The organism is Rhizobium sp. CRRU65 (assembly GCF_048551595.1).
GTDB lineage: Bacteria > Pseudomonadota > Alphaproteobacteria > Rhizobiales > Rhizobiaceae > Rhizobium > Rhizobium leguminosarum_J.
Genome location: NZ_JBLYZH010000013.1, coordinates 112702 through 226443 on the forward strand (window position 1 = coordinate 112702; position 113742 = coordinate 226443).

Below are 113742 nucleotides of genomic sequence, written 5' to 3' on the forward strand. Positions count from 1 at the left end.
CGCGGGGGTCCGGCAATGAAGTGATCCTTGGCCTGCGCGGCGAAGCCGTCGAACTCGCGCCGCTGCCGCAGGGTCTCGAAATGCGGGTGCGCGTTGCCGAACCGATGGGCTCGCACCTGCTTCTGACCGGCTCGATCCACGACCAGCCGGTGCGCGTCATCCTGCCGGCCTCGGAGACCGTAAAGAGCGGCGACACGATCGGTCTGAAGCTCGACCAGAAGCGCATCACCTGGCTTTCACCCGAAAGCGGCAAGTCCTTTCCGGCCCTCTTGGCCTAAGAATACCGGAGCATCCGACATGAACATGCATACCGACCAGGCGAAGCGCATCCTCGCCGCCAACGATCGCGGCGGCTATACCGTGCCGACCGACCGGCTCTACCCGTTCCAGTGGAACTGGGATTCGGCCTTCGTTGCCATGGGCTTTGCGCTCTACGATACCGACCGCGCCTATCGCGAGCTGGAGCGGCTGGTCGAGGGCCAGTGGGCTGATGGAATGATCCCGCATATCGTCTTCCATGCGCCAAGCGATACTTACTTCCCGGGACCGAACGTCTGGCGCACGAGACACGCTATCCCGACCTCCGGCATAACCCAGCCGCCGGTCTTTGCGATTGCGCTGCGCAAGCTGCATGAAGCCGCCGGCAAGGATGGCGAAGCGCGCACCCTGCCCCTCTACGTGGCGGCGCTGAAATGGCATCGCTGGTGGTATTCGGCGCGCGACCCTGAAGGCACGGGGCTCATAGCACTCCTGCATCCCTGGGAAAGCGGCAGCGACAATTCTCCCGCCTGGGACATCGCGCTCGCCCGAGTGCCGACCAATACCGATACGCCTGTGGTGCGCAAGGATACCGGTCATGTCGATGCCGATATGCGCCCGCGCGACGAGGATTACCGCCGCTTCATCCATCTCGTCGATACCTATGCCGCCTGCGGCTGGGATCCGGCGCGGCAATGGGAAAAGGCGGCGTTCAAGGTCGCCGAGATCCAGACGACCGCAATCCTGCTCAAGGCGGGCGAAGATCTGGAACACCTTGCCCGCCTGTTTGGGCGGACCGATGACGCGATCGAGATCGCTGCCTTCAACGACCGCAGCCGCAAGGCGATAATGGCCCAGTGGCGGCCGGAGCTTGTCCGCTTCGTCTCGCGCGACCTGATCTCCGGCGAAGATGTCGAAGCCGCCACGCAAGCCGGCTTCATCCCCCTCCTCTCGCTGGACCTCGACAAGCAGGTTGCGGACGCCCTGGTCTCCGAAATGAAGGCCTGGTCCAAGGATCTCAAGGTTGCCTTCCCCACGACCAAACCCGGCATCGCCAGTTGGGAGCCGAAGCGCTACTGGCGCGGCCCCGCCTGGGCGATCATCAATTGGCTGCTGATCGACGGCCTTAAGCGCAATCGCTACGCGGATGTCGCCGAAGAGCTGCGGCAATCCACCATCGCAGCGATCGAAACGGAAGGTTTCGCCGAATATTTCGACCCGGTCACCGGCCAGGGCTGCGGTGGCCTCGGCTTTTCCTGGACGGCTGCCGCCTATCTATGGCTTGAGCGAGGCGTCGTCCTCGCCTGAGTGTAGAGCCGCGCCCAACTAAGCCGTTTCTACGATTGGCTTAACCCCTCCAGGTCGCCTAAATGTAAAGTGTATGATTTAATCATACACTTTGTTATAAGGAGATAACCGAGGACACACACTATGCGTACAACCCAACCCCTCACCATCACCCTTCCATTGGAAATGGCGCAGATGGTGAAGGCCAAAGTCAGCTCCGGCGAATATGCGACCGAGAGCGAAGTCATCCGCGACGGCCTGCGCACCTTGGCCGCCCGCGACGCCGCCGTTGAGAAATGGCTGCGAGACGAGGTCGTGCCTACCTATGACGAGACGAAAGCCCACCCCGAGCGCGGCCTTTCTGCCGAGGACGTCGGCCGGCGGCTCGATGCCCGTATGGCCGCTCACGCCAAGAAATAGCGCAGGGCATGAACTACAACGTCATTTGCGCCCAAGGCGAGCGACGACCTCGAAAGCTTGCACCCGAACCTTCATCCAACTGCGATTGAAGTTTCAGCGGCTCAGGACCTCTCCCTAATCCGGCTGCCACGGCTGCATGGTGAGCACATTGCCGCCCAGCTTGGCGAAGGCGCGCTGGCGGCAGGAGAAGACGAGGATCTGCTGGTCGCGCGATTGGCGGTGCAGCGCATCGAACATCCGCTCGATTCGGTCGTCGTCGGAATAAACAAGCGCATCGTCGAGGATGACAGGCGCCGGCCGGCCATCGCGGGCAAGCAGCCGGGCGAATGCGAGGCGGGTCAGCACCGAGAGCTGCTCCCGCATGCCGCCGCTCAGCCGGTCGACATCTTCGTCCAGACCGTTGCGGCGCACGATCTGCGGCAGCAAGGTGTCGCCGTCGAAGGTGATCGAGATGTCGTCGAACAGCAGGCCGAGCAGCGGGGCTAGTTCGCTCATGACCGGCTTGAGATAGAGGTCACGCGCCGCCGCGCGCGTCGCCGTCAGCGCCTTGCGCAAGCGATCGAGCACGCCGACCTCCGTCTCGAAACGCTTCACCTGTTCGCGCGCCGCTGCCAGAAAATCGCGCGTTTCCGACCAGTTTTCTTCCAGCGCACTGTCCGAACGGGTACGGATCTGACCGCCGAGATCAGCAAGCTCTTCGCGGAGCCTGGCAATTTCGCGGCCTGCGGCGTCGGCGACCGAGCGCGCCCTGGCAAGGGCAGCCTCTGCGCCTGCGAGGTCCCGCCCTGTCCTGCGCAAAGGCGCGGCCCGAAGTTCGACAGCATCGACCTGCTCTCTGGCGCTGGAAAGTTTTATGGCGAGGTCCTGCTGCAATTCAGTTCGGCCGGACTCGGGGCCGATGACCGCTTCGATGGCCTCGAGTTCCTGGCCAAGCCTGGCGTGCTCGGTCTGCGCGCGCAATATGGCCTCGCCGGCTTCCGTGCGCATCATTGACGCCTCCCGCGCCCGGTTGCGCGCCAGTTCGATGCGCCGTGTCGCATCCGCGAGACCGGCACGCACCTCTTCCGGGTTGGCGTCGAGTTCGACCGCACCCTGGCTGAGTTCGGCAAAGCGTGCGGCGTCGAGGTGAAGTGCGTCAATGCCATTCGGGGCGAGATCGGCGAGCCGCTGGCGCGCCCGCACCAGTTCCTCCTGCTTGTTCCGCGCGGCAATTTCGCGCTGCCGCGCCGCCCGCAGACTGTCGATACCGAGCTTGGCAAGCAATGTTTGGCGCATGGCTTCCGCGGTCTCCAGCGCCCCATTGTGATCGGCCTGCCGGTTGGAATGGATGGTCAGGGTGCCGACGCCTGCTATGTCGAGCCTCGCCATCCCGGCAAAGCTCTTATCCTCGCCGCCAATCAAAAGCTGGCGGTCCATGCTCACCAATCCGGAGACGTCCTTCAGGTAATCGATCCGGAGCGTGGGAAGGCCGACTTCGGCGGCTGCGCGCAAGCCGACGATCTTGATGTCCAGCGCTTCAAGCCGTTCGATGGCATCGGCTGGAATGGCGAGCAATGCATGCGCCGCATCCCCATCCTCGATCTGCTGGCGCGCGGCTTCCGCCTGTTCGAGACGCAGGCGGACCTCGGCCAAGCGCTCTGCGGCGTGGCGTGAACGTAGCGCTGCCTCGATCCGCGCGAGAAGTTCGCGGTTTACCCGCTCCTCCTCTTCGGCCGCCTGAACCTCCGCCGTTGCAGCCTCGCTTTCAACAAGCGATGCCGTGCGTCGCTCGGCTGCATTTGAAAGGTCCTTTTCCGCCAAGGCGAAACGCCGCGCGAGTTCGCCGCTGCGGTTCAATGCTGCGTGGAAGCGGTCGAATGCCTGCTGCGCGTCGTCGCGGCGGCTGGCGGCCAAGGCAGCCTCGGCATCGAGCGCTTTGAGTTCCCTGTCATGCAGTTTAGCAGCTCCGAGCGCCGACTCGGCATTGGCAATCGCGGTCTTCCGGCCGGCCTCCTCATCAGGGTTTTCCAGTTCGCTGAGTCTCGCCTGCACTGAGCGGCGGCGATCGAGCGCGCCGTGCAGCATCTCCACCTCCTTGGCCAGCCGCGCCTCCTCCGCCTGCAGCCGGTCACCCTCCTCGAGCGCGGCGGCAAAGCGGCCTCCGGTCTTTGGCCGGAGCGTCGCGGTGACCAGGCGATTGAGTTCATCCTCGCAGGCTTCGAGCACCGCCGACATGCGCCGTCCGCCCGTCAGCGCCTCCACCTCTCCCTGCACCGAAGTCAGCAGGCTTTCTCGCACCCGCTTGTCGTTCTCTTCCTCGCTCTTGCTGCGATTTTCGATGCCGGTGATGCCCTGGCGCACCCAGAGCAGGCCTGCCGGGCCGGCAGTTCCGCCGGAAATGAGATCGCCGATGAAAGCCTCGGCCTCGTCTGCCTGGGCGACGATCCGGCCGCTGCCGAGATCGGTGACGCTGGCGCGCCGTCCGCTATGGAACTGCTTGGTCAGGCGGTAGCGGCCGGCTTCGATCGTGATGTCGGCCTCGACGATCGGATTGCCGCCGCTATAGGGGCGCAGCATCTGCACGCTCTTTGGATTACCGCTGTGCGGCTGGAAGAACAGAGCATGCAGCGCCTCAAAACAGGTCGATTTGCCATGTTCGTTGGCGGCGCTCAGCACATTGACGCCGTCGGCGATTCCTTCGACGGATATGCCGCGGCCGGCGAAGCGTTTGACATTGTGAAGGCGAAGAGCGTTAAGTTTCATCGATCAATCGCCTCGCAATAGGAAAACAGGCGGATCAATGCCTCGCGCGCCACGCCCCTGTCATCGCCGGAGCGGGATTGGTCGAGGCTTTCGGAAAGCAGCAATTCCGCAGCATCGCGCAACGCGCCGGCTCGGTCGATGGTCTCGAGATCATCGCTCTCACAGTCGGTCCCCAGAAGGTCGGTATCGATCTCCAGATGTGCAAATTCCGGCGCGACCTGCTCCAACAGGCTGATCATTGCCGTCCGCCCGTTCAACCGGGCACGGCCGGACAGCGCGACGCGCAACAGGGTTTGTCGCCGCGCGAACGGTTCCGGCAGCGCGGCCTTCAGCGCTTCAACACCGTCTTCCGATGCCAGCAGCGGAAGCTGTAATGTCTGCCAGGAAAAGCTGGCGGTCGTCACCGCTGTCGTCGTCGGCATCGCTCCCTGCCCGGCAATGGAAACGACCATCGCCTGCCCCGGCCGGTCATGCTTGAAACGGTCGGGCTCGGGAGCGCCGCTGTAATATGTTCTGGCGTCCACCGCTACCGATCCGTGCCAATCGCCGAGAGCCATATAATCGAGGCCGGCCAGCGCCGCGCGGTTCGGCGCAATCACGTTGGTGGCCGTGGCATCCTCCGAGAATTCCTGGATGGGGCCATGGGCGAGGCCGATGCGGATAGAGCCATCAGGTGTGGCAGCACCCGTCATCCATTCGGTCAGGTCGCGGCCCGGCCTCCTGGTCGTGCAAGGCGCCGGCAGCAGGATGACACCAGGTTCAAGCGGAAGGGGCGCCGCCTCCGTCGCCAGGATGACATTGTCGGGCACCACGCCGCGCGCCGCACTCCAGAGTTGGTCCGCCAGCAGCGAATCGTGATTGCCCGGAAGCAGCACCCAGCGCAGCGAAGCATTCCGGGCCATCTCACCAAGCGCTTGCCGAAGCACGGCCGGCGTCGGCGTCTCGGTATCGAAGGTGTCGCCGGCGAGCAGGATGACATCCGTCCCATGCTCTCGTGCCGCGCTGGCAAGCCTGGCGATGACACCATGCCGCGCCTCGCGCAGGCGCCCTCTCAAATCCTCCGGAAGATTGCCAAATCGCTTGCCAATATGAAGGTCCGAACTGTGCAGGAAGGAAAACATTAATCAGCCATGTTTGCGATGCGCCGCGAGCTTTCGAGCATGGCCAAGGACCTCTCGTCCACAGTTTCATGATTCCGTTGTTCCGAGGCAGACCATGCCTCCCGGCTATGGGCGAGGCAAGTCCATCCTGGCCGAGCAAGCAGTTATCCAATGTTTGTCTAATTTTGAGCGGTGCACGACACCCATCCCGTAGCCCTGCAAGAATTAGGCAGACGCGGTGACCCGCCACGCGGCGAAGGCATCGTCTATTATCCAAGGGTTTTACCTGCCGATGGAAATCGAACGGTTGATCCCATGATCGCCGCCCCTAAGTCACCTGGTTGAATACCACCATCTTGTCGTCGGCCATTTCTTCCATCGTCCAGGGAATGCCGCCGACGCCGTATCCTGACTGTCTGCGTCCGGCGAAAGGCATCCAATCGGTGCGGAAAGCGGTGTGGTCGTTGACGAGAACGGCCGATGCATCCAAATGTTTTGCCGCCCTGAGAGCAACCGCTATGTCGGCGGAAAAGACGCTCGCCTGGAAGGCATAGGGCAGCGAGTTGGCAATGCGGATCGCTTCGTCGAGGTCGCGGTAGCCGTAGACGCAGGTCAGCGGTCCAAAGACCTCGAGCATGGATACTTTCGCTTCAGTAGGCGGGTCCAGCAAAACCGAAGGCAGAAGTGTCGTCTCGGACATCCGACCGCCGCCGATCTGCCTGGTTCCGGCGTCCGTCGCCTCCTTGATCCAGGCGGCGACGCGGTCTGCCTCGCGTGGCAGGATGAGCGGCCCTACCTCGGTTTGCATAAGCGTGGGATCGCCGACATGCAGAGCTGCCACCCTGGCAGCGAGAGCCTCGGTGAAGGAAGCCAGAATATCTTCATGCACGAAGAGACGCTGGGCCGACACGCAGACTTGCCCGGCGTGATAATAGCCACCTTTGACAATGGTGCCGACGATCGCATCGACATTGGCGCTGCGGTCGACGATGACGGGTGCCGCTCCACCGTGCTCAAGCGCGCATCGGGTCCCCGGCGGCAGCTTGCCCTTGAGGTACCAGCCGACCTTGGCGGAACCGATGAAGCTCAAAAACGCGACGCGGCGATCGGTTGCAAAGGCTTCGGCAAGCGCGTTGTCCTCGGTGATGAGGGTCTGGCACCAGCGCTCATCGAGACCTGCCTCCCAGAACAGCTTGACGATCTCGATGCAGGAAATCGGCGTCGTTGCCGCCGGCTTCACGATAACCGGGCAGCCGACCGCGATCGCCGGCGCGATCTGGTGGATGATGAGATTGAGCGGATGGTTGAAGGCCGAGATCGCCGCCACGACGCCGATCGGCTCCTTGGTGGTGAAAGCCCATCTGTTGGCGCTGGCCGCAGTCAGCCCCATGGGGATTTCCTTGCCGCCGAAATTGCGCAGCTCGTCCGCCGCATTGAGGAGGCCGTCGATCCCGCGCGTCACCTCGATGATCGCATCCGTCAGCGGCTTGCCGCCTTCACGGGCGATCATCATCGCAAAACGATCGCGGTTCTCCTGCAAAAGCGCCGACGCCTTTCTGAGGATGGCCATCCGCTGATGCGCGGGCAGCCAGCCGTCGCGATCGGCGAAGGCGTTGGCGGCGATCTGAAGCTTGCGTTCGAGTGCGGCCGCGTCATCGGCCGGCAGCTCTGCAATCGGTTCGCGGTCGAACGCCTGGTAGACCTTCATGGCAAGCGGCATCTCAGGCCTCCAATATCTGGGGGAGCCGTTCACGAAGCTCCTTCACCAGCACGCGTTCGTTCTCCGAATAGTCGACAGGAACGTTCACCAGATGGACGCCGCCTCCGGCGAACGCCTCTTCGAGAACCTGTTTGAACTGGCCGATATCGTCGACCCTGGTTCCCTTGGCGCCGTAGGATTCGGCATATTTCACGAAGTCGGGATTGCCGAAAGTCATCCCGAAATCCGGGAACTCGTCCACCGCCTGCTTCCAGCGGATCATGCCATAGGCATTGTCCTCGATCACGAGGACAACGAGATTGAGTTTCAGCCGGACGGCGGTTTCGAGTTCCTGGGAATTCATCATGAAGCCGCCGTCACCGCAGATCGCCATGACGCGCCGCTCCGGGTAGAGCATCGAGGCAACCATCGCAGACGGCAGCCCGGCTCCCATCGTCGCAAGAGCGTTGTCGAGCAGCAGCGTGTTCGCCATCCGCGTCCGGTAGTTTCGCGCGAACCAAATCTTGTACATGCCGTTGTCGAGCGCCAGGATGCCGTCATGCGGCATCACCTCTCTTATATCGTGAACCAGCCGCTGTGGCGTGAAGCGATCCTCCGTCGCCCGCGTGGCGATACGCTCGAGAATGCGCTCGCGCAGATGAAGAAGCGCTTGCGCGTTTGGTAGCTTGCCCTCGAGGCGATCGGCCAGCGCCTTCAGAGAGGGGCCGATGTCGCCGATGACTTCGGATTGCGGGAAATAGACCTGCTCGACGGTCGCCGGCTGATATCCGATATGGACGACCTTCGGGCCGCTCTTGCCCATGATGAACGGCGGCTTCTCGATGGTATCATGGCCGATCGTGATGATCAGGTCGGCCTGTTCGATGGCCTCATGGACATAATCCCGCTCCGACAGCGCGGCGGTGCCCATATAAAGCTCGGTTCCGCCGGGAACCGTTCCCTTCCCCATCTGGGTGGTAAAGAACGGAATGCGCGTACGGATCACAAACTGCGCAATATCCGATGTCGAGCGTGGACGAGAGGCGGCGGCCCCGAACATCAGAAGCGGACGTTTGGCTGCGGCAATGAGTGCAGCGGCGCGGTCGAGAGCCGCGTCGCTTGCCGTCGGCAATTCGAGCTGATGCGGCGCAATCAGCGCCACCTCCTGGCATTCTTCAGCCGCAATATCTTCCGGAAGCTCGAGATGGACCGGACCCGGCCTTTCCTCCTGGGCTATGCGGAACGCCTCCCTGACCGTCGTCGGGATCATCTGCGGCGACACGATCTGCCTTGCGAGCTTGGTCAGCGGCTTCATCGACGCGACGACGTCGACCACCTGGAAACGTGCCTGGCGGGACGAGAGGATCCCCTTCTGACCGGTGATCATCACCATCGGCATCGCACCGAGCAAGGCATATGCGGCACCCGTCGAGAGGTTGAGGGCACCCGGCCCGAGCGTCGTCAGGCAGACGCCGGGCTTTCCAGTCAGGCGGCCATAGGTCGCGGCCATGAATGCCGCCGCCTGTTCATGCCGGGTGAGCACGAGCTCAATCGACGACTTGCGGATGGATTCGACGACGTCGAGGTTCTCTTCGCCGGGAATGCCGAAAATGCGGTCGACACCTTCGTTTTCAAGCGCTGCCACTAGAAGATCGGAGCCTTTGGTCATGGATGTGTGCCCGTGCTGTTTGGTTTGAGACTTCCAGAAAGGAAGGTCCTTCGAAGATATGTTCTTTTCCGGGGCTGTCCATGCGTTCGGCGGCTTCAGCCGCAGTTCCAGCTTGACCTCTGACCGTGACGGGTGCTTGAGCCGTCATCGAGCGCTGGCTGATATGGACGTTCCCGAGCGCTCCCTGACGAGGAAGCTCGCCGGAGCACTGCGGGCATTTGGAGCCAGCGCTCAGTCGAAAAATACGACTTGGTCTTCACCTGCGAATTTGAAGTCGCCTTAAGACCAAGAACAAAATTGAAGATATTTGCGCCGCCGGCCTCGCGCGTGAAGCTGAGATAGGAGCCGAATCGTTCGGATTCAACGTTTTGAAGGTTTCGGATCGAGGCAAGAGTATCCTCGAAATCACGCCAGCACGCCTGCTTCACGATGATCTCGAAAATGTGAAGGATGGCCGGGGAGAGACGTCCCTGGGCGTCGGTCGTCGGCCCGATGATCTTGGCGCGGATCTCAAGAATATCGCCCATTTCATCTCCACGAACCTTAACGAAGGTCGAGCTGAGTGGACGCACCTCGTCGCGTTCGTAGATCCGCTGAAAATAACACTCAAAGCTGCGATTGCGCATCGATGCGGCTTTCCATTCGCTCATATCGACGCCGGCTTCTCGAAGAGCAGCGCAAAAGTTCGACCCCGAGACGCGCCACATCCGCAGAAACTGACTTGCCAACTCCAGCTTCGGGACCTCGATCAGCTGCAGCGGTATCGGCGTCGACGGGAGGGGAGAAGGAGCCGCTGGATCAGGGCGGGCGGCGATGCGAGATGATCGGGCAGCCTTATTGACAGTTCGATTTTCGAAGGGGCCGACCGGATCTTCGAGGTGATGGATTTCACGGTAAAAAACGACGGTGCCTGCAAGAAGCAAAATTAATATCAAAAGCCCTGGCCAAAGCAGGGACCAGCGGTTCCTCGGCATTGGGAAATTCCGGTGCCAAGGCGGGCTGTCTCGAGGAGGATCGACTGCTGATGGCACTTTATCCACGGCGCGACCTCACAAGCAAACAGGAGCGGCTGTGAGTTCGAGCTCAATCACTCTTGATCCTATTTGCGACCAACCGGTGTCGGTCGGCGCGTTGACCAATCAGCTCTGCTGACGACTCCCCCTGAGATGAGCAACGGATGCGAAAAACGGTACAGTCTGTCCGACTCACCTTCGACGCTGCAAGTGTGAAGTCGCGTGAGTGGAGCGTCAAGCATCAACCCCAGTGGATGGCGCTCGTCCCCTAATATTCACGTGGCGGCTTTGCAATGTCGGCAGCAACGTCGAGCGTTTCACAAGAAGCAACGCAGGGGTTAGTCTGCGAGCAGACGCAGCCTTAGACAATGCTTTGAAGCAATGGTGTCATGCGGTCATATGACGCGCTTGGCGCCAGGCCTGATAACGCTCCAGGGTCTCCTTGTTGGGCGGGTATACGCCCAAGGTCGATTTGCCTGATTCGATTTCCAGCTTGAGAAACTCTTCCTGCTCCTCCATCGCGACGGCTTCTTCGGCAATGTCGTCGACATATTCCCGCGGAATAACGATCACCGCTTCGCTGTCGCCGAAGATGATGTCATCGGGGTAAACGGCAACGCCGCCGCAGGCGATTGGCTGGTTCATGTCCGAGGCGTGGTGGGCAACCAGGTTCGCCGGCGCTGCCGGTCCCATGCAGTAGGTCGGGAGGCCCAACTGCGCGATATCGGCCGTATCGCGGACGCCGCCGTCGAGCACAAGACCGACGGCGCCACGATAGACGAGACGACGGGCGAGCATGGCGCCAATGCCGGCGACTTCCGCCAAGGAGCGGCAATCCAAGACGAGAACATGGCCGTCGGGGATCGTATCGATGGCCTTGCGCTGTTGATTGGATGGATCCGAACTGTAAGTCGAACCGTCGATATCTTCGCGCGCGGGGATGTAGCGTACGGTGACGGCTGGGCCGATCATCGGCCTGCCGGCGCTCGCCAGCGGCCGCACGCCGCGAACCGCGGTGTTCTTCAAGCCACGCTTCAGCAACAGGGTGCTGAGACTTGCAGAATTCGTCCGCAAAAGCTTTGCGTAAACTGATGGGTCCAAAACCGTCATGAGATCCTCCATTGTCCGGTGGAAGCTCTAGCACAAGGAATAGAGAGTTCAATAGAGAATTTTATGTTTCTTATTTGGGTAAAGGCTGTTTGCCATTAATCGCCTTTGTCAAGATGGCGGCACCCTCCACAACCTCGCGCTTGATTGCGCGCGCCCTGTCTGGGGTGGCTTCACCGATAAACGGGACGCTGATCGTTGCCACAAGTCGACCCTCGGAATCGAAGACAGGCGCGGCAAAGGCCCGGAGGCCAAGGTTGGATTCCTGGTTGTCCTCAGCGCATCCATTGCGCCGAATTTCAACGAGTGCTTCCTTTAGCGCCTCCGGATCGGTAATCGTATATGGCGTCTTTCCCTCCAGTCCGACGCTGCAATAGGCCTCGATGTCACCGTAGTCTGAATAGGCAAGCGCGAGCTTGCCGGCGGCGCCGACATGTTTAGGCGAGCGACTGCCGACCTTGATGAAGAGCGAATAATCGCCGGGACTGGAGGCTGCAAATATCGTCATCATCTCGTTGCCTTCGGGGGCGGCCAGCCTGAAGGATTCGAAAATGCGGTCAGCCGCAGCCGTCAGGATCGGCCTTGCCGCCTCGATCACCGTTGCCCTGTCGGCGCCAGGCGAGATGCGGCGCGCAAGCTCGACGAATTTTGGCCCCAGCTCGTAGGACGCTCCACCATTCACCCGCGCCACAAGCCCATGCGCGGCCAATGAATTGAGGATCCGGTAGACGGTCGAACGCGGAACTCCAAGCTGATCAACCAGCGCGGCCAGGGAAATTCCCGTCCTCGCATCGGCGACTGCCTCGAGCAGGTGGGCGGTCTTTTCGACGATGGGTGAGCCATGCTTTGGTTCAATCATGAACTTAGAATTCCATATGAGAATTATAATATTGACTTCTCCGGACCGAGCGAGCATGCTTGGCGGCGTAAGTGTCACATTTGACACTACGCGCTTGGCGGAGGAAGTAAAGCCATTTGGATAACCGCTGCGGCGGTGCTCAACCGGGTGGTTTTCACAAGACGGCACTGCGATGGACAGGATGCCGCTCGTTTGGTCTGGAGGAGGGATTTCATGAAGAAGATGAAGGCAATTGGTGCGCTGAGCATCGGACTGGCATTTCTGCTGGGTCCGGGCAGCGCAATTCGCGCCGACGCTGCCTCGGATAAGCTGACGGTCGTGGTGACCGACGAACCGAAGTCGCTCGATCCCTGTGACACCGACCTTTCGGGCAATTCTCGCATTCTGCACAACAACATCACCGAAGCGCTGGTCAATCTGAGCCCGGCCGACGGATCGGTCGTCCCGAGCCTTGCCGCCAGCTGGCGGCAAGTGGACGAGCTGACCTGGGAATTCAAGCTCCGCGACGACGTCACCTTCCACGACGGCAAGGCGTTTGATGCCAGTGCAGTCGTTGCCGCTCTCAAGCGGGCGCAGGATCCGGCACTGGCCTGCGAAGTCGGACTTGCGACGCTGAAGGGCGTCAAGTTCAATGCAGAAGCGGTGAACCCCACCACCCTCCTCATCAAAACGGATATCGTCGAGCCGATCCTGCCGAACAAGATGTCCGCCGTGGACATCGGTTCGCCGGCGACCCCGAACGACGGCAAGTCGCGCTCCCCGGCCGGAACCGGACCTTACAAGCTTGCAGCGTGGACGCCCGGGCAATCGGTCGACCTCGTGGCCTATGACGGCTATTGGGGCGACAAGCCGGCGATCAAGAACGCGACCATCATCTGGCGCGCCGAATCCGCTGTTCGCGCGGCAATGGTCGCCACCGGTGAAGCGCAGATCGCCTATGAAATAGCACCCCAGGACGGCACGACGGAACAGGATCATGCCTTCCCGAACGCCGAAACCTCGCTGCTGAGGATCGACGCAGAAATTGCGCCACTCAACGACAAACGCGTGCGCGAAGCCCTTAATCTTGCGATCGACCGGGACGGACTTGTCGGCACCATCTTCCACCAGGATGCCCAAAAGGCGATGCAGGCGGTGCCGCCGTCCGTCTTCGGCTTCAATCCCGACATCCCCGTCTGGACGTATGATCTCGAAAAAGCGAAGTCCCTGCTCGCCGCGGCGAAAGCCGATGGCGTGCCGGTTGACAAGGAAATCGTCATCTACGGCCGCATCGGCATCTATCCCAATTCGTCCGAAAGCCTGGAAGCCATTCAGGCGATGCTCGCGGATGCAGGTTTCAATGCCCGGCTCGAAATGCTTGAAACAAGCCCGTGGCTGAAGAAGCTTCTTAAGCCCTGGGACAAGGAACGTCAGCCGTCGATCCTGCAGACGCAGATCGACAACACCGAAGGCGACGCCGTATTCACGCTGCCGAACCGTTTTACCACCGACGGCAACCAGTCGACCATCGCCGATGCCAAACTCGACACATTGATTGCCGACGCGTCGAAGGCAACCGGCGACGAACGCAAGAAACTGTTCGAGGAGGCCTTCAGCTACATCGCCGTCGATGCGGTCAATATCGTGCCGCTGTTCCACATGGTCACGATTGCCCGCGTCGCCGAGAACGTCACCTACACGCCCGATGTGCAGGCCGGCAACGAGATCAAGCTTAAATCGATCAGCTACCGCTGACGGCGCAGACTGGTTGCCGAACGTCCCTTGAGGAGAGCGGATGTCCTTCACCTACTTCCTGAAACGTGCGGCCTTTGCGGCACTCGCCCTTGCAGCATTGATGACGTCCGCCTTCTTCCTCGTGCGGTTGACGGGCGATCCCGTCAATCTCTACCTGCCCGTCGATGCCTCGGATGCCGCCCGCGAAGCCATGCGCGTCCGTCTCGGCCTCGATCGTTCCCTCCCGTGGCAATTCCTCGATTGGGCCGGGGATATGCTGAGCCTCGATTTCGGCACGTCGCTTTGGCACAACCGCCCGGCCATGGACGTTGTCCTGGAGGCGCTGCCGAACACGCTGGCGCTCGGTGCCATTGCCTTGACCCTGGCCTTCATCGCCGCCGTCATCATCGGATCAATTGCCGCTGTCAATGCCGGCGGTTGGATCGACCGGGCCATCAACGTGCTGTCGCAGGCAGCGGCCAGCGTGCCGGATTTCTGGCTCGGGCTGATGGGCGTTCTGCTATTTGCCGTCACCTTGCGCATTCTGCCGACATCGGGTTTCGGCGGTCCGATCTATTGGATCCTGCCGGTTGCCTGTCTTTTTGCCAGACCGTTCGGGACGCTGGTGCAGATCGTCCGCGGCTCGATGATCGAAGCACTGAACGCGACATTTGTCCGGACTGCGCGGGCCAAGGGCGCGCGCGGCGGCCGGGTTACCTTCGTGCATGCGCTGCGCAATGCCCTCCTGCCCGCGGTGACCGTGACCGGTGACCTCGCCGCCCAGTTCGCCGGCGGCGGTGGCGTCGTCGAGGTTGTTTTCGGGTTTCCCGGCATCGGCAAGCTGCTGATCGACGGCATCCTGAAGCGCGATTTCGCGATCGTCCAGGCATCGATCTTCGCGGTCGCCGTCGTTATCTTCGTCATCAATATCCTGGTCGATATGCTCTATGCATCGATCGATCCGCGTGTGAGGGTCGAATGACCAGCACCTCCGCCGACGTCCTCCCTGCCCGCGAGCGCCGAAGCCGCCGCATCTTGTGGTTCATGCGTGCGCTCGCGGGTGACCCTATGGCGGTCGCAGCGACAATTTGGCTGCTGATCGTCGTCCTTGCCATTCTTGCGGATGCATCGTCGCTGCTGGGCGAAAACCGCATTTCGCTAAAGGCGCGCAACCTGCCGCCCTTCGACTTCGGCCAGTCCTGGACCTTGTGGCTGGGCGCCGACGCTCTCGGGCGTCCGCTCCTCGTTCGCCTCATTCAGGCGGCAGCGACGACGATCGGCATAGCGCTGGTGACCGTTCTGACGAGCCTGATCGGCGGAACGCTGCTCGGCGTGATCGCCGGTTACTTCGGTGGCATCATCGGCAACCTTGTCATGCGGATCTGCGACATCATTCTAGGTTTCCCGACACTGCTGGTGGCGCTCTTCGGGCTCTACCTGTTCGGCCCGAGCGTCGGTAACCTCATCATCGTGCTCGCCGTTACCCGTATGCCGGCCTATATCCGCGTCGCACGAGCCGAAACTCTCGAAGTCCGGGAGAGGCTTTTCGTTGATGCGGCGCGCGTCTTTGGCGGCGGGCCTGTCTGGATATTGCGCAATCACATTCTCCCAAGCGTCGCTCCCACGATGCTGACGCTCGCCTCGGTCAATCTCGCCATGGTCATGCTGTTCGAATCCGGGCTGAGCTATCTCGGCCTCGGCATCCAGCCGCCGGCCGTGAGCTGGGGCCTGATGGTGGCGCAGGGCCAGGGATATCTGTCATCCGCCTGGTGGCTGGGTTTTTTCCCCGGCCTGGCTGTGATGCTCACGACCATGTCCTTCAATCTCCTCGCCAACTGGTTCCGGATCATCAATGACCCGTCGCAGCACTGGCGTCTTGTCAGCCGGAGGCGCTGATGGCTCTTCTCGAAGTCAAGGACTTGCAGGTCAGTTTCGATACGGCAGCCGGCCGCATCCTGGCGCTCAACGGCGTTTCCTTCTCGCTCGAGCGCGGAGAGGTCCTGGCGCTGCTCGGCGAAAGCGGCTCCGGCAAGTCGGTGACCGCATCGGCCATCATGGATCTCGTTCCCAACCCGCCGGGCGAAATCAGTCAAGGATCGATCCGTTTCGACGGTGTCGAGCTGTTGCAGCTCTCGCGAAACGAGCGGCGCGATCTCTGCGGCGACCGGATCGCCCTGATCTTTCAGGATGCGCTCGCAGCGCTCAACCCGGTCTATTCCGTGGGTTGGCAGATCGCCGAAATGTTCCACATCCACGGCCGCACTTCGGAAGGCGGTGTCGAAAAAGCCGTGATCGACCTTTTGACGGCCATCGGCATTCCCGACCCTGAAAGCCGCGCCAGACAATATCCGCATGAGTTTTCGGGCGGCATGCGCCAACGCATCATGATCGCCATGGCCGTGGCACTGGAACCGGATGTCATCATCGCAGACGAGCCGACGACGGCGCTCGACGTGACGATCCAGGCGCAGGTGGTTGATCTTCTGGAGACTATCCGCAAACGCAGCGATGCCGGCATGATCTTCATTACCCATGATCTCGGCGTCGTCGCCGAACTCGCCGATCGCGTTGCCGTCATGTATGCCGGCCGCGTCGTCGAAACCGCAAGCGTCTTCGAACTGTTCGAAGATGCCCGCCATCCCTACAGCGTCGGATTGCTTGCCTCGCAGCCGCGCATGGACACGGATGAAGACGAATTGGTGCCGATCCCCGGCTCCGCGCCCAATCCTGTCGCCCTGCCTTCCGGCTGCGCATTCAGAACGCGCTGTCCACGCGCCGAAGGGCTCTGTGCGGAGGTCGTCCCCTCTCTTGAAACCGTAGGGCCGGGCCGCCAGGCCGCCTGCCACTTCCCGGTATCACCAGCATGATCGAACCTCTGCTCAAGGTCCAAAACCTTTCCCGGCACTTCGGCAGTGCCTCGGCGCCGGTGCGTGCCGTCGACGATGTCAGCTTCGAGATTGCCAGTGGAGAGACGCTCGGCCTCGTCGGCGAAAGCGGTTGCGGCAAAACCTCGCTGGTTCGGACGCTCTTGAAGCTTGGACCGGCAACAAGCGGCAGCGCTTTGCTTGACGGTGTGGACATTACGACAGCCAGTGGCCGGCGGCTGCATGAATTGCGCCGCAAGATGCAGGTCGTTTTCCAGGATCCTTACCAGTCGCTCAATCCCCGCATGCGGGTCGATCGGCTGATTTCTGAACCCTGGGCGTTGCACCCGGGGGTCGTGCCCAAGAGCAACTGGCGTGAAGAGACGGTCAAGCTGCTCGAATCCGTCGGGCTGCGCGCCGAGCATGCGGAGCGTTATCCCGCGGAATTCTCAGGCGGCCAGCGGCAGCGCCTTGGCATTGCCCGCGCTCTCGCCCTCAATCCGACACTTCTTGTCTGCGACGAGCCTATCTCGGCCCTCGACGTCTCGGTGCAGGCGCAAGTGATCAACCTGCTGGCCGGATTGAGGCGCGAGCGCAATCTGGCGATGCTGTTTGTCGCGCATGATCTCGCCGTTGTGCGGCATGTCTCGGACCGTGTGATGGTCATGTATCTCGGCAAGATCATCGAAACGGGGCCAAAGCAATCGATCTTCAGCGCTGCGGCCCATCCCTACACGCAGGCACTGATGTCGGCGGTCCCGACACCGGATCCGAGGCGTCGTGCGCAGCGCAAGCGTATCGTTCTGCAGGGAGATCTGCCGAGCCCCGCAAATCCGCCCAGCGGATGCCGTTTTCGAACGCGTTGCTGGAAAGCGACGTCGATCTGTGCAGAACAGGAGCCTGCCCTGACCACGCGAACGGCGGCCCCAGGTCTTCTGACCGCCTGTCATCACGCCGATCCGGAAATCGCCAACACAGCGCCTGAATTGGACACTGCATGGGTCCCTCGCCTTGAAGGGACCTGAAGCCAGGCCCATTATGCCAAGGTGATCGCAAAGCTGCGCAACCGTTGCGCCGGTCAACGACGATTATTTTCCGTTCGTGTTTCCCGTTTGTTTTGTGGCTGCCTTTAGCGCGCCTTGCTGCAAATCCGCCTCGTCGGCAAGAATGGCGGCGGCTTCATCGAGCAGGACGTCCTTTGCGTTCTTGCGAGCATTCTCGATGGCAATATCAGCGCTCAGGCTGCGCTCGCCTGCCTCCAGACCATCATCTCCACCCGGATCCTCGCCATCGCTCACTTGCGCTCGATCCTTGAACCGTTTCTCTCGAGCCGTCGCTTCTTTGCGACGTTCCGCTTCATTGAGGGAGATAACCCCTTTCTCGCGCTGTGCCTTGAGGTCGGCAAGGTCTTTTAACAAGCGTTGGAAATCCGGATCGCTTCCAGCCCGCGCATCATGGCGGCTTTGCAATGTCGGCAGCAACGTCGAGACAGTGTCGGAGGGCGTGTAATTCGCGGGCTTGATCTGCGCCCACGGCAGCGCATTGTCATAACTGGTCTCGCCGAAGCTCGTGGGATCGGAAAGTCCCGGTAAGCTGATATCAGGCGTCACGCCGCGCAGCTGCGTCGTACCGCCGTTGACCCGGAAAAACTGGGCAATCGTCACTTTCAGCTCCCCGAACTCAGGCTTGCTGTTGCGGACGATCTGGTCAAGGTCGACGACGGTCTGAACGGTGCCCTTCCCGAAACTGGGTTCGCCGACGATCACGCCTCGACCATAATCCTGGATGGCCGCGGCAAAAATCTCTGAAGCCGACGCCGAGCCGCGATTGATCAGGACACCCATCGGGCCTGCCCAGACAGGCGCTGCAAGCTCAGCGCTTTTGACCTCGATCTTGCCGTCGCTGCCGCGTTGCTGAACGACCGGTCCATTGCCGATGAAGAGACCGGTCAAATCAATCGCCTCGTCCAATGAACCGCCGCCATTGTTGCGCAGGTCAATGAGAACGCTGTCGACCTTTTCTTCCTTCAGTTCGTCGAGAAGCTTGGCGACATCGCGGCTTGCGCTTTTGTAATCCTGGTCACCTTTGCGCTTGGCTTCAAAATCCTCATAGAATACCGGCAGCGTGATGATCCCGATTTTTCGCGTGGCGTCGCCCGCCTTCACGGACAGCACAGTCTTCCTGGCAGCCTGCTTGTCGAGACTGATTTTATCGCGCACCAGGCTGATGACGCGATGCGTGCCATCTGCTCCGGCATCTGCCGGCAGGATATCCAGCCGCACGACGGAGTCTTTTTTTCCGCGTATCATCTGCACGACTTCATCAAGGCGCGTGCCCACCACTTCTTTGATCGCCCCATCCTTGCCTTGACCAACGCCCGTAATGCGGTCTCCGACCGCGAGCTTGCCGGAAAGCTGCGCCGGCCCGCCAGGCACGAGCTCACGGATCGTCGTGTAGTCGTCGCGTTCCTGCAGCACGGCACCGATACCAAACAGCGAAAGCTTCATCGAGACATTGAAGTCGGCTGAAGCGGCCGCGCCGAAATAGTCCGTGTGCGGATCGATCGACGTTGAATAGGCATCCATGAACGACTGGAAAACGTCGTCGCTTTTAAACTTGTAAGCGCGCTCGAGTATGTTCTCATAACGTTTGTCGAGCGTTTCGCGGATGGCCGCGTCGTTTTTGCCGCCGAGTTTCAACCGCAACCAGTCGCTCTTGACGCGCTTGCGCCAAAGCTCATTGCTCTCGGCTTTCGACTGCGACCACGGCGCTTTATCGCGCAGCACCGAATAATTTTCCTGCGTACTGAAATCGAAGTCCTGCTTCAGCAGGCTGCGCGCATAGTTCATGCGGTCGACAACGCGCTGTTCATAGGCGTTGAAAATCGCAAACGGGATCTTCAAGTCCTTCCGTTCTATCGCATCGTCGATCTCGCTGCGATCGGACATGAACTTGTCGATGTCCGCTTGCAGGAAGAGCATGCGGTCCGGATCAAGTGACTTGATGAACTGATCCATGATCCTGGCCGACAAGGCGTCGTCGAGTGGAACGGGCTTGTAGCTATACCGCGAAAGAAATTGTGCGCTCAACTCAGCGGCCTGCGCTTGTCGCTTTAGCGGCGCCAAAACAGGCGGTGATGCGACTTCAGCATATGCGGACTGTGCAATTGCAAGAAATGCACCAAGGAAAACGTAGGCTATGCGCATTCAGCGTTGATCCAATTCTTGATGCCGAGTGTCGATGTGCGATCTATGTGACGCAATCATGGTTTTTTGGCAACCAAATGGCAAACGACATGGTTTGCAAAGTGGCGGAAACATATCCGCGCGTGGTCGGCGTCTCCGTAGCCGACGCTCAATCCGCCTGCACGTCTTTCCAGGAATCGAATGTCGCAGCTTGACCGCGACGGCATCCGATGCGGTCGACGAGATCCCAGACGATGGCGTTCTCGATATAGAAACGCCGCCCTGACTTGGCAATGCGAAGTCCGCGGTAGTCGGCGATAAAGCCGTTGGCCGCCACGGTATTCAACAGCCTGTCACGTTCCGCGCGATCGGGTGCCTCCGCCGAAAGGCGCGATGGCAAAGTGATGAACTCGTCCCATGAATATTCAAAACAGGCCTGGGCGGCGCGGTTTGCGTAGATAAAGCGCGGATCGGCGTCGGTATTGTGAGCAAGGACCACCGCCGGCGAGTGGTCATACAGCCATTCGGCACCCTGGCCTTCCGGCGTCAGGCGGCGTCCCACGCTTCGTTCGAAGCTTTCCGCCATCAATGCGTAAAATTCGAGATCGTAAGACAGGTCGAGTCCGGCGTCGTTGTAGTTGGCAATCATGCTGCGCATCCTGGATTGCGGCGAGAGATGTTGAACTGATGTTCTCGCTACAAAATCCTTTTGCGCTACAGAAAGCGCAAGCTCCAAATGCGACGCGGTCAAGCTGGCGACCGGGACTTCAGGCGTCATCCTGGAGGTAGCGTTCCGCGAGCCTTGCCCACATGGCTGCGCCAACCGTGAGGCTGGCATCGGCGAAATCATATTTGGGACTATGCAGGATGGCGGAATTCATGCCGTTGCCGAGACGCAGGAAGCTGCCCGGCTTGTGCTCGAGAAAGTGCGAGAAATCCTCGCTGCCGGGAATGAGCGGGCAGGTCGCGACCTTGTCTTCGCCGACCAGTTCCGCCGCGACGATCCGGGCAAAATCTGTCTCATCGGGCGAATTGACGACGACAGGATTGCCGCGATCGTAGTTGATCTCGATCGAAGCACCATGACCGTCCGATACCGAACGGGCGAGCTTGGTGATGCGTTCCTGCAGGAGGTCGCGAATGCCAGGCTCGAAGGAGCGCACGCTCAATGCGAGCTTGGCATACTCAGGAATGACGTTGACGGCATCGCCGGCATGGATCGTGCCGACAGTGATGACCGCCGTCTGGGTCGGGTCGAGGTTGCGCGAGATGATCGTCTGCAGCGAGACGACGAGGTTGCACGCCACGACCACGGGATCGATGGTCAGGTGCGGCCGCGAGGCATGGCCGCCTTTGCCCTTGATGGTAATCTCGACGGTGTCCGACGCCGCCATCATTGGGCCGGATCGCAGCAGGATGGTGCCTTCCGGAGCGCCGGGATGGTTGTGGAGGCCGAAGATGGCGTCGAACGGGAACCGTTCGAACAGGCCGTCGGCGATCATTGCCTGAGCGCCGCTATTCTTGCTCGCCTCTTCAGCAGGCTGGAAGATCAACGTCACCGTGCCGCTGAAGCGGCGGGTACGGGCCAGATATTCGGCGGCGCCGAGCAGCACGGTCGTGTGGCCGTCATGGCCGCAGGCGTGCATCTTGCCGGGGGTGCCGCTGGCATAGGCAAGTCCGGTTGCCTCGACGATCGGCAGCGCATCCATATCGGCGCGGATGGCGATGCCCTTGCTGCCCTTGCCGGCGCTGAGGCGGGCGACAACGCCGTGACCGCCGACATTGCGGGTCACGTCATAACCCCAGCCTTCCAGCTTTTCCGCGACAAAACGCGCTGTTTCCGCTTCCTCGAAGGAGAGTTCCGGATGGGCATGCAGGTGCTGGCGGGTCGCCTTCAGCTCCGCCTCCATGGCTTCGAAATCGGAAAGGCGGGCATAGGCATTGTCGAGCGTGGGCATGAAAACATCCAGTATTGGTCGAAAAGGACGATTGCTCCGGCCCGAGGGTCGAAGCAGCGAGCTGACACCGGTCAGAGAAAACGGGCGAGAAAAGCCTGGGTCCGGGGATGTTGTGGATTGCCGATGACATCCTCGGGCTTGCCCATTTCGACGACATTGCCGCCGTCCATGAACACCACCCGATCGGCCGCCTCACGGGCGAAACCGATCTCGTGGGTCACGACGATCATCGTCAGGCCCTGTTTGGCGAGATCGCGCATGGTGGCCAGCACTTCGCCGACGAGTTCTGGGTCGAGCGCCGAAGTAGGCTCATCGAACAGCATCAGCTTCGGCTTGATCGCCAGGGCGCGGGCGATGGCGACGCGCTGCTGCTGGCCGCCGGAGAGCTGGCGGGGATAGCTACCCGCCTTTTCCGATAGGCCGACCCGCTCCAAAAGCCGCATGGCGTTCTCGGTCGCGGCCTTACGACTTTCTCCGTGCACGCCGATCGGGGCCTCGACGATGTTCTGCAGCACCGTCATATGCGGATAGAGATTGAATTGCTGGAACACCATGCCAATCTTGCGCCGCTGGCTGGCGATCCCGTTGCTCGACAGCTTTTCCAGCCGGTCCTTGCGGAGACGGTAGCCGATCTGCTCGCCATCGACTTCGATAAACCCCTTATTGATCGCTTCGAGATGGTTGATGCAGCGCAGGAAGGTCGATTTTCCCGACCCGGACGGGCCGAGCACGACGACGACTTCACCCGGCATGACGTCGAGGTCGATCCCCTTCAGCACTTCGAGCTGGTCGAAGGACTTGTGGACGTTGCGGGCTCTGACGAGGGGCTTTGCAATTTCGGCACCGGTCAATGGCTTGCCTCCTCGGTAAGGGTCTCGGATTTGGCGGCAGCGGTGTTGTTGCGCCGTTCGCTGCGGCCGTAATAGGCCTCGATATAGCTCTGGCCGAGATTGAGGATGGAGGTGATAAGCAAGTACCAGAGGACCGCGACCAGCAGCATCGGGACGATCTCGAAGGTGCGATTATAGATCGACTGGACGGAATAGAGCAGATCGGCCATGGCGATGACGCTGACGAGCGAGGTTGCCTTGATCATGCTGATCAGCTGGTTGCCCGTCGGCGGCACGATCGAGCGCATCGCCTGAGGAATGATAATCCGCCACAGCGCCCTCGCCTTGGTCATGCCGAAGGCTTCCGCCGTCTCGAACTGGCCACGATCGACCGAGAGCAGGCCGCCACGAATGATCTCCGCCATGTAGGCCGCTTCGTTCAAGGCCAGGCCGACGATCGCCGCCGTCATCGGCGTAATCACCGAATTGGTCTCCCAGCTGGCGAGCGTCGGGCCGAACGGAATGGTGATCGAAAGTTCGGGAAAGAGGGTCGAGAGGTTGTACCAGAAGATCAGTTGCACCAGGAGCGGCGTGCCGCGAAAGAACCAGATGAACAGCGATGCCAGCGACCGAGCGAGCCGGTCATTCGACAGCCGGGCGATCGCCAGTCCGAGGCCGAGCACGATGCCGATGGCCATCGCGACCACCGTCAGGCCCAGGCTGACGTAAAGGCCGTTGATAACAGTCGGATCGAAGAAATAAGCCGCGACGACAGGCCAGCCGAAATTCTCGTTGTGGGCGACGATCCACAGGAAGTTTGCGGCAATCAGGAGCACTGCCACCCACAAGAGGAGCCGGCCCGTTGGAAAGGGCTTGTGGGCATGGGCAACATCCCGGAAGTCCGCACCGCCAGACGGCGATGCGGCAGTCGTGCGGTCATTGCTCATTTCGGCAGGGCTCCACCAAGATTGAGACCGGGCTGCTTGATCATGTTGTTCTCAAGACCCCACTTTTTCATGATGGCGGCATAGGCGCCGTTATCCATCAACGCCTTGATCGAGTCGAGCAGAACGGGGCCGAGCGGCGAGCCCTTCGGCACCACGGCGCCCTGATAGAGGTCGTCGAAGCCATTCTTCTGGCCGACGCCGCTCAATTCCAACTGGCCGTTTGCCTGAGACACGAAATAGGTCAAGGGTGCCTGCGAGGAGAAGAAGGCGTCGGCGCGTTTGGAGCGGACCGCCAGGATAGAGCTCGGCTGGTCGGTATAGGACTGCACTTCGACCGCAGGCTTGCCGTCCGTCTTGCACTTTTCGACCTGGGCCTGGATCACCTTTTCGGCGGAGCCGCCGGCCATGACAGCAATGCGATTGCCGCAGGCGCTGTCGAGCGAACCGATGGCCTTCGGATTGCCCTTCTGGACGGAGAAGACCACGTATTCCTGAACCCAGTCGACGAAATCATTGGCCTCTTCACGGGTTTTGAAGTCACCGATCGGGCCGAAGGCGAACTGGTATCGGCCGGAATTGATGCCGGCGAGCAATGCGGTCAGTCCACTGACGGTTTCGTGCTCGATCTCGACGCCGAGCATCTGGCCGATCGCATCGGTCAGGTCGGCGCTGGCGCCGGTCAATTTCGTGCCGGTGACGATTTCATAGGGCGGAAAGGAACCGTTGTTGACGGAGATCATCTTGCCGTCCGTGCGGATCTTCTCCGGCAGGCGGGCGCGAAGCGCGTCGTTGACGGTCTGTTTTGGTATGGCCGTTTCCTCAGCGAAGACCGAAGTCGTCATCATCAGACCCAGCAGGGCGGCGGAAGCGATCAGTTTCGAGTGCATGTCATTCCCCTTTTTTTGGTTTGCGAAAATCGTGATTCAACGATGAGGCCTGCGAAGAGTTTCCCCAGGCCTTGTTCATCGCGCCTTGGCGTGCCACGGAAACAACTCGGCGGGCGTCAAAAGGCGCGGCATGACTTTCTGTTCGTAAAGTTCTTCGGCAAAATCGGCGATCATTGCCTCGTTCTCGGCAAGCCCGCTGATGTTCCAGTTCGGCGGCAGGTCGGCCGCGCAGCGGCGCAGTTCGTCGATCATCCAGGGCGTGGTGTCGGCGTATTTCTCACGCTTTTCCAGCCACAGACGCTGGGACTCGTCGATCAGCTCGCTGAGTTCATCCATGATCCAGGGATTCTCCCTGACGATATCAGCCTTGAAGCCGATCAGATGCATGCCCGGGATATAGCCAACCTCGTGGAAGTAGGTGACCTCAGCGGCGCGGAAATCATCCAGCACCTGGCGGAGCGGCGATTCCTGATCGAAGAAACCCTTCGGCATGAAAGGCGTGAACACGGCATCGAGCCCGCCATCCAGCAGCAGATCGACCATCGGACGCTCGCCGGGAGCAGCCTCGATACGGCCGGGCCGTCCAAAACCATCGAGCCGGTCGGCGATCGGATGAGCTTCCGTCAGGCGCCCGGCATACCACATGGCATCCTCGACGCCGACGCCTTCCCGGCGCAACGCAGCACGGGTCCAGATGTTTCCGGAATCGCGCCAGCCGGTCACGCCGATCTTCTTGCCGGCCAGATCGGAGAGCTTGCGGATCGGACTATCCTTGGTGGTGATGATGCAGCGATGGCGGAAGCCGCGCATGATGAAGTTCGGCATGCCCAGAACCCGATCATCGCCATCATGACGCATCTGCGAATAGCGGCTGAAGGACATTTCCGCGGCGTCATGCGCCGCATCATCGGCGAGGCTGGAGACCAGCGTGCCGACGCGATCCACTTTGATATCGAGGCGGGAAGAACTGACATCTCCGAGGACGAGCGGTGTCATGTAATCCCAGTCCCGGAGGGCGATGCGAAGCGTCACAGGCATGCAAAAACTCACTAAAATGGCTCGACGAGCGGCAAATTAAATGTTCAAAATGCATAGTACAAATGTTATTACGTTATTGAACATTTAAAGTGAGAGAAAAATGGGCGATACGGTCGAAGCCTCCTGGTTTGCCGAAAAAATAGCCGACCGCAGTATCAGGGGGATCGCTCTCGAAACGAGCGCGCTGATCCGTGCCGGTGTCCTGCCCATTGGGACGCGCCTGCCGGCGATCCGCGATATCGCTTACGAATTGCATGTCAGCCCGGCGACGATCTCCGAAGCCTGGAGCGAATTGCGGCGGCAGAAGATCATCAGCGGCCGGGGGCGCAACGGCACCTGGGTCAGCGGTGACCGCTTTGTCGCCAAGCCGGAACGCCTCGCCAGCTCGGGAAATTATGCGGCAGGTGTGCTCGACCTCACCTTAGCCGGGCCGGATGCAGCACTTCTTCCGCGGCTCGCCGAAGCGATGGCCTATGGCGCGTCCGTCGATGACCTCAACAGCTATGAGCGCAGCCGGATCGTCCCTGAGTTGAAGGACGCCGTTTCAGAGCGATGGCCCTATGAGGCGGAAGCCTTTCTGGCGACCAATGGCGGTTACAACGCCGTCTATACGATATTGCATGCACTGGTTTCCTCGGGTTCGTCGGTCGCGATCGAACATCCGACCGGGATGCGGCTGCTCGATATTCTGGAAGATCTCGGCGTAAAAATCATCCCTGTCGCCTGCGACGGCGAAGGCCCGCTGCCGGATTCGCTGCGCGAAGCATTGCAGCAACGTCCGGCGGCTTTCCTGTTCCAGCCGCGGTTGCATTCGGTGACCGGCGTTACGGTCAGTTCATCCCGCCTCGATCAGCTCGGCGATGTGCTGGAAGACAGCGATACGCTTATCATCGAGGATGACGGCGTCGGCGACGTGTCGGCGGCACCTCCGCAGTCGCTCGGCGACCGATTTGCGGAGCGGACGATCCATATCCTCTCACTCTCGAAAAGCCTCGGCCCGGATCTGCGTCTCGCAGTTCTGTCGAGTTCCGCGCCGATCGTCGACCAGATCCAGTCTTACCGTTCCTTCAGCGCCGGCTGGACCAGCCGTATCGTGCAAGGTGCCGCCGCCTGGCTATTGCGCGATCCGGCAACCTTGCAGCTTATCGCCGAGGCGCGCGAGATCTATCGGCAGAGGCGCGACGCTCTTGCCGATGCGCTCAGCGAACGGGGAATACCGATACCACCAAGCCAGGGCCTGTGCCTCTGGGTGCCCGTCGTCTCCGAACCATTCGCGATGGTGACGCTTGCCGCACGCAATATCGCCGTCAACCCGGGCAGCAAATTCTCCGTCCTGCCAAGCAGTCATATTCGCGTGGCGACCAGCACGCTCAGCGATCGCTGCGAGGAAGCCGCCGATGCGATCGCGCTGGCTCATGCGCCGTGAACGGCTGGGCCGCACCAGGTCTCTGATCCCCGTTCATTCCGCGCAAGTCCGGAACTACTTTCCCTCAAGCCATTCCTGCAGTTCTGCCTCAGCCCGCTCCAGAGCGCTGTAGTTCAGGAGTTTGCGCAGGAAAGCGACGGTGACGGCGCGGGCGCGCAAATTGAAGCGGCCGTCCTCGTGGTCGTCGCCGGCGCTCTGGTAGACGTCGAGCTTGTCGTAGAGCTGCTGCAGGCGGTTCTGCACGCTGCGCAGGGAAAGGCCCCGACGTTTGGCGATGGCCCGGTCGGTGAGGCCGAGCGCGATATCGACAAGGATCTCGTATTCGGAATCGGTAAAGCCGTTCGTCTGGCCGAGGCTCTTTTGCTGCAGGCCCCGCACCTCGCGGTCGATGACGCACTGGCTCTCGATGAAGATCGAGCGCAGCGCAAGCTTCAGCCGCTCGTCGGAGGCGGATTTCAGCACATAGCCATAGGCGGCGCCATCCGGCACGATGCGCGAGACGCCCCGTACGTAGGCCTCGTCCGAGTAATTCGACCAGAACAGGATGCGGGTCTCCGGCCGCTCCTTCCAGATGGTGCGCGCCGCCTCGATGCCGTTGCGGTTTGCCATCTGCAGGTCCATGACGATATGCGCCGACTTGTGGTCGCGGGCGAGCTTCTCGCCGACGGTTCCATTCTCCGCCTCGATCACCGTATCGCATTCCGGCAGAGCCGCGTTGACCGCCTCGTGCAGATAGGACCGGTGCAGCGGGTCGTCCTCGACGATCAGAACCTTCATTGCGCCCTTCTCCTCAGTTTGGCCCGATTGCCGGGTGGTTCGGTACGAGCGGTAGCACGACGCGCACCACAGTGCCGCGATTGTTGTGGCCGGGGCCGGTCGTGAACCGCGCCGAAATCAGCCGCGCACGGGTCTTCATATTGTCGATGCCGCCGCCGATCCGTCCCCGCGCCTTGGTGAGCCCGGTCCCGTCGTCGGAGATTTCGATCGACAGCCGCTCCTCGTCGGCCTCAAGCCGCACCATAACGGCCAGGGGCGCGGCATGGCGCACCGCATTGTTGATCGCTTCCTGGGCAATCCGAAACAGCGCGACGCTGACGGTCGGTTCCAGTCGCTCCAGTGCGCCGTGCGTCTCGTCGACAAGGCCCCATTCGATCCCCGATCCGCTGTCGCGGGTCGATCGGTCCAGATGATGTTCGATCGCTTGGGCGAGGCCGAAGAGCTGGAGCACGGAGGGTTTTGCCTGCTCGATGATCTGCCGCAGATCCTGCATGCAATGCTGCAGGGAACGGGAGATCGGCTCCAGCGTCTCGGGCGCCACCTCGCCGTGGCGCGACAGTCGATCGATCCGGCGGGCGAGCCGCGTCAGGTCGGCGAGCGTCTGGTCGTGCAGGTCCATGCCGATGCGCTGGCGTTCCTGCTCCAGGGCTTCGGTCAATTTCAGTGCACCTTGCCGCAAGCCCTCCTCGCGGGCGCGGGCCTCTGCCTCGACAATGGCCGAGCGTTGCGCCTGCTCGGCCGCCTGCAGCGCGAAGAAATAGGGCGTCAGCAGGTCGGCGATGATGCGGGCGCGTTCGATATCCTCCATCGTATAGACGCCCGCCCGGTGCGACGAGCAGGAAAGCGCCGCGATGATCGTGCCCTGCACCTTCATCGGCACATGCAAGCGGCTTCTCAGCGACTGTTCGACGATCGGCCGCTTGAACGCGCCCTCGAAGTGGAAACGAGGGTCGGTCATGGCGTCGTCCGCCAGCAGAAAATCCACCTCGCCCCAGAGCAGCGCGCGGATGGGGCTGTTGACAACAGGCGCACCGGCAAGCCCGCCCCAGGCGGTCTCGATGCCCGTCTCGTAGGCCGTGTGGTAGTTACCGCCCTCAAGCAGCACGCAGACATCGAGGTGGTCGTGCGGGATGATATGGGCGACCTCGGCCGCGACGGAACGGATAGCCGAGCGGAAGTCGAGCTGGCCCGCGAGCAGCCGGGAAATGCCGAGATAATGGTCGAACATGGCTGCGGGTACGAGATGCAGCATCGTCAGTTCCTCCCCGAGGCGGCAGCAGGCTCCTCAACCCGCCGCGACCCTTCGCAGTAAGCGCCCGCGGAAGCGCCGCCGTCTTGCGTAAACCCGCAGCTTGTTGCGCAAATCCCGCAAACGGATTGCCGCCTTGCCCCTGTACAGGCCGGTCGATCTCCCGCATCCTGCCCTTACTGAGAGGAGGAAGCTCAGTGCAAGAACAATTTTCACTCGGACCCAATTGGGCCGGCAGGAGTGAAGCGATCCGCCGACCAGCGCGATCATCAGGGAGGAAGACATGACAATCCGTAAGATGCTTCTGGCATCGGCCGCTATTGCTTGCGCCGCGATGCCCGTTTCCGCCTTTGCCGAGACATCGGCCAAGAAAATCGCCCTTTCCAACAACTATGCCGGCAATTCGTGGCGCCAGGCCATGCTGACGAGTTGGGGCAAGGTGACGGGCGAAGCCGTGAAGGCCGGCACCGTTGCCGCAGCCGACCCTTTCACCACCGCCGAGAACCAGGCGACGGAACAGGCCGCGCAGATCCAGAACATGATCCTGCAGGGTTATGACGCCATCGTGCTGAACGCCGCCTCGCCGACGGCGCTGAACGGTGCGGTCAAGGAAGCCTGCGACGCCGGGATCACCGTCGTGTCCTTCGATGGTATCGTCACCGAACCCTGCGCCTGGCGTATCGCCGTCAACTTCAAGGAAATGGGCCGCAGTGAAGTCGAGTACTTATCGAAGAAACTTCCGGACGGCGGCAACCTGCTCGAGATCCGCGGCCTTGCCGGTGTCTTCGTCGACGACGAAATCTCGGCGGGCATCCACGACGGTGTCAAGCAGTTCCCGCAGTTCAAGATTGTTGGCTCCGTTCACGGCGACTGGGCACAAGACGTGGCGCAGAAGGCTGTTGCCGGCATCCTGCCGAGCCTGCCCGACATCGCCGGCGTCGTAACGCAGGGCGGTGACGGCTATGGCGCCGCACAGGCGATTGCCGCAACCGACCGGAAGATGCCGATCATTATCATGGGCAACCGCGAGGACGAACTGAAGTGGTGGAAGGAGCAGAAGGACGCGAAGAGCTACGAGACCATGTCCGTATCCATCGCGCCAGGCGTCTCCACACTCGCTTTCTGGGTGGCCCAGCAGATCCTCGACGGTAAGGAAGTCAAGAAGGACCTCGTCGTGCCCTTCCTGCGCATCGACCAGGACAATCTCGAAACCAACCTCGCCAATACCCAGGCCGGCGGCGTCGCCAACGTGGAATACACGCAGGCAGACGCAATCAAGGTCATCGAGTCCGCAAAGTAATTCTCCCGGCGACTGCCGCGCATCCGCAGAAGGTCGCGCGGCATTTTTTTTCAAGCAGGCATGGCGGGCAGCATGGATGACGTTTTGAAGGCGGTGATCGCCGTCGATGGCGCCAAGGTGAGTTTCGGCGCAGTCAGGGCACTCGATGGCGTGACCCTTCGCGTCATGCCGGGCGAATGCGTCGGGCTTGTCGGACACAATGGCGCCGGCAAGTCCACCATCGTCAGCGTCATCAACGGCGGTCTCACACCGCACGAAGGAGGTGTGGCAAGCGACGGCGAACGGCTGGAGCGTTATGGCATCAACGCTGCGCGTGCCCGCGGTGTGCGCTGCGTCTTCCAGGAGCTTTCGCTCTGCCCCAACCTTTCGATCGTCGAGAACACGCGCATCATGCATCGCCATCTCGGAGGCTTCGGCTGGCGAAGGCGCGCCGCACAAATCATCGAAACGAGCCTCGACGCCGTCTTTCCCGGCCATGGCATCGACAGCAGCCGGGCCGTGGGGGATCTTTCGATCGCCGAGCGGCAGATGGTCGAGATATCAATGGCCTTTTCCGACGCCGGCATTGCGCCGCGTCTGGTGATCCTCGACGAACCGACCTCGTCGCTCGATGCAAGCCTTGCCCGGCAGATGCTCGACCATGTCCGCCGCTTCATCGCCACGGGCGGGTCCGTCATCTTCATCTCTCATATCCTGCACGAGATCCTCGAAACCTCCGACCGCATCGTCGTCATGAAGGACGGCCGCGTCGTCGCCGAGCGCCCGGCGCAGGGCTTCGACCATCACGGCCTCGTCGAAGCAATGGGCACTGTTGCGAAGGAGGAAACCAAGCGCTCGGCCCGCGAACAATCCATCGCTCCGCTCGTTCTGTCCCATCAGGCGAAGGGTCTTCCCTTTGCGGCCCGCAAGGGCGAGATCATCGGACTGGCGGGTCTGGCCGGCCATGGGCAGACCGAGCTCCTGCTTGCCCTGCATGCCGCCCAGTCGAGCAACTGGCTGCCCCAGCGCGATCCGCTCGTCACCTTCGTTGCCGGCGACCGCCGCCTAAACGGCGTCTTCGAACTCTGGAGCATCCTGCGCAACTTCTCCATCGCCTCGCTCGGTGACCTCTCCCGGCGCGGCCTCATCCTCGCGGGCGAAGAAGAGGCGAAGGGCGCCGACTGGAAGCGGCGGATCGAGATCCGCACGCCCCATATGGACAACCGCATCCTGTCGCTTTCGGGCGGCAACCAGCAGAAGGTGCTCTTTGCCCGCGCGCTTGCAACGCGCGCACCTGTCGTCCTGATGGACGATCCGATGCGCGGTGTCGACGTCGGCACCAAGCAGGAGGTCTACGCGATCATCCGCGAGGAAGCGGCGCGCGGCCGCACCTTCATCTGGTACTCGACCGAGATGGACGAGGTTCGCCTCTGCGACCGCGTCTACGTCTTCCGCGAAGGCCGCATCACGGCCGAACTCGCCGGCGACGCGGTCAACGAGAAGAACATCATCGCCGCCTCCTTCGAAGGGGTCGCCGCATGACGTTCCGGCTGTCGTCCGACGCCCTGCGTCTAGCCATTCCCGCCCTATCGCTGACGCTGCTGCTCGCCGCCGTCTTCTGGCTGCAGCCGCGCGCCATGAGCTATGTCGGGCTCAACCTGCTGTTCAACCTGGCTGTGCCGATCGCGCTTGCGACGATCGCCCAGATGATCGTGATGGCGGTCAACGATCTCGATCTCTCGATGGGCGCCTTCGTCAGCTTCGTCGCCTGCGTCACCGCGACCTTTCTGCGGGATGCCCCGGTGATCGGCGTGCTGATCCTGGCCGGCGCGATCGCAACCTATGCGGGCCTCGGCGTCGTCATCTATCTACGCAACCTGCCGTCCATTGTCGTGACCCTTGGCATGAGCTTCGTCTGGGGTGGCCTTGCCGTCCTGCTGCTGCCGGCACCGGGCGGACAGGCGCCGGACTGGGTGCGCTGGCTGATGACCGTCAAGCCGCCGCTGGCGCCGATGGCGATCGTCGCCAGCATCGTCATCGCCTTGGTCGCCCACCTTCTCGTCATGCGGTCGTCGCTCGGCGTGCTGATGCGCGGCATTGGCGGTAACCAGCGTTCGGTCGAGCGCGCCGGCTGGTCGATTGTCGGGGCGCGCGCTGCCGCCTATGGTCTTGCCGGCCTCTTTGCGGTGCTCGCCGGCATCGCCCTCGTCGGCCTGACGACCTCGGCTGATGCCAATATCGCGTTGCGCTACACGCTGCTGTCGATCGCCGGCGTGATCCTCGGCGGCGGCGAGTTCATCGGCGGCCGCGTTTCCCCGATCGGCGCCGTCATCGGCGCGCTGACACTGACTCTTGCCGGCTCGTTCCTGTCCTTCCTGCGCATTTCGCCGGACTGGCAGATCGGGGCTCAGGGCGCGATCCTGATCATCGTGCTGGCACTTCGGCTGATGCTGAACCGCCTGGAGAAGCGGGAGAAACGCCGATGACCCCGCTCCTGCGCCTGTTCCGCAAACCCTGGATCTGGTCGTGGCTTGCCGCCTTTGTCGTCTGGTTCCTGACGATCATGGTGACGTTCGGCGCCAGCACGCTTGGCCTGTCGCAGGCAGCACTCACCTTCGCGGCTTTCTCGGTCATCGTCGGCATCGGCCAGATGTTCGTCATCACGCTCGGCCCCGGCAACATCGATCTCTCGGTTCCCGCCACCATGACGCTTGCCGGCACGGTTGCGCTGAAGCTGATGAATGTCGAAAACGGCATGATCCTGCCCGGGCTTCTCGTCGCCATCGTCATCGGCCTTGTCGTCGGCCTCGGCAATTATGCGCTCATCAAGGCGCTGCGCATTCCGCCGATCATCGCCACGCTTTCCATGAGCTTCATCGTCCAGTCCGCAGCGATCTGGACGAACCGCGGATTGCGCATCAAGCCGCCGAGCGTGCTGGCGGAGTTCACCACGTCGAACACGCTCGGCGTGCCGAATGTGGCGATCGTCGCATTCCTGATCTCGCTGCTGGCCTGGTTCCTGCTCGAGAAGACGATCTACGGACGCTGGATCTCGGCGATCGGGCAGAGCATGCCGGCAGCGCGCATGGCCGGCATACCGGTCGATGGCACGCGTCTCGTCACCTACCTTTTCTGTGCGGTTCTCGCATCGGTCGCAGGCTATCTGCTCGCCTGTTTCTCCGGCGGCGCGGCGCTCAACATGGGCACGGAATATCTGCTGATGTCGATCGCCGTCGTCGTGATCGGCGGCACGGCGGTTGCCGGCGGCGATTCCAACGTACCGGGCATCTGGGGCGCATCGCTCTTCATGTTCCTGGTCGTCTCCATGCTCAATACTTATGGGTTCGGCGCGGGCATCCGCCTGATCATGACCGGCCTTATCATCATCAGCGTTATCATGCTCGCCGGCGGTCGCCGGGCCGGCATGCGATAAACGGGAAAACCGCCATGGCCGAGGCCAGCATTTACGAAATCCACGACCCGCGCTTCCGGCAGATGATCGTGACCAGTGCCGGTCTGGACGAACTCTATTCCGGCTGCCGCTGGGCGGAGGGTCCCGTCTGGTTCAACGATGCGAACCAGCTGCTGTGGAGCGACATTCCCAACCAGCGCATGCTGCGTTGGACGCCCGAGAGCGGCGTCTCCGTCTATCGCCAACCCTCCAACTTCACCAACGGCCATACGCGCGACAGGCTGGGACGGTTGATCTCCTGCGAACATGGCGCGCGCCGTGTCACCCGCACCGAGATCGACGGCTCGATCACCGTCCTTGCCGACCGTTTCGAGGGCGCCCGGCTCAATTCGCCGAACGATGTGGTGGTGAAATCAGACGGCTCGATCTGGTTCACCGACCCAACCTACGGTATCATGTCGGACTATGAAGGTTATCGCGCCGAGCCGGAGCAAGCTACCCGCAACGTCTACCGGCTCGATCCGACGACCGGGGCGCTTTCCGCAGTCGTCACGGATTTCATTCAGCCGAACGGCCTCGCCTTCTCGCCCGACGAGACAATCCTCTATGTGGCGGATTCGGCCGCCAGCCATGACGAAAGCCTGCCGCGCCACATCCGCGCTTTCGACGTGATCGACGGCATCAGGCTGGCAAACGGCCGCGTCTTCTGCCTGATCGACAACGGCATTCCTGACGGCATCCGCACGGACGTGAACGGGAACCTTTGGTCGAGTGCGGCCGATGGCGTGCACTGCTTCGACCCGGCGGGTACACTGATCGGCAAGATCCGGGTACCGCAGACCGTCGCCAACCTCACCTTCGGCGGGCCTCAACGCAACCGTTTGTTTATTGCGGCGACGCGGTCGGTTTATTCGGTTTATGTGGCGGTGAGTGGGGCTCAGGTGCCGTGAGGTCGCAATACAAACCGTTGCTACAAAAAGCTCGGCGGCCCGCCCCGTATGCTGGCCGCCGAGTGCACATAAATCTCTTCATCATATGGGCTGATTGAACCCTCCGCTCGTAAGGCCATGCATTTCCCGGATCAGATCGGCCGCCCGCTCTCCGATGACAACACAAGGCGCCATCGTGTTGCCGGTGGTGATGCGAGGCATGATCGAGGAGTCTGCGATGCGAAGGCCATCAATACCGTACACTTTGAGCTCGTTATCGACCACCGACATGCTGTCGCGTCCCATCTTGGCTGTGCAGGATTGATGCCAGTAGGTGACGGCCGATCTGCGGATGAAGTCAATCATTCCCGATCGATCGCGCGCGCCTGGCGCTGTCTCTCCCGTCACCAGCGGCGTAAACGCTTCGCTGTTTCCCAGTTCCCGGCATAGCTCCACCGCGACCAGGGCAGCAGCCATGTCTTCTGGTTCACTCAAAGAGTTGGGTTCGATTAGGATGGGGTCATTTGTATCCGGGCCGGAGAGCCGTAGTCGACCACGGCTTTGCGGTTGGGCGAGACCGCTAAACATTGTCCAGCCATGTTCGGGCGTTTGGAGACCCGTCTCGATCGGCGAAGGCACGGCGAACTCCAACTGGCACTGAAGAATGTCCGGCTGGGCAAGACGCGAGTCGCTTTTCCAATATAGTTTTGCTTCGCAGCCGCTACCACCGATGGTTTCAGGCTTTCGATATGCCCAGGTGCAGCCGAATGCGAGGTGATCCTGATGATTGCGACCAACACCAGGTAAGTGCTGAACGACAGGAATGCCATGAGCTTGTAACTCATCTTCCGGGCCTATACCCGACTGCATCAAGACTTTCGGCGTGTTGATCGCGCCAAGCGACAGCACCGTCTCGCAACGCGCCGTGAACTGACGTCGCTGACCATCGACAAGAACCTCGACACCAATCACCCGCTTGCCATCGAAGATGAGACGCGTGACCAGGGCATCGGTCAGCACCGTCAGGTTCGGCCGCGACATGAGCGGACGGACATAGGATCCGAACACGGATTCCCGCTTGCCATCTCGGATCCGCAGTTCAGCGATCGATGCCCCTCTGTCGGCGCCTAGGCTGTTGGCACTGTCCCTCCATCGATCGTATATTCGGTACCAGTGATTGATGCAGCCCGGTCCGAAGCGAGGAAGGCAATCAGGTTTGCGACCTCTTCCGGCTTTGCCGGACGCCCCAGCGGAATGCCGCCCAGCCCGTCCATGATGATCTTTTTGCCCCCCTCAAGGTCAGTTCCGGCCTGCTTCGCCAGGCGCTCTGCAAGGTGGACCGAAGCTTCCGTTTCGATCCAGCCCGGCGACACCCGAACGACACGAACACCTTTGGGCGAAACTTCCTTCGACATCGCCTTGCTGTAAGTGGAAAGTGCTGCCTTGGCTGCAGCATAGGCGGTCGTCGATTCTGGAAGCGGCAGGACTCTCTGGATGGATGTCACATGCACCACCACACCGTTTCCTTGAGCGACCATGCCCGGAACCAGTTGCCGATCCAGGCGAACGGCTGGAAAAAGGTTGAGCGACAGCTCCTTATGCCAGTCGTCTTCCGACAGTGCAGAAAATCCACCTCCGGCCGCTGAAGAGCCACCGAGCATATGGACGATGACGTCGACGCCGCCAAGGCGCCGCCGCGTGGCCTCTGCGACGATTGCACATCCCTCTTCCGTGGTCAGGTCCGCCTCGACGAACATTTCTTCCGACAGGCTTTCCGGACGGCCCCGCGCTGTCGTCAGCACCTTTGCGCCTAGCTCCCGAAACAGGCTGACGGTTGCAGCGCCGGTACCTTTTGTTCCAGCGGTAATGAGTGCGCGTTTGCCCCTCAGGTTGAGAAAGTCGGTCATGACCGGATCTCCAGCCAGACGATCCTGTCGTCCTTGAGGGTGAAGCCGTGGGTGAGCATCACCGGGCTACCGGGAAACTGGCCGCTCACCCTTGCTCGGACGATTGCTTTGTTGCCGTCAATCGCGGATTCCACGGGTTCTGCACGGTATTGGGTGGCCTTCTTCGCCGCCACCCACCACTCGCGGATTGCGGCGACGCCTTGATGGTGCGCTCCTTCGTCTTCGACGACGGCTTCGATCGCAAAGGTGTCCAGCAGCGCATCCGCGTCATTGCGACGGTCTGCTTCAAAGTACGTGTTTATGATACCGGGCATGTCCATTGTGTTCTCCTCATAATCTAACCGATACTTATCCCTCGACCATTGCGTAAATAAGTGGGATAAACCGGCATGCGATGATGAACAGATCGGGACGATGGAGCTATCCAGCCTGAAGGAACTTGAAGCGGCCATTGCAATTGCCAGGCGCGGGACTTTTCGAGCAGCGGCCATTGATCTCGGTATGTCCACGACCGCGTTGAGCCATACGATAAGCAGGCTCGAGGCGGGACTTGGCGTGCGGTTGTTTAACCGCACCACCCGCAGTGTGTCGCTGACGGATGCCGGCCGGTTGTTTGTGCAGCAGGTTGGGCCCACGCTTCAGGATCTCCATGCTGCTCTGGATCTGGTACGCTCCCACCGCGAGACTCCTTCCGGTACGATACGGATCAACGCAGCGCCATTTGCGGCGCGCGCCATCGTCTCACCGCTCGTGCTGGAGTTCCTGCGCCGCTATCCCGACATGAATGTTGATATCGTTACCGAGGGTAAAATGGTCGATATCGTCAAGGACGGGTTCGATCTGGGCGTCAGGGTAGAAGGCCTCGTTCCCAGCGACATGATTGCCGTTTCGCTCGGCCGGCCTCAGCGACACGCAGTGGTTGGGTCGCCCGAGTATTTCGAGAAACATGGTAAGCCCACGGTGCCTCCGGATCTTCTCAGTCACAGGTGCATTCGTGTTCGCCTGCCAGACGGCTCCTTGTTTCGATGGCGGTTCGAAAAGGACGGCGAGTCGTTGCAGATCGACGTGCGGGGGCCAATCGCACTCGACGAGACCAGTCTTACGCGGACTGCTGTGATCGAAAGCGCCGGCGTGGGCTATCTCTTTGAACAGGACATTCTCTCGGACATAGAGGCGGGGCGCGTTGTGCGCGTTTTGAAAGATTGGACGCCGCCGTATCCAGGGCTATGTCTATACTATCCTGGACGCCGAAATCTATCGGCTGGCGTCCGAGCATTCCTCGACTTAGCTCGTGAGTTCTCCCGAAAAGTGGGTTGACCCACTGCCTTCACCTTGAACGGTTTAGAACCGTTGGCGGTGAACCCTCCTGCGTCGCTCCTGCCTACCGCCCGCCTACTACTGCGCCGGTTCCAGCATCGCGCAATCTTCCCCGCCGTTGCACTCTCCCGAGAGGGTGCGCTGACCGAGCGCAATGATAAGGACGGTTGCGGCCCCGGCGGCTGCAGACACCCAGAATCCGCTCTGGGGACCGTAGCTGTCGACGACCCAGCCGGAGACGAAAGCGCCGAGCGCCATGCCGATGCCGATGCCGGTCATTACCCAGGTGACGCCTTCCGTCAGCACCGATTCCGGCACGCGACGCTCAATCAGTCCGAAGGCCGTAATAAAGGTCGGCGAGATTGCGATGCCACTGACGAAGACGGCCACAGCAAGCAGGGTTACCGAACTGCCGGCGACGAGCAGCGGCAGCGAGGTCAGGGCGAGGATCGCAACAGCGATCAACAACTGACGGTGCAAGGGGATGCGGATATTTAGCGCGCCGAGGGTCAAACCCACTAGGAAGGAACCGAGGGCATAGACACCGATGACCAGGCTTGCGGCATTCGGCTGACCAAGCTCCTTGGTGATGGCGACAACACTCACTTCAGCGGTTGCGAAGATCGCGCCGACGAAGATCAGCGCGAGTGTGATGATCTGCACCGGGCGCTGGCGGATCGCAGAGCCAACCGAAGCCGCGCCGGCGACATGACGCACCTTCGGCTCGGTGCCGCGCTGCACGATGAAGGCGGCCGTTCCGAGCGCCAGAAAAGCTGTGCTCACTATCATGCCGGCCTCCGGGAATAGGGCGACGGCCAGCCCGACCGACAGCGAGGCGCCGGCGATGTAGACCAGTTCGTCCGCGGCACTTTCGAACGCGAAGGCGGTGTTGAGTTCGGGCCGGTTGCGAAAGAGTTCCGTCCAGCGCGCCCGCATCAGCGCCGGAATGCTTGGCATGGCCGCCGCGAGGAAGGCAGAGGCAAATAGCGTCCACACCGGCCAGTTCTGATTGGCCGCGGTGATCAGCGCGATGAACGCCATCACCGATACCATGGTTGTTGGAACGACGACTGCCGTCTGGCCCAGTCGGTCGACCGCTCGCGAAATCTGCGGTGAAATCACAGCATTGGTGAGCGCATAGGTCGCCGACACGGCGCCTGCCAGCCAATATTCGCCACGTGCCTGGGAAAGCATGGCGACGATGCCAATCGGCGCCATGGCGATAGGAAGGCGTGCGAAAAAGCCGGCTGCGGAGAAGCCCTTGGCCCCAGGTGCCGCGAATATTTGTTTATACGGATTTGACATGGGACGATCCTTCCAGATATCGGATAGAACGCTTATATACGGAGCGTATGTGTTCTAGATAATGCATACGTTCCGTATGTCAATGAAAAAGATACGCGGCGTATGCCAATGGAGAAGAGATGCGCAAACCGCGCCAGGAGATGATCGCAGAGACCCGCGGCAAACTGATCGCAGCCGGGCGGCGTGCCTTTGGCACGATCGGCTACGCGGAAGCCTCGATGGACGATTTCACCGGCGAAGCGGGACTGACGCGCGGCGCCCTCTATCACCACTTCGGTGACAAGACGGGCCTGCTCCAGGCCGTCATCATCGAAATCGATGCAGAAATGACGGACCGGCTGAACGAGGTCTCGGCCGCCGCTCCCACGCGCTGGCAGGGATTTGTCGACGAGTGCTCCGCCTATATCGAAATGGCGCTTGAGCCTGAAATCCAGCGTATCATGTTTCGCGATGGCCCGGCTGTGCTCGGCGATATCTCGCAATGGCAGAACACCCCCGGCTGCATCGCCGCCCTCTCCCGCAGCCTCGACCGTCTCAAGGCCGATGGCGAGATCATCGATATCGACACCGAAACCGCCGCTCGCCTCATCAATGGCGCTAGCAGCCATATGGCGCTGTGGATCGCCAATGCGGAGAATCCGGAGGCGGTTTCGAAGCGGGCGGTCGCGGGATTCAAGGCTATGTTGGGCAGCCTCCGCAGGCAGCAAGGAGGTGTTTGATTTTCTATTCAGGCGCCATCGGGCCTGGGTCGTTCCCTTGACGATCGCGTTCCTGCCGCTGTGTAGCCACCGCTCCACACTCTGATACGTTTTTGGCATTTCCTGAAACATGCCAGATACCCAGACCCGTCAGACATCACTCCGTCACGAAATGTCGCCCTGGGCGACAAGAACATGGAGTGCCACATGAAGAAGTTTGACAATATTTTCGCCTGGCGCCGGCTTGCCCGCGGAGCAATGGTGATGGCGGTTGGACCGATGTTGCTGTTCCCAGCCGGTTACCTTGTGCCGGCGAGTGCCGCCGACGTCACATCGGACGGGCCGGCGACGCCGATCGAGGCCGACGAAACGATCCGCCCGTTCCAGATCCACGTTCCGCAGTCACAGCTTGACGATCTGCGCAAGCGCGTTGCCGAAACGCGTTGGCCAGACAAGGAGACCGTGAGCGACACCTCGCAAGGCATCCAGCTTTCGCGCGTCCAGGATCTGGTCCGTTACTGGGGCACTGATTACGATTGGCGCAAAGCCGAGGCGGAGCTCAATGCACTTCCGGAATTCATCACGAAGATCGACGGCGTCGATATCCAGTTCATCCATGTGCGATCGCGTCATCCCAACGCCCTTCCGGTCATTTTGACCCATGGTTGGCCGGGTTCGACCTTCGAGTTCATCAAGGCGATCGGCCCTCTTACCGATCCGACTGCCTATGGCGGTAAAGAGGAGGACGCATTTGATGTCGTCATCCCTTCGATCCCCGGCTACGGCTTTTCGGGTAAGCCGACGGAGCTTGGCTGGGGCCCCGACCGCGTTGCGCGGGCATGGGACATCCTGATGAAGCGGCTCGGCTACGCGCACTACGTTTCCCAGGGTGGCGACCATGGTTCCGTTATCTCCGACGCGCTGGCGCGCCAGGCACCGAAGGGTTTGCTTGGTATCCATCTCAACATGCCGGCGACCGTTCCGGGCAATCTCACCAAGGCGATCAACAGTGGAGACCCGGCTCCCGCAGGGCTGTCGGCGCCCGAGCGGGATGCCTATGAATCCCTGAGCACCTTTTTTGGCCGGAATGCCGCCTATGGGGCCGTGATGGTGACGCGTCCGCAGACGATCGGCTACTCGCTTTCCGACTCGCCGTCGGGCCTGGCTGCCTGGATCTACGAAAAATTTGCGCAGTGGAGCGATAGCGAGGGCATTCCCGAGCGTGTTTTTTCCAAGGACGAAATGCTGAATGACATCACATTGTACTGGCTGACCAACACTGGGGCATCCTCGTCGCGGTTCTATTGGGAAAACAACAACAACAACTTCAGCTCAGACGCCCAGAAGACCAAAGAGATCAAGATCCCGGTGGCAATCAGCGTATTCCCAAAGGAGATCTACCAGGCGCCGGAGAGTTGGAGCAAGCAGGCCTATCCCACGCTGCATTACTACCACCGTGTCGATATGGGCGGTCACTTCGCCGCTTGGGAACAGCCCCAGCTTTTCGCTGAGGAACTGCGAGAGGCATTCAGACCGGTGCGCTGATCCATCGGCTGCAGAATGACGGCTTGGCATATCCGCGGCTGAGAGTGGCGAATTCAAAGCCGCGGAGAATCGAGCTCGAACCGTTTCATCAAATCATCCTCATCCCATTGTATTTTCCGCGGGTCAGTTCAATGCGCCGCCCGCTGCCAATACCTCGTCCGGCGTATCGACATCGAGCAAGGCTGCGTCGCCAACATCGACATCAAGCACAGGCAATCCTGATGTGGCGATGATATCGCGCGCGCCGACATCGCCTTCAAGTCTCAGGACTGCCTGATTGAGAGAACGTGGCAGGATAACGGGGTTGCCCGGTTTCCCTCGCGAGACCGCGCGCACGACGGCGTCGCCGCCCACATTGCGAAAGGCGGAAATAAGGGCATCGAGATGCGTCGTGGAAATGCCGGGCATATCGGCGAGCATGACGAGAATGCCGTCGGCGCTGTCAGCGCCCCTCGATGAGAATCCTGCCATGAGCGAGCTCGCCATGCCGCTGGCGTAATCGGGATTATCGACGAAAGTCAGAGCGAGCCCATCGAGCGCGGCCTCGATCTCGCTCCGGCAATGACCTGTGACGACGATAACGGAGGCTGCATCCGTACCGAGCGCGGTCAATGTTGACCGCCGCACGAGCGGCACGCCATCGAACTCGGCCAGCAGCTTGTGCTTCCCGCCCTCACCCATCCGGCTTGCCTTGCCGGCAGCAAGAATGACGATCGCGACTGACGCCTTACGCATAAGCCACCAGTCTTGCCGCAGCGATGTCAGCCAGAACCGACAGGGCGAGCGAGGTTGCATCTCGCGTCGGGCCGAACATCCCGATGGGCGCTTTGATGCGACCGATGTCATCCTTTCCGAAAGCCATGGTTGTCAACCGCACGACACGCCGATGATGCGTGCGGCTACTGCCGAGCGCGCCGATATAAAAGGCGGGCGAGTGAAGCGCGGTCTCGAGAATGGCGGCTTCGGCGTCGAGGTCATGATGCAGGAGCACAACGGCCGTGAAGGGGTCGATGATGTCGGCCGCAACCCTGCCCCCCTCGCCCTGTCCTCTGACGATCACGTCGTAGCCGGAAGCCTCGGCCAGTCGTGCGACGGCCTGCGCTTCGATCGTCTGCCCGGAAAGGACGACGCGGGTGCGGGGACGGTAGACGCTCAGGAAATCTCGCTCGAGCCAGCACGCCCGTGACAGTGGGTCTACCGCTTCGAGCGTCTGACGTTCTGGCGAATAGGCAAGACCGGCTGCCTGCCGCCGTTCGAGACGATCGAGAACCTCCCGCAAAGCGCTGACATCTTTGAGGACATGGATTGCGACGGTGATCCCGCCGCCGCAGGGAAGGACAATGTCGAAGAAGGGAGAGCCGTCGCCGAATTTGACCGTGCGGTCCCGTCCTTCCGCCATTGCCAGAAGCGCTTCGGAAGCGACGGCGGCTTCGACACATCCGCCGGAGACATAGCCGCAGAACCGCCCGTCTGCGGCAACCGCCATATGAGCGCCGAGCGCCCGCGCGGCCCCGCCCCGGATGTCAACGAGAGTGGCGAGCGCCGCCACGCCAAGACCATGGGCGTCTATCGCGAAGCGAAGCAGGTCCGACGGATCGTCGGTGGACGAGGCCCTGACGGGAATTGGCGCCGTGATGGGCGCAAGTGTCTGATCCATCGGAAATCCTACAGGAATTGGCGGCGGTCCGCTTTCGAGACCGCCGCCGAAATAATCAGGCCACGTCCGGCAAGCCGCCGATAAGCTTGTCAAGCGTCAGCGGATAGTGCCGAACCCTGACGCCGGTCGCGTTATAGACGGCGTTGGCGATTGCTGCCGCGACGCCGCAAAGGCCAAGCTCGCCGACGCCCTTGGCCTTCATCGGCGAGGACATCGGATCGGTCTCGTCCATGAAGATTACCTCCTGGTGCGGAATGTCGGCATGCACCGCCACTTCGTAGCTGGCGAGATCGTGGTTGACGAAGAAGCCGCGGCGGGTGTCGACCGCCAATTCCTCGGACAGTGCGCCGCCGGCCCCCATCGTCATCGCGCCGATGACCTGGCTGCGGGCGGTGATCGGGTTGAGGATGCGGCCCGCCGCGCAGACTGCGAGCATCCTGCGAATACGGCTTTCTCCCGTAGCAATGTCGACGCCAACCTCCACGAAGTGTGCGCCGAATGTCGATTGCTGATGCGTCTCGGTAAGCTCTCCCCACTTGATGGTGTCCTCGCCGACAAGACCCTCCGGACCGGCGGCTTCGGCAAGAGGCACCGAACGATTGCCCGAGCGGACCGCGCCATTCTCGAAGATGACGTCTTCGGAGTTGAAGCCGAGCTTCTTGGCGATTGCCTCACGCAGCTTGACACAGGCTGCGTAGACGCCGGACGTGGAGGAATTCGCACCGAACTGTCCGCCGGAACCAGCAGAAACCGGAAAACGCGAGTCGCCAAGTTGGACGGCGACCTTGTCGATCGCAACCCCCATCATCTCGGCGGCAGTCTGGGCGATGATCGTGTAGCTGCCGGTCCCGATGTCGGTCATGTCGGTTTCGACAGTCACGACGCCTTCCCGGTCAAGCTTTACCCTTGCTCCTGAAGGAAGGACGAGGTTGTTGCGGAAGGCGGCGGCAACGCCCATGCCGACCAGCCAGTTGCCGTCACGCCTGGAACCGGGCTTCCCCCGGTTACTCCAGCCAAACCGCTCCGCACCGAGCGTGAGGCAGCCGATGAGATTGCGCTGGGAAAAAGGCCGCTGCGGCTTTTCCGGATCGACCTGCGTGTCGTTGACGATCCGAAACTGCACAGGATCGATCCCAACTTTTTCGGCAATCTCGTCGATGGCGATTTCGAGCGCCATCAATCCGGGGGCTTCGCCCGGAGCGCGCATGGCGTTGCCCTCCGGGAGGTCGAGTGTCGCCAGCCGCATCGCGGTCATCCGGTTCGCCCCTGCATAGAGAAGACGGGTCTGATTGACAGCGGTCTCAAGCTGGCCGCCGGGTTGGTCGCCCGACCAGCTTTCGTGCGCTATGGCGGTGATCTTGCCGTCACGCTCGGTTCCAATGCGGATCCGCTGGATCGTCGCCGGCCGGTGGGTGGTGTTGTTCATGAGAAAGGGCCGGGGCAAGGCGACCTTGACGGGCCGCTTTGCCGCACGCGCGCCGACAACGGCCAGCACGGCATCCGCCCGCAGGAACAGCTTGCCGCCGAAGCCGCCGCCGATGAAGGGCGACATGAGGTGGATCTTCTCCTTGTCGATGTCGAGCGTCGTCGCAAGGTCGGAGCGCCACCAGTCGATCATCTGGCTGGAGGTCCAGACGGTCACCTCTTCGCCGTTCCAGGCTGCGATCGATGCGTGCGGCTCCATCATCGCATGTGACTGGTCGGGCGTCGTGTAAGATGCGTCAACAGTGACGGGAGCTGACCTGAAGGCCGCCTCGAAGTCGCCGACCGCTGTATCGGGCTGCTGCGATTCATCCGGCTTGACGGCTGAATCCTTTGCCATGCCGAGATCGAACACACCCTTCTCCTCGGCATAGTCGACCTTGACCAGGGAGGCTGCGGCGCGTGCCTGCTCGAAGGTCTCGGCGACGATGACCGCAATTGCCTGGTGATAGTGCTGAATCTCGTCGCCGCCAAAAAGCTTGGCGGTGTTGAACTTGCCCTTCTTCCGCTCGCCGATGTCGAGCGTCGTCACGACGGCAAGCACACCCGGAGCCCTCTTGGCGGCGGACACGTCCATGGACGTGATGCGGCCCTTGGCGATGGCCGCACCGATGGGATAGCCGTAGGCGTAGGACATATTCGGATCGTGCCACTCATAGGCGTACATCGCGCGGCCGGTCGTCTTGAGCTGGCCGTCGATCCGATGGATCGGCTGACCGACCACCTTCAGATTATCGATCGGGTTGGTTGTCGCTGGCGTATCGAACTGCATGGCTCAACCCCTTGCTTCGGCGATGACCGCGCCGAGCGTGCGCTCGACCAGACGGACCTTGAAACGGTTCTGTTCGGTAGGACGGGCGCCGGCAAGAAGGACGTCTGCCGCCGCGCGCGCACCTTTCGGCAGCTCGGCTTCGGCTGCCTCGATGCGCCATGGCTTATGGGCGATGCCGCCGACGGCGACCCGCCCTGTACCATCCGGCTGGATCACGGCTCCGACCGAGACGAGTGCGAAGGCATAGGAGGCACGGTCTCGCACCTTGCGATAGATGTGCTTGCCGCCGAACGGGGGCGGCAGCAGGACCGCCGTGATAAACTCGCCGCGCTCGAGAACGGTTTCGATATCAGGCGTGTCGCCGGGCAATCGATGAAAGTCGGCGATCGCAATTGCGCGACGACTGCCGTCGGCCTTGACCGTTTCCACGACAGCATCGAGCGCCCGCATGGCGATCGCCATGTCACTCGGATGCGTGGCGATGCAAGCTTCGCTGGTGCCGACGACGGCATGCTGGCGGCTAAAGCCGCCGATGGCCGAACAGCCGCTGCCCGGCTGCCGCTTGTTGCACGGCTGGTTCGGGTCATAGAAATAGGGACAGCGCGTGCGCTGCAGGAGGTTGCCGGCCGTCGTCGCCTTGTTGCGCAGTTGCCCGGAGGCACCCGCGACCAAGGCGCGGGACAACAGACCATAGTCGCGGCGAACAGTCTCGTGCGCTGCAAGATCGGTGTTGCGGACCAAGGCGCCGATGCGCAGCCCGCCCCCCGGCGTGGGCTCGATCTTGTCGAGGCCGAGACCGTTGACGTCGATCAGATGCGTCGGCGTTTCGATCTCGAGCTTCATCAGGTCGAGGAGGTTGGTGCCGCCGGCGATGAATTTGGCTTCAGGATTGGAGGCTGCCGCCTTGGCAGCGGTCTCGACGGATGAGGCACGTTCGTAGGTGAAGGCTCTCATGCTTTTATCCCCGCGACTTCCGAAATGGCATCGATAATGTTGGAATAGGCGCCGCATCGACAGATATTGCCGCTCATGCGCTCGCGGATCTCGGCCGGAGTGACCGCCGCCTCAGCCGTAAGATCGCTGGTGACGTGGCTCGGTATGTTCGCCTTGATCTCTTCCAGCACCGCCACGGAGGAACAGATCTGTCCCGGCGTGCAGTAGCCGCACTGGAAGCCGTCATGCTTGACGAAGGCCGTCTGCATCGGATGAAGGTTTCCAGGCTGGCCGAGGCCCTCGATCGTGGTGATCTGATCGCCTTCGTGCATGACCGCCAGCGTCAGGCAGGAGTTGATGCGGTGGCCGTCGACCATGACGGTGCATGCACCGCACTGGCCGTGGTCGCATCCCTTTTTCGTGCCTGTGAGATGCAGGTTCTCGCGCAACGCGTCGAGCAGCGACGTTCTGTTGTCGACCTCGAGATCGCGGTTCTGACCGTTAACCGTGAAGGAAACTTTCGATGTATAGGCCATGTCATTTCCTGGGGGCTGCGCCGCCGCGGGCGCGACGGCTCCGGTGACCGCAATCGCTGCGGCCGACGAGATAAGTAGATCTCGACGGGAAAGTTCCAGTTGTGTCTGGCTTGGCATGAACTGTTCCACCTTGCTCGTTGGACATGGGCGCGTCAACGCCGTCTGCTGAGGTAGTGCAACTCCGCCTCCTGATTAGACCCCTTCCGTTGCATACGGTTATCGATCTGGCTCATGAATTCCCCGGGCCGCGGTCATAAGATGCCGCGAACCACATCTTCAATGAAGTTGGCTTGAATGTGGAAGCGCCGGCGGAGTAACGCCCGTCGATGCGCGCGAAAAAAAGCAGCGCCATGCGCAAAAAATGATGCTTTTCGGGCTCATCATTATTCCCTACTCCCTATCGAAGCAGGTGACGAAAAGGGATGACCGCATGCCCACGCCGTTTTACTGGAACGAGCTCAATACATATGATTTTGCCGGCCTCTCCCCCGAGACCACGATTGCCGTTCTGCCCATCGCCTCGACGGAACAGCACGGCCCGCATCTGCCGATCTCAACGGATGTCGCCATCGCGACCGGCATGCTGGCGGAGCTGAAGCGGCAGCGGTCGGAGGATCTGGACATCCTGGTCCTTCCGACACAGGAGATCGGCAAGGCCAACGAACACATCTACGGCCCCGGCACGCTGTCGCTCAGTGCAGAGCTGCTCATCCCCGTCTGGACGGCGATTGGCGCAAAGGTTGCCGAAGCCGGGCTGCGGAAGATGGTGATCGTCAATTCCCACGGCGGCAATGTCGACATCATGAGCATCGTCGCGCGCGAACTGCGCGTGCGCCATCAAATGGCGGTGGTCTCCACGCAATGGGGCCGCTTCGGTCACCCCGAAGGCATGGTCAGCGATCACGAGAGCAAATACGGCATCCACGGCGGCGATGTCGAAACATCGTTGATGCTGCACTTCCGCCCCGAGCTGGTGCGCATGGACAAGGCGCAGAACTTTGCCTCCAAGGCCGAAGGGATGCGGCAGCAATCCAAATTTCTTCAGCCTCTGCCGCCGCATTCGCTGGCCTGGATCGCGCATGACCTCAATCCCCTCGGCGTTGTCGGCGATGCCTCGATCGCCACGGCTGAAAAGGGCGAGGCGATCTGCCGCCATCAGGTCAAGGGGTTTGTCGAGCTGCTCCGGGATCTCAAGGCCTATCCGCTTTCGAATCTCTATGTGAAATAGGCTCAGCCGCGGGTTTGACATCCGGTGGGATATGACCCTTGGCCTGCAATTCCTGCACCAGGCCGAGCAGTTCGGCGAGCAGATATTCGACGAAAAGGCTGGTGGCCGCGTCGAGAGGCGCGCGGGCGCGGGCAAACAGCTTCATCTGCTGGTAACGCGCATGCGGCTCGGCGATCGGCCGGAAGACGAGTTCACCGCGCCGGCATTCGGTGATGACGTCGAGCGGATTGAGCAGCGTCAGCCCGGTGCCGCATTTGACGAGCTGCTTCAGCATCTCCGATGCATTGGTTTCCAGCACCGGCTCGACCGAGATCGGCAGGCGCGCAAAAGCAAGGTTGATCACCTCGCGCAGGCTGGTGCCCGGCTGCGCCAGAACCAGTTTTTCCTGGGTGACATCGGCAAGGTTGATCGGCCCGGGACCGATCAGGTGATGCCCTGGCGGCAGCACGACACCGATCGGGATATCGAAATTTCCAAGCGTGCGGATGCCTGGAGTGGCGGGGATGTTGAAGCCGAGACCGATATCCACCTCGCCGGATACAACGGGGCTGGCCGTCGTGCCGCCGGTATCGTTGCGCAACTGGACGAAGACGCGCGGATGCTCTGAAAGAAAGCGCGCGATGATTTCGGGCAGCGGCCCGGCGGCAAGCCCAACGGTCGTCACCATGCGCACCTTGCCGGCCTGCTGCATCTTGAGGCTGCGGATGCGCCCCTCCAGGCGCTCGTAATTCTTCAGCACGTCCCGGATATGTTCGATGCAGAGTTCGCCGGCAGCCGTCAGCCGCAGGCCACGCGGCAACCGCTCGAAAAGCGGCGCCCCGATCTCCTCCTCCAGCGCCAAAATCTGCCTGTTAACCGCCGATGACGCAACATTGAGGCGCGCGGCCGCCTTGCGGATCGAACCGCACCGGGCGATCTCGTTGATGTAAAGAAGGCGTCTGGAGTGCAGCATGGTCTCTCCGATGCATAAATTTTGCGCAGGGCGCACAAATTATTTTCAGCTTTCCGACAGATGCCGAAAAGGCATCAATGCGCACGAATTTTGATGCTTTTCAAAGCGCATGGCAATGGCTCAAATTCCCTCAAAAGGGAGCCACTAAGGTCTCCCTCGGCCACAAAAGGGGAACTGCCGACCATGTTGAAAGCACAGACGAAGATGCAATTCCTGAGCTGCCTCGGCCTCGCCTCGATGCTTGCGGCTGCCTCACCGGCGCTTGCCCTCGACAAGGTGAGCTACGGGACGAACTGGCTTGCCCAGGCGGAGCATGGCGGCTTCTACCAAGCCGTCGCCGACGGCACCTATGCAAAATACGGCCTCGACGTCACCATCGTCCAGGGCGGCCCGAATGCTGCAAACAGCGCCCTATTGATCTCCGGCAAGCTCGATTTCTACATGGGCGGCCCTCAGGGAGAGATATCCGCCGTCGAACAGGGCATTCCGCTGGTCGATGTCGCCGCGATCTTCCAAAAGGATCCGCAGGTACTGATCGCCCATCCGGACAACGGCGTCGACAAGTTCGAGGACCTCGCCAAGCTGAAAACGCTGTTCCTCAGCAAGGACGGCTATCTCACCTATTTCGAGTGGATGAAGGCCAACTTCAAAGGCTTCAAGGACGAGCAGTACAAGCCCTATAACTTCAGTCCCGCCCCCTTCCTCGCAGACAAGGAGTCTGCCCAGCAAGGGTACCTGACCTCCGAACCCTACGAGATCCAGAAGCAGGCAGGCTTCGAGCCAAAGGTCTTCCTGCTCGCCGACAACGGCTACTCACCCTATTCGACGATGATCACGACCACGCAGGCGACGATCGATGGCAAGCCCGACGTCGTGCAGCGCTTCGTCGATGCCTCGATCGAGGGCTGGTACAATTACCTCTACGGCGACAACACCAAGGCGAACGCGCTGATCAAGAAGGACAATCCTGAAATAACGGACGGCCAGATCGCCTATTCGGTCACCAAGATGAAGGAATACGGCATCATCGAATCCGGCGACAGCCTGGACAAGGGCATCGGCTGCATCACCGACGCCCATTACAAGAAGTTCTTCGACGAGATGACTGCTATCAAGGTCTTCAAGACCGACACCGACTATACCAAGGCCTTCACGACGAAGTTCGTCTGCAAGGGCGCCGGAATGGCGCTGAAGAAATAAGCCTCCCAGGCCAGGTCCGCCGCTCGTCTGGCGGCGGACCGCACTCCTTCGATAAATGAGCGAGAAAATGTCCCTAGCCGAAACCAAGGCGGCGCCTTCCAAGGAGGCGAGAAAGCGGCCACTGGTCGTCATGCAGTCGGTGTCGAAGGTCTTTTCCAGCGGCACGACAGCGCTCTCGGGCATGTCGTTGACCGTCGAAAGTGGCGAATTCATCAGCCTGCTTGGCCCCTCCGGCTGCGGCAAGTCCACGGCGCTGCGCATCATCGCCGGCCTTGGCGACATCACCGCGGGCAAGATCGACTGGCCGAGTTCACAGATCAATTCCAAGGGCCTGCCTGAAGGTGATATCGGCTTCGTCTTTCAAGAGCCGACGCTGATGCCGTGGAAGACCGTTTTCGGCAACGTCTACCTGCCGCTGAAACTGCGCGGGATCTCCAAGGCGGAAGCCCGCGGCCGGATCACCGAAGCGCTGGCGACCGTCAGTCTCCAGGATTTCGCCGATGCCTATCCGCGCGAACTCTCCGGGGGCATGAAGATGCGCGTATCGATCGCCCGCGCGCTGGTGACCAAGCCGAAGCTGCTGCTGATGGACGAGCCTTTCGCAGCACTCGACGAGATCACCCGCCAGAAACTCAACGACGACGTGCTGCGGCTGTGGAAGGCGACCGGCATTACGGTGATCTTCGTGACGCATTCGGTGTTTGAATCCGCTTATCTCTCCAACCGGATCGTGGTGATGAAGGCACGGCCTGGCCGCGTGCATGCCGATTTTCCGCTGACCACCAGCCTCGAGCGGGATTCGCATTATCGAACCTCGGAACAATATCGCCACGCCTGCGAAAAGGCGTCCCGTTCGCTGATCGAGGCGATGGAGGGATCGGAGGATCACGGATGAGCGTCGAAAGCATCGAAACCGCCGAAGCCGCATCCCCGCCCGCCTCCCAACCGGCGAACGGCCGGCGGCGTGAGCTGGCGCTGCGCATCGCCGTGCCTTTCCTGGTCATCACCGTTCTCATCATCGCCTGGGAGCTTTACGTGGTGTTCTCGGGCGTTCCGCCATACATCCTGCCCGGTCCCGGCGCGGTGGCTGCGGCCTTCATCAATGATTGGGGCACGCTGGCGCCGGCCCTCTGGGTCACGACCAAGATCACGTTCATCTCGCTGATGCTGGCGCTGATTGGCGGCGTGGGGTTTGCAATCTTCCTGGTGCAATCGCGCTGGATCGAGATCGCCTTCTATCCGCTCGCCGTTATTCTGCAGGTGACGCCGATCGTGGCGATCTCGCCGCTGATCCTGATCTACGCTCCCTCCACGCAGGTCGCGCTTCTCATATGCGCCTTCCTCGTCGCGTTCTTCCCGATCCTGTCGAACATGGTGCAGGGCCTGAAGAGCGTCGACCATAATCTGATCAACCTCTTTGAGCTTTACGGCGCCTCGCGCTGGCAGACGCTGCTCTTTCTCAAACTGCCTGCCGCCCAGCCCTATTTCATGACCGGTCTTCGCATCGGCGGCGGCCTCGCACTGATCGCCGCCGTCGTCGCCGAATTTGCCGCAGGATCCGCCGGTGCCGGCTCCGGCCTCGCCTTCCGCCTGCTCGAAGCGCAGTACCGGATGAACATCCCGCGGCTCTTCGCCGCCCTCTTGATGCTCTCCATGCTTGGCGTAGCGATCTTCGGCCTCACCACCCTCATTGCCTGGCTGAGCCTTCATCGCTGGCATGAAAGCAGCATCAAACGGGAAAACTAATGACCTATTCCTTCATATCCCCGCCGAATGCGGCCCGCTTCGTGTTGAGCAACGCGACAGTGCCCGCCGTCACCGTCGAGCATGTCGACGTGCCGGTCACCGAAGGGCTGGCCACGGTCGATATCGTCATCAGCGACGGCATGGTTGCCGCCATTCGGCCGGCCGGCGCCGCACCCGCCGATTATGCCAGGATCGATCTCAAGGACGGCATGGTCTGGCCGTGCTTTGCCGATATCCATACTCATCTCGACAAAGGCCATATCTGGCCGCGCCAGGCCAATCCCGACGGCAGCTTCATGGGCGCGCTCGATGCCGTCAGGGCCGACCGGGAAGCAAACTGGTCGGCCGCAGACGTCAAACGGCGCATGGAATTCTCGCTCCGCTCCGCCTATGCCCATGGCACCAGCCTGATCCGTACGCACCTGGACTCGCTTGCGCCACAGCATCGCATCTCCTTCGAGGTTTTTGCCGAAATCCGGGATGCCTGGAAAGACAGGATCGCACTGCAGGCGGTCGCCCTCTTCCCGCTGGATGCCTTGGGGGACAGCGCCTTCTTTGCCGATCTCGTCACAACAATCCGACAGAACGGCGGCCTGCTTGGCGGCGTCACCAGGATGGGGCCGGAGCTCGTCTGGCAGCTCGACACGCTCTTCAGGACTGCCTGGGAGCATGGCCTTGATGTCGATCTGCATGTCGACGAGACGGATGATCGCGGCGCCGAGACGCTAAAGGCAATCGCCGAGGCCGTACTGCGCAACGGGTTCGAGGGCAAGGTGACCGCCGGCCATTGCTGCTCGCTCGCCCGCCAGGACGAAGACACCGCCGCGCGCACCGTTGAATTGGTCGCCAAGGCAGGTGTCGCGGTCATCGCGCTGCCGATGTGCAACATGTATCTGCAGGACCGCTATCCCGGCCGCACCCCGCGCTGGCGCGGCGTCACCCTGTTCAAGGAGCTGGCCGCCGCCGGTGTCGCGACCGCAGTCGCATCCGACAATACCCGTGATCCCTTCTATGCCTATGGCGACCTCGATCCGGTGGAGGTCTTCCGCGAGGCCGTGCGGATTCTGCATCTCGATCACCCGCTCGATACCGCCGCCCGTGTCGTCACCACCTCGCCCGCCGCCATCGTCGGGCGACCGGACAAGGGTCGCATCGCCGCCGGCGATCCGGCCGATCTCGTGCTCTTCAGCGCGCGGCGCTGGAGTGAATTCCTGTCCCGTCCGCAGTCTGACCGCGTCGTGCTTCGCCGCGGCAAGGTGATCGACCGCAGCCTGCCGGACTACCGTGAACTCGATAACGTCGTTGGAGCCTGACATGGCCGATTATCAAAAGATCAAAAAGGAACTCGAAGGCATCGCCGTCGAGGATAATCCGGCGCTGGTTCGCCAGAAGAGCCGGGATTTCTACTGGTATTCGCCTGTACTCAAAGCTCAGCTCGACAATGTGACGGCCGATCTCGTCGTTACGCCGAAGACCGAGGAAGAGGTCATCCGGACGCTGAAGGTCGCCTATGCCCATGGCGTGCCGGTCACGCCGCGCGGCGCCGGCACCGGCAATTACGGCCAGGCCATGCCGCTTTCCGGCGGCATCGTTCTCAATCTTGCAGCCATGGACAAGATCAAGGAGATCCAGCCTGGCCGCGTCATCTGCGAACCGGGCATCGTGCTTGCCCAACTCGACAAGCAGACCAAGGCCCATTCCGGCCAGGAGCTGCGCTTCCATCCCTCCACCGCCCAGACGGCGACGGTCGGCGGCTTTATCGCCGGCGGTTCCGGCGGCGTCGGCTCGATCACCTGGGGCGGCTTGCGCGACCTCGGCAATATATTGCGCCTGCGTGTCGTCACCATGGAGGCCGAACCGCGCGTCCTCGATCTTACCGGCTGGGATCTCCAGAAGGTAAGCCACGCCTACGGCACCAACGGCATCATCACCGAGATCGAGATGCCGCTTGCACCTGCCTATGACTGGGTCGATGTGCTCGTCGGTTATGACGACTTCATGGAAGCGGTGCGCTTCTCCGATGCGCTGGCGAAATGCAACGGCATTCTCGTCAAGGAGATCGCGCCGATCGCCGCTCCCATTCCTTACGACTATTTCACCCGCCACAAGCCCTACATCCGTCAAGGCCAGTCGATCGTCGTGCTGATGATCGCGCCGCACTCCATGGATGCCTTTCTTGCCTTCACGGCGGCGCAGAAGGGCGAGATCATGTTCCGCTCCGACAAGGTGGAAAGCATGCGCGGCATCCCGCATGCCTATGAGCTTGCCTGGAACCACACGACATTGCGTGCGCTGAAGGTCGATCCGAGCTTCACCTATCTGCAGGTGCAATATCCGGGACCGGATCATGTCGCCAAGGTTCGGAAGATGGTCGAAATCTTCGGTGACGAAGTACCGGGTCATCTCGAATTCATCAAATTCGACGGCCAGATCCAGTGCTCCGGGCTGCCACTGGTGCGCTATACCACCGAGGAGCGGTTGGAAGAGATCATCAAGATCCATCAGGACAATGGTTGCCCGATCTTCAACCCGCACCGCTATACGCTTGAAGAAGGCGGCATGAAGCGCACCGACGCGGTGCAGCTCGCCTTCAAGCAGGAAACCGATCCGAAGGGCCTGCTCAATCCCGGCAAGATGATTGCGTGGGACAATCCCGATTTCGATTTCAACGCCGGCAACAACTATCTCTTCCCGGGCCTGGCAGCCGTCATGGAGGCTTCATGAGGGTTCTTGTCCTCCACTCTCACCCGGTCGAGGAAAGTTACGGCAAGGCGCTTTACCGGCAGACCGTCAAGAGCCTTGAGAAGGCCGGGCATATTGTGGACGCCTGCGACCTCTATGAAGAGCAGTTCGATCCGGTGCTCTCACGCCACGACCGGCTCGTCTATCACGACTATCCGGAAAACCTGAAGCTGGTGGGATCGCACGTCGAACGGTTGAAGGCGGCCGAGGGGCTGGTGATCTGCACCCCGATCTGGAATTTTGGCTTTCCGGCGATCCTGAAGGGATATTTCGACCGCGTCTGGCTGCCGGGCGTCTCCTTCGAGCTGGTTAACGGCAAGGTGGAATCGCGGCTGCGCCACATCCGCAAGCTCGCAGCCGTCCTGACTTACGGCGCAACGCCCTTCCGGGCCTTCGCCGCCGGCAACCCGCCAAAGAAAATCGTCAAGCGCGTGCTGAGGGCGCAGATCAATCCGGTGAGGCCGGTGACGTTCCTCGCCCATTACGACATGAACAATTGCACGCCGGAGACGCGGTCAAAATTCCTCGCCCGCGTCGGAGGCGCGATGGAGCGATTCTAGAAAATTTTCGCAGCCGTCACTTCGACCTCGACGAGGAATTCCGAGCGGGTAAAGCCGCCGATAACGAGCAAGGTGGAAACCGGCTTCGGATCGAGCGTATAGCGATCCCGCACGGCCATATAGGCCGGGAAATCCTCGCGGCGGGTGACGAAGCCCGAAATGCGGATGACGTCGGCAAAACTCATCTCCGCCTCTTCCAGGATCGCCTTGATCGCCTCGAAGCAGAGTTCCGCCTGAGCCGTGATGTCGCTCGGAACAGTATCGTCGAGACCGATACCCAGCTGGCCCGAGGTGACGAGCAGCGCTGCGCCGGGCGGCACCAGCAGGCCGTGATTGTAATTCCCAAAAGGCCGGCGCACCGAGGCCGGATTGAAGATCTTCTTCATCGATCGCTCTAAAATTCCTATAGGTCCGTAGATCCCGCGACCCTACAGGATGCGGCGGGATATGAGAATATCGCTGCCGCTCATGATAAGTTGCGAGGAATGATGTGGGACAACCCGCCGCGGAGGGGCCGAGGATCGTCCAGGCGCCAGTTCAATATCCACGGTACTTAGTCTGATGTCCGCCGCGCTTCATCTTTGTATCACGCGCCGCGAGGCGACCAAGTGGATGGGGCTGTTGCCTTCAAAGGCTCGTCCGCTGCGCTGCCCGTCCGCCGCGCCTCTGTCGCCGTCCAATTGAAACTGATTGACCAGATCCCGCAGCCGGCCTGCCTCGGAGGACAATGAGGCAACGGCAGCTGTCGATTGTTCGACCATCGCTGCATTTTGCTGGGTCGCTTGGTCCATCTGATTGACGGCCGTGTTGATCTCGGCAAGTCCAATCGATTGCTCGCGCGCCGATGTGGCAATCGCATCCATGAGTTGGTTAATCTGTATGACGTATTCACCGATCGACTTGAGCGACGTTCCGGTTTCGAGAACCAATTTCACGCCATTTTCCACATCAGTTGACGACTTTTGAATAAAGCCCTTGATCTCCTTGGCCGCTTGAGCGGCGCGCTGGGCGAGCTCACGGACTTCCTGGGCGACAACGGCAAAACCCTTGCCCGCCTCACCCGCACGGGCAGCCTCAACGCCAGCATTCAGCGCCAGGAGGTTCGTCTGGAAGGCGATTTCATCGATTGCACCAATGATGTTCGAAATCTGCTGTGAACTGTCTTCGATGCGGCGCATGGCCTGTTCCGCCTCAGAGACGACCGTTGCCGACCGCTGGGCACTGATATCGGCTTCTTTGGCCACGTTGCGTGCCTCGTCGGTGCGTTTGGTCGACATCGTCACATTCGAGGTGATCTCGTCCAAGGCTGCAGCCGTCTCCTCGAGAGAGGCAGCTTGTTGTTCAGTGCGTTTGGAAAGATCCTGCGCGGCAGATGCAATTTCACCGGTACCATTGTCGATGCTGTGTACCGTCTCGAGCACGGCCCCGATGGTCGCACCCAATTGCCGGAGCGAAGCGTTGAAGTCTTCGCGCAAGGCTTCGTATTCGGCCGCAAATTGCTCCGAAAGCTGGAAGGAAATGTCGCCTGCTGCAAGCCGCCGGAGGCCTCCGCCCAAAGTCGTGGTCGCGAAGCGCAACTGTTCTGCCTCGCGTTCGGCGCGCTGTTGGGCTGCGGCGCGCGCTGCTTCGCTCTCGCTGCGGGATTCGGCGGCTTCCTTCTCCAGCCTGACGACGTTTAGGGCATTCTGACGGAAGATTTCAACCGCGCCGGCCATTTCGCCGACTTCGTCGGTGCGACCGGCATAGGGAATATCACTGTCGAGATCGCCATCCGACAAGCGCCTCATGGCCGAAGCGATGCTTCGGATTGGGTTAGCAATGCCCGATATCGCAAAGAATATGCCGGCAACGGCAAGAAGCACGGCCAGCGTTGCGATCGTAGCCGTCAGCATGAAAGCGGATTGTGCGGAAGCACCGCTCGCGGCCACGAAACCTTCGGCCTGGCCGAGAATGAAGGCGACCAGATCTGCAACCGCCTTGTTCATCAGCTCGGCTTGTGGCTCCATATTTTCCTTGAAGAGACGGATTGCTTCAGGCGTCTTCCCGTCATTTTCAGACGCGATCATTTGCTCTGCAAGCGCGCGATATTTGGCGAGTTCCGGCTTGATCTGATTGATCAGTTCGCGCCCCCGCTCGGTGCGGACGCCTTTTTCGTATTCGCCAACAACTGTGTCGAGCGCGGCGCCGGCTGCATCGATTTTTTGCTGTCCGACATTCCGCTCCTCCGCTGTATTCTCCAGGAGATACTGGGCATAGACCAATTTCAAGTCGAGGAAGTCATCCTTGATCTCCCGGGCCGTCACAAGCCGCTGCATCCAGAAGGTCCCGATCTGCTCGGTATTGGCACGAAGTGTCGAAATCGTGCTCAGCGAGATATAGGACAGGCCAACCATGAACAGACTGATGATCGACAGCTTTAAGATCAGGGCTTGTTTGATGCTCGGGCGCTTCATGCGGGTCTCCTCGAAGGTCTGGAACGACCGGCATGCCGGCTGATGCAAGATCTCGCGCCAGATTCAATAATTTAGTATTAACTAAACAATGATCCCGCTCTTTTTCCTGGAATCTTCTGAGCAGATCCATACTTCCGCGATTAATTAAACGACATGCGACTTAAAGTTCCTGGAAATCCAAGGAAATAGCAGCCATGGCGAGCGAAAATGGGAGCGCCATCAGGTCTCGGTACCAGGAATGAATCGGTCGTCATTGACCCGGCTTTGGACATCAATCGCCGTCAGGGCAACGTCGATCCGCTCACGCAGCCGTCCTGCCGTCCGCGACGAGAGATCCTGACGGGCAAGGCGGAGCTCTGCCGATCGATCATGGGGCTTTGCCAGATTGGCTTTCAGAACCTGAGGTTATCGAAGCGGGCGCCCCGGCGATCGAAGACCTGCCGGTGTTCGGCTATGTCGAAGCCGATGTCGTGACCGCGTTGATGGCCTTGAAGCCGCACCCGCCGGGCGCCGTCGAGATCGCGCTGATTGCGACGCGACCCGAATATCACGGTCGCGGCGCCGGACGCCATCTCGTCGATGCGGCAGAACGTTTCGGCCACGAAACGGGTGCGCGGCTGCTGACGGTCAAGACGCTCGCCCCGCGCGGCCGCGACGAACCGCAGTTCGAGGCGACGCGGCGCTTCTATGACCGGAACGGCTTCGTGCGGGCTGAGGTCTTTGCAAAGCTCTGGCACGAGGACCATCCATGCCTGTTCATGGTCAAGCCGCTCGCTGGTGTCCAGGTAGGTGAGGCTACGCTTTGAGACGACGGGATTTTCTGCTTGGCGCGCATTTGCAATAACTGGCGCGCAGGGCACCCGTCTCTGCGCGCGGTGGACGATAGGAGCTAGTGGCGCCCCTCCGGCAGCGGGCAGGCTTCGCCGCAGCCGCCGACGCCCGGCAGGTTATAGCGCAGGCAGCAGACTTTCCGGCGCACGAATTCGAGCCCGCATTGCTGGCGCGCAATGCGGATCATGCCGAACATCGGGTTGCGCTCGCCGCCCGGCCATTGAGCTTCTTCCAGCAGCGCCAGGCCACCTTCGACGAGGAGGGGCTCATGGCGATGAGCGATCTCCTTCAGAATCCAGGAGAGATAGGCCGCGACATTGTTCCAGAGAAGCTTCGGCGCGACTCCGGCATTGGCGGCGATCGCCGCGATGACGGGCTCGGCGTGACCGACCATCAGCCGGTGAAGCTCGCCGGCCGGGTCAGTCGTCACCTCGGGCCTGCCGGACATCACGAATGCTTCCGGTTCGCCTGTCTGGTCGGTACAGACGAGCGATAGGCGGTCGATCTCTAGCGGCAGCCCGATGTGGTGCACGAACAAATGGACGCTGGGGGCGATGGTCAGCATGCTGAAGTAGTAGAGCGTCCACATCGAGACGATCGCACGACGGTCGCTGCCGGGAAATTTTTGCGCATACCGGCCAATGATCTCGTCGAAGATCGCCCGGTCGCAAAGATCTCTGCAGGAAACGACGATACCCGTCTGCGGCGGGGAATCGAGCAGCTTGCCGCGGCAATAAGAGAACGGTCCGTCGCCCACCAGTCCGTCGAGGTTGACGGTCTGGTGGGCGACAGGATGGTCAGCGATCAAGGTCGGGCGCTGGAGCGCCCCGTTTGTCTCCATTGCCGTGCCTTACCACCGGTATTTCAGGGTGCCGGTCATGTTGCGGCCCTGGCCGAGATAGCAGAAGCCCTCATTGCAGACAGTGTCGCGTTCGTCGGCAATGTTGCGGATATTGAAGGCGGCCGTCAGGCCCTCATATTTCTTGTCGACCGCGCCGAAATCATAAGCGGCGGACGCATCGACATAGAAACCCGAAGGGTTTTTCGAAGTATTGGCGGTATCCGTCCAGTTCTCGCTGACGTAACGGACACCCGCGCCGACCGACAGCCCGTTGAACGGATTGATTTCCTGGAACGTATAGTTGGCCCAGAGACTTGCGACATGCGAGGGGGTCACAGCCGGCGTGTTGCCCTCGTTTTCACCACCTCCGGTCACCTCGGAATGGTTGTAGGTGTAGGCTGCGATGAGATCCAGGCCATCGGCGACTGCCGCGCGGGCTTCAAGCTCGATGCCCGTTCCCGTCACCTCGCCGAGCGAGTTATAGGCAAGGGTCAGGGGATTGGCCAACACCGGCTTGTTCTTTTCGACGATGTGATAGGCGACCGCCGATAACAGGATATCGGTGCCGGGCGGCTGGTACTTCACGCCGAGTTCGTATTGTTCGCCCTCCGTCGGCTCCAGGATCTCGCCGGATGCCGACCGGTTGGTCACGGGATCGAAAGAGGTCGCATAGGAAACGAATGGCGCGATGCCGTTGTCGAAGAGGTAAAGCGCGCCGGTCTGCCAGGAGAAGGCATTCTTGCTGACGTCTTCGGAGGCGTTCAACCCCAAAGAGGGATAGGTCGTGTCACGCGTCTGGTTCACCCAGGTCTGGCGGCCGCCGAGATTGAAGCGCCAGTTGCCGGCCTCGATCTGGTCCATGGCGTAAACACCGACCTGCCGCATGTCGGCATCGGCTACGATGAAGTTATAGGCCGGCGTGGCGCCCGACACGCCATAGGTCGGATTGGCGATATCGAAATCGAATGCCGGGTTGACGGCGCCGATGCCGTAGCCCCAGTTCGACTGGAGATTGGTGTAGTCGAGCCCGAAGAGCATCGTGTGGGCAATCGGACCTGTATCGAACTTCGCCTCGAGCTGGTTGTCGACCTGGAAGACGTTCATCTCGTCCCGGATCGAGCTGGCGTTGCGATGCGCGACGGTCCCGGTCCAGCTGGAAACGCCGAGGTAGCGAGCGCGAAGATCGAGATGCGAGTAACGCAGGTTCTGCCGGAACGTCAGGCCGTTGTCGAATTCATGCTCGAACTGATAGCCGACCTGCTGCTGCTTGACCTTCTGGTAGTCGTAATCGGGATCGCTCTGCCTAATGTCGAGTATTCTGCCGTCCAGCGTCGTGATCGCGCCGACATTGGAGTCGGTCTCGTCGGCCTGCACCAGACCGTACAGCGTGAAGGTCGTGCCCTCGTCAGGTTTCCAGGTAAGGGACGGTGCCAGGAAATAGCGGTCGTCGGCAATATCGAAATTGGTGTCGCCGTGACGGGCAAGGCCGACGATGCGATAGAGAAAATCGTCATTTCCTTCGCTGATCGGCCCGCCGAAATCGAACATCGCCTGAGCCCGATCCTTGGTGCTGTAGGAGATACCGACTTCGTGGATCGGCTCTTCGGTCGGAAGCTTCGATATCTTGTTGACGAGGCCGCCCGGCGATCCGGAGCCGTAGAGAACGGATACCGGCCCCTTGATCACCTCGACGCGCTGCAACTGATAGGGATCGGTGCGGAACATGCCGTAATTGATATAGGGCTGACGCAAGCTGTCACGGTAGTCGCCAACCGTCGTAACGTTGAAGCCGCGAATGAAGATCTGGTCGAAGCGCGGATCGAACCCGTTCGGTCCGGTTGTCACGCCGGCCGAATAGCGCACGGCCTCGATGATGCTCTGGGCGCCACGCTGCTCGATTTCCTTCTCGGTGGTCACCGAGACCGAACGCGGCGTCTCGACGAGCGGCGTGTTGATCTTGGTCGCAGCCGAACTGTTCTTGGCAGCAACGGACGTCCGGTCGGTCTTGCTATCAGAGGATGCACCTTGAATGACGATCGGCTCCAGCGTCGTCGCGCTGCCATCTGTCGATGCGCTCTGAGCGGAAGCCGGCGATGCTGCAACACCGATCAGCAGGATCGCTGTCGCGACAAATAGGCTATCGTTATAAATTCGCGATACATTATTAGAAACATTCAAAAAAACACGCGCCATTGCTTGGTCCCTACACCACCGATCTGGGCGGAACCTATGGAGCGAAATTGGCCTTGTCAACGTAAGGTGATTATTTTAATCAGCTTTTAATCCGCGGTAATCCACGCCTTCGAGTCACCCGAATAGGTTGCACGTAGAATTGGGGCCATGACGTCCCGTGCAGATAAATTGCTAACCTGCCGGTCTAGATGGGTCGAGATTGCGGGATGGCTCGGCAATCATCTGAAGCTTTGTCGCTGCTATGTTGGTGCGTACCACGGGTTGATAACGTTAAGTCCTGCGGCTTCGAAGGGACTAGTGTCGCGGGTGGCGACAATAAATCCGTTCGCCGCGGCAGTTGCGGCGATATAGGCATCTGCTTTACCGATTGCCCGCCCTGCTACGCGTGCTCGCGCCATTAATTCCGAATAGCTCTTTGACACAGCCATGTCGAACGATAGAATGCGTCCAGAAAATAGAGGTAGAACTTCCTGTTCTAGTCGATCGTAGAGGACGGCCTTGCGTCTTCCGTTATGCATCGCGGCAATGCCGAAACGTAACTCAGCTACTGTAATCGCCGAGACGAAAAGTGTTTCCACTGCTTGAGCATCGATCCACGCCAGCACCTGATTATCGGGTGTGGGCTTCCATGGCTCCGAGATGACGTTGGTATCGATCAGGATCATTCGAAACTCATAGGTTCCGCAGGCGCTTTGTCTCGGACGAGCTGCAGATTATCCACATCGGTGTTGGAAAGCCCTGCCTCGCGCCCGATCGATGCTAGCAACGAGCCCAACATGACGCGCTCAGCTGGCCGTACCGCTGTTTCTAGGATGTCACGGATTTCTGCCTCGGTACTGCGGCCGTGATGAGCTGCCCTCACTCTCAAGGCACGATGGGTCTCCTCAGACAAATTGCGTATTGTAACTGCTGCCATCGCTTGCACTCCCTTAACACTGATGGTCATGCTATCAATATATGGAAGGTGATATCAACTGACAACTCCTCTAGTTGTTTGGGAATGACGCTTTTTGAATTGCGACAAATTGCAACCCTCATCCACTATCCATGCGCAACCTTTCGTCCGGGGGCGCAGGTCTCGGAAGGCCTGCGGGAGAGCTATTGGCGGCAGGGACAGGCAACCGGCTTGCCTGCCGCCTACCATGCGCTCGGGGCGTTTTCGGAAACTGATTTCCGCGATGACCCAGGAAGATCACAGTTCCCGCGCTGGTGGTCCACGGCAGCGCCGACCAGATCGTGCCGCTGGAAATCTCCGCGAAGTTCACCGCTGAGCTCGTTCCACATGCCAAGCTCATTGTCTATGAAGGCGGCTCGCGTGGGCTGCTGCACGTCGACAAGGACCGCTTGAACGCCGATCTGCTGGCGTTCCTTCGCGGTTGATGGCGTGCAAAGGCCGGGTGGCGGCCGCCAGGCCTGCGGCCTTTGCCTACGATCGAATGCGGGTCTGGCAATCAGGACGCCGCGACCTCGTTCACCGACGCGTCGGAAAAGAGATCATCACCAAGCTCCTTCCCGACGATGCCGCCCAGTTCTGCCGATGGTGACACCGCGGCGTCCAAAGGCGCAAATGTCATCGTCACCCGCTGCACATGCCCCGTCTCGTCGCGCTCGATGACCCCCACCGATCGGGGCCGCTGCAAAGTGTTGCCTGATATTGCAGGAAATGGCGCTGATCGATCGCACCGTAGAAGGTGGGCTGCTGCGAGGCGTAGAGCGTGCCGGCAGCCTCGACCAAGCGCTTGATATTGTCATGGCCCGAAACCGGACGGCGCAGGACCGTCGGGCCTGTGCTACTACAACTGCAAACGTTCCAGGCACGCAAGGGCGGGCGTGAGCCCGGCTCTGTGAACGAGCATGAAGTGGCGCGAACGTTTCAGTGTGCGGTGCCTGGTTTTTCGTTTGCCCTCACAATTGCGTCCGCTTCCTTGCCGTATAGTTCCTCGAAGTGATCGAAGGTCTTGGAAAAATAACCAATGCCCTGCGTCGCCGAGCGCAGCGCCCGCGCCAGATCGTTAAGTGCGCCGCCCGGAACGATCGCCCGGAAGATGTCCCATCCCTTGGCGGTTTCATCACGGTCGAAGCCGAGAACCTGACCGTTGAGAGCGGAGACGCTTTGGACAAGGCTGCCTGAAAAGACCGACGGGATGTGGAACTCGCAGTGGAAGACCGGCTGCATCAACACGGTCGATCCTTCGGAAAGCGCCTGGCGCACCCCCATTTTCGACGCAGTCCGGAAGGCGTGTTCCGAACTGTCGACGGTATGGTGCTGACCATCTAACAGCGTTACGCCGACATCGATGAGTTCGAAGCCTAGCGGCCCTTTCTCCATCGCTTCGCGCGCGCCCGCTTCGACGGCGGGGATGTAATTGCGCGGAACGGCGCCACCCTTGATGGTTTCGCCAAAGGTGAAGCCGTGACCGCGCTCGTTGGGGTGAATGCTCAACTTCACATCCGCGAATTGCCCGGCACCGCCGGTCTGTTTGCGATGCCGGTAATGAACCTCCGATGGTTTCGCGATCGTCTCGCGGTAGATTGGGCTTGGCGTTCGGTCGGTCACGGAGATATGAAAGACATCGCACAGCGTTCGGCAGAGATCACGCAGATGCACCGGCCCCTGGGCGCGGACGAGTTGAGCGCCCGTGCCTTCTTCCTGCAAGACCTCCAGACCGCGATCCGTCTCGGAAAGTTTCGCCAGCGTTTCGGAAAGTTTGTTTTCATCGCGCTCGCCACCCGGAATTAGGATCCTTTCAAGCATCGGCGTGGGTGGTTCCGTCCACTCAGGCGGGGCGACCACCGCGCCGGAGGTCAACAGAGAAGCGACGGGCAGGTGGTCGGACTTGACCGTTGCGAAGACATCCCCCGGCGCAGGCAGAACCGCCGAATTGGACCGCCCGTTTGCGAGAGTTTGTACGGCGCCGAGGCTGGAGCCGCCCAGTGATGCGCCTTGCCGCAGTCCCTCGCCAAGTGCGCGCAAGAGCACCGTCTTGCCGACATTCTGGCGATGATAGGCATGGAAGCTCACGGCCACCAGCTTGCTTTCATCGACAGTTCCCGTATGAGCGAGACGCTGCCGAAGACCCTCTACCGGCGGCGCCTCGTGGCGCAGCGCCTTCATCAGCCTCGTCATGCCGTTGCCGTGAATTGCAGCACCGATCAGGACCGGGATAATTCTATTTTCCCTTAGAACCCGTGATGAAATGGCATAGAGGGCATCACTGGATGGCTCGCGGTCCTCGATCAGTTCCTCGAGAAGCCAGTCATCAAATTCGGACAGGTGTTCCAGGAGCTCGGTGCGCGCTTCGTGCTCGCGTTCGGCAGTGCTTTCGGGGATTGCGATCAGCGCGGAAGGCTGGCCTTCCCGGTATCGCCACGCCCGTTCCGAAATCAGATCGCAACTGCCAATGACCCTATCCCCCTCGCGGATCGGGATCTGGCGAAGCAAAAGGGTGTGGTTGGTGTAGTCTTGAAGCGCGGCGATCACGTCCCTCAACCGCCCTCGCGGTTCGTCCATCCGGTTGACGTAGAGGATGCAAGGCGTCCCCGAGGCTTCAACTATCCGCAGATAGGGCGCGGCGAGCACAGCCTCCGCGGGTGCCGATGAAACGCACAATATGCAGGCGTCGCTGGCAAGAAGCGCGTGCTGCGCATGCGCCAACGCTTCGTTGGGTCCTGGCGCATCCAGTGCACACCACGCCTCGTTTCCGAAGGTGAATTCTGTGAGGTTCAATCCATAAGGCGAGCTGGATTTTCTCGGCGTCCCCTCCAGGGAGCCGAGCTTTTCCACGACTGTCGATTTTCCGGTCTGCGAGGGTCCAAGCACGGTGAAGCAGCGCATCGGCCTTCCTCCAACTGCCATAAACACAATTTTCAGCCATCATAGGATGCCCTGAACCGCTGCAAGGCGCCAGAGGTGTTCAGTGTCAAACGCTTGACCTGGACTTGCATTTGAGGCTGATCCATTCAGGGGCTGAGAACGCATTGACGAATTTGCGATATCGACGTCAATGCGCGACGAACCACTGCCATTGTTTGCAGCCGCGGCCGAATAGATTGCTCCGGAGCAATTCCGTGAAGTGTTTCTACACCAATGAGGAGGAAGCGCGACTAATCGTACTCATCTTGACCTTTGAACATCAGCGGTCTGTCGCGCTGCCTGGGGTGGACCACGCTGCGAACCGACTTAGATTGCTTTGCTACATTGATCGGCTTGACAGGAATCGAACCGTGAATTCGGCCTGGCATGAGTGAGACTTTGGCCCGATATGATACGTTTACGACATACTGTCGTCCGCTGGTACAAAATCATTAGGGCAAGCAGATCGTCTTTTGGGGCGGAATTCGCGGCCCGTCTTGCCTCCGGTCGTCTGCTCCCTAGATCCGACACATGGATACCGAGCGAACCACAGCTCCTATCAGATCGGTAAGGGCGTCTTCGCGGAAACCTCTGCAGAGGTTGAGCCCGGCCATTGTCGAGCAAGTCGAGCGCCTGCTCGGTGGACGCACGCGTGATATCCGCTTCAATGGGGAACTGGCTCGGCTTTTTGGCGAACGCTCCTGGCCGCGGACTGCCAAGATCATTCGCGCGTGGATGGTCTGGGTTATCGTGCTCGACGTCCTGACGTTGGGCCTCAACGCGATCTTGCTTCCGACTGAAACCGTCATGTCGATGCTTTGGCCAGCGTCTATCCTTCCCCCCGCGGCTCTTGTCGCCGCGATAGCCTTCCTGCGGCCGCATGCTTTGTGGGTGCAGGGAGTTTTCCTCCTCTCGGCTGTTTTTCTCATCCTCCTGTCGGTCGCCTTGGTGGGCGTTAACACCGGTGGCGAGTTTTATGAGCGGCATTTGACCATCATGCTTTTTGTGGCCGTCACTGCCATTATCATATTTCCCATTCCACTCGGTTGGGCGATGGCGATCGGTGCTTCTGCCCTCGGTATCTACCTTGTGTTTCAACTGCGCAATCCAGCCATCGAAGTGGGCGGTGCTCTGGCCGGGACGCTGTTTTTCGCAAGCGGTGTGGCTGCGACCGTCGTTGCCCGACGTACCGCAACCATCTTCGCTCAGAAGACTTTCTTGCTGGAGTTACGAGATCGAAGTCGCCTCGCGGAGCTTACCGACGCCAATTCCCAGCTGGAATTGCTGGCACGGACAGATCCGCTGACGGGTGTCGCCAACCGGCGCTCGATGATGGAAACGCTCCATTATTTCTGGAGCGAGGATCTTAAACGAACGAGCGGCGCGGCGATGCTGATGTGCGATATCGACGACTTCAAGCATCTCAACGATAATCTCGGACATGCCGAAGGCGACCGCTGCCTGGTGAAGGTTGCCGGCATCATTCAGAGCAGCATGAGAGACGAGCGGGACCAGGTCGCCCGTTACGGAGGCGAAGAATTTCTCGTCTTTCTCCCAGGCTCAGATGAGCAAGAAGCCAAGGTCGTCGCTGAGCGGATACGCAGCCGAGTGGAAGCTGCGTCTCTTCCAAACCCGACCTCCCGCGTCGTTGCTTATGTCACTGTCAGCATTGGAGTGGCCACGATGATACAAGACAGTGAGCTTGTGTCAGCAGAGCACATGCAACGCCAAGCGGATGCGGCGCTCTACCTTGCCAAAAAGACCGGCCGCAACCGTGTGGTGGTCCATGCCGCAAAGGTCGACCAAGCCTCAGACTAAAGCCGTTTGGCTATCGTGGTGTGCAAGAACGAAGGCCGCAAGCTGGGTCCTGTGTCAGCCCTCCCAGCTTGACCATTTGACAGATATCCTACAAGTCGATATGTAGCATCGATCTTATCGGCGATGCGGGAAAGTGACCGGCATGAAATTGAAATCGATGAAGCCGTTGACGCGCGCGCCACTGCTGCATGTCTCCGTGCAGGAAAGTCTGCGCGCCTATATCGACGACAATGGCCTTGCGCCGGGAACCCTGCTTCCGGCCGAGGGAGAGCTCGCCACCCAGCTCGGTGTCAGCCGCAATTCGCTGAGGGAAGGCATCAAGGCGTTGGAATCGCTCGGCGTGCTGGATACGCGGCGCGGCGTCGGTATCTTCGTGAAGGCCTTTTCCTTCGGGCCGCTTCTCGACAACCTCGCTTACGGCCTCGGCGGCGCGCTGCGGCAGATCGAGGAGGTCCTCGAAATCCGCCGTACGCTGGAAGTGGGATTGATCGGCAAAACGATCGACGTGATCGGCGAGCAGGACATCGCCGAATTGCGCGCCACCGTCAATCGGATGCGCGCCCAGGCCGAGCGCGGTGAAACCTTTGCGGAAGACGACCAGCTGTTCCACCGACTGCTGTTTCGCTGCCAGGACAATGAAACGCTGGTGCGGCTGATCGATGTCTTCTGGCTCGCCTTCTACAAGGCGTCGGATTTCGTCAACCTTGAAAATGCCGATCCGATGGCAACGTGGCGCGACCATGCCGCAATCGTCGATGCGATCGAGGCAAAAGATCTGGAGGAGGCGCGCAGACGCCTGGATCGTCACTACGAAGGCATTGCCCGGGTGATTGCCAACAACAAGACAAGTTCAAACGTGGGAGGAACACATGAAAAGACTGTCTAGATTATCCGTGATTGCGCTTGGCGCCCTGCTGTCGACGGCTGCCGTTCCAGCTCTTGTCGTTTCGGGCGTTGCAATAGAGGCCCAGGCAGCCACGCTGTCGGGCGGCTTCGATGTCGGTCCCGGAGGTTTCCAGGGCAACTTCAATCCGCTCGCCGCGACCGCCGGCTTCACCTGGCTCAGCGTCTATTACGAACCGCTGATCACTTATGACGAGAAGCTGCAGAAGGTCGTCGGCGCGCTGGCAAGCTCCTACGAGGTCAGCTCCGACCAGATGGCCTACACGTTCAAGCTGGTGGACGCCAAATGGCATGACGGCAAACCGTTCACTGCCAAGGACGCAAAGTTCACCATGGGCCTTGCGATGGATGCGAAAACCGGCTCGGTGCTCGCCGCCCGGCTGAAGGGCATATCGTCCGTCGAGACGCCGGATGAGCACACTGTTGTCATCAAGCTCAGCGCCCCCAGCAGCAGTTTTCCCGACACGATGACCAAAGTGATGATGCTGCCCGAGCATGCGCTCTCCTCGATCCCGGCCGACCAGCTGACGAAGAACACCTGGTGGTCCACAGCTCCGATCGGCACCGGTCCGTTCAAATTCACCAAATACGTCTCGGATCAATATGTCGAACTTGCCGCAAACACCGATTATCGCGGTGGCAAACCCGCACTGGAACGCGTCATCAATCGCTATTTCGCCAACCCGGCCGCAGCAATCGCTGCGCTGAGATCCGGCGAAATCCAGTTCACCTATGTCGATTCCAACGACGTGCCGACCTTCAAGGACAACAAGGACTTCCAGGTCATAGAAGGCAACTCTTTCGTCGTCAACTACCTGGGCTTCAACCACGAATCCCCGCTCTGGAAGGACGTGCGCGTCCGCCAGGCGGTAATGTACGCGATCAATCGCGATGCCATCATCCAGAGCCTTTATGGCGGTGCGGCCAAGCCTGCCAACTGCGCCTATGTCGCCGAACAGCTGATACCCCCTGATATCGACAGCTATGCCTATGATCCCGAGAAGGCCAAGCAGTTGTTGACGGAAGCCGGCTGGGACCAGATCAACGGCGGCAAGCCGATCACCCTTCTGACCTATTACACCACGCCGCTGGCGACCAACGTGCTTGCCGCAGTCCAGGCGATGCTTGCCCAGGTCGGCATCAACATCGTCCCGCGCGCCGTCGATGCGCCGACCTATAACAGCATCGTGCTCAATGCGACGCCGGATATCGCCCAGTTCCAGTTGGTTTATGCCGGGCTGCAGAACGGGCCGGATGCCGGAAGCATCAATGTCGGCCTCAACGAGAAGCAGATCCCTCCGGCCGGACCGAATGTCGCCAGGGTTCGCATGCCTGACCTCACCAAGGCGCTCGATAGCGCCTTGGCCGAGCCTGATAGCACCAAGCGGGACGCCGCCTACCAGGACGTCTGCAAGGTGATGAACACCAACCTGCCCTGGGCGACGCTCTGGGTGGCAAACCGCTATGGCATCGTCTCGACAAAGGTGAAGGATTTCGTCTGGACGCCAGCGCCGGGCGGCGGCCCCTACCAGGCCAATCCGCAGAAATGGTCGATCGCCGAATAGGCGCTTTCCGGGAAAGCCTTGAGGGTGGCTTCGGCCACCCTGACAAGACGGCCGGACAAGACGGCCCGATAAGACGGATTACCGATGCTCCAATACAGTCTCAGACGCCTGATCATAGGAATAGGCATGCTCGTCGCCCTGAGCATGCTGATCTTCCTGCTGCTGCGCCTGACACCCGGCGATCCAATCGATGCCTATATCGATCCTAACCTTCCGATGTCGCCGTCAGACCTTGCCGATCTGCGCCGAAGCCTCGGCCTCGATCAGCCCTTGCCGGTGCAGTATCTTGGCTGGTTGCAGCAGGCGGTGACGGGCAACCTCGGCTATTCGATCAAGCGTCTCGATCAGCCGGTTCTGGGGCTGGTGCTGTCACGGATCGGCCCGACAGTTCTGTTGATGGGCACCGCACTTGCCTTTGCCATCGTCGCAGGCATCACTTTCGGGGTGATCGGCGCCGTCCGCCGCAATTCGCTTGCCGATCTGTCCTTGTCGGTGGTTGCGCTTGCCGGTATTTCCAGCCCGGCCTTCCTCAGCGCGCTGATCGGCCTTTATATTTTCTCCGTCCGCCTGCACTGGATGCCATCAGGCGGCATGCTGACGCCGGGCGAGGAATTCTCGCTCGGCGATCTCCTCCACCATCTGATCCTGCCGGCGGCACTTCTGTCTGTCGCGCAAGCCGCATTGATCATGCGTTATATGCGCGCCTCGCTGCTCGAAGTTCTGAACCAGGATTACGTGCGCACGGCCCGCGCCAAGGGCGTTCGCGAGTTCTGGGTCATCAGCAAGCATGCCTTGCGCAATGCGCTTCTTCCGATCGTGACGCTGATCGGCTCCACTATCGGACTTGCAATCGGCGGCGCCATCTTCATCGAAAGCGTCTTCAACTGGCCGGGCATGGGGCTATTGCTCGTCGATGCCGTGCAGACCCGCGACTACCCCGTCATCATGGGGGCGACACTCGTCATCGGCACCTGCGTTATCGTCGTCAATCTTCTGACTGATATCACCTATGCGGTCGTCGACCCGCGCATCAAGGTGGGCTGACCATGCTGGCACGCTCGTCCGAACGCCGGAGCCCCGGACCATTTTCCCGCGCCTTCAGTCGGTTTCTGCTCAACCGCGCAGCTGTTGCCGGCGTCTGCATTGCCACGCCAATGCTGCTGCTGATCCTCTCCTATCCCCTATGGTGGGCTTTCCGGCCGAACGACATCGATCTTCTGGCCATGAATAGCGGCCCGACGGCAACGCACTGGTTCGGAGCCGACGGCGTCGGCCGCGACGTCTTCGCCCGCGTGCTCGAAGGCGGCCGGATTTCGCTGCTGGTCGCCGTCGCGTCGACCGCGCTTTCTGCCGTCATCGGGTTTCTTTTTGGGGCAATCTCGGCGCTTGCCGGACGCTGGACGGACGCCGTCTCGATGCGCTTCGTCGATCTGGTGATGACCCTGCCACCCGTCATCTTCCTGCTTGTGCTCGCGTCGATTGCCGGCACCGGCATCTGGCCGACTGTGCTGGTCATCTCGCTGCTCTCCTGGCCGCTGCTTGCGCGCATGATCCGCTCGCGGCTGCTGGAATTGCGTGAACGCGACTTCGTCATGGCCGCCCGCGGCATGGGTGCCGGCATCGGCCATCTGCTCTTCCGCCACGGCCTGCCGAACTCGATCGATATCCTCGTGGTCTATGCAACGCTACAGATCGCCAATGCCATTCTGCTCGAGGCGGGACTGTCCTTCCTCGGTCTCGGCATCGCCCCGCCGGCGGCAAGCTGGGGCAACATGCTGAACGCGGCCCGCTCGACCGCCGTGCTCGAACAATATCCGTGGCAATGGCTCTTCCCCGGCGCCGCGCTGATCCTTGCCGTCCTGGCGATCAACTTCATTGGCGATGGCCTCAGAGATGCCTTCGATCCGCGTGCCGAACTGAACTGACAATCGAAAGAAGCGAAAATGACCAAATTCAAGGGTGTCGTCCCCCCCGTCGTAACACCGCTCAATCCGGATCTCACCGTCGACTACCTATCCTATACACGCGTGCTCGAGCATCTCATCGATGCCGGCTGTCATGGCGTATTCGTGCTCGGCTCGACGAGCGAGGTGATCTTCCATGACGAAAAGACGCGGCGGGAAATCATCGAACATTCGGCCAAGGTGGTGAATGGCCGGGTGCCGCTGATCGTCGGCGTCATCGATCCGACCACGGATCGCGTCATCGCCCATGCGAAGGTGGCAAAGGCGGCCGGCGCCGATGCGGTCGTGGTGACGGCACCATTCTATACGGTCACCAGCCAGTCAGAGATCCTCGATCACTTCCGTTATATCCGCGACGCGGTGGACATTCCGCTGATCGCCTACGACATTCCCGTCTGCGTTCACGTCAAGCTGCAACGCCAGACCGTGGTCACGCTCGCCAGGGAAGGCGCGATCATCGGCCTCAAGGATTCCAGCGGCGACGACGGCAATTTCCGCTACGCGCTCCTCGACCTTGCCGAACACAAGGACGTCTTCCTGATGACCGGCTCCGAGATCGTCGTCGACACCGCCCTGCTGATGGGTGCCCATGGTGTCGTTCCTGGCATCGCCAATGTCGATCCGCACGGCTATGTCCGGCTTTGGGATGCTGCCCAACGTGGCGACTGGATCGCCGCGAAGAAGGAACAGCAGCGTCTCTGCCGCTTGTTCGAAATCGTCTGGGTCGCGCAGGGTCGTGTCAGCGGCGGCGCAGCCGGCATCGGCGCCTTCAAGACCGCCATGCGCAGCCTCGGCATCATCGATTCCGCTGTCATGCCCCGGCCGCGTGCCTCTCTTAACGAAGCCGAAACGGCGCGGATCGACGAGATCCTGCGTGCAACCGGCCTGCTGAACTGAGCCAGTTGATGGAACAGACCGCCGAACCCGTACTCGACATCAGAGGATTGCGAACGATCTTCCGCATCCGCGGCGGCGAGATCACGGCGGTCAACAATATCGACCTGACCGTTGCCGCCGGCGAGACGCTTGCGCTCGTCGGCGAATCCGGCTCCGGCAAATCGGTCACCAGCCTGTCGGTCATGCGGCTGCTCACCCGCAACATCGGTTTGATCGCCGCAGGCAGCATCCGCCTTGCGACGAGCGACGGCGTCGTCCGCGATCTCGTCTCGCTCGATGAAGAGAGCATGCGCAGGATCAGGGGCGACGACATCGGCATGGTGTTCCAGGAGCCGATGTCGAGCCTCAATCCCGTCTTTACCATCGGCGACCAGATTGGCGAGCCGATCCGCATCCATCGCGGCGCCGACCGCAAGGCGGCGATGAACGCAGCCGTCGCGCTGCTTGAAAGCGTCGGCATACCGGACGCCCGGCGCCGTGCCGGCCAATATCCGCACGAACTGTCGGGCGGCATGCGCCAGCGCGCGACGATCGCCATGGCGCTCGCCTGCGATCCGGCGCTGCTGATCGCCGATGAGCCGACCACGGCGCTCGACGTGACGATCCAGGCGCAGATTCTCGACCTGCTCCTCAAGCTGCAGCGCGAGCGCGACATGGCCATGCTGTTCGTCACCCACAATCTCGGCGTCGTCGCCGAAATCGCCCATCGCGTGGCGGTGATGTATGCCGGCCGGATCGTCGAAGAAGGGCCGGTCGGCGAGGTCTTCCGCAATCCCAAGCATCCCTACACGATGGGCCTTCTCGCCTCCATGCCGCGCCTTGGCGATGCCGCACGGATGAAACAGGCCGGCGAAAAGCTCGCCGCCATTCCCGGCATGGTCCCGAGCCTGATGAACATGCCGAGCGGCTGCGCCTTTTCCCCGCGCTGCAAATTCGCGATCGATGCCTGTCGCGTGGCGGTTCCCGCGCTCGAACAGATCAATCCGCAGCACCGAAGCCGCTGCATCAGATGGCAGGAGATCTAGATGAGCGCACCGCTGCTTTCCGTCCGCGACCTTTCGAAACATTATACCTCCCGCGGCACGCGGCTGAACATTCTCGAGGGTATCTCCTTCGATATCGGCAAGGGTGAAGTCGTCGGGCTTGTCGGCGAATCCGGCAGCGGAAAGACCACGATCGGGCGTTCCGTCCTTCGCCTCGTCGAACCGTCGTCCGGCAGCGTCCGTTTCGACGGGACGGAACTCACAGCACTTTCCGCCTCCGCGCTAAGGCGGCAGCGGCCGCGCATGCAGTATATTTTCCAGGATCCCTTCGCCAGCCTGTCGCCGCGCATGACGATCGGCGAGATCCTGACGGAAGGCCTGAAGATCCAGGGGATCGGCACCGCCCGCGGCAGGCTCGAACGGGCGCAGTCGGCTTTGGTAAAGGTCGACCTGCCCGCCGATGCGATCAATCGATATGCCCATGAATTTTCCGGTGGCCAGCGCCAGCGCGTCGGGATTGCCCGTGCGTTGACCTTGTCGCCGGAATTCATCGTCGCCGACGAGCCGGTCTCGGCGCTCGACGTATCGATCCAGGCGCAAGTGATCAACCTGCTGCGCGACCTCCAGCAGCAGCTTGGCCTGACCATGCTGTTCATCTCGCATGACCTGGCCGTCGTCGAATATATCTGCGACCGGGTGATCGTGCTTTATCTCGGCCGTATTATGGAAATCGCACCGAGTGCCGATCTCTATGCGAGACCGCAGCATCCCTATACGCGCGCGCTTCTGTCGGCGATTCCGTCGCCCGACCCGGATGCTCGCCGTAACAGGCAGATCCTGAAAGGCGATATTCCAAGTCCGGCCAATCCGCCGAGCGGATGTGTTTTTCGCACGCGCTGTCCGAGCGCGCTCGATGCCTGCGCCGGCGCCGTTCCGCAACTGCGGGAAATCGCTCCCGGTCACTTCAAGGCTTGCATCCGCGACGACCTCAACTGATCCGTCATCTATCGGAGAAACAAGAGATGAATGCTAAGACGCCGCGTCCCGCCATCGGTGGAAATTGGGCGAGCCTGCTTCTGCCGATCGCAGCCGATGACAGCATCGAATTCGACAAGCTCGGTGAAGAGATCGACATCCTCATCGATGCCGGCGTCGATGGTATTTACTCAAATGGTACGGCTGGCGAATTCCACAATCAGACGGAGGAGGAGTTCGACAGGATCCAGGCAATGCTGGCCGAACGCTGCAAGGTCTCCTCTATGCCGTTCGTCATCGGCGCCTGCCAGCCCGACCCGCTGATCATGCTCAATCGCGTCCGCCGCGCCGCCGCCCTCGATCCCCGCGCCATTCAGGTCATATTGCCGGACTGGTGGCCGCTCAACGATGCCGAGGCGGTCGACTTCCTAAAACGAGCGGCCGAGGCTGCCGACGGAATTCCGCTCATCCTCTACAACCCGCCGCATGCAAAACGCGTGCTGGCGCCAAGGGTGCTCGGCATGGTCTGCGCGGCAGTGCCTGAGGTGATCGGCATCAAGCTCGCCGATGGCGACGCCTCCTGGTATGCTGAGGCACGCCGGCATTTGTCCGGGCTGTGGCTCTTCGTCCCCGGCCATCATCTCGCAACCGGCACCAAGGAAGGTGTGGCAGCAGGCTCGTTTTCCAATGTCGCCTGCCTTAGTCCCCGCGGTGCTCAGACCTGGACGGTCTCGATGCGAAACGAGATCGACGCCGCACTCGATCTGGAGCGACGCATCTGCGCTTTTATGGACGCGCATATCGTCCCGTTTCGCCAAGAATTTGGCTATTCGAACGCCGCTCTCGACAAACTTTTAAGTGCGATCGGCAATTGGGGACCCGTGGGTACCCGGTTGCGGTTCCCCTATCGCTCGATAGACACGGCAGAAGCGGTCAGATTGAGACGTATCGCACGCGCCGAACTCCCCGATCTCTTCCTCTGATTTTTGCTCGGGCTGAGGGAATGAGCCCCGGCCCTCAACTGCACAACTCTAGTCCCGCGGCATCCTGACTGATCTCGAGATCTGTGGTCGCCCCAACGGTCTATCCCTCAAATGATCTGTGGTTTAGCTGCGCCGCACATCCTCCGCGTGGAGTAGCGACCAGCGCAAATATGATCCAGAAGACCGACAACCCGATCTCGGTCTTTAAGAGCAGAAGAATTTTCTGTTGTGGCAAATGAAAAATCTGATTTACTGCGACTTCGCTGCTTGGCTTTAAGGGGGATATTGCCGATGCCGTGGACACGCAGAAATATTGTGCTTGGTGGATTGGCATTACTTGGCGCCGGTGCAGTCCGGAAACCGGTATTTGCCGCGGCGTCTTCCTTTTTCGACGGCACCACCGTCGACAACGGCGTGACGTTTCGAAGGACCAACTTCGCCAAGATCGACAAGAAGTGGCACCGCCAGGTCGTCAAATATTTTAGCAGCGAGCCGATCGGCACCGTCGTCGTCGATACGAGAAACCATTTTCTCTACGTGATCATGGAGAACAAGACGGCCATCCGCTACGGCGTCGGCGTCGGTCGCGAGGGCTTCAAATGGTTTGGCCGCGCCACGATCGACAGCAAATCGCTATGGCCGCGCTGGACGCCGCCGCCGGAGATGCGCAAGCGCCATCCCGAACTGCCCGAATTCGTGGCGGGAGGCTCACCGAAAAATCCACTCGGTCCCCGCGCCATGTACCTGCATCGCGACGGCGTCGACACCGGCTATCGCTTCCACGGCACGCTGGAGCCGTGGAGCATCGGCAAAGATGCCTCCAGCGGCTGTATCCGCATGTTCAACGAAGACGCCATCGATCTTTACCAGCGTTGCCCGATCGGCACCGCGGTGCAGGTTCTGCCGCATATTGCCGACCAGGCTGAAAGTGCCGCGCAGGTCAGCCAAACAACCACGGTCGAATAAGGAATATCAACTTGATGTCTGCTCCGACCGGATATGTGAGGCGCCTTGCCGCCGCAACCATGCTCTTGGCGCTCGCCGCCTGCAGCACCACCGATATCGCCTCCGTGGAAGAACCTGCTGCGGCGCCGATGACCGGCCAAACCAATGATCCAGCACCCGGTTTCGAGAACGTTGCGATGGGCAGTGAAGAGGATTTCATCCTTAATGTCGGCCGCCGGATCTACTTCAAGCAGGATTCCGCAACACTCGATTCCGTCGCCATGGCAACCCTGGATAACCAAGCCGCCTGGCTCAACAGGAACCCGTCCTGGCTGCTCAAGCTGCAGGGATTTGCCGATGATTCCGGCTCCGCAGCCAAAATGGAGACGCTGTCACAGAAGCGCGCCGATGCGGCGATGGCCTATCTCGTCTCGAAGGGCGTGGACGCCAGGCGCATGTGGGCCAAGGGCTACGGCAACGACCGCGAAGTCCGCGACTGCACGGAGCGCTCTTGCAAGGTCCAGAACAGGCGCGTCGTTACCAATCTCCGCACCCAGCCTGACGCGGCCTGATCCAGCTCGAACCACACAGCGCTTGGCGCAGACGCGCCAGCCGCTATTGGCTGGGCCCAGCCTGCGTTTAATACGAAGCTGGCAGGACATAATCGAGTGGTGACGGCAGATCGATGACGAACCTGATATCCGCGGCATTCGCCGCCACGACCAACTGATAGGCGCCCGGTTCGGCGCGAAAGGCACCGGCCTCGACGTCGTAATAAGCGAGGTCGCGCGGCATAATCTTCATTTCGGCTGTCCCTGTCTCACCGGGCAGGAGCGACAGCTTTGCGAAGGCGCGCAATTCCTTGTCCGGCCGCTCCACCTTGGACTTTGGCGAACGCACATAGAGCTGGACCAGTTCCGACCCGGCCCGGTCGCCGATATTGGTCAGATCGACGCTGACAGTCACGCCTTCGGCACCCATGTCGCCGGCCGAGAGCCGCGGCTCGCCCCAGCTGAAGCGCGTATAGCCAAGGCCGAAACCGAAGGGGAAGAGCGGCTCGACAGCGCGTGTATCGTGGTGACGGTAGCCGACGAAGACGCCTTCGTCGTAACGCACATGCCCATCCTTACCCGGATAGACGGCTGGATCGCCCGTCATGGCGGAATTGTCGGCAAGCGCCTTCGGGAATGTCTGCGGCAGGCGTCCGCCGGGCTCGACTTCGCCGAAGAGGACATCGGCGACGGCGTTGCCCAGCTCCTGCCCGGGATACCAGATCTGCAGCACGGCGCGCACCTTGCCGAGCCAGGGCATTTCCACGGGGCCGCCGGTCTGCAGCACGACCACGGTGTTGGCGTTGACGGCCGCAACCCGCTCGATCAGCTCTTCCTGCCGGCCCGGAAGCCGCATGTCGAGCAGGTCCAAGCCCTCGGTATCCCATTCGCCGTCGCGGCCGACGAAGAGAAGCGCCACATCGGCATTTAGCGCCGTCTCGACGGCTTCCTGCATATCGGCCTCACCCAAGGGCTTTTCGACGCCGAAGCGAATGGCCGTGAGGTTGATCCCCTCCCCGGTCGCCACCGGCGTGTCATATTCGACGGTGACGGTATGGGCCTTGCCCGCATCGAGCGCCACCGTGCCGCGCTGTTCGTCATTGGCCGTGCCGAAATAGTTCTCGCCGCGCGTCCAGCCGTCATGGCCGTCGACCGTGAGCCTGCCATCGACGAAGAGCCGCGCCAGTCCGGCATTGGTCATGCCGAAGACATGATCGCCGCTCTCTTCCGGTACGAATTGCATCGTCATCCGCGCCGAGAAATCGGCGGGGTCGAGTTCCCCTGACGGCAGCTCGAACCAGAAGAACTCGCCCTTGTCGACGGTCTCGACATGAACAGGATTGCCCCGGCAACCACGCCCCTTGAAATATTCGACGGTGATCTTTCCCTTGGCCACCTCGATCAGACGGTTGTGGCGGCAGCCGACGGCGTGGCTGACGCTGTTGGCATTGGAAAGGGCCGCTCGAATCCCTTCGAGCGGGCTGACCGTATAATGCGCCGCGATCTGCGCGCTGCCGCCGCCCATCACACGGGCGCTTGCGGCGTTGGGTCCGATGACGGCGATCCGGTCGAGCGACGTCTTGGCAAGCGGCAGGATGCCATCGTTCTTCAAAAGGACTGCGCCTTCCGCGCCGAGACGCCGGATCAGCACCCGGTCTTCCGGCAGGTCGACTGCCTGCTCCGTGAGATCGGGCGTCTTCTCGAACGCGCCGACCCGCTCGAGCAGAAGCAGGATCCGTCGCGCCGCCGCCCGCACGGTCGCCGCTTCAACCCTGGCTTCGCGCACGGCGGCAACCAGCTTCTCGCCACGATCGCGCGCCGGACCGGGCATTTCGAGATCAAGACCGGCATTGATCGTCTCGGCCGTCGAATGCGAACCGAACCAGTCGGACATGACGATCCCGTCGAATCCCCATTCCTCCCGCAGCACCTTGGTCAGCAGCCACGCATGCTCGCTGGTATAGGTGCCGTTGAGGCGGTTATAGGAAGACATGACGGCCATTACGCCGGCGCGCCTGACAGCCTGTTCGAAGGGCGGAAAGTAGATTTCGCGCATCGTCCGCTCGTCGATATTGGAAGACATGGTCTGCCGCTCGATCTCGGATTCGTTGCCGGCGAAGTGCTTGATCGTCGCCGCGATCCCCTGGCTCTGCACGCCCTTGATATAGGCAACGGCCAGTTCCGCGGTCAGCATCGGATCCTCGGAATAACATTCGAAATTTCGCCCGTTCAGGCCGGAACGATGGATATTCACCGTGGGTGCGAGCAACACGGCGGCACCCTTGCTCTTCGCCTGGTGGGCAAGCGCCACGCCCATGCGCTCGACGAGATCGGGATTCCAGGTGGCGCCGAGCGCGATGGCGACAGGAAAGCAGGTCGCCTTGACGCCGCCGACCAGCGAGCCCGCGCCGCGAGCCCCATTCGGCCCGTCCGTCACCTTGATCTTCGGCACATCAAGGCGCTCGACGGGAACAGTCGTCCAGAAATCGGCGCCAGACAGCAGCGAAACCTGCTCCTCGAGCGTCATCTTGTCGAGAATGGAATCGATCATGCAAACCTCCCCTTCAATGGAATTCGGGCATTGCGACGTGCTGACTAAGCATGCCCGGTGCCAATTCATCCGGCGGCGACGCCGACTTCTCCACGCACCAGGCAGTTATTAAACCTACCGATTACTCGGTATTTTTAAGATGTCAACTGCCGAGCCGTAATGTATGGATGGAGGGCGGGGAAAAGAGGCAGACGGAAAAGACGATGGCAGAGGTTTCCGAATCGAAGGCCGGACAGGACGAAAAGCGACGGCGCCGATCCCGCAAGGGCGAAGCGCGCCGCGCGGAGATCTTGTCGGCTGCGATGCGACGCTTTGCCGAAGACGGCTACCAGAATGCCGCCATCGGCGATGTCGCCCGCGACGTCGGCCTGTCGCTGCCCGGCCTGCTGCACCATTTTCCGACCAAGGTTGATCTCCTGCTTGCCATTCTGGACAAGCGCGATCTCGAAAGCGAAAGCTTCATCGGCCCCTATCGCTCCGATCTCCGCGGCCTGCTCAAGGGCATGGTCGGGGTCTTCCGCCGCAACGCCGAAATGATCGAGGTCATCAGGACCTTCGCCATCCTGAATGCCGAGAGCCTGATGAAGGATCACCCGGCCAAGGCATGGTTTCTCAATCGCGTCACGGAGCTACAGGACGACATCGCTGCGACCTTCGAACGGGCCGTCGCCGATGGCTCGATAGACGGCAAGATCGATGGCAGGGCAATGGCGGCCGAGCTGATCGCGGTGATGGACGGCCTTCAGATGCTCTGGCTGCGCGATCCCACACGCTTCGATATGGTCGGCGGACTGGAAGCCTATATCAGCCGCCTGTTGGCGAGCCTTGGGTTAGAGGACTGAGCCTTGGCTTACTGCATTCCATCAAAGCGTGCCAACCAGACCATAATGCGGCTTACAGCTTCGTAATACCTCTGCCCGACAAGCAGACCCGTATGTGTGGTACCCTGGAGACCTAGATACTCGCTACCGATGTGGCGTGCTGTCGCCAGGCCTCGATGATCATCGGATTCGTCGTTGACGGCGCAAATGACGAGGCTGGGACAGGTGATCTTCTCACCTTCGATGGAAATCCCCTCCGCCCCGAAATGAAAGGAGAATGCGCTGAATGCCTTTGCAGATTCCATGGACAGGTACTTCCGCTGGAATTCAATATCCTCGAATGTTTCATCGGTACTGATTTGCTCGTCACGCACGGGAGCAGGCACGACGAGGCCGGGCATTCGCAACGCGAGATCGCGATAGGGCGCCTCCGCATGCACTTGCCTGCAAATGCTGGTATCGATCAGCACCAGCCCGGCTATCTTCACGCTTTCCGCCAGTTTCTGGCTCAGGATTCCTCCCATGCTGAAAGCGATCACGATGGGAGGAGTTCCACATTCTTCGACGATTTCGGAGATCACCAGCCGGATGTCTTCCAGGTAATCTTCAAACAGGATTTTTGTGAAATCCATCGACCTGCTTTTGTAGTGGCCTCGCAGGTTGACGCAATAAGAATTCCATCCAGCCGATGTGAAATGAGAAATGTATTTGCTCCACATCCAGCTCCCGGTAAAGGCGCCGTGAACAAAGAGCAACGGCGGCCGAGCGGACTGCCCTGGATCGCTGTGCCCATGAAATATCTCCAGAAATAGGTCATTCTCTCCGACGTATTTTTCCGTGTGCTCGGGTCGTTCTTTTGCATAGTCCCGCATACCGCTCACTCCTTTGATATTGGCTGGCCGCGCATCGAGACAAAGGATATTTCCTACGCAATATTGCTCAATGGCGGCTCATGGATGTACATAAAGGACAAAATATCTTCAATCGGGTGTTGATGTGGACAGTCTCGCAAGCGTTATCGCCTTCGTCCACGCCGTCGAACAGCAGAGCTATGTCGCAGCCGCCAGGGTTGGCGGAGTTTCGCCTTCCGCGATCGGAAAGGCTGTGGCGCGGCTCGAAAGCCGGCTGGGCGTGCGGCTCTTCAACCGGACGACGCGCAGTATCAGCCTGACCGAGGAAGGAGCGGTCCTCTACGAGCGCTACAAACGCATCATCGATGACATGGACGACGCAGAGGCCACAATCTCACGAAGCCGGGAGCGCCCAAGGGGGCGCCTTCGCGTCAGCGTACCGCATATTGTCGGGCATCACCTTCTCATGCCGATCCTGCCCGTTTTTGCCGAGCAGTTTCCGGAGATCGAACTGGACATCGATTTCGAAGACAAGGTCATCGACCTGGTCGCAGAGGGCCTGGATGTTGTCGTGCGGAGCGGTGAGCTTGCCGATGCACGATTGATTGCCCGCCATCTCGGCGATCAGCATTTCGTCGTTTGTGGAAGTCCCGATTATCTCAAGCGCCATGGGCGACCGGAGACCCCGGATGACCTCTCCCAGCATGCTTGCATTCACTTCAAATACCCATCCAGCGGTCGTGTCGCGCCGTGGGCATTCCGCCGGCCATGTGAGCGGTTGCCTTTGCCGAGAGGCCTTACATTGAACAACACGGATGCAGGTCTGCGGGCAGCACGGGACGGTTTGGGCCTCGCGCATCTGCCTGTCTACGTCGCAGAGCCCCATATGCGAACCGGGAGTTTGGTCCCCGTCCTGGCCTCCTTCATGGTGCCGTACGGCTCGCTCTCGCTCGTCTGGCCCTCCAATCGTCAGCTTTCACCAAAAGTCCGGGCTTTCGTGGACTTTGTAGTTGCGAACTTTGCCGCCCGACCCGACGCTTTTCGACCGGCGTCAAGTTTGTAGCGATGATCGAAATCGGCCGAACGCCGAGGCACGACAGCGCCGCACGTCTTTTCTCACCGATTGGATATCATTCCCCTATCTATGACCGTGAGGTGCAAGGCATTGAGTATGGGGCCGAGCGCGGACAAGCGGATGAGATCCCATGCGGGGCTGTCGGCCTCAATGCTGGCCGTAGCGCGATCATAGACGGCAACGCACTGCTTGTTGGTGATCCGGGACATGTAGAGAATGCCGTCGACATTGGTGCGATCGTAGATTTCCTGACTGAGCCGGCGTCCGCTGGCCTGTGCCCTGGCTCGAACGGCATCTGTCGAGACCCCGAGCAGGTTTGCGCCTTCGTAGCGCAGGTCGAGCAGGAAAAGCGGCTTGGGGTTTCCAATAACGGCGATCGAATAGCGGTCGAACTCTTCCCGCAGTATCAATCGCTCGGCCTTGCCTTGAAACCGGTCACGAACGATCGTCTCCGCGATCGCCGTCGCGGGATCCTGAGCGAGATAGAGCAACCGGAACTTATCCCTCGGGCTCGAAAACCGCGTCTTGCCGAAGCCCATACCGAGAGGCGTCGCGGCGTGAGCGCGCGAGATGATTCTGACATAGTCGGTGACGTCGGCGCGAACGGCGAGGCGCTGCAGGACGGCCTTGTCGAGCGTCATTGCGCGGCGAAATAGGTCTGGGCCGCATCGACGACCTCATCCGCATGATCCTGTTTCAAGAGGTTTATGGGCCGGCGCCCGCCCAGCATGGGATTCGGCTGGCTGAGCCACAGCCATGCCACCCGCTGATTGGAAACGAGAGCGGCAATCGTTCCTATGCCCTTCGCTGGACGCCCGTCGATGAATTGTTCGATCGGATAGACGTGCTTCCTCGTTCCTTTCAGCAGCGCGATAACCTCGCCGGCATGCTGCCAGCGATTGAGGGTGGAGCGCGCAATTCCGAATTCGCGCTGGAGTTCGTTTGCGCCGGCAACCGGCCCCGCCCAATCCTCGAGCTTGCGGGCAACCGCAAGCTCGCCCAGCAGTCGCTCGCCTTCCTCCGCCGTGGCGATCTTCCCAAGCCCTTCGCCCCTTGAGGGTTCCACGGCCTTCGGAATTTCAAGCGCGATCTTGCCGCCATCAGGTGCATCGCTGAAGGTCTCCACCAGACCACGAATGCGGCGGGCAAGTTCGCCCTGTCGCTTGCTGAGTTCGCGTCGTACGCTAACGGGAAGATCGACAATGGCCGCCGCCGCCGCTCCCGCAATTCTGGCGGACAGGGCAACCGAGCCGGACTCGAATGTAGCGTCGGCTTTCAGCACATCGGCGACTTTGGCGGCAACACGATCGGCGACCTGCGCCTGACGAGCACGATCCAGCTGCACATGGGAACCAGCCATTAAACTATCTCCGTTCTTACAGGAGCTGATATAGTCTCAAATGACCCATTTGTCCAGATTGTCCCACCAAGCGGGTTTTGCTCTATGGTGAGTCCCGCAACGCCTCCCGGCATCGAAGCGGTGAGGCGGGATCTCCCGGGAAAGGAACATCAGCCATTCTGCAGCTTCCAGGTCCTGACTTCGAACGGCATGATGTCGGCAGGTCCCTTCCGCTCCATCGGCTCTTCGAGAATGTTCAGCGGCTGCGATGCTGCCCATCCGGAAGGTAGCCCGAGGGCGAGCCTGCCGCGCCGGCCGGCTGGCTCATAGAGGCGCAGGATGAGGCCGTCGCCCTCTTCCGCCGGCTTCAGGCCTGAGAACGCGACGGGGATGCCGGTGATCGCAAGAGGCGCGAAAGTGCCGGCGGAGAGGCCGCTGGCCTCAGCCGAGACGAGCGGTTGGTTGAGATCGATCGCCTCGTCGAGGACGCCGCCTTCATGCCAGGCGCCTTCATGCGGCATCAGCGCATAGGTGAAGCTCTGCTCACCTTCGTCGGCCAGCGGATCCGGATAGATCGGCCCGCGCACAAGGCTCATGCCGATCACGTTGCCGCGGGCGCTATGGCCGTATTTGGCATTGTTGATCAGCGCGACCCCGAAGTCCGGCTCGCTGATATCGACGAAGCGGTGCGCGACGGCCTCGAACATCGCCTGCTCCCAGGACGTATTCGTGTGCGTTGCTCGCTCGACAATGCCGAAGGCGCATTCGAAGGTCGCCTTGCGGGCCTGCGCGGCAACCGGGTTCAGGGTTCGCAGCAGGGTGCGGCGGTCATGCCAGTCGATCGTCGTTTCGATGTCGAGCCGCCTGGCGTTGGCCGTCAGCACATAGGTCTGCGTGACGCTCGAATTCCGGTAGCGGTAAACGACGCGGATCGCCGCGCGGTGCGGCCCGTCTTCCACGAGGGTGACACTGTCAGGCGCCTCGAGGCGGACGGCCTTTTCGGCATAATCCGCATCGATGTCCCAGGCGTCCCAGTTGCGCGGCTTGTCGGCCGGATAGACCCAGAGCTGATTTGCCGAGCCGTCGACCGCTTCCCGGCCCGTGGCCTTGTGAATGAGACTCGAAACCGCCCCGTCCTTGCCGATGCCAACGACGAGGTAGTCGTTTTCGAGACGGTCGGGGCCTGCCTTCAGCCCACCCGCCGGTTTGAGCGAGCCCTTGTCAAAGACCGCGACGGACAAGGGCGCGACGAGATCGGCGGCCGCGACGACCGTGCCGTCGGAGAGCGTTGCGCTGAGCGGTCTGGCCGCAAGAGACGGATTGACGACGACGAGGGCATCGCCAACCCCGCCTTTCGGCAGCTTGGCCGACAGCGCTTGCAAGGCATTTGCCTGTTCGGTTCCAGCACGTTCGATGACGCCGCCCAGTTCCTGCTCGGCATCCTGATAAACTTCACGGATGCTCGAGCCCGGCAGAATGTCGTGAAATTCGTTCTTCAGCACCACGCGCCAATCCGCTTCGAGGCTTTTCGGCCTGTCTGCTCCGAGCATATGCGCCAGCGAAGCGATGGTTTCGGCGGTGATCAGCGCCCGTTCGGCCTGGCGATGCTTGCGCTTGACGCCGCTTTGCGATGTCAGCGTGGCGCGGTGCAGTTCGAGATAGATTTCGCCATCCCATACCGGAAGGTTCTTTTCGCCTGCGGTGCGGTGCGCCTGTTCGTAATAGCTTTTGACGGTGCCCCAGCGTGCCTGCGGGATAGCCGGGAAATCGCGTAGCTGCACCTCGCGCTCGACCATCTCGGGCGTGACGCCGCCGCCGCCGTCGCCATAACCGACGGCCAGAAGCGAGGTATCGTGCTGTGTCTTGCCGCGGAAATTCTTCCATGTCGGCACGTAGCAATCGGCTTGCACGAAGCCGTTATAACCCTGCATGGGATTGTCGAACGTATGGGTCAGCACCTGGCTGCCGTCGAGACCCTTCCACCAGAAGAGATCGGATGGAATATGGTTGGTCTCGCTCCAATTGACCTTGATCGTGAAGAAGCTGTCGATGCCGCCCTGCCTCAAGATTTGCGGCAGCGCGCCTGAAAAACCGAAGCAATCGGGCAGCCAGCAGACCGTATGGCGCGTGCCGAAGGTCTTTTCGAAATAACGCTGGCCATAGAGAACCTGACGGGCGAGGCTTTCGCCGGTCGGCATGTTCGTGTCGGGCTCGACCCACATGCCGCCGACGGTTTCCCACTTTCCTTCCGCGACCTTCTGCTTGATGCGATCGAGGAGCTCCGGGTCTTCCTCTTCCATCTGCGCGTAATAATGGGCGGTCGATTGATTGAAGCGGAAATCGTCGGAGCGCTCCATCAGCGACAGCGCCGTATTGAAGGTGCGCCGCATTTTCCGCCGCGTCTCGCGATAAGGCCAAAGCCAGGCGAGATCGATATGCGCATGGCCCGTCAGCAACAGTTCTCCATTCGGCGGGAAACGCTTCTGCAACTCCTTCAACCGCGCCGTCAGAGCCTCGAAGGCCGTGGCTGCCGAGCCGCTCTGCTCGTCCGTGAGGCCTGCCGGATTAACCTCAAGCTCCGGCAGTTCCCAGATCTTCTGCTGCATGACGGCGCTGGATGTGCGGGAGATATAGGCCGCCGTATCCGACGGCCAGTCGAGGCTGCGCAACGCATGCTCGGCGGCATCCATCAGATGCGGCACGACTTCATGCTCGCCGAGCACCTCGATTGCCTCGGCAACCTGCTTCAGCAGAAGATGCATGCGATGAGCGGGACCATCGAGCCAGATAAATCGGGCCTTGTTGAGCCGTGGAGCGCGATTGGGCTCGCCGAATGGAAACCGGGCGACGGTTTCGGTTGCGATCGAAAAGCGACGGCCCTTTACCGGGAATTCCTGATGATAAGGATCGAGACCGAATGTTTCAGTCTCGCCGTCGGGGTAGCTCAGCGTAATCAGGCTCTCGCCACCAAGATCGAGTTGCAGGCGAATATCCTCGAGAGGCCACGCCTCCGGCGCTTCAGCGATCACGGCAAAATGCACCACCCCCTGGCGGTGCGGCCAATCCTGGTGATGTTCGATCGGCTCGCCCTCGAAAGTCCAGCCGTCGATCGCAGCACTTTGTCGATCCCGCCAATGAGCCAATTCGGCAATGCGAACTTTAAGACGATCGAGGCGCTGGGCAATGGTCAGAGGCATGGCTTATCCTGTTGAAAATCGACGGCTGACAATCTTATCGTCATGCTTTTGGGGTCGTGGTCATGGTTATGGGGGAGATGAAGATGGCGCGACCGACATCGCGATTGCCCGGCCCCTCCTCCAAGCAGGCTTGCAGAGTCTTAGATTAAGTAACTTTGATTTGGCGTCAAGCCCGGAAGAAGCAAACCGCACCCGGTTTACGGTTGTCACCGTCACGCCATGTCTTTGCAAAAGCTTTCTTGCTCGACCAGACGCTCTCGTGCATGAGGTCAGATTACAGGGAGGACACCGAAAGTCGCTCCACCAAATTGCAGGACATAACTCGACTGCTCGGGCAAGCTTCGCTTCCCGCCACCACGCTATTCAACAATTCCGCCCCTTGCAGACCGAGATCATAGTACGGCAAAGCGGCAGTGGTCAGCTCCGGCCTCAGCGCCAGGGAAACCGTCCGGAAATCGTCAAAGCCGACAATACTGACGTCCTCGGGAATCCGAAGACCCAATGCCATGGCCGCGATGTAGATTTGGATCGCCATTTCGTCGTTGCCGCTCATGATTGCGGTCGGTCGATCCCTTTGTTGAAGCATCTCGGTGGCGGCAGCAAAAACGTAATTCTTCTCTGCTCCTACCGGTCCTTCCATGCCTAGACGGATACTTAGGTCGCTCTCCGAAAGGCCAAAGTCTCCGGTGGTCTTGCGGAAAGCATCGAGGCGCAGTTCCGCCCCCAATAAAATGGGATTGAGCCGGATATAGCCGATCTTTCGATGACCCCGCTCAAGCAGATAGCGGGTAAGATCTCGCGCACCCTGATAGTCATCGGGTTCGATCGACGGCAACAGCTCGCTCGTTTTTGGTCGGCAGTTGATCATGACTGTGGGGATGCCGACGTCGCCGATTTCGGGGTCAACGATGCGGTGGTACATCGTTACGTAGAGAACACCGTCAATGCGGTGCGATTGGAACATTTTCCAAATTTTAGTTTCCTGTTCGGACGCACCGCCGGTGTTTGCCATCAGAATGGTCTTGCCGTTGGCATTGGCCCAATCCTGGATCCCGCGAACGATATCCACGGAATAAGGCGTCGTCGACACGTAGTCAGCGATGATACCAAATGTGTTGGAGCGACTTGAGCGTATTTGGCGCGCGGCCATATTGGGCACATATCCGAGGTCTCGAATTGCCCTTTCGACCCTCTCCCTGGTTTCCTCGGTCACATATGGTTCGCCGTTAATGACGCGAGACACAGTTTTGTTGGAAACTCCCGCCACTTTCGCGACGCTGATTATGCTGACCATGTACGCCAATCTCCTTGCCGGATTCGTTTTAAACCAGACGCATGACAACGTCGACATATTTTTATGACAACGTCGTCATTCTGTATTGACAACGTCGTCATACGAAGACTACTTTCGCAGCAAGAAGGAGGGCTCAGTGCAAGTGCAGCGGGCCACATGGGAGGAATCGATGAAGAAATTGCTTGGTGCCAGCGCACTTGCGCTTGTTTTCATAACCGCCACTGCCAATGCCGAAACCATCAATATCTTGGTCGAAGGCGGCGGCGAAATGTTGCAGAAGGCGGTCGCCGAGAAGTTTACTGCCGAAACAGGCATCGAGGTGAACTTCACGACCGTTCCCTATCAGGGTGTCTTTGACAAATTCTCAGCCGAAATCGCCTCTGGCTCTTCCGCGTTCGATGTCGTGACGATCGACGTCGTGTGGAATGCGAAGTTTGCAAGCCACGTCGAGGATCTCTCGGCTCTTTTCACCGATGCGGTTCGCGCGGATCTGCCGCCTTCCTTGCTTGCCGACGCGAAGGTCGGTGACAAACTGATCGGTATGCCTGCCTGGGCCAATGCCGAGATCGTGTTCTATCGCAAGGATCTGTTTGATAAGGCTGAGGAAAGAGAGGCTTTTCAGGCCAAGTATGGCTATCCTCTCGCGCCGCCAAAAACCTGGCAGCAGTGGCGCGACATTGCGAAATTCTTCACGCGTGACACTGACGGCGATGGAAAGACCGACTTCTGGGGCACCGACACCATCGGCACATTTTCAGAGGAATGGATGGCACATGTGCTGCAGGCGGGTTCGCCAGGGGTGATCCTCGATAAGGACGGGCAGGTCATTATCGACAATGAGGCGCACAAGAAGGCACTTGAATTCTACATCGCGCCACACTGCATTGATCATTCCGTTCCTGAAAACGTGAACGAAATCGGCTGGGGCGAGGCGCAGAACCTGTTCTACCAGGGCAAAACAGCCATGATGAAGTTCTGGGCGCACGCCTACAAGATGACGCCTCCGGATTCGAAGGTCAGCGGCAAGGTCGGCGTGGTACCGATGCTGGCCGGCGACGCCGGGATCGCAGCTGTTCCCGGGCCTTGGTACAACGTCGTTCCCTCGACATCTGAGCACAAGGATGCAGCGAAAAAATTCGTCTCGTTTGCTATCGCCAACAATGCCCTGGGTATCGAAGCTCCCCTCGGACTTGCTGCGACGAATTCCGCCTATCGGAGCTATTCAGACAAGGCCGGCTATGAGCACTTTCCCCCACTTCTTGAGACGCTGAGCGCGCCTGCCACCCAGGGCCGGCCGATCAATGAAAAATATCAGGAAATCGTCGATGAAGCTGTTCTCCCGGCTATCCAGCAGGCGCTGACCTGCAAGGCGGATGTCGGCGAGGTCTTGACGGAAGCCAAGGAAACGATCGAGGACATTCTCAACTAGCCTCGTACATTCCTCCACATCGTGGGGCAAAATATGCCCCACCCTTAGCTTTCGGAGACGGACATGTCGGGCGAAGACCGATTTGTACTTTGCATGCTCGCGCCTGCTGTCGCCATCCTCGGCGTGCTGGTCGCTTACCCGGTGGGGCTCCTGGTCTTCGATTCCTTTTTCAAGGTCGATACGATCACGCCTCATATCCGCGAATGGGTCGGGTTGCAGAACTATGTTGATGCCTTGACGTCGAAACGTGTCATGGAAAGCGCTCTGCGGACCGTTCAGTATTCGCTTTTCGCGCTGTTCTTCGAGTTCACGTTCGGCTTCTGTGCGGCGCTGATTTTTTCGGCGCTTGCCGGTCAATCGCGGTGGCATCGCACGATCTTCGCTCTGCCGCTGATGGTTCCGCCCATCGTCGCGGGTCTACTTTGGCGATTTCTGCTCGTCGGCAATATCGGCATCCTGAACTACGGGCTCGTCCGTTTGGGTCTGATAAGCGAACCAGACGCGATCGCATGGTTGTCCAGCGAAGATATCGTCATCTATTCTGTTTCCTTTGCCGACATCTGGCTGACGACTTCCTTTGTCGCCCTTGTGTCCTATGCCGGGCTGACGAACATCCCAAAAGACCTGCTGGAGGCAGCGCGGATCGACGGGGCGAATGCGCTCAAGCGCTTTTGGCATGTCACCCTTCCCCTCATGCGGCCGGTGATCGCCGTCGTGGTGATCGTGCGGGGCGTGGATGCTGCAAAGACATTCGACCTGATCTGGATACAGACGCAGGGTGGTCCCAGTCACGCTTCTGAAGTGTTCTCGATGAACATCTACCAGCGCATGGTTCGGTTCGGCGATCTCGGCGAGGCTTCCGCGTCAGGAACATTGTTCCTCATCGTCATGATGCTTTTGGCGGCAGTCGCCTATTGGAAGATATGGAGGCCGGTCCATGCGTAGAGCTCCCCGCCCCAATCTCAGCGGAATCCTGATCAACGCGGCAGCCCTCGTGTTGGTGCTATCCTACGCGCTGCCTTACATCTATCTCCTGATGACCTCCATCAAGCCCGCGGCTGATGTCCAACAGATCCCGCCAAGCTTCTTTCCGGCCGTTGTGTCGTTCGAGAACTTCCGCGAAGTGCTGCGATCCTCCACTTTGCCGAGAGCCTTCGTCAATTCCCTCACCGTCGCGGTGCTGACGACGGCTCTCTCGCTTTCGGTGGCCGTGCCTGCCGCTTACGTTGCCACGCAGTACCGGCGCCGGATCACCACCATTTTCCTGCTCTTCGCCCTGGTGACACGCATGGTGCCGTCGGTGGCGCTCGGAGTGCCGCTGTTCCAGCTTTTGAAGTCTCTGGGTCTGCTCGATACCATTCCAGGCCTGGTGCTCGCTCACACGTCGGCTGCGGTACCACTGGCACTGCTGCTCATGTCCGCGTTCTTCGAGGGCATACCGAAGGAGCTCGAAGAAGCCGCGCGCATGGATGGCTGCACGCGATTCCAGGCATTTCGAAAGATCGTGCTTCCGGTCATGACAGGGGGGATAGCGGTCACCGCGCTCTTTACCTTCATTACAAGCTGGAACGAGTTCCTCTACGCGCTGCTGTTGACATCGGAGGCGACCAAAACGGCGCCGATCGTCATCGCCGAATACAATTCGGTCTACGGGCTTGCCTGGGGGGCGATGACCGCCGCAGCCGTCCTCTACTCGCTGCCGGTCATCATCGTAACGCTCGCACTGCAAAAACAAATCGTCGGCGGCCTGACTTTCGGCGCTGTGAAGGGATGAGGGAGGCAAAGGCATGGCCGGCATAGAACTGCGCAATATCAACAAGGTCTATGGAAACAGCTTTCACGCTCTGCACGATCTGAGCTTCGACATCAGGGATGGCGAGTTCATGGTTTTCGTCGGCCCGTCCGGATGTGGGAAATCGACGGCGCTCAGGATGATCGCTGGCCTGGAGAGCATTACGAGCGGTGAACTCAAAATCGGTGACAGGTTAGTCAACGATGTCGATCCCAAGGATCGCGACATCGCCATGGTCTTTCAGTCCTATGCGCTCTACCCGCACAAGACAGTGCGGGAGAACATTGCCTTCCCCTTGCTGATGGCAGGCCTGCCGAAGACCGAGATTGCCAGCCGCGTAGACGAAGCCGCCCGCATCCTCGAACTGACGACTTTGCTCGACCGCAGGCCGGCACTCCTTTCAGGAGGCCAGCGTCAGCGTGTCGCCATGGGACGGGCGATCGTCCGCAAACCAGCGGCCTTCCTGATGGATGAACCGTTGTCGAACCTCGATGCCAAGCTGCGCGTGCAGATGCGCGCCGAGATCGCCAGTCTCCAGAGAAAACTGAATGTCACGACGATTTACGTGACCCACGACCAGGTCGAGGCGATGACGATGGGTGACCGCGTCGCTGTCATGAAAGGCGGTGTGCTGCAGCAAGTCGACACACCGCAAAACCTGTACAATCGTCCTGACAATGTCTTTGTCGCCGCCTTTATCGGATCGCCCTCGATGAATTTGTACGAGGCCGTTATGAATGGGAGGACGCTGACCCTGGGCAGCAACAGCCTAGAAATCCCCGACCGGGTTTTCGAAGGCCGCCCCTCGCTCAAAGGTGCGTCCAACCGTCAGGTCATTGTCGGTATCCGGCCCGAGCATATGAACGACGCCGCAATCCGGCCCTCTTCGGCCGAGATCTCGGCCCCGGTTACTCTTGTCGAGGCGCTAGGTTCTGAATCCATGGTGCATCTGAATATCGACGCCACCCGGGTGGATGCCGGCGACCCGGACGCCGTCGCCGACATCGGCAACGAAAAGGCTGCTGTAGCCCGCTTTTCTCCGAAGAGCACAGTCCGCGCAGGTGACATCGCGCGCATCGCTGTCGATGCCGACGAACTCCATTTCTTTGAACCGGACAGCCGCACCAGCATCTGGTGATGGTGCGCAGGATCCTGCTCCAAACTCGAACAAGAGAGCCGATTGAACGCATAACCCCAGGCGGCTTGCGCACGACAAGCCAATCAAGAACACCGGTCTACTCTCGCTGTAGCGTAGGAAATGGCCGCGGAGACATGAACCATGGTAAGTGAAAACTTTTACGACGTAACACAATATCCCTCAGGCAACCCCTATGAGGACATTGGATCGGTCATCAATAGCATCATTGCGGATATTAAAAGCAGGCAAGCGGTTCCCGACCAGAATGACGGCGGAAAGCCTGGAGCAGTGATCTATATACCGCCAGGCGATTATCGTCTTGTCACCCAGGTCGTGATAGACCTGAGTTATCTGAAGATTGTCGGCTCGGGACATGGCTTTACGTCTTCGAGCATCCGTTTCAACACACCTGCTGACGAACTGGCACAGTGGCGCGAAGTGTGGCCGGGCGGAAGTCGCGTATGTGTGGACATGTCTCCGGACGCCGCCGACAGCGAGGCCGCCGGAGCCGCGTTCTACGTCAAGCGCACCGGCAATCCTCGCATAAGCTCTGTGGAGTTTGCCGATTTTTGCATTGATGGCCTGCACTTCATGGACGACGGTTCGGGGCAGAATGATGCGGAAAATACCTACAGGAATGGCAAAACGGGAATCTATGTGGGCAGCGCCAATGACTCATTCCGAATAACGGGGATGGGCCTTATCTATCTGGAACATGGCGTGACTGTTCATGACGCGGATGCGCTGGCAATAGACAATAATTTCATTGCAGAGTGCGGCAACTGTATCGAATTGAAAGGTATGGGGCAGGCCTCGAGGATAGCGAATAATTTTGTCGGAGCCGGATATAGGGGACACTCCGTCTACGCTGAAAATTACGGCGGCATCCTGGTCTCTTCAAACAACGTCTTCCCCCGAGGTGCCAGCAGCGTCTATTTTTCCGGCGTGGTGCGTTCCTCGATCACAGGAAACAGATTCCATTCCTTCTATCCCGGAATGCTGGTTTTTGCTGCGAATTGCTGCGAAAACCTGGTTTCCTCAAATCACTTCCTGCGGGATCGCGAGCCGTGGGCGCCCATGCAGAAGTACGATAACGGCCTGGATGACCTGTTCGGACTTTTGCGCATTGAGGGCAGCAATAATTCGGTCATCGCCAACCACATTTCAGAAACGATCGATACTCAATATATCAAGCCTCTCGCCGCAAAGCCTGTGATCATCAATGTCGTTTCCGGCAGCGGGAACTACATCGCCAATAATCACATCGTGGCCACAACCGAAATGTCGCAAATCAACGACGCACCAAACAGCGCGTGTTTTTCAACGCAAGTGGGCGCATTGCTTTCAACGGACAATTTGAAGGCGCTCGAGGTAACGGCAGTACGGGTGCAAAGGGGTTCGGTGCGGAATACAGTTCTAGATTCAGGCCGTGTCGAACAGGTCGAGATGGACAGAACAGTGAATGCTTTCAGGGGCACTCCAGTTCCCGGGCAATCGTCGGCAGAGTTTCACTAGACCGAACATAGTTAGGCCGTCGGTCGAAAATCCAGTGACTATTCGGAGTTGTGTTCATGGCGAACCAAATGGACCGGCAAGATGGCCCGTTGATGCAGCAAAACCTGTTCCTACCCTCGGGATACCACTTGGAATTTTGGGCCGCGGGCGACGGCTTTTTTCGTATCGACATTGACGGGAAAACGGTTTGGCAGGTTCGGTCATTTGCCATCGATCCGGAGTTTTTCAAATATCACCACAGGGAAGCTTGCGAGGTCACCATTGTCACCAATGCGCCGGACGCTGTTCTGTGGGCCTATGGATATCAGCCTCAAACCGTGCACGAGACCGGTATAACAGTGTTTGAATTCTCGCAAAAAGGGATCCTTCAACGCACCGGCGCGGAAATTGAAAATTGGCTTCGGTCCGATCCGGATCGTCCTGCGCTTCATTTCTCGCCAATCCGGCATTGGATGAACGACCCCGTAGGTCTCTGCAAGATCGACGAGCTATGGCACCTTTTTTATCAATTCCATCCGAGCGGCAGTGATTGGGGACCGATGCACTGGGGACATGCGACCAGCCGCGATCTGGTCAATTGGCTTCACATGCCGGTATTTCTGCATCCAGAACAGAACCTGTGGCGTCTCGGCGCCACAGGGGGCGCATTCTCCGGCAACGCCTTTCGGGATCGAGATGGAAGTTTGATGTTCTTTTACACCGAGCGCCTGCCTGCCTATGACCTTTTCGAGGGCTATCGGGAAATTCAGAAAATAGCGCGCCCGGATCGGAGGATGATCAAGGCAGAAGGCATTGTGACGGTGTTGGAAGAGCGTCCCGATGGGGTCGAGCACGATTTCCGCGATCCAAAGGTTTGGTGGGATGACGCAGCCAACGCCTATCGCATGATACTCGGCGCATCGATCGAAGGCGATCCCGCAGTGTTGTTGTTTGGCTCCGCCGATGGCCTCGATTGGCAATATCTCAGGCCGCTCTACCGTGCACCGGCTAATTTCCGCCAGGAAGGCGCGCGTGCGGTTGAATGCCCGGATTTCTTTCGGCTGGAGGAAAAGTGGGTTCTGGTGATGGGTTTTGTTGGCCATGTCGAGCCACGAACACGGCGCCACAATCTCCTTTATGCCCTGATCGGCGAGTTTATAGACGACTGCTTCGTGGCCGACATGCCGGAAATGCAATTGCTGGATTTCGGCACCGATTATTATGCGATGCAGAGTTTCGAAGCGGGAGGGCGCCAGATCGCCTTTGCCTGGCTTTTCAATTGGGAATATCGCAAGCCCGAGGGCTCAGCCTATTCCGGAGAGATGTCCCTACCACGTGTTCTAAGTTTGAGTGAGGACGGGAAGAGGCTGCGCATGCTGCCGACGATCGAAGTCGACGATCACTTTGCCGCTGACCCTATCGTCGAGAAACAATGCGGCAAATTCTCGCTACCAATGGCACCCATTGAAATTCGCCTTTCCGGAGCCCTGGAAGGCAGCAAGGTCGTTGCAACGCAGGGCGGCGAACTTGCCTTCGAGGTCTGCGTCGCTGGAGGTATTCTCTCGATCCGGCTCGCCCAGGACGACGGCTCGATCCATTACGTGGCGGAGCTTGCCGACGGAAAGGACCTTCGTCTGTTTCATGATTGCGGAATCGTCGAGATTTTCGCCGATGGCGGAACTGTTTGTGGAACCCGTCGCGGATACGCGAATATCAACCCCGATTACCTGGAAATCTCATCGTCCGCTTCAACGCGGGTGCTGGAAAGGGATGCGAAACGCTGCTGTGCTGGCGCAAGATGAGCTATTGAATGAAACGCTTGGGCCTTCACGGAATAACGAGATCTTGATCGACAACAACAGTTATCGAAACCCCGGTCGGCCCTATTTGACCGAGTATTGCGCTGATATGGCAGATTTCAGGCAGTGCTGGGGAGGGTGGGATGCTTCAAGTCCGCAAAAAATTGCTGATAACCGCGACAGCCGTCATCGTGGTTGCGGTATCGTCGTCATCCTGCACGACGAGCTCGAATGACTCGATGCAGACCGGCTCGGTTGGATATACCGGCGCCGACTATTCGCTCAGACCTGCCTGCCGCGATGGGTTTGGCAACGATCATCCTTGCAGCTATTAACGACCGATAGAGTGAAGCTCCGATTGCCGTGTAGTTTCCGGTCTGACGCTGCATAAGGCGGCTGCCAAGCCCGGCTTTCCCATAGCCCGCGGATGAAGTACACAACCGAGGTGGTGCTCTAGGAAAGACAGTCATGCGGTATCTTCGGTCAGGGCCGCGTCGGCTTCAAACCCCGGACATGGGCGCCCCGCGCACCAAAATGGTCGGTCTGCGGTCTGGTGAAATCGCCGACCGGAATATTCGCGTCATTCTGGAGGCGATCCGCCGTCATGGCCCGCTGACCCGGATGGAGCTTGGGCGTCATAGCGGCCTGACCGGCCCTGGCATTACCAATATTCTCCGCCGATTGGCCGAGGAAAAGCTTATCACCTCCAACCGTCGCAATGGCCTTGGCGGAGGGGCCACCGCCACCGAGTTTGCCTTGCGTCCGGAAGGTGCTTTCTCGATCGGCGTCAAGCTTCGCCAAAGGCGTGGCGAGGCCGTACTCATCGATTTGAGTGGTCAGCTCCATGACCGGGTCTATATCGAGCTGGACCCCGCTGACAAAGTCGGTCTGGTGCATGCGGCCGTCAGGGATATGGTCGATCGCCACGCCGCGTTGCCGATCATCGGGCTCGGCATCGCCGCCAACGACTGGACGGAGGATCAAAGCGATCAGATCGCCGCGATGTCGACGATCGCGCGTCCCTATGTCGAGAACGAGTGTACGGCGAGCCTTCTCGCCGAGCGCACGATCGGAAGCTCCGGCAGGGAAGGCGGACTTGCGATGATCATCATCGACGACGACGTTCAGGCCGGCTTTCTCATTCGCGGTATTCCCTATTCCGGCGTGCATGGCCGGGCGGGCAGCATCGGCGAAATGTTGACCGGTCCCGACAATGTCCAGCTCAATACCGTCGTCGGTTTCGAATCCCTGCGATCACGGATCGGCGACCAGGCGTTCACTAGCCTGCTGAAGGGCGAGGAAATCTCCTCGCCGCTACTGTCGCAATGGATACGGGAAGCCGCTGGCCATCTGCTCGACCCGATCATCGCCATGGCCGGTTTCCTCGCCCCGAGCGTCGTCATGATCGGCAGCGATCTGCCGCAGGGCGTGATCGAAGCGCTGATCCATCAGCTTTCCATCGAGCGGCGCGACACCTCGACGAGACCGTTGCTGACGCCCTGGATTTCTCCGATGAAACCTGCGAGCTTCAGCGGCGGCGGCGTTGCGCTCGGTGCCGCTCTCCTCCCCTTCCTCAACACTTTGCTGCTGCCGCCTGCCTCGGCTTGACGCATGTTGCTTCAGGCGAGCGCTTCATCGGCGTGGCTGAGATCGGAGGCCAGCGCTTTGTCCAGGACTTTCTGGATATTGGCCGCCCGCCGGAACGAGGGTTCCTGGGTCCTGCCCGCCCGCACTGCCTGGACGAAACGCTGGTAGTTCGTCTCGACCGGATCGAAGGGGACGTCACGCCAGGTCGCCGTGTGCACGTCCTCGCCAAGACAGGCGCGAAGCGTCGATTTTCCGGTGTCGTAGATCATCTCGATCGAGCCGGTTTCGCCATAGACCCTGAGGCGCAACTGATCCATCTGTCCGGCCGCCGTGCGCGTCGCCTGGATCGTGCCGATTGCCCCGCCAGTGAAATCGACATTCATCGTAAAACTGTCATTCGCATCGAGATCATATTCGCCGATCTTGTGTCCTGGCGCCTTGTCGAAGGTCTTCAGCCGCGCGAAGACATGAGCAACGTCAAGGCCTGAACCGTATGATGCGAAATCGACGATGTGAATTCCGATATCACCGAGCGCGCCGTTGGATCCATGCTTCTTGCTCAGCCGCCACAGCCATTTGCTTTCGCTCTTCCAGTCGCCCCAATGCCGACCGACCAGCCAGCTTTGCAGATGCGACGCCTCGACATGGCGCACTTGCCCGATTTCGCCGGCGAGCACCATCTGCCGGCCCTTCTGAAGGGCGGGCGAATTGCGATAGGTGAAATTGACCATGCCGACCTTGCCCGATCGCTCGATGGCCTCGGTCATCTCCATGGCCTTGATCGCATCGGTGGCGAGCGGTTTCTCACAGAAGACGTGCTTGCCGGCTGCGATCGCCTGTAGCGTCGTCGGGTGGTGAATGCGGTCCGGCGTGACATTTGCGACAGCGTCGAACTCGCCCCAGGCGAGAGCTTCCTCAAGGGTCGTGAAATGGTTGGCGATGCCATGTTCGGTGCAAAAGGCCGCGAGCCTTTCCGGGACGACATCGACGCCGCCCACGACGCTGACACCTTCAATCGCCTTGAAGTTGGCGGCATGCTGGTTGGCCATGCCGCCGGTACCGAGAATGAGTAGACGCATCTTATCCTCCATGGAATTAACTTCCCGCGACGGTTCAGCCGGGCAAAACCGCACTCACGCCATCGCAGCAATCCGTGATTGCCTCGTGCTCTTCTTCAGGAAAATTGCGGTGGATGCGCCGCGCGTGCGGCGGGACGCTCCATCACTTTCACGGCGCATATCCTTTTCCGGAAATCGATCTCGATTTTCCGGAACGGTGCGCTAGCTGCTGTTGATTGTCGCCAGCATCTCAACCTCCCAGGTCTGGCCTTACAAGCTGTGGCTTGACATCAAATCAAAGTAACTTAATCTAATTAATGCAGCACGGAAATGAGGAGAGGTCAACTGACCGCCAGGCTGTATCCGTTCAAAATGGGGAGGAGACCCATCATGAAGAGCGCCACCGTCAGCGCATTTGCGCTGAGCACCATGTTATTTTCAGCATCTACGTCATTTGCCCAGGAACTTGCCACGAAGGACAGGATCGGCCTTGCCGATGCGCCCAAATCCCTCGTCGTCCGTTTGACGAACGACAGCCCCAACAATTCGGATCCGGCGATCGCCGAGGGCTATCAGAAGCTCTTCGTCGATTTCATCAAGAAGCATCCGGACTGGAAATTGCAGATGCAATTCATGTCCTCGGACATCGGCACCGAACAGGCCAAGATGCTGGAGCAGGCCAAGGCCGGCAACGCGCCTGACTGCGCCGCTGTCGACTCCTTCGTCCTCTCGCAGTTCATGGTCAATAAAGTTCTTGCGGACTTCACGCCGTATTTTTCGAAGGAGGAAGTGGATGACCTGTTCCCCTTCATCCGCAGCGGCATCACCGATAAGGACCAGACGGTCCGCGCTTGGTGGTGGGATACCGATCTTCGTGTGCTCTACCGCAACAAGTCGATCGTTGCGGACGCGCCGCAGACATGGGACGACCTGAAAAAGGCCGCGCTCGCCTCCACCAAGGAAGGCATGGAAGGTGTCCTCTTCAATGGCGGGCGCTGGGAAGGCACGACGTTCGACTGGCTCGCGAATTATTGGGCGCTGGGCGGCAAGCTTGTCGACGATTCAGGCAAGCCGGTATTCGGCGAAGGCGAGAACAAGGAGAAATTCCTGAAGGCCCTGAATTATTTCAAGGATCTCGTCGATTCGGGTGCCGCGCCCAAGCGCGTCAGCACGATCGCGAATTATGACGATTTGAATGCTGCGGCCGCCGCGGCGACGACGGCTCTCTTCATCGGCGGCAACTGGCAATATGCGCAGTTGAAGGCCACGCTCGACGAGGACGAGTTCAACAACTGGACCTTCTCGCCGATCCCCGGGCCCAGCGCCGATCAGCGTTCGACCGGCACCGGCGGTTGGACGATCGCCTCCTTCAGTAAGGACAAGGATAAGGTCGAGATGTGCGCCAACCTCGCCCGCGAGGTTTATATGGGGCCGGCAAACGCGCTGCAGCAGCAGTTGCCGACCAGGAAGTCGCTGTTCGACAAATATGAGGTCTTCTCTACCGAAGCCAACAAGACCTTCGCCAAGGCTCTGGTCGACGGACAGGCACGCCCGGGTGTGCCGATCTATCCCGAAATCTCCAACCAGATCCAGATCATGATGGGCGACGTGCTCTCGGGGACCAAAAAGCCGGAAGACGCGTTGAATGCCGCCTACAACGCGGCGCTGGAGGCTTACAAGCGACTCTAGTGCTTCTGAGCGTGACGGCGCCTGCCCCCGGGCGCCGTCACATTGCGAAACCCCGGACAGAGAGGCCCAATGAGCCCCATCGCCATCGAGGTTGACAGCCCGCCTCAAAGCAGATCGTTCATGCGCCGTTTCGCCGGTGCGCCCCTGCCCTGGATCATGCCCGTGATCATCGTCATCGGCATCTTCTATCTTTATCCCGTCATCGATGTATTCAGGCTTTCATTCACCAATGCGACGCTGATCGGCGACAATCAGGATTATACGCTGGGGTCGATCACCAATGCGTTGAGCTCGCCGCAGCTGCCCGACATTTTATGGGCGACCCTGATCTTCGTCGGCGGCAGCGTCATCGGCCAGCAGATTTTAGGTCTTGCGGTCGCCGTCGTGGTCATCCGCGGTGAAAAACGCGGCCTGTTCGGCACCACCATTTTGAGGACGACGGCGCTTGTTGCCTGGGTTGTTCCCGGAATTGCCGGCGGCATCATCTGGCAGATGCTCTTTTCCGAAGCGCCTTATGGCGCGCTGAACAGCATTCTCAGGTTGATGCACATGCCTGTTGTCGCCTGGCTCTCGGACCCCGCAATCGCACCGTGGTCCACCCTCATCTCCAACATATGGCGCGGCACAGCATTTTCGATGGTCGTCATGTATGCGGCGCTGAAGTCGATCGATCCCTCGCTCTATGAAGCGGCGGAGGTCGACGGCGCAACGGCATCGCAGCAGTTTTTCTTCGTCACGCTTCCGCAACTGCGCGCGGCAATCCTCGTCAACATGATCCTCATTACGATCCAGACGGTGAATACCTTCGATGCGATCATCACGCTGACAGGCGGCGGTCCGGGGCGCGCGACCGAGGTCATCTCACTCTACGTCTTCAATATCGTCTTTAGAAACTACGACCTGTCCGGCGGCAGCGTGCTCTCCGTGCTCATGCTGATCATCAGCCTCGGGCTCGCCTTTATCTATGCGTCGTTCCTGCCGAAGGAGGAAGAGCAATGAACGGACGGACCGGAACGCGGCTCGGCGATGCCATGAGTTATCTGTTCATGCTGGTAATGTTCGTGTTCTTCGCTGGCCCCCTCACCTATCTCCTGTCGATGGCGATGCGTGACAAGCGCGAGATCTATCGCGGCGCGGCGCGATATATTCCAAACAATCCCACCATCGACAATTTCATCACCGTTTTGAACAACAGCTACTTTCCGATCTATCTCTGGAACGGCCTCAAGCTTGCCGCCCTTAGCGGACTGGGCGTCCTGATCGTCGCACTGCCCGCGGCTTACGCTTTTTCCCGCTTTCAGTTCCGGGGCAAGGGCCTGTCGATGATGGGGCTGCTGCTTTTCCAGATGATCTCGCCGCTTGTCATCATGGTGCCGCTCTACCGCTACATGAACCGCCTCGGCCTGCTGGATACGCATTTTGCCGTCGTCATGGTCTATATCGCGCTTGGCGTTCCGCTGGCGACCTGGCTTCTGAAGAGTTCGGTCGACGGCATCCCGCGCAGCCTCGACGAAGCGGCGATGATCGATGGCTGCAATCGATTTTCGGTCTTCTGGCGCATCATTCTGCCACTGTCGGCGCCGGGCATCGCCTCCGTCTTCATCATCACGGTGATTGCCGGTTGGTCGCAATTTCTGGTGCCTTTTCTGTTGCTCACGAAAAATGATCTGATGCCGATCGGCGTCGGGATCTTTAACTTCCGCGGCATGCAAACCGACTCGTCCATCCAACTGCTTGCCGCCGCCTGCCTGATTGCGGTCGTTCCGGCGATCGTCGCCTTCCTGTCGCTCCAGCGGCTGATCCTCGGTGCGATGACCAGCGGCGCGGTCAAGGGATGACGAGCGGTTCAGGCTATGCGCAAGGAAGGATTTCGGGCATGAACCAGACACTCGGCGCCAGGCTGTCCCCGGATCTGACCGGCGCCAATGTCGAAGATGCAGGTGAGCACAACAGGGCTATCGTTCTGCGCTGTATTCATCGCCAGGCGCCGATTTCGCGCGCCGAAATCGCCAGGCGGACGGGTTTTACCAAACCGGCGATCGCCCGGATCGTCGATCGTCTCCTCGATGAGGGCCTGATCATGGAGGCCCGCCGGCGGCATGGGCTGAGAGGTCAGCCGGCGATTGAACTCGAAATCAATCCGGATGCCTGCTTTGCCATCGGCATCAACATCGATCGCGACCATCTGACGATCCTGGCCGTCGATGCCGTCGGCAACGTCCGCGCCCGCGTGCATCACGAGAAACGCTTCATTCTGCCGGCGGAATTCCTGCAGCTCACGGCCGATGCGATTTCGCATTTCCAGCGCAGCCGGCTCATCGACGACGCGCGCCTCGCCGGCATCGGTCTGGCGATGCCGGATTGGCTTGGCGAGATTTCGCTTCTCGGCAAGCCCAAGGCCTATCAGGAATGGACAGCATTCGACGTGCGCGCCGCACTTGAGAACCTGACGCAGCATCCCGTCTTCATCGAAAACGAAGCGAATGCCGCAGCCCTTGCCGAACTCGATTATGGACTGGGTGCTGAAAGCAGCAGCTTCTTCTACATCGCCATCAATCCATGCCCGGGTGGCGGCCTCGTGCTCGACGGCAACGGTCATCGTGGCGCCATGGGCCTCAGCGGCGAAATTGGCTGGCTGCCGATTGCCGATGGCGGGGACGGGAAGGCCCATAAGGTCCAGCTTCTCGGCGAGATATTCTCGCTGTTCTTCCTCTATGATTTCCTTGCGAAACACGGCGTCGAGGTGAGTGTTCCCCACGATCTCCTGACGCTGGATGCGCACGGCAAGCGCCTCGTGTCGCAGTGGCTGAAGGAAATGAGCGCGCATCTGGCTGTCGCCGTCAAGCATATCGGCATGGTCGTCGACCCCGACGCCGTCCTGGTCGGCGGCCGATTGCCGATCCGCATCGTCGACGAATTGCTGCGCTATGTGCACGAGCATCTCGATGCCGAGGACACCAACCTGCCCTCGCTTCATCGCGCCTCGCTCGGAGAGGATGCCTCGGCCATGGGGGCGGCGGTCATGCCGATGGCAGCAGCCCTCATGCTCGCATCGGCGGACGCTGCGCAACGCACACGTTCGCCACTCAAGAACATGGATCGCCTGAACAGTTGAAACGGCCGGCAAGGCCTACGGATTATAGTGAAGATTTTGGTGAAGATGGGAGGATTTTGGTGAAGATCGGCTTTTACACTTCGACATTCAACGATCGCCCCTTCGAGGAAGTGGTGGATTTCGCCGCATCGGCCGGTTTCGACGCCATCGAAATCGATGTCGGCGGCCATATCAAGACGCCGGATCGCGTGGAGGCCGCCGTCGCGCTCGCACGCAGCCGCAACCTCTTCGTGTCGTCGATCACCTATTTCGGCAATCAGCTCGATGCTGACCGCGTAAAACGCGAGGCACTTCGCGAAAGGACTGCCGAATTTGCCGGCGCGATCGGTGAAGCGGGCGTCCCGATCTTCGTGATCTTCCCGGGCCGGGACGACACGGCAAGCGACGAAGCCAGTTATGATGACTTCGCCGATTTCGCCAACGGGCTGATCGCCAAGACACAGTCCTATGGCCTCACCTTCGCAATCGAGAACTGGCCGGGTCCGAAGGATAATTTCATCGGAACGACACCCAAAGGATGGCAGGAGCTTTTTCAGCGGATCAGGGACCCGCGCTTCGGCCTGGAATTCGATCCCTCGCACCTCATTCGCATTGGCGTCGATCCCTATCAGGCGATGGAGGCCGTGAAAGATCGCATCGCCATTCTTCATGCCAAGGACACGGCAATCGATAAGGAGAGCCTGCAGGCTGTCGGCTATCACGGCAAGGGCTGGTGGCAATACAAGCTGCCAGGGCTCGGCCTCATCGATTGGCCGAGGTTCCTGCGCCAGGCCCGCGGGGGTGGTTTCGACGGCACGTTGTCGATCGAACACGAGGATGCCGCCTATGGCTGGCCGGGCAGGGACTTAGCCGCCCGCAAAGACGGCGAGCGCCTCGGTCTTGATTATTTGAGAAATGTCCTGAGCGGACTTTGACAGCGATTTCGGGAGGACGGCAATGGCCCATGTTTCGGTCAACAATGCGCGCAAGGATTACGGCGCGTTCAAAGCCATAAAAGGCGTCTCGGTCGATATCGGCGACGGCGAGTTCGTCGTTCTGGTCGGTCCCTCCGGCTGTGGCAAATCCACGCTTCTGAGAATGATCGCGGGCCTCGAGGGTATCACCTCGGGGCAGATCCAGATCGGCAAGCATATCGTCAACGAGCTTGCCCCCAAGGATCGGGACATCGCGATGGTGTTCCAGAATTATGCGCTCTATCCGCACATGACCGTTGCCAAGAACATGGGGTTTTCGTTGCGGCTGAAACGAATGCCGCGCACGGAGATCGATCAGCGGGTCGGCAACGCCGCGAAGATCCTCGGTCTCGAAAGTCTATTGGAGAGATACCCCAAGCAACTGTCGGGCGGCCAGAGACAGCGTGTGGCGATGGGGCGGGCAATCGTGCGCGACCCGGCCGTCTTCCTCTTCGATGAACCCCTGTCGAACCTCGACGCCAAGCTCAGGGTGCAGATGCGCTCGGAGATCAAGGAATTGCATCAACGGCTGCAGACGACCACCATCTATGTCACCCACGACCAGATCGAAGCCATGACCATGGCCGACAAGATCGTCGTCATGAAGGACGGGCTGATCGAGCAGTCGGGTTCTCCGTTGGAATTGTACGATCGTCCGAACAACCTTTTCGTCGCCGGCTTCATCGGCTCCCCGGCGATGAATTTCATCAGCGGCAACATGACGGAAGATGGGTTTCGAACCGCCGACGGCCTACTCCTGCCGAGTGAGCGCCGTCCGGCAGATGCCGCGATCTACGGCATTCGCCCCGAACATATCCGGTTGGACCCAGGCGGCATCGAGGTAACGACGGTGGTCGTCGAGCCCACGGGTTCGGAAACGCTCGTCATCGTCCGGCTGGGGACGCAGACGCTGACCTGTGTCTTCAGGGAACGGATCAGGGCCGCCCCCGGCGAGGTGCTGAGGATTGCACCAATCCATGATGCGGTTCACCTGTTTGCCGGAAACGAGCAGCGGATCACATCAGGCGAAGCCCCGTTGAACTGACCCGGCCGATTGCCCCTCCCCTTCGGCCGGCGCCAGCCGGGGGCGCGTTTTCCGCGCCCCCGACCCCAAATGGAAACGCTATAGAACACTGCTATGAGAAAGCCGTCAGCCGGCTCTAGCTGACGGCGTTCCTTTTGCCGAGGAGGGCTGCGCGGATCTGTTCGCTTTTGCTCAACAGCGGAGCGGGAACCGGTGCTGTCTGCTCGGGCGCGTCGGCTTTGCCGGTAGCCTGCTTGAGGCTCAGGAAGCGGTTTTGCGCGACCAGCCGGTCTTCGGGCGACAGTGGTTCGACGGGTTCACCGTCAAGGTCATGGCGCATGGAATCCGGCTGGGCGCTGGCGAAATAGTAGCGCCGGCCGTGGACGTAGGCCGCGGTCGCCCGCCTGAGCGTCGTGACGCCGGCAGCGGGCTTCAGGAGCGGGCGGAGTTCGTTGAAAAGGCCGACGGCAAAAGGCAGGACCGGATCTCCCGCCTTGGCAGGAAGGACGCCAACCGGCCGGATCAACAGCGTGTTGATCGCGTTTGCCTTCTCCACGTCGAGCTCGGTTGCCGCAATCGGTCCGCGGCTGATCTTCCAGGGCTTGTCCATGCGTCCTCCATGTTACGTCCATAGCGACCGACTGTGATGGTATCTTGACGGACAGGGGCGAGCAACGGAAGTCGCACATCGTCGGTTCCACTGCAAGCAGGTGAGACGCGGAACAGGAGCCTGGTGGCAAAAAGCCGCTCCCCCGGGGCCGATATGGTCCGGTGTAATCGGTTGGCGTTTCATCTAATCGTTTTTATCACGGAATATGCATTGACCTGCCGCATCGATTACACTTCTTATCCGCGCCCAAGATGGAGTGACCGGCCCAGGGAGGATATATGCGGGTTTTCTCGAGCATTGACGAGCTGCGCCACACGCTCGATGCGCTGAAGCGGCAGGGGCGGACCGTCGGCCTTGTTCCGACGATGGGCTATCTCCATGCCGGTCATATGGAGCTGGTCTCGCGGGCTCGCGCCGAGAACGACATCGTCGTCGTCTCGATTTTCGTCAATCCGCTGCAGTTCGGCCCGGCGGAAGATCTCAGCAGATATCCACGCGATCTGGAACGCGACGCCGCCATGCTGAGGCAAGCCGGCGTCAATTTCCTTTTTTCACCTGGCGTCGAGGACATGTATCCCCGCCCGATGCTTGCTGTCGTCGACGTTCCCGATCTCGGGCGCGAACTCGAAGGAGCGCTGCGGCCGGGGCATTTTGCCGGCGTCGCCACAGTCGTCTGCAAGCTTTTCAACATTGTGCAGCCGCAGACCGCCTATTTCGGAGAGAAGGATTACCAGCAGGTCGTCATCATCAAGCGCATGGTGGACGATCTGGCCTTGCCGGTGCGCGTGATATCGGTGCCGACGGTCAGGGATAGCGACGGCCTCGCATGGTCGTCGCGCAACGTCTATCTCAGCGAGGCGGAGCGGCGTGCCGCGGTGATCGTCCCTCAGACCCTTGACGAGGCCGAGCGCCTGGTCGCCGACGGCTTGACCGATCCGGTGGAACTCGAGGCAAAGCTCACGGCGTTTCTTAGCCGCGAGCCTCTGGCAAGGCCCGAGGTCGTCGCCGTCAGGGATGCCTCGACGCTGCAGCCGGTCACGTCGATCGCGGAGCCTGTCGTCGTGGCGCTCTTCGTTCGGCTCGGCTCGACACGGCTTCTCGACAACAGGGTCGTCAGTGACAACCGAATTGTTGGTGACAACCGAGTGATCGGGAACAACAGGGTTGTCGGCGGGCGGAGATTGCCGGGAAAGGGAGTGACCCGATGAGCGCGGCCGGAATTCAGAAGCGCCTTACACCAGTGCGCATCTCAGCAATGAAAGGCGGCAAGCCGATCGTCTGCCTGACCGCCTATACGACGCCCATGGCGCGGCTTCTCGATGAGCATTGCGACCTCCTGCTGGTCGGGGATTCGCTCGGCATGGTGCTCTACGGCATGGAAAGCACCATCGGCGTGACGCTCGACATGATGATCGCGCACGGCAAGGCGGTGATGCGCGGCGTCGGCAGGGCCTGCGTCGTCGTCGACATGCCGTTCGGCAGCTATCAGGAATCGAAGGAGATCGCCTTCCGCAACGCAGTGCGCATCCTGCAGGAAACCGGCTGCGATGCGGTCAAGCTGGAAGGGGGCGAGGAGATGGCCGAGACCATCGCCTTTCTGACCAAGCGGGGGATCCCGGTCATGGGCCATATAGGCCTGATGCCGCAGCAGGTTCAGACTGCAGGCGGTTATCGGTCCGTCGGCCATTCCGAACACGAGACGTCGAAGATCCGCCGTGACGCCCACGCCATCGGCGGCTCGGGTGCCTTTGCCGCTGTCATCGAGGGCACGGTGGAACCGCTCGCCCGCGAGGTGACAACCGCCATGCACATCCCGACCATCGGTATCGGCGCCTCTTCCGCCTGCGACGGCCAGGTTCTCGTCTCCGACGACATTCTGGGGCTCTTCAGCGATTTCACCCCGCGTTTCGTCAAGCGCTACGACGAACTCGGCAAGAGGATTTCGGCCGCCGCCGCCGCTTATGCCGAAGAGGTCCGGTCGCGACAGTTTCCGGCAGCGGAGCATACGTTCAAACGGCGATCCTGAGACGAGGCGATGTGAGCTCCATCACCGCGCGATATACTGTTCGCGCATGCTGTCGGCTGACCGGCGAACCGCCTCGGAAACCTGCACGAGCTGCTTGGCCATAGGCGTCGAATGGCGCCAGATCATCCCGATCGTTCGCGACGGCTGCGGAGATTGGAAGCGCGAAATCGAAACATGCGCCGAGCGCGTTTCGAGGGGAACGGCCATCTCCGGGATCAAGGTGATGCCGATACCGGCGCTGACCATCTGAACCAGGGTGGATAAAGAGCTGCCTTCCATGACCTCCCGGGGGCGGGCCGGCCCTATCTTGCAGAACGACAAGGCCTGATCGCGAAAGCAATGGCCTTCCTCAAGCAGCAGCAACCGCATTTCGCGCAGCGCCTCGCGTTCGGGCACCGGCTTGCCCTCGTCTTCGGGCCGCCGGACCAGCACGAATTCTTCCTGGAAGAGCTCGAGCTCGGTCAGCGAGGGCTCGGATACCGGCAAGGCAACGATTGCCGTGTCCAGCTGGCCTTGCGCCAGCTCGTGAACCAGCTTCGACGTCTGCGTCTCGCGCACCTCGATCTGGATGCCGGCAAAGCTCCTGTTCAGATCGTTGATGATCGCTGGCAGCAGATAGGGCGCAATCGTCGGGATGATGCCGATGCGCAGCCGCGTCAGGAAAGGATCGCGCGCGGCACGCGCCAGATCCGCCAGTTCGTCGACGCCACGCAGGATATCGCGGATCCTGAGTGCGACGCTTTGGCCGAAGGCGGTCAGCTTCACCTCACGCGCGTTGCGCTCAAAAAGCTCACCGCCCAACTCTTGCTCAAGTTCTTTGATCTGCATTGACAATGCCGGCTGGGAGATCGCACAGGCGTCGGCGGCACGTCGGAAGCGGCCATCTCTAGCCAGTGCTTCAAAATAACGTAGCTGTTTCAGGGTAAGGTTCTTCATAAGTTCAACTTATCGCAACGATCAGTAAATCCAACTTAAATTTATTACATGCTTCCGATATGAAGACTGCAAGGGGAGAGTGGGGCGCCAGCTCGGCTCATCTTTTTTACGCGCAGAGAGATCAAGCAATGAAGGAGACGATCATGGACAACCCCACTGACAGCGCAGGCAAATGTCCTGTGCCACACGGCAATACGCCTCGCAGCAGCCGATCCAACCGCGACTGGTGGCCAGACCAGTTGAACGTGCAGATTCTTCACCACAATTCCGGCCGCGCCGACCCGCTCGGCCAAGCCTTCGACTATGCCGAGGAGTTCAAGAAGCTCGATCTCGACGGCCTGAAGAAGGATCTTCACGCGTTGATGACGGATTCGCAGGATTGGTGGCCGGCCGATTTCGGTCACTATGGCGGCCTGTTCATCCGCATGGCCTGGCACAGCGCCGGCACATACCGCATCACCGATGGCCGCGGCGGCGCCGGGGCTGGCCAGCAGCGTTTTGCGCCACTCAACAGCTGGCCGGACAACGTGAACCTCGACAAGGCTCGCCGCCTGCTGTGGCCTATCAAGCAGAAATACGGCAACCGCATCTCCTGGGCTGACCTGTTGATCCTCACCGGCAACGTCGCGCTCGAATCCATGGGTTTCAAGACCTTCGGTTTCGCCGGCGGCCGCGCCGACGTCTGGGAGCCGGAAGAACTTTACTGGGGTCCTGAGGGAACCTGGCTGGGTGACGAACGCTACAGTGGCGAACGCGAACTGGCAGAGCCGCTTGGCGCCGTGCAGATGGGCCTTATCTATGTCAACCCGGAAGGCCCGAACGGCACCCCGGATCCGCTGGCATCCGCCCGCGACATCCGCGAAACCTTCGCCCGTATGGCGATGAACGACGAAGAAACCGTGGCGCTGATCGCCGGCGGGCATACCTTCGGCAAGACCCATGGCGCTGGCGATCCGTCGTTTGTCGGTGTCGACCCGGAAGGCGGCGAGCTCGAAGCTCAGGGTCTGGGCTGGACCAGCAAGTTTAACACTGGCGTCGGTCGCGATGCCATCGGCAGCGGCCTCGAAGTGACCTGGACCCAGACGCCGACCCAGTGGAGCAACTACTTCTTCGAAAACCTGTTCGCTTTCGAATGGGAGCTGACCAAGAGCCCGGGCGGCGCGCATCAGTGGCAGGCCAAGAACGCTGAAGCCTCCATTCCGGATGCCTACGACGCCTCGAAGAGGCACCTGCCGACCATGCTGACCAGCGACCTCGCGCTGCGTTTCGATCCTGTTTACGAGAAGATTTCGCGCCGCTTCCTCGAAAATCCCGACCAGTTCGCCGACGCTTTCGCCCGCGCCTGGTTCAAGCTGACCCACCGCGACATGGGACCGAAGGTGCGCTACCTCGGCCCGGAAGTTCCGGCCGAAGACCTGATCTGGCAGGATGTGATCCCGGCCGTCGACCACCCGCTTGTCGACGACAAGGACATTGCCGACCTGAAGGAAAAGGTTCTCGCCACCGGCCTCACGGTGCAGGAACTCGTCTCGACCGCCTGGGCGTCGGCCTCGACCTTCCGCGGCTCCGACAAGCGTGGCGGCGCCAACGGCGCGCGCATCCGCCTTGCCCCGCAGAAAGACTGGGACGCCAACCAGCCAGCCCAGCTCGCCAAAGTCATCGGCGTTCTCGAAGGCATCCAGAGGGACTTCAACGCAGTTCAGACCGGGGCCAAGAAGATCTCGCTCGCCGACCTGATCGTTCTCGCCGGTGCAGCCGGCGTCGAGAAGGCGGCGGCAGCGGGCGGCAACGCTGTCAGCGTGCCCTTTACGCCGGGCCGCACGGATGCTTCCGAAGCCCAGACCGACGCGCATTCCTTCGCAGCGCTCGAGCCGCGCATCGACGGCTTCCGCAACTATGTGAACGGCAAGCGCCATCAGTTCATGAAGCCGGAAGAAGCGCTCGTCGACCGCGCCCAGTTGCTGACGCTGACCGGACCGGAAATGACCGTCCTCGTCGGCGGCCTGCGTGTGCTGAAGGCCGGCGCGCCCGAGCATGGCGTCTTCACTTCGCGTCCCGAGACGTTGACGAACGACTTCTTCGTCAACCTGCTCGACATGGGCACGCAGTGGGTTCCCCTCGCCGGCAAGGAAGGCGTCTATGAAGGCCGCGACCGCAAGACTGGCGCCGCCAAGTGGACCGGCACCCGCGTCGACCTGATCTTCGGCTCGCACTCGCAGCTTCGCGCCTTTGCCGAAGTCTACGGCCAGGCCGATACCAAGGAGAAGTTCGTGAGGGACTTCGTCGCGGCCTGGACCAAGGTTATGAGCGCCGATCGTTTCGATCTCGTCTGATCTACAGCATTTCGCCCGGGGGCAGTTTCGGCTGCGCCCGGGCATTTTTTCATCGGAGACCGGACCTACCGCCCGACCGTCCAGTTCTCGGCACGCCTGATGCTCGATTGGGCGGCGACTACCCCTCCTCCGTCATCCCTGTGCCCTCAGTGCTTTGCCCGAGTGATGTCACAGGGATCCAGCGCGTCCAAGTCCTTGGGCGCGGGAGACTTCCTTGCTTTGATAAGAGTCATTCACCACGCAGACGCGCGGTGGCTGGATTCCTGTGACGTCCCTCGGGCCAAGCGCGAGGAAGGGAATGAGGAGTGTGCCCCGATCGTGAGGCCGTCTCGGGGCTTTTAACGAGGCAAAATGCCGAAAGGCGAAAGTGACAGCAGATCGGGATCAGTCGTCGCCGTTGCCGTCGCTACCTGGGCATGGTTTATGCTGTAGCCGTAGGTGAGGACGCGGTCACCGTCGATCATGAAGAATTGCGCCTGATCCAGGCCGGGCCGCAGGTTACCCGTCACGGTGACGGTCTCGTACATTCTTGCCAGGTGCAAAGGCTCTTCCGGAACGACACGAACCAGTTGGTTAGGCGGAGGGGACGGCATGTGACTGCAGGCTCCGGCCCAAGGCACCAGCATGAATTCGTAGACAAGATCGCCATCCTGGTCGACCGGCAGCACGAAGCCCGTCAATTCGATCGGATGCTCCTCTCCATGCCAGGCGAGTGTTTCGCCCTGTGGGCCGCTCACCGCCTTGCCCGACAGCGGAACCGTCGCTTTGGGCTGATCGGCCGGCCGTAAAGCGTTCCAGAAAATAGGCTGAGCTGCAGCGAAGGCGTCAGAAATTGGGCATGCGAAACCAAATGCCAGCGCCGCGAACGTCAGGAGGAAAGGTTCGTGTTTCATCATTGCATCTCCATCGGGCCGGCCGCTTTGACCACCTTGCCGCTGCCGTGTGGATGCTACTCCCGATCCCGCTTAGCCGTCAAAGCTTCCGGCGCGAACTACTCAGGGCTCTGCGGGGAGCAAGGAGAGGATGTGCGGTGGCCGCCCCCCTCGACCGGAGGCAATAGCGCGGGGGAACGACGACCGAGTGGTTGGCAGTCAGGAGGACCCCACGTGGGGTGAACGTGGGATCTCCCTGCCGGATCTGCGGGCTGGTGAAGCCTTACTTCTCCGGCATCATCGAAGAGTGGTGCGAGGTAATCAGCCAGTTCTCGTCCTTGAACTCATAGGTATAGGTGTAGCGGGCGGGAATCTTCGAGCCGTCCTTCAGGCTGAAGGTGTAGGTGCCGGTGTCGACAGCCCAGTTGCAGCCGATCTTGACGTCGCGGCTATCGATATGGCCCTTGGGCTCATTCGCCAGGAAGTGCTCGAAGTAATCGATCCGTTCCGCCTGGGTCAGGCGAGGTTTGTCCGACAAGGTCGCGAGCAGCACGGAGTCGTCACTGTAGTTCTTGGCTACCTCCTGGGGGCTCAGCGTCGCGAGTGAGGTATTCCAGCGGTCGAAGAGCTTGGCGATTTCTGCCTCGCTTGTCGGCGCACAGGTTGCGGTTTCGGTAGCCGCCGCAGCCGACTGGACCTGAACGAAACCGAGAACGAGGGCGGCAGCAATGATGGTACGCATTTTGACTTTCCTATGTAGCGGTTCCGGCGGACATCGCATCGGTCGACCGCATGACCAACATCTAAGGTGCCCAATGCCGCCGCCCCATCTGCCGGGTGGCTCCGATCGGGTCTGCCGAACGGCATAGATGACATTCCTGCCGGAATGACTATCGTGCCCGCGTCATTCATCTCGGAGCAGTACCGTCAGGCATGAACCACGATACAGGCACGACGCATGCGCCGAACGTCACGGAATTGAGGGCCCTTTACCGGGCGGCGGAAGCGCGCGCGGCCCGGCTGCGCTTCATCATCGAGGCGCGAAACCTGCTTGACACCCAAGCCTTCGAAACGGCTGCCCAGGAGGTTCTATCGCGGCTCGCCGACTTCGCGGGAGCAGCCTTTGCCGAGCTCGTTTTTCCATCCTTGCAGGGAGATCTGCCGGTGCAGCTGATGGTCGGCAAGTCGACGAGCCCGGGAAGCGACAGCATCTTATTTACCTCGCAGGACGGCTCCGGTTTCCACCTCACGTTGATCGGTCCGTCCAGAGGCCGCGCCATCGACGCCGACGATCGGCAGACATTGGAGGTGGTGGCAGGTCAACTGGCCGACGCTTACAATCTTGATCGGCAGGCGGCGGAAAATCAGGCGCTTCTCGGCGATCTGGAACGGCAGCGCAGCGAGCTCGCAGCCCTCGTGGCGCAGCTGATCCAGGCGCAGGAGCAGGAGCGGCAGCGAGTGGCGCTCGATCTTCACGACGGCTCGGCGCAGCTGGCAGCAGGCCTCAGCTATCGCCTGCAGGACCTTGCGGCCCGCATCGGCGAGGCGCATGTCCTGAAGCCCGAGATCGACCAGCTGGCCGCACTGGCGCGCCATTCCGTTGCGGATCTCAGGGCGGCGATCGCCGATCTTCGCCCGCCCGAACTCGATGATCTCGGCGTCGCCGCGGCTCTGCGCACGCGTCTCGATGCAATCGACGATCTCGAGGTGATCGCCGATCTCGATGCTGCCGCCGATCGCTGGCCGACATCGACCGGGATCATCTTCTATCGCGTC

At 60.7% G+C, this 113742-nt stretch carries 101 protein-coding genes and 2 pseudogenes (2 of these 103 cut by a window edge); 58 read left to right on the plus strand and 45 right to left on the minus strand.

Features of this window, described 5'->3' with window-relative positions; translation table 11 throughout:
- From ACM5SV_RS24395 to ACM5SV_RS24405, 3 genes are all read left to right on the plus strand, one after another.
- On the plus strand, positions 1-278 hold the end of the coding sequence (locus ACM5SV_RS24395) for an ABC transporter ATP-binding protein (protein ID WP_003562416.1). The gene continues 781 nt to the left of window position 1, outside the view; 278 of the gene's 1059 nt are visible here — the last part of the coding sequence; its start codon lies off the left edge, out of view; the stop codon is at positions 276-278.
- 19 nt (positions 279-297) lie between these two features.
- Positions 298-1566: an MGH1-like glycoside hydrolase domain-containing protein gene (locus tag ACM5SV_RS24400; protein ID WP_003562415.1), complete on the plus strand. Its 1269-nt coding sequence runs from the start codon at positions 298-300 to the stop codon at positions 1564-1566.
- A 123-nt stretch (positions 1567-1689) separates the two neighbouring features.
- Complete coding sequence (locus ACM5SV_RS24405) at positions 1690-1965, plus strand: ribbon-helix-helix domain-containing protein (protein WP_017996155.1); 276 nt, start codon at positions 1690-1692, stop codon at positions 1963-1965.
- 114 nt (positions 1966-2079) lie between these two features.
- On the opposite strand, the gene ACM5SV_RS24410 is transcribed toward ACM5SV_RS24405, so the two are convergent.
- The 7 genes from ACM5SV_RS24410 to ACM5SV_RS24440 all read right to left on the minus strand — a co-directional run bounded on the left by ACM5SV_RS24410 (position 2080) and on the right by ACM5SV_RS24440 (position 12154).
- Positions 2080-4707 carry an AAA family ATPase gene (locus ACM5SV_RS24410; RefSeq protein ID WP_419425430.1) on the minus strand — a complete coding sequence of 876 codons (2628 nt, stop codon included), beginning with the start codon at positions 4705-4707 and terminating at the stop codon, positions 2080-2082.
- Positions 4704-5828 carry a metallophosphoesterase family protein gene (locus ACM5SV_RS24415; protein WP_017996153.1) on the minus strand — a complete coding sequence of 375 codons (1125 nt, stop codon included), beginning with the start codon at positions 5826-5828 and terminating at the stop codon, positions 4704-4706. The genes ACM5SV_RS24410 and ACM5SV_RS24415 overlap by 4 nt, the downstream gene beginning before the upstream one ends.
- 307 nt (positions 5829-6135) lie before the next feature.
- Positions 6136-7527 (minus strand): aldehyde dehydrogenase family protein, encoded by a 1392-nt coding sequence (locus ACM5SV_RS24420; RefSeq protein ID WP_221963565.1) that lies wholly within the window; start codon positions 7525-7527, stop codon positions 6136-6138.
- 1 nt (position 7528) lies between these two features.
- On the minus strand, positions 7529-9175 hold the full coding sequence (locus ACM5SV_RS24425; RefSeq protein WP_221963575.1) for an acetolactate synthase large subunit: 1647 nt from the start codon (positions 9173-9175) through the stop codon (positions 7529-7531).
- A gap of 95 nt (positions 9176-9270) precedes the next feature.
- Positions 9271-10149, minus strand: a complete 879-nt coding sequence (locus ACM5SV_RS24430; protein ID WP_003562408.1) for a DUF6030 family protein — start codon at positions 10147-10149, stop codon at positions 9271-9273.
- Between the two features lie 426 nt (positions 10150-10575).
- On the minus strand, positions 10576-11298 hold the full coding sequence (locus tag ACM5SV_RS24435; protein WP_003562407.1) for a ribonuclease activity regulator RraA: 723 nt from the start codon (positions 11296-11298) through the stop codon (positions 10576-10578).
- A 70-nt stretch (positions 11299-11368) separates the two neighbouring features.
- Positions 11369-12154 (minus strand): IclR family transcriptional regulator, encoded by a 786-nt coding sequence (locus tag ACM5SV_RS24440; RefSeq protein ID WP_221963580.1) that lies wholly within the window; start codon positions 12152-12154, stop codon positions 11369-11371.
- Positions 12155-12367: 213 nt separating this feature from the next.
- On the opposite strand from ACM5SV_RS24440, the gene ACM5SV_RS24445 reads away from it, so the two are divergent.
- The 5 genes from ACM5SV_RS24445 to ACM5SV_RS24465 are packed head-to-tail and all read left to right on the plus strand — an operon-like array spanning position 12368 to position 17756.
- Entirely contained in the window at positions 12368-13888 is a 1521-nt protein-coding gene (locus tag ACM5SV_RS24445) for an ABC transporter substrate-binding protein (RefSeq protein WP_003562405.1), read from the plus strand.
- 40 nt (positions 13889-13928) lie between these two features.
- The gene (locus tag ACM5SV_RS24450; protein WP_003562404.1) at positions 13929-14849 is read left to right on the plus strand and encodes an ABC transporter permease; all 921 of its coding nucleotides are present in this window, start codon (positions 13929-13931) and stop codon (positions 14847-14849) included.
- Positions 14846-15763, plus strand: coding sequence for an ABC transporter permease (locus ACM5SV_RS24455; RefSeq protein WP_222051620.1), 918 nt, complete (start codon positions 14846-14848; stop codon positions 15761-15763). Before ACM5SV_RS24450 ends, ACM5SV_RS24455 begins: the two co-directional genes overlap by 4 nt.
- Positions 15763-16734: an ABC transporter ATP-binding protein gene (locus ACM5SV_RS24460; RefSeq protein ID WP_222051619.1), complete on the plus strand. Its 972-nt coding sequence runs from the start codon at positions 15763-15765 to the stop codon at positions 16732-16734. The genes ACM5SV_RS24455 and ACM5SV_RS24460 overlap by 1 nt, the downstream gene beginning before the upstream one ends.
- A complete protein-coding gene (locus tag ACM5SV_RS24465) occupies positions 16731-17756 on the plus strand; it encodes an ABC transporter ATP-binding protein (protein WP_222051618.1) in 1026 nt (341 codons plus the stop codon). Before ACM5SV_RS24460 ends, ACM5SV_RS24465 begins: the two co-directional genes overlap by 4 nt.
- A gap of 63 nt (positions 17757-17819) precedes the next feature.
- Here ACM5SV_RS24465 and ACM5SV_RS24470 read toward each other — a convergent pair whose 3' ends face one another.
- The 7 genes from ACM5SV_RS24470 to ACM5SV_RS24500 all read right to left on the minus strand — a co-directional run bounded on the left by ACM5SV_RS24470 (position 17820) and on the right by ACM5SV_RS24500 (position 25576).
- Positions 17820-19937, minus strand: a complete 2118-nt coding sequence (locus ACM5SV_RS24470; RefSeq protein ID WP_221963594.1) for a carboxy terminal-processing peptidase — start codon at positions 19935-19937, stop codon at positions 17820-17822.
- 148 nt (positions 19938-20085) lie between these two features.
- Positions 20086-20565, minus strand: coding sequence for an MEKHLA domain-containing protein (locus ACM5SV_RS24475; protein ID WP_012755699.1), 480 nt, complete (start codon positions 20563-20565; stop codon positions 20086-20088).
- Between the two features lie 118 nt (positions 20566-20683).
- The gene (locus ACM5SV_RS24480; RefSeq protein ID WP_012755700.1) at positions 20684-21874 is read right to left on the minus strand and encodes a M20 aminoacylase family protein; all 1191 of its coding nucleotides are present in this window, start codon (positions 21872-21874) and stop codon (positions 20684-20686) included.
- Between the two features lie 71 nt (positions 21875-21945).
- Complete coding sequence (locus ACM5SV_RS24485) at positions 21946-22725, minus strand: amino acid ABC transporter ATP-binding protein (protein ID WP_017996144.1); 780 nt, start codon at positions 22723-22725, stop codon at positions 21946-21948.
- Positions 22722-23651 (minus strand): amino acid ABC transporter permease, encoded by a 930-nt coding sequence (locus ACM5SV_RS24490; RefSeq protein ID WP_017996143.1) that lies wholly within the window; start codon positions 23649-23651, stop codon positions 22722-22724. Before ACM5SV_RS24490 ends, ACM5SV_RS24485 begins: the two co-directional genes overlap by 4 nt.
- Entirely contained in the window at positions 23648-24538 is an 891-nt protein-coding gene (locus tag ACM5SV_RS24495) for an ABC transporter substrate-binding protein (protein ID WP_128406667.1), read from the minus strand. Before ACM5SV_RS24495 ends, ACM5SV_RS24490 begins: the two co-directional genes overlap by 4 nt.
- A gap of 75 nt (positions 24539-24613) precedes the next feature.
- Positions 24614-25576: an ABC transporter substrate-binding protein gene (locus ACM5SV_RS24500; protein ID WP_419425431.1), complete on the minus strand. Its 963-nt coding sequence runs from the start codon at positions 25574-25576 to the stop codon at positions 24614-24616.
- Between the two features lie 100 nt (positions 25577-25676).
- Between ACM5SV_RS24500 and ACM5SV_RS24505 the strand changes: the two genes are divergently transcribed.
- Positions 25677-27002 (plus strand): PLP-dependent aminotransferase family protein, encoded by a 1326-nt coding sequence (locus ACM5SV_RS24505; RefSeq protein WP_128406666.1) that lies wholly within the window; start codon positions 25677-25679, stop codon positions 27000-27002.
- A gap of 54 nt (positions 27003-27056) precedes the next feature.
- On the opposite strand, the gene ACM5SV_RS24510 is transcribed toward ACM5SV_RS24505, so the two are convergent.
- Together ACM5SV_RS24510 and ACM5SV_RS24515 are read right to left on the minus strand one after the other, a co-directional pair.
- Positions 27057-27779 carry a response regulator transcription factor gene (locus ACM5SV_RS24510; protein WP_003562390.1) on the minus strand — a complete coding sequence of 241 codons (723 nt, stop codon included), beginning with the start codon at positions 27777-27779 and terminating at the stop codon, positions 27057-27059.
- A 13-nt stretch (positions 27780-27792) separates the two neighbouring features.
- Positions 27793-29031, minus strand: a complete 1239-nt coding sequence (locus ACM5SV_RS24515) for a GAF domain-containing sensor histidine kinase (protein ID WP_003562389.1) — start codon at positions 29029-29031, stop codon at positions 27793-27795.
- A 280-nt stretch (positions 29032-29311) separates the two neighbouring features.
- On the opposite strand from ACM5SV_RS24515, the gene ACM5SV_RS24520 reads away from it, so the two are divergent.
- From ACM5SV_RS24520 to ACM5SV_RS24540, 5 genes are all read left to right on the plus strand, one after another.
- A complete protein-coding gene (locus tag ACM5SV_RS24520) occupies positions 29312-30328 on the plus strand; it encodes an ABC transporter substrate-binding protein (RefSeq protein WP_003562388.1) in 1017 nt (338 codons plus the stop codon).
- 72 nt (positions 30329-30400) lie between these two features.
- Positions 30401-31849: a sugar ABC transporter ATP-binding protein gene (locus tag ACM5SV_RS24525; RefSeq protein ID WP_032996975.1), complete on the plus strand. Its 1449-nt coding sequence runs from the start codon at positions 30401-30403 to the stop codon at positions 31847-31849.
- Complete coding sequence (locus ACM5SV_RS24530) at positions 31846-32793, plus strand: ABC transporter permease (RefSeq protein ID WP_003550647.1); 948 nt, start codon at positions 31846-31848, stop codon at positions 32791-32793. The genes ACM5SV_RS24525 and ACM5SV_RS24530 overlap by 4 nt, the downstream gene beginning before the upstream one ends.
- Positions 32790-33740, plus strand: coding sequence for an ABC transporter permease (locus ACM5SV_RS24535; RefSeq protein ID WP_017996139.1), 951 nt, complete (start codon positions 32790-32792; stop codon positions 33738-33740). The genes ACM5SV_RS24530 and ACM5SV_RS24535 overlap by 4 nt, the downstream gene beginning before the upstream one ends.
- 14 nt (positions 33741-33754) lie before the next feature.
- Complete coding sequence (locus ACM5SV_RS24540) at positions 33755-34669, plus strand: SMP-30/gluconolactonase/LRE family protein (protein WP_017996138.1); 915 nt, start codon at positions 33755-33757, stop codon at positions 34667-34669.
- An 81-nt stretch (positions 34670-34750) separates the two neighbouring features.
- Here ACM5SV_RS24540 and ACM5SV_RS24545 read toward each other — a convergent pair.
- The 3 genes and pseudogenes from ACM5SV_RS24545 to ACM5SV_RS24555 form a co-directional block, all read right to left on the minus strand.
- Positions 34751-35767, minus strand: a pseudogene (locus tag ACM5SV_RS24545) (GMC family oxidoreductase); the annotation flags it as partial.
- Between the two features lie 8 nt (positions 35768-35775).
- Entirely contained in the window at positions 35776-36555 is a 780-nt protein-coding gene (locus ACM5SV_RS24550) for an SDR family oxidoreductase (protein ID WP_017996136.1), read from the minus strand.
- The gene (locus ACM5SV_RS24555) at positions 36552-36875 is read right to left on the minus strand and encodes a nuclear transport factor 2 family protein (protein WP_017996135.1); all 324 of its coding nucleotides are present in this window, start codon (positions 36873-36875) and stop codon (positions 36552-36554) included. Before ACM5SV_RS24555 ends, ACM5SV_RS24550 begins: the two co-directional genes overlap by 4 nt.
- A 94-nt stretch (positions 36876-36969) precedes the next feature.
- On the opposite strand from ACM5SV_RS24555, the gene ACM5SV_RS24560 reads away from it, so the two are divergent.
- On the plus strand, positions 36970-37872 hold the full coding sequence (locus tag ACM5SV_RS24560; RefSeq protein ID WP_017996134.1) for a LysR family transcriptional regulator: 903 nt from the start codon (positions 36970-36972) through the stop codon (positions 37870-37872).
- Between the two features lie 78 nt (positions 37873-37950).
- On the opposite strand, the gene ACM5SV_RS24565 is transcribed toward ACM5SV_RS24560, so the two are convergent.
- On the minus strand, positions 37951-39177 hold the full coding sequence (locus tag ACM5SV_RS24565) for an MFS transporter (protein WP_017996133.1): 1227 nt from the start codon (positions 39175-39177) through the stop codon (positions 37951-37953).
- 119 nt (positions 39178-39296) lie between these two features.
- Here ACM5SV_RS24565 and ACM5SV_RS24570 point away from each other — a divergent pair, with 119 nt between their 5' ends.
- Both ACM5SV_RS24570 and ACM5SV_RS24575 read left to right on the plus strand, forming a co-directional pair.
- Positions 39297-39896 carry a TetR/AcrR family transcriptional regulator gene (locus tag ACM5SV_RS24570; protein ID WP_012755140.1) on the plus strand — a complete coding sequence of 200 codons (600 nt, stop codon included), beginning with the start codon at positions 39297-39299 and terminating at the stop codon, positions 39894-39896.
- 186 nt (positions 39897-40082) lie between these two features.
- A complete protein-coding gene (locus ACM5SV_RS24575; protein WP_222051617.1) occupies positions 40083-41420 on the plus strand; it encodes an epoxide hydrolase family protein in 1338 nt (445 codons plus the stop codon).
- 123 nt (positions 41421-41543) lie between these two features.
- On the opposite strand, the gene ACM5SV_RS24580 is transcribed toward ACM5SV_RS24575, so the two are convergent.
- Genes ACM5SV_RS24580 through paoA form a run of 5 tightly spaced genes read right to left on the minus strand, consistent with a single transcriptional unit; the run spans position 41544 to position 46929 of the window.
- A complete protein-coding gene (locus ACM5SV_RS24580) occupies positions 41544-42155 on the minus strand; it encodes a nucleotidyltransferase family protein (RefSeq protein ID WP_017996131.1) in 612 nt (203 codons plus the stop codon).
- Positions 42148-43077, minus strand: coding sequence for an XdhC family protein (locus ACM5SV_RS24585; protein WP_017996130.1), 930 nt, complete (start codon positions 43075-43077; stop codon positions 42148-42150). The genes ACM5SV_RS24580 and ACM5SV_RS24585 overlap by 8 nt, the downstream gene beginning before the upstream one ends.
- 55 nt (positions 43078-43132) lie before the next feature.
- Positions 43133-45331 carry an aldehyde oxidoreductase molybdenum-binding subunit PaoC gene (gene paoC, locus ACM5SV_RS24590; RefSeq protein ID WP_128438801.1) on the minus strand — a complete coding sequence of 733 codons (2199 nt, stop codon included), beginning with the start codon at positions 45329-45331 and terminating at the stop codon, positions 43133-43135.
- 3 nt (positions 45332-45334) lie between these two features.
- A complete protein-coding gene (locus tag ACM5SV_RS24595) occupies positions 45335-46285 on the minus strand; it encodes an FAD binding domain-containing protein (protein ID WP_012755145.1) in 951 nt (316 codons plus the stop codon).
- Positions 46282-46929, minus strand: coding sequence for an aldehyde dehydrogenase iron-sulfur subunit PaoA (paoA, locus tag ACM5SV_RS24600; protein ID WP_128438861.1), 648 nt, complete (start codon positions 46927-46929; stop codon positions 46282-46284). Before paoA ends, ACM5SV_RS24595 begins: the two co-directional genes overlap by 4 nt.
- A gap of 232 nt (positions 46930-47161) precedes the next feature.
- Between paoA and ACM5SV_RS24605 the strand changes: the two genes are divergently transcribed.
- The gene (locus tag ACM5SV_RS24605; RefSeq protein ID WP_221963608.1) at positions 47162-48028 is read left to right on the plus strand and encodes a creatininase family protein; all 867 of its coding nucleotides are present in this window, start codon (positions 47162-47164) and stop codon (positions 48026-48028) included.
- Here the strand turns inward: ACM5SV_RS24605 and ACM5SV_RS24610 are convergent.
- On the minus strand, positions 47991-48980 hold the full coding sequence (locus tag ACM5SV_RS24610; RefSeq protein ID WP_003562367.1) for a LysR family transcriptional regulator: 990 nt from the start codon (positions 48978-48980) through the stop codon (positions 47991-47993). The two genes, ACM5SV_RS24605 and ACM5SV_RS24610, sit on opposite strands and share 38 nt — an antisense overlap.
- Positions 48981-49163: 183 nt before the next feature.
- Here ACM5SV_RS24610 and ACM5SV_RS24615 point away from each other — a divergent pair, with 183 nt between their 5' ends.
- The 6 genes from ACM5SV_RS24615 (at position 49164) to ACM5SV_RS24640 (ending at position 55228) form a co-directional block, all read left to right on the plus strand.
- Positions 49164-50180: an ABC transporter substrate-binding protein gene (locus tag ACM5SV_RS24615; RefSeq protein WP_017996127.1), complete on the plus strand. Its 1017-nt coding sequence runs from the start codon at positions 49164-49166 to the stop codon at positions 50178-50180.
- A gap of 67 nt (positions 50181-50247) precedes the next feature.
- Positions 50248-51075 (plus strand): ABC transporter ATP-binding protein, encoded by an 828-nt coding sequence (locus ACM5SV_RS24620; RefSeq protein WP_419425432.1) that lies wholly within the window; start codon positions 50248-50250, stop codon positions 51073-51075.
- Positions 51072-51926 carry an ABC transporter permease gene (locus tag ACM5SV_RS24625; RefSeq protein ID WP_221974515.1) on the plus strand — a complete coding sequence of 285 codons (855 nt, stop codon included), beginning with the start codon at positions 51072-51074 and terminating at the stop codon, positions 51924-51926. Before ACM5SV_RS24620 ends, ACM5SV_RS24625 begins: the two co-directional genes overlap by 4 nt.
- A complete protein-coding gene (locus ACM5SV_RS24630) occupies positions 51926-53239 on the plus strand; it encodes a cytosine deaminase (RefSeq protein ID WP_221974516.1) in 1314 nt (437 codons plus the stop codon). The genes ACM5SV_RS24625 and ACM5SV_RS24630 overlap by 1 nt, the downstream gene beginning before the upstream one ends.
- A gap of 1 nt (position 53240) precedes the next feature.
- Positions 53241-54650 (plus strand): FAD-binding oxidoreductase, encoded by a 1410-nt coding sequence (locus ACM5SV_RS24635; RefSeq protein ID WP_221974517.1) that lies wholly within the window; start codon positions 53241-53243, stop codon positions 54648-54650.
- Positions 54647-55228: an NAD(P)H-dependent oxidoreductase gene (locus tag ACM5SV_RS24640; protein ID WP_221974518.1), complete on the plus strand. Its 582-nt coding sequence runs from the start codon at positions 54647-54649 to the stop codon at positions 55226-55228. The genes ACM5SV_RS24635 and ACM5SV_RS24640 overlap by 4 nt, the downstream gene beginning before the upstream one ends.
- Here the strand turns inward: ACM5SV_RS24640 and ACM5SV_RS24645 are convergent.
- The gene (locus tag ACM5SV_RS24645; RefSeq protein ID WP_221974519.1) at positions 55225-55614 is read right to left on the minus strand and encodes a RidA family protein; all 390 of its coding nucleotides are present in this window, start codon (positions 55612-55614) and stop codon (positions 55225-55227) included. The two genes, ACM5SV_RS24640 and ACM5SV_RS24645, sit on opposite strands and share 4 nt — an antisense overlap.
- A gap of 189 nt (positions 55615-55803) precedes the next feature.
- Positions 55804-57681, minus strand: coding sequence for a HAMP domain-containing methyl-accepting chemotaxis protein (locus tag ACM5SV_RS24650; protein WP_017996121.1), 1878 nt, complete (start codon positions 57679-57681; stop codon positions 55804-55806).
- 369 nt (positions 57682-58050) lie between these two features.
- Here ACM5SV_RS24650 and ACM5SV_RS24655 point away from each other — a divergent pair.
- Positions 58051-58487: pseudogene (locus ACM5SV_RS24655) on the plus strand (GNAT family N-acetyltransferase).
- Positions 58488-58570: 83 nt separating this feature from the next.
- Here the strand turns inward: ACM5SV_RS24655 and fhuF are convergent.
- The 4 genes from fhuF to ACM5SV_RS24675 form a co-directional block, all read right to left on the minus strand.
- The gene (fhuF, locus tag ACM5SV_RS24660; protein ID WP_221990593.1) at positions 58571-59353 is read right to left on the minus strand and encodes a siderophore-iron reductase FhuF; all 783 of its coding nucleotides are present in this window, start codon (positions 59351-59353) and stop codon (positions 58571-58573) included.
- 9 nt (positions 59354-59362) lie between these two features.
- Positions 59363-61546: a TonB-dependent siderophore receptor gene (locus ACM5SV_RS24665; RefSeq protein ID WP_221974521.1), complete on the minus strand. Its 2184-nt coding sequence runs from the start codon at positions 61544-61546 to the stop codon at positions 59363-59365.
- Between the two features lie 239 nt (positions 61547-61785).
- Positions 61786-62211, minus strand: a complete 426-nt coding sequence (locus ACM5SV_RS24670) for a type II toxin-antitoxin system VapC family toxin (RefSeq protein ID WP_221974522.1) — start codon at positions 62209-62211, stop codon at positions 61786-61788.
- Positions 62208-62462 (minus strand): FitA-like ribbon-helix-helix domain-containing protein, encoded by a 255-nt coding sequence (locus ACM5SV_RS24675; RefSeq protein WP_128449335.1) that lies wholly within the window; start codon positions 62460-62462, stop codon positions 62208-62210. The genes ACM5SV_RS24670 and ACM5SV_RS24675 overlap by 4 nt, the downstream gene beginning before the upstream one ends.
- Before the next feature lie 293 nt (positions 62463-62755).
- Between ACM5SV_RS24675 and ACM5SV_RS24680 the strand changes: the two genes are divergently transcribed.
- Entirely contained in the window at positions 62756-62926 is a 171-nt protein-coding gene (locus tag ACM5SV_RS24680; RefSeq protein WP_260687210.1) for an alpha/beta hydrolase, read from the plus strand.
- Positions 62927-62997: 71 nt separating this feature from the next.
- Here the strand turns inward: ACM5SV_RS24680 and ACM5SV_RS24685 are convergent, their stop codons facing one another.
- Both ACM5SV_RS24685 and ACM5SV_RS24690 read right to left on the minus strand, forming a co-directional pair.
- Positions 62998-63168 (minus strand): hypothetical protein, encoded by a 171-nt coding sequence (locus tag ACM5SV_RS24685; RefSeq protein ID WP_245461240.1) that lies wholly within the window; start codon positions 63166-63168, stop codon positions 62998-63000.
- Between the two features lie 251 nt (positions 63169-63419).
- On the minus strand, positions 63420-65381 hold the full coding sequence (locus ACM5SV_RS24690) for an elongation factor G (protein WP_128449334.1): 1962 nt from the start codon (positions 65379-65381) through the stop codon (positions 63420-63422).
- Positions 65382-65930: 549 nt separating this feature from the next.
- On the opposite strand from ACM5SV_RS24690, the gene ACM5SV_RS24695 reads away from it, so the two are divergent.
- From ACM5SV_RS24695 to ACM5SV_RS24745, 11 genes are all read left to right on the plus strand, one after another.
- Entirely contained in the window at positions 65931-67217 is a 1287-nt protein-coding gene (locus ACM5SV_RS24695) for a GGDEF domain-containing protein (protein ID WP_409565987.1), read from the plus strand.
- Between the two features lie 142 nt (positions 67218-67359).
- On the plus strand, positions 67360-68103 hold the full coding sequence (locus ACM5SV_RS24700; protein ID WP_221974524.1) for a FadR/GntR family transcriptional regulator: 744 nt from the start codon (positions 67360-67362) through the stop codon (positions 68101-68103).
- A complete protein-coding gene (locus tag ACM5SV_RS24705; RefSeq protein WP_222005021.1) occupies positions 68087-69685 on the plus strand; it encodes an ABC transporter substrate-binding protein in 1599 nt (532 codons plus the stop codon). The genes ACM5SV_RS24700 and ACM5SV_RS24705 overlap by 17 nt, the downstream gene beginning before the upstream one ends.
- An 84-nt stretch (positions 69686-69769) precedes the next feature.
- Complete coding sequence (locus ACM5SV_RS24710) at positions 69770-70729, plus strand: ABC transporter permease (protein ID WP_128449330.1); 960 nt, start codon at positions 69770-69772, stop codon at positions 70727-70729.
- A gap of 2 nt (positions 70730-70731) precedes the next feature.
- Positions 70732-71610 carry an ABC transporter permease gene (locus tag ACM5SV_RS24715; RefSeq protein WP_017996098.1) on the plus strand — a complete coding sequence of 293 codons (879 nt, stop codon included), beginning with the start codon at positions 70732-70734 and terminating at the stop codon, positions 71608-71610.
- A gap of 18 nt (positions 71611-71628) precedes the next feature.
- Positions 71629-72546: a dihydrodipicolinate synthase family protein gene (locus tag ACM5SV_RS24720; RefSeq protein WP_221974526.1), complete on the plus strand. Its 918-nt coding sequence runs from the start codon at positions 71629-71631 to the stop codon at positions 72544-72546.
- Between the two features lie 8 nt (positions 72547-72554).
- A complete protein-coding gene (locus ACM5SV_RS24725) occupies positions 72555-73571 on the plus strand; it encodes an ABC transporter ATP-binding protein (protein WP_017996096.1) in 1017 nt (338 codons plus the stop codon).
- A complete protein-coding gene (locus tag ACM5SV_RS24730) occupies positions 73572-74525 on the plus strand; it encodes an ABC transporter ATP-binding protein (protein WP_128449328.1) in 954 nt (317 codons plus the stop codon).
- 26 nt (positions 74526-74551) lie between these two features.
- Positions 74552-75487: a dihydrodipicolinate synthase family protein gene (locus ACM5SV_RS24735; RefSeq protein ID WP_017996094.1), complete on the plus strand. Its 936-nt coding sequence runs from the start codon at positions 74552-74554 to the stop codon at positions 75485-75487.
- Positions 75488-75778: 291 nt separating this feature from the next.
- On the plus strand, positions 75779-76453 hold the full coding sequence (locus ACM5SV_RS24740; RefSeq protein ID WP_017996093.1) for a L,D-transpeptidase: 675 nt from the start codon (positions 75779-75781) through the stop codon (positions 76451-76453).
- Between the two features lie 14 nt (positions 76454-76467).
- Complete coding sequence (locus ACM5SV_RS24745) at positions 76468-77004, plus strand: OmpA family protein (protein WP_026157575.1); 537 nt, start codon at positions 76468-76470, stop codon at positions 77002-77004.
- Positions 77005-77071: 67 nt separating this feature from the next.
- Here the strand turns inward: ACM5SV_RS24745 and ACM5SV_RS24750 are convergent, their stop codons facing one another.
- Positions 77072-79534, minus strand: coding sequence for a beta-glucosidase (locus ACM5SV_RS24750; RefSeq protein WP_221974527.1), 2463 nt, complete (start codon positions 79532-79534; stop codon positions 77072-77074).
- Positions 79535-79737: 203 nt separating this feature from the next.
- Here ACM5SV_RS24750 and ACM5SV_RS24755 point away from each other — a divergent pair, with 203 nt between their 5' ends.
- Positions 79738-80376, plus strand: a complete 639-nt coding sequence (locus ACM5SV_RS24755; protein ID WP_017996090.1) for a TetR/AcrR family transcriptional regulator — start codon at positions 79738-79740, stop codon at positions 80374-80376.
- A gap of 8 nt (positions 80377-80384) precedes the next feature.
- Here ACM5SV_RS24755 and ACM5SV_RS24760 read toward each other — a convergent pair whose 3' ends face one another.
- Positions 80385-81227 (minus strand): alpha/beta hydrolase, encoded by an 843-nt coding sequence (locus tag ACM5SV_RS24760; RefSeq protein WP_221963629.1) that lies wholly within the window; start codon positions 81225-81227, stop codon positions 80385-80387.
- Positions 81228-81351: 124 nt separating this feature from the next.
- On the opposite strand from ACM5SV_RS24760, the gene ACM5SV_RS24765 reads away from it, so the two are divergent.
- Complete coding sequence (locus ACM5SV_RS24765; protein WP_221974529.1) at positions 81352-82269, plus strand: LysR family transcriptional regulator; 918 nt, start codon at positions 81352-81354, stop codon at positions 82267-82269.
- Positions 82270-82322: 53 nt separating this feature from the next.
- Here ACM5SV_RS24765 and ACM5SV_RS24770 read toward each other — a convergent pair whose 3' ends face one another.
- From ACM5SV_RS24770 to ACM5SV_RS24785, 4 genes are all read right to left on the minus strand, one after another.
- Positions 82323-82922 (minus strand): RES family NAD+ phosphorylase, encoded by a 600-nt coding sequence (locus ACM5SV_RS24770; RefSeq protein WP_419425433.1) that lies wholly within the window; start codon positions 82920-82922, stop codon positions 82323-82325.
- Positions 82919-83641, minus strand: a complete 723-nt coding sequence (locus ACM5SV_RS24775) for an antitoxin Xre/MbcA/ParS toxin-binding domain-containing protein (protein WP_012755186.1) — start codon at positions 83639-83641, stop codon at positions 82919-82921. Before ACM5SV_RS24775 ends, ACM5SV_RS24770 begins: the two co-directional genes overlap by 4 nt.
- Positions 83642-83790: 149 nt before the next feature.
- Positions 83791-86817 carry an alpha-mannosidase gene (locus ACM5SV_RS24780; protein WP_222051614.1) on the minus strand — a complete coding sequence of 1009 codons (3027 nt, stop codon included), beginning with the start codon at positions 86815-86817 and terminating at the stop codon, positions 83791-83793.
- 274 nt (positions 86818-87091) lie between these two features.
- The gene (locus ACM5SV_RS24785; RefSeq protein WP_012755188.1) at positions 87092-88111 is read right to left on the minus strand and encodes a LacI family DNA-binding transcriptional regulator; all 1020 of its coding nucleotides are present in this window, start codon (positions 88109-88111) and stop codon (positions 87092-87094) included.
- Between the two features lie 169 nt (positions 88112-88280).
- Between ACM5SV_RS24785 and ACM5SV_RS24790 the strand changes: the two genes are divergently transcribed.
- From ACM5SV_RS24790 to ACM5SV_RS24830, 9 genes are all read left to right on the plus strand, one after another.
- Positions 88281-89540, plus strand: a complete 1260-nt coding sequence (locus ACM5SV_RS24790; protein ID WP_128449381.1) for an ABC transporter substrate-binding protein — start codon at positions 88281-88283, stop codon at positions 89538-89540.
- Between the two features lie 63 nt (positions 89541-89603).
- Positions 89604-90485, plus strand: a complete 882-nt coding sequence (locus ACM5SV_RS24795) for a carbohydrate ABC transporter permease (protein ID WP_012755190.1) — start codon at positions 89604-89606, stop codon at positions 90483-90485.
- A complete protein-coding gene (locus ACM5SV_RS24800; protein ID WP_017996084.1) occupies positions 90478-91314 on the plus strand; it encodes a carbohydrate ABC transporter permease in 837 nt (278 codons plus the stop codon). The genes ACM5SV_RS24795 and ACM5SV_RS24800 overlap by 8 nt, the downstream gene beginning before the upstream one ends.
- A gap of 13 nt (positions 91315-91327) precedes the next feature.
- Positions 91328-92470, plus strand: a complete 1143-nt coding sequence (locus tag ACM5SV_RS24805; protein WP_419425434.1) for an ABC transporter ATP-binding protein — start codon at positions 91328-91330, stop codon at positions 92468-92470.
- 141 nt (positions 92471-92611) lie between these two features.
- Positions 92612-93985: a NosD domain-containing protein gene (locus tag ACM5SV_RS24810; protein ID WP_419425435.1), complete on the plus strand. Its 1374-nt coding sequence runs from the start codon at positions 92612-92614 to the stop codon at positions 93983-93985.
- Positions 93986-94077: 92 nt separating this feature from the next.
- Positions 94078-95766 carry a glycoside hydrolase family 32 protein gene (locus ACM5SV_RS24815; RefSeq protein WP_128449380.1) on the plus strand — a complete coding sequence of 563 codons (1689 nt, stop codon included), beginning with the start codon at positions 94078-94080 and terminating at the stop codon, positions 95764-95766.
- 43 nt (positions 95767-95809) lie between these two features.
- The gene (locus ACM5SV_RS24820) at positions 95810-95998 is read left to right on the plus strand and encodes a hypothetical protein (protein WP_164902314.1); all 189 of its coding nucleotides are present in this window, start codon (positions 95810-95812) and stop codon (positions 95996-95998) included.
- Positions 95907-96098, plus strand: a complete 192-nt coding sequence (locus ACM5SV_RS24825) for a hypothetical protein (RefSeq protein ID WP_012755195.1) — start codon at positions 95907-95909, stop codon at positions 96096-96098. The genes ACM5SV_RS24820 and ACM5SV_RS24825 overlap by 92 nt, the downstream gene beginning before the upstream one ends.
- Positions 96099-96231: 133 nt before the next feature.
- Entirely contained in the window at positions 96232-97371 is a 1140-nt protein-coding gene (locus tag ACM5SV_RS24830) for an ROK family transcriptional regulator (protein ID WP_017996081.1), read from the plus strand.
- A gap of 11 nt (positions 97372-97382) precedes the next feature.
- Here ACM5SV_RS24830 and ACM5SV_RS24835 read toward each other — a convergent pair whose 3' ends face one another.
- Positions 97383-98429, minus strand: coding sequence for a Gfo/Idh/MocA family protein (locus ACM5SV_RS24835; RefSeq protein ID WP_026157573.1), 1047 nt, complete (start codon positions 98427-98429; stop codon positions 97383-97385).
- A 369-nt stretch (positions 98430-98798) separates the two neighbouring features.
- On the opposite strand from ACM5SV_RS24835, the gene ACM5SV_RS24840 reads away from it, so the two are divergent.
- From ACM5SV_RS24840 to ACM5SV_RS24865, 6 genes are all read left to right on the plus strand, one after another.
- On the plus strand, positions 98799-100097 hold the full coding sequence (locus tag ACM5SV_RS24840; RefSeq protein ID WP_003562329.1) for an ABC transporter substrate-binding protein: 1299 nt from the start codon (positions 98799-98801) through the stop codon (positions 100095-100097).
- 69 nt (positions 100098-100166) lie between these two features.
- Positions 100167-101096, plus strand: a complete 930-nt coding sequence (locus ACM5SV_RS24845) for a carbohydrate ABC transporter permease (protein ID WP_017996078.1) — start codon at positions 100167-100169, stop codon at positions 101094-101096.
- A complete protein-coding gene (locus tag ACM5SV_RS24850; protein WP_012755199.1) occupies positions 101093-101935 on the plus strand; it encodes a carbohydrate ABC transporter permease in 843 nt (280 codons plus the stop codon). Before ACM5SV_RS24845 ends, ACM5SV_RS24850 begins: the two co-directional genes overlap by 4 nt.
- Positions 101936-101973: 38 nt before the next feature.
- The gene (locus ACM5SV_RS24855; protein WP_003562326.1) at positions 101974-103212 is read left to right on the plus strand and encodes an ROK family transcriptional regulator; all 1239 of its coding nucleotides are present in this window, start codon (positions 101974-101976) and stop codon (positions 103210-103212) included.
- A 59-nt stretch (positions 103213-103271) separates the two neighbouring features.
- The gene (locus ACM5SV_RS24860; RefSeq protein WP_419425436.1) at positions 103272-104126 is read left to right on the plus strand and encodes a sugar phosphate isomerase/epimerase family protein; all 855 of its coding nucleotides are present in this window, start codon (positions 103272-103274) and stop codon (positions 104124-104126) included.
- Between the two features lie 22 nt (positions 104127-104148).
- Positions 104149-105210, plus strand: coding sequence for an ABC transporter ATP-binding protein (locus ACM5SV_RS24865; RefSeq protein WP_012755201.1), 1062 nt, complete (start codon positions 104149-104151; stop codon positions 105208-105210).
- Between the two features lie 115 nt (positions 105211-105325).
- Here ACM5SV_RS24865 and ACM5SV_RS24870 read toward each other — a convergent pair whose 3' ends face one another.
- Positions 105326-105799 (minus strand): ProQ/FINO family protein, encoded by a 474-nt coding sequence (locus ACM5SV_RS24870; protein WP_419425437.1) that lies wholly within the window; start codon positions 105797-105799, stop codon positions 105326-105328.
- Positions 105800-106077: 278 nt separating this feature from the next.
- Between ACM5SV_RS24870 and panC the strand changes: the two genes are divergently transcribed.
- Both panC and panB read left to right on the plus strand, forming a co-directional pair.
- Entirely contained in the window at positions 106078-107007 is a 930-nt protein-coding gene (panC, locus tag ACM5SV_RS24875) for a pantoate--beta-alanine ligase (RefSeq protein WP_003562322.1), read from the plus strand.
- Positions 107004-107825, plus strand: a complete 822-nt coding sequence (gene panB, locus ACM5SV_RS24880) for a 3-methyl-2-oxobutanoate hydroxymethyltransferase (protein WP_003562321.1) — start codon at positions 107004-107006, stop codon at positions 107823-107825. Before panC ends, panB begins: the two co-directional genes overlap by 4 nt.
- Positions 107826-107846: 21 nt before the next feature.
- On the opposite strand, the gene ACM5SV_RS24885 is transcribed toward panB, so the two are convergent.
- Positions 107847-108761 (minus strand): hydrogen peroxide-inducible genes activator, encoded by a 915-nt coding sequence (locus tag ACM5SV_RS24885; RefSeq protein WP_003562320.1) that lies wholly within the window; start codon positions 108759-108761, stop codon positions 107847-107849.
- A 143-nt stretch (positions 108762-108904) separates the two neighbouring features.
- On the opposite strand from ACM5SV_RS24885, the gene katG reads away from it, so the two are divergent.
- Complete coding sequence (gene katG, locus ACM5SV_RS24890) at positions 108905-111094, plus strand: catalase/peroxidase HPI (protein WP_012755205.1); 2190 nt, start codon at positions 108905-108907, stop codon at positions 111092-111094.
- A gap of 338 nt (positions 111095-111432) precedes the next feature.
- On the opposite strand, the gene ACM5SV_RS24895 is transcribed toward katG, so the two are convergent.
- Together ACM5SV_RS24895 and ACM5SV_RS24900 are read right to left on the minus strand one after the other, a co-directional pair.
- Entirely contained in the window at positions 111433-111990 is a 558-nt protein-coding gene (locus ACM5SV_RS24895) for a DUF3299 domain-containing protein (RefSeq protein WP_003562318.1), read from the minus strand.
- A gap of 259 nt (positions 111991-112249) precedes the next feature.
- Positions 112250-112708 carry an SgcJ/EcaC family oxidoreductase gene (locus ACM5SV_RS24900; protein WP_003562317.1) on the minus strand — a complete coding sequence of 153 codons (459 nt, stop codon included), beginning with the start codon at positions 112706-112708 and terminating at the stop codon, positions 112250-112252.
- Positions 112709-112899: 191 nt separating this feature from the next.
- Between ACM5SV_RS24900 and ACM5SV_RS24905 the strand changes: the two genes are divergently transcribed.
- On the plus strand, positions 112900-113742 hold the 5' portion of the coding sequence (locus ACM5SV_RS24905; protein WP_128449319.1) for a sensor histidine kinase. 285 nt of this gene lie beyond the right edge of the window; only the first 843 of its 1128 coding nucleotides appear in the window; the start codon lies at positions 112900-112902; the stop codon falls past the right edge of the window.

Bases quoted from the DNA above. Each gene is read 5' to 3' on its own strand.
- ACM5SV_RS24400 (WP_003562415.1), top strand. From the start codon at position 298: ATGAACATGCATACCGACCAGGCGAAGCGCATCCTCGCCGCCAACGAT.
- ACM5SV_RS24405 (WP_017996155.1), top strand. From the start codon at position 1,690: ATGCGTACAACCCAACCCCTCACCATCACCCTTCCATTGGAAATGGCG.
- ACM5SV_RS24410 (WP_419425430.1), bottom strand. From the start codon at position 4,707: ATGAAACTTAACGCTCTTCGCCTTCACAATGTCAAACGCTTCGCCGGC.
- ACM5SV_RS24415 (WP_017996153.1), bottom strand. From the start codon at position 5,828: ATGTTTTCCTTCCTGCACAGTTCGGACCTTCATATTGGCAAGCGATTT.
- ACM5SV_RS24420 (WP_221963565.1), bottom strand. From the start codon at position 7,527: ATGCCGCTTGCCATGAAGGTCTACCAGGCGTTCGACCGCGAACCGATT.
- ACM5SV_RS24425 (WP_221963575.1), bottom strand. From the start codon at position 9,175: ATGACCAAAGGCTCCGATCTTCTAGTGGCAGCGCTTGAAAACGAAGGT.
- ACM5SV_RS24430 (WP_003562408.1), bottom strand. From the start codon at position 10,149: ATGCCGAGGAACCGCTGGTCCCTGCTTTGGCCAGGGCTTTTGATATTA.
- ACM5SV_RS24435 (WP_003562407.1), bottom strand. From the start codon at position 11,298: ATGACGGTTTTGGACCCATCAGTTTACGCAAAGCTTTTGCGGACGAAT.
- ACM5SV_RS24440 (WP_221963580.1), bottom strand. From the start codon at position 12,154: ATGATTGAACCAAAGCATGGCTCACCCATCGTCGAAAAGACCGCCCAC.
- ACM5SV_RS24445 (WP_003562405.1), top strand. From the start codon at position 12,368: ATGAAGAAGATGAAGGCAATTGGTGCGCTGAGCATCGGACTGGCATTT.
- ACM5SV_RS24450 (WP_003562404.1), top strand. From the start codon at position 13,929: ATGTCCTTCACCTACTTCCTGAAACGTGCGGCCTTTGCGGCACTCGCC.
- ACM5SV_RS24455 (WP_222051620.1), top strand. From the start codon at position 14,846: ATGACCAGCACCTCCGCCGACGTCCTCCCTGCCCGCGAGCGCCGAAGC.
- ACM5SV_RS24460 (WP_222051619.1), top strand. From the start codon at position 15,763: ATGGCTCTTCTCGAAGTCAAGGACTTGCAGGTCAGTTTCGATACGGCA.
- ACM5SV_RS24465 (WP_222051618.1), top strand. From the start codon at position 16,731: ATGATCGAACCTCTGCTCAAGGTCCAAAACCTTTCCCGGCACTTCGGC.
- ACM5SV_RS24470 (WP_221963594.1), bottom strand. From the start codon at position 19,937: ATGCGCATAGCCTACGTTTTCCTTGGTGCATTTCTTGCAATTGCACAG.
- ACM5SV_RS24475 (WP_012755699.1), bottom strand. From the start codon at position 20,565: ATGATTGCCAACTACAACGACGCCGGACTCGACCTGTCTTACGATCTC.
- ACM5SV_RS24480 (WP_012755700.1), bottom strand. From the start codon at position 21,874: ATGCCCACGCTCGACAATGCCTATGCCCGCCTTTCCGATTTCGAAGCC.
- ACM5SV_RS24490 (WP_017996143.1), bottom strand. From the start codon at position 23,651: ATGAGCAATGACCGCACGACTGCCGCATCGCCGTCTGGCGGTGCGGAC.
- ACM5SV_RS24495 (WP_128406667.1), bottom strand. From the start codon at position 24,538: ATGCACTCGAAACTGATCGCTTCCGCCGCCCTGCTGGGTCTGATGATG.
- ACM5SV_RS24500 (WP_419425431.1), bottom strand. From the start codon at position 25,576: ATGCCTGTGACGCTTCGCATCGCCCTCCGGGACTGGGATTACATGACA.
- ACM5SV_RS24505 (WP_128406666.1), top strand. From the start codon at position 25,677: ATGGGCGATACGGTCGAAGCCTCCTGGTTTGCCGAAAAAATAGCCGAC.
- ACM5SV_RS24510 (WP_003562390.1), bottom strand. From the start codon at position 27,779: ATGAAGGTTCTGATCGTCGAGGACGACCCGCTGCACCGGTCCTATCTG.
- ACM5SV_RS24515 (WP_003562389.1), bottom strand. From the start codon at position 29,031: ATGCTGCATCTCGTACCCGCAGCCATGTTCGACCATTATCTCGGCATT.
- ACM5SV_RS24520 (WP_003562388.1), top strand. From the start codon at position 29,312: ATGACAATCCGTAAGATGCTTCTGGCATCGGCCGCTATTGCTTGCGCC.
- ACM5SV_RS24525 (WP_032996975.1), top strand. From the start codon at position 30,401: ATGGATGACGTTTTGAAGGCGGTGATCGCCGTCGATGGCGCCAAGGTG.
- ACM5SV_RS24530 (WP_003550647.1), top strand. From the start codon at position 31,846: ATGACGTTCCGGCTGTCGTCCGACGCCCTGCGTCTAGCCATTCCCGCC.
- ACM5SV_RS24535 (WP_017996139.1), top strand. From the start codon at position 32,790: ATGACCCCGCTCCTGCGCCTGTTCCGCAAACCCTGGATCTGGTCGTGG.
- ACM5SV_RS24540 (WP_017996138.1), top strand. From the start codon at position 33,755: ATGGCCGAGGCCAGCATTTACGAAATCCACGACCCGCGCTTCCGGCAG.
- ACM5SV_RS24550 (WP_017996136.1), bottom strand. From the start codon at position 36,555: ATGACCGACTTTCTCAACCTGAGGGGCAAACGCGCACTCATTACCGCT.
- ACM5SV_RS24555 (WP_017996135.1), bottom strand. From the start codon at position 36,875: ATGGACATGCCCGGTATCATAAACACGTACTTTGAAGCAGACCGTCGC.
- ACM5SV_RS24560 (WP_017996134.1), top strand. From the start codon at position 36,970: ATGGAGCTATCCAGCCTGAAGGAACTTGAAGCGGCCATTGCAATTGCC.
- ACM5SV_RS24565 (WP_017996133.1), bottom strand. From the start codon at position 39,177: ATGTCAAATCCGTATAAACAAATATTCGCGGCACCTGGGGCCAAGGGC.
- ACM5SV_RS24570 (WP_012755140.1), top strand. From the start codon at position 39,297: ATGCGCAAACCGCGCCAGGAGATGATCGCAGAGACCCGCGGCAAACTG.
- ACM5SV_RS24575 (WP_222051617.1), top strand. From the start codon at position 40,083: ATGAAGAAGTTTGACAATATTTTCGCCTGGCGCCGGCTTGCCCGCGGA.
- ACM5SV_RS24580 (WP_017996131.1), bottom strand. From the start codon at position 42,155: ATGCGTAAGGCGTCAGTCGCGATCGTCATTCTTGCTGCCGGCAAGGCA.
- ACM5SV_RS24585 (WP_017996130.1), bottom strand. From the start codon at position 43,077: ATGGATCAGACACTTGCGCCCATCACGGCGCCAATTCCCGTCAGGGCC.
- paoC (WP_128438801.1), bottom strand. From the start codon at position 45,331: ATGCAGTTCGATACGCCAGCGACAACCAACCCGATCGATAATCTGAAG.
- ACM5SV_RS24595 (WP_012755145.1), bottom strand. From the start codon at position 46,285: ATGAGAGCCTTCACCTACGAACGTGCCTCATCCGTCGAGACCGCTGCC.
- ACM5SV_RS24605 (WP_221963608.1), top strand. From the start codon at position 47,162: ATGATGCTTTTCGGGCTCATCATTATTCCCTACTCCCTATCGAAGCAG.
- ACM5SV_RS24610 (WP_003562367.1), bottom strand. From the start codon at position 48,980: ATGCTGCACTCCAGACGCCTTCTTTACATCAACGAGATCGCCCGGTGC.
- ACM5SV_RS24615 (WP_017996127.1), top strand. From the start codon at position 49,164: ATGTTGAAAGCACAGACGAAGATGCAATTCCTGAGCTGCCTCGGCCTC.
- ACM5SV_RS24620 (WP_419425432.1), top strand. From the start codon at position 50,248: ATGTCCCTAGCCGAAACCAAGGCGGCGCCTTCCAAGGAGGCGAGAAAG.
- ACM5SV_RS24625 (WP_221974515.1), top strand. From the start codon at position 51,072: ATGAGCGTCGAAAGCATCGAAACCGCCGAAGCCGCATCCCCGCCCGCC.
- ACM5SV_RS24630 (WP_221974516.1), top strand. From the start codon at position 51,926: ATGACCTATTCCTTCATATCCCCGCCGAATGCGGCCCGCTTCGTGTTG.
- ACM5SV_RS24635 (WP_221974517.1), top strand. From the start codon at position 53,241: ATGGCCGATTATCAAAAGATCAAAAAGGAACTCGAAGGCATCGCCGTC.
- ACM5SV_RS24640 (WP_221974518.1), top strand. From the start codon at position 54,647: ATGAGGGTTCTTGTCCTCCACTCTCACCCGGTCGAGGAAAGTTACGGC.
- ACM5SV_RS24645 (WP_221974519.1), bottom strand. From the start codon at position 55,614: ATGAAGAAGATCTTCAATCCGGCCTCGGTGCGCCGGCCTTTTGGGAAT.
- ACM5SV_RS24650 (WP_017996121.1), bottom strand. From the start codon at position 57,681: ATGAAGCGCCCGAGCATCAAACAAGCCCTGATCTTAAAGCTGTCGATC.
- fhuF (WP_221990593.1), bottom strand. From the start codon at position 59,353: ATGGAGACAAACGGGGCGCTCCAGCGCCCGACCTTGATCGCTGACCAT.
- ACM5SV_RS24665 (WP_221974521.1), bottom strand. From the start codon at position 61,546: ATGGCGCGTGTTTTTTTGAATGTTTCTAATAATGTATCGCGAATTTAT.
- ACM5SV_RS24670 (WP_221974522.1), bottom strand. From the start codon at position 62,211: ATGATCCTGATCGATACCAACGTCATCTCGGAGCCATGGAAGCCCACA.
- ACM5SV_RS24675 (WP_128449335.1), bottom strand. From the start codon at position 62,462: ATGGCAGCAGTTACAATACGCAATTTGTCTGAGGAGACCCATCGTGCC.
- ACM5SV_RS24690 (WP_128449334.1), bottom strand. From the start codon at position 65,381: ATGCGCTGCTTCACCGTGCTTGGACCCTCGCAGACCGGAAAATCGACA.
- ACM5SV_RS24695 (WP_409565987.1), top strand. From the start codon at position 65,931: ATGGATACCGAGCGAACCACAGCTCCTATCAGATCGGTAAGGGCGTCT.
- ACM5SV_RS24700 (WP_221974524.1), top strand. From the start codon at position 67,360: ATGAAATTGAAATCGATGAAGCCGTTGACGCGCGCGCCACTGCTGCAT.
- ACM5SV_RS24705 (WP_222005021.1), top strand. From the start codon at position 68,087: ATGAAAAGACTGTCTAGATTATCCGTGATTGCGCTTGGCGCCCTGCTG.
- ACM5SV_RS24710 (WP_128449330.1), top strand. From the start codon at position 69,770: ATGCTCCAATACAGTCTCAGACGCCTGATCATAGGAATAGGCATGCTC.
- ACM5SV_RS24715 (WP_017996098.1), top strand. From the start codon at position 70,732: ATGCTGGCACGCTCGTCCGAACGCCGGAGCCCCGGACCATTTTCCCGC.
- ACM5SV_RS24720 (WP_221974526.1), top strand. From the start codon at position 71,629: ATGACCAAATTCAAGGGTGTCGTCCCCCCCGTCGTAACACCGCTCAAT.
- ACM5SV_RS24725 (WP_017996096.1), top strand. From the start codon at position 72,555: ATGGAACAGACCGCCGAACCCGTACTCGACATCAGAGGATTGCGAACG.
- ACM5SV_RS24730 (WP_128449328.1), top strand. From the start codon at position 73,572: ATGAGCGCACCGCTGCTTTCCGTCCGCGACCTTTCGAAACATTATACC.
- ACM5SV_RS24735 (WP_017996094.1), top strand. From the start codon at position 74,552: ATGAATGCTAAGACGCCGCGTCCCGCCATCGGTGGAAATTGGGCGAGC.
- ACM5SV_RS24740 (WP_017996093.1), top strand. From the start codon at position 75,779: ATGCCGTGGACACGCAGAAATATTGTGCTTGGTGGATTGGCATTACTT.
- ACM5SV_RS24745 (WP_026157575.1), top strand. From the start codon at position 76,468: ATGTCTGCTCCGACCGGATATGTGAGGCGCCTTGCCGCCGCAACCATG.
- ACM5SV_RS24750 (WP_221974527.1), bottom strand. From the start codon at position 79,534: ATGATCGATTCCATTCTCGACAAGATGACGCTCGAGGAGCAGGTTTCG.
- ACM5SV_RS24755 (WP_017996090.1), top strand. From the start codon at position 79,738: ATGGCAGAGGTTTCCGAATCGAAGGCCGGACAGGACGAAAAGCGACGG.
- ACM5SV_RS24760 (WP_221963629.1), bottom strand. From the start codon at position 81,227: ATGCGGGACTATGCAAAAGAACGACCCGAGCACACGGAAAAATACGTC.
- ACM5SV_RS24770 (WP_419425433.1), bottom strand. From the start codon at position 82,922: ATGACGCTCGACAAGGCCGTCCTGCAGCGCCTCGCCGTTCGCGCCGAC.
- ACM5SV_RS24775 (WP_012755186.1), bottom strand. From the start codon at position 83,641: ATGGCTGGTTCCCATGTGCAGCTGGATCGTGCTCGTCAGGCGCAGGTC.
- ACM5SV_RS24780 (WP_222051614.1), bottom strand. From the start codon at position 86,817: ATGCCTCTGACCATTGCCCAGCGCCTCGATCGTCTTAAAGTTCGCATT.
- ACM5SV_RS24785 (WP_012755188.1), bottom strand. From the start codon at position 88,111: ATGGTCAGCATAATCAGCGTCGCGAAAGTGGCGGGAGTTTCCAACAAA.
- ACM5SV_RS24790 (WP_128449381.1), top strand. From the start codon at position 88,281: ATGAAGAAATTGCTTGGTGCCAGCGCACTTGCGCTTGTTTTCATAACC.
- ACM5SV_RS24795 (WP_012755190.1), top strand. From the start codon at position 89,604: ATGTCGGGCGAAGACCGATTTGTACTTTGCATGCTCGCGCCTGCTGTC.
- ACM5SV_RS24800 (WP_017996084.1), top strand. From the start codon at position 90,478: ATGCGTAGAGCTCCCCGCCCCAATCTCAGCGGAATCCTGATCAACGCG.
- ACM5SV_RS24805 (WP_419425434.1), top strand. From the start codon at position 91,328: ATGGCCGGCATAGAACTGCGCAATATCAACAAGGTCTATGGAAACAGC.
- ACM5SV_RS24810 (WP_419425435.1), top strand. From the start codon at position 92,612: ATGGTAAGTGAAAACTTTTACGACGTAACACAATATCCCTCAGGCAAC.
- ACM5SV_RS24815 (WP_128449380.1), top strand. From the start codon at position 94,078: ATGCAGCAAAACCTGTTCCTACCCTCGGGATACCACTTGGAATTTTGG.
- ACM5SV_RS24825 (WP_012755195.1), top strand. From the start codon at position 95,907: ATGCTTCAAGTCCGCAAAAAATTGCTGATAACCGCGACAGCCGTCATC.
- ACM5SV_RS24830 (WP_017996081.1), top strand. From the start codon at position 96,232: ATGCGGTATCTTCGGTCAGGGCCGCGTCGGCTTCAAACCCCGGACATG.
- ACM5SV_RS24835 (WP_026157573.1), bottom strand. From the start codon at position 98,429: ATGCGTCTACTCATTCTCGGTACCGGCGGCATGGCCAACCAGCATGCC.
- ACM5SV_RS24840 (WP_003562329.1), top strand. From the start codon at position 98,799: ATGAAGAGCGCCACCGTCAGCGCATTTGCGCTGAGCACCATGTTATTT.
- ACM5SV_RS24845 (WP_017996078.1), top strand. From the start codon at position 100,167: ATGAGCCCCATCGCCATCGAGGTTGACAGCCCGCCTCAAAGCAGATCG.
- ACM5SV_RS24850 (WP_012755199.1), top strand. From the start codon at position 101,093: ATGAACGGACGGACCGGAACGCGGCTCGGCGATGCCATGAGTTATCTG.
- ACM5SV_RS24855 (WP_003562326.1), top strand. From the start codon at position 101,974: ATGAACCAGACACTCGGCGCCAGGCTGTCCCCGGATCTGACCGGCGCC.
- ACM5SV_RS24865 (WP_012755201.1), top strand. From the start codon at position 104,149: ATGGCCCATGTTTCGGTCAACAATGCGCGCAAGGATTACGGCGCGTTC.
- ACM5SV_RS24870 (WP_419425437.1), bottom strand. From the start codon at position 105,799: ATGGACAAGCCCTGGAAGATCAGCCGCGGACCGATTGCGGCAACCGAG.
- panC (WP_003562322.1), top strand. From the start codon at position 106,078: ATGCGGGTTTTCTCGAGCATTGACGAGCTGCGCCACACGCTCGATGCG.
- panB (WP_003562321.1), top strand. From the start codon at position 107,004: ATGAGCGCGGCCGGAATTCAGAAGCGCCTTACACCAGTGCGCATCTCA.
- ACM5SV_RS24885 (WP_003562320.1), bottom strand. From the start codon at position 108,761: ATGAAGAACCTTACCCTGAAACAGCTACGTTATTTTGAAGCACTGGCT.
- katG (WP_012755205.1), top strand. From the start codon at position 108,905: ATGGACAACCCCACTGACAGCGCAGGCAAATGTCCTGTGCCACACGGC.
- ACM5SV_RS24895 (WP_003562318.1), bottom strand. From the start codon at position 111,990: ATGATGAAACACGAACCTTTCCTCCTGACGTTCGCGGCGCTGGCATTT.
- ACM5SV_RS24900 (WP_003562317.1), bottom strand. From the start codon at position 112,708: ATGCGTACCATCATTGCTGCCGCCCTCGTTCTCGGTTTCGTTCAGGTC.